The organism is Nocardia vaccinii NBRC 15922, assembly GCF_001613305.1.
Classification (GTDB): Bacteria; Actinomycetota; Actinomycetes; order Mycobacteriales; family Mycobacteriaceae; genus Nocardia; species Nocardia vaccinii.
This window is the reverse complement of the sequence record NZ_BDCC01000017.1, coordinates 114,306-229,648: the sequence shown is the minus strand read 5'-3', so window position 1 is coordinate 229,648 and position 115,343 is coordinate 114,306. Positions and strand designations below refer to the sequence as shown.

Annotated in this window: 100 protein-coding genes (2 of these 100 cut by a window edge); 70 read left to right on the top strand and 30 right to left on the bottom strand. The window is 67.7% G+C overall.

Annotated elements, in window-relative coordinates; genetic code table 11:
* Window positions 1-260, bottom strand: partial view of a LysR family transcriptional regulator gene (locus tag NV1_RS13400; protein WP_245713701.1) — the beginning only. The gene continues 655 nt to the left of window position 1, outside the view; 260 of the gene's 915 nt are visible here — the first part of the coding sequence; its start codon is at window positions 258-260; its stop codon lies beyond the left edge, outside the window.
* Window positions 261-351: 91 nt separating this feature from the next.
* On the opposite strand from NV1_RS13400, the gene NV1_RS45115 reads away from it, so the two are divergent.
* From NV1_RS45115 to trpB, 15 genes are all read left to right on the top strand, one after another.
* On the top strand, window positions 352-600 hold the full coding sequence (locus tag NV1_RS45115) for an NAD-binding protein (RefSeq protein ID WP_245713700.1): 249 nt from the start codon (window positions 352-354) through the stop codon (window positions 598-600).
* Window positions 597-962: an FAD-dependent monooxygenase gene (locus NV1_RS45110; RefSeq protein ID WP_067890258.1), complete on the top strand. Its 366-nt coding sequence runs from the start codon at window positions 597-599 to the stop codon at window positions 960-962. The genes NV1_RS45115 and NV1_RS45110 overlap by 4 nt, the downstream gene beginning before the upstream one ends.
* Before the next feature lie 196 nt (window positions 963-1,158).
* Window positions 1,159-1,653 (top strand): DUF6508 domain-containing protein, encoded by a 495-nt coding sequence (locus tag NV1_RS13385; protein ID WP_067890255.1) that lies wholly within the window; start codon window positions 1,159-1,161, stop codon window positions 1,651-1,653.
* Between the two features lie 79 nt (window positions 1,654-1,732).
* On the top strand, window positions 1,733-2,773 hold the full coding sequence (locus tag NV1_RS13380; protein WP_169813326.1) for a LysR family transcriptional regulator: 1,041 nt from the start codon (window positions 1,733-1,735) through the stop codon (window positions 2,771-2,773).
* A gap of 121 nt (window positions 2,774-2,894) precedes the next feature.
* The gene (locus tag NV1_RS13375; protein WP_067890612.1) at window positions 2,895-4,607 is read left to right on the top strand and encodes a DUF3556 domain-containing protein; all 1,713 of its coding nucleotides are present in this window, start codon (window positions 2,895-2,897) and stop codon (window positions 4,605-4,607) included.
* A gap of 195 nt (window positions 4,608-4,802) precedes the next feature.
* The gene (locus tag NV1_RS13370; RefSeq protein WP_067890249.1) at window positions 4,803-7,034 is read left to right on the top strand and encodes a SulP family inorganic anion transporter; all 2,232 of its coding nucleotides are present in this window, start codon (window positions 4,803-4,805) and stop codon (window positions 7,032-7,034) included.
* A gap of 225 nt (window positions 7,035-7,259) precedes the next feature.
* Complete coding sequence (locus NV1_RS13365) at window positions 7,260-9,491, top strand: SulP family inorganic anion transporter (protein ID WP_067890609.1); 2,232 nt, start codon at window positions 7,260-7,262, stop codon at window positions 9,489-9,491.
* Between the two features lie 711 nt (window positions 9,492-10,202).
* Complete coding sequence (locus NV1_RS13355) at window positions 10,203-10,868, top strand: (2Fe-2S)-binding protein (RefSeq protein ID WP_067890245.1); 666 nt, start codon at window positions 10,203-10,205, stop codon at window positions 10,866-10,868.
* 259 nt (window positions 10,869-11,127) lie between these two features.
* A complete protein-coding gene (gene thrS / locus NV1_RS13350) occupies window positions 11,128-13,200 on the top strand; it encodes a threonine--tRNA ligase (protein ID WP_067890242.1) in 2,073 nt (690 codons plus the stop codon).
* 12 nt (window positions 13,201-13,212) lie between these two features.
* Window positions 13,213-13,794, top strand: a complete 582-nt coding sequence (locus NV1_RS13345; RefSeq protein WP_067890239.1) for an ATP adenylyltransferase — start codon at window positions 13,213-13,215, stop codon at window positions 13,792-13,794.
* Between the two features lies 1 nt (window position 13,795).
* On the top strand, window positions 13,796-14,488 hold the full coding sequence (gene pgsA, locus NV1_RS13340; RefSeq protein ID WP_067890237.1) for a phosphatidylinositol phosphate synthase: 693 nt from the start codon (window positions 13,796-13,798) through the stop codon (window positions 14,486-14,488).
* A 9-nt stretch (window positions 14,489-14,497) separates the two neighbouring features.
* On the top strand, window positions 14,498-15,514 hold the full coding sequence (locus tag NV1_RS13335; protein ID WP_067890235.1) for a phosphatidylinositol mannoside acyltransferase: 1,017 nt from the start codon (window positions 14,498-14,500) through the stop codon (window positions 15,512-15,514).
* On the top strand, window positions 15,511-16,635 hold the full coding sequence (locus NV1_RS13330) for a glycosyltransferase family 4 protein (RefSeq protein WP_067890232.1): 1,125 nt from the start codon (window positions 15,511-15,513) through the stop codon (window positions 16,633-16,635). Before NV1_RS13335 ends, NV1_RS13330 begins: the two co-directional genes overlap by 4 nt.
* The gene (locus NV1_RS13325; RefSeq protein ID WP_067890606.1) at window positions 16,635-17,678 is read left to right on the top strand and encodes an NUDIX hydrolase; all 1,044 of its coding nucleotides are present in this window, start codon (window positions 16,635-16,637) and stop codon (window positions 17,676-17,678) included. The genes NV1_RS13330 and NV1_RS13325 overlap by 1 nt, the downstream gene beginning before the upstream one ends.
* 149 nt (window positions 17,679-17,827) lie before the next feature.
* Window positions 17,828-19,096, top strand: coding sequence for a tryptophan synthase subunit beta (trpB, locus tag NV1_RS13320; protein ID WP_067890603.1), 1,269 nt, complete (start codon window positions 17,828-17,830; stop codon window positions 19,094-19,096).
* Here the strand turns inward: trpB and NV1_RS42105 are convergent.
* Window positions 19,072-20,133 (bottom strand): MspA family porin, encoded by a 1,062-nt coding sequence (locus NV1_RS42105; RefSeq protein ID WP_084525339.1) that lies wholly within the window; start codon window positions 20,131-20,133, stop codon window positions 19,072-19,074. The genes trpB and NV1_RS42105 overlap by 25 nt on opposite strands.
* Window positions 20,134-20,614: 481 nt before the next feature.
* On the opposite strand from NV1_RS42105, the gene pdxS reads away from it, so the two are divergent.
* Together pdxS and NV1_RS13300 are read left to right on the top strand one after the other, a co-directional pair.
* Window positions 20,615-21,517, top strand: a complete 903-nt coding sequence (pdxS, locus tag NV1_RS13305) for a pyridoxal 5'-phosphate synthase lyase subunit PdxS (RefSeq protein ID WP_174557436.1) — start codon at window positions 20,615-20,617, stop codon at window positions 21,515-21,517.
* A 179-nt stretch (window positions 21,518-21,696) separates the two neighbouring features.
* Entirely contained in the window at window positions 21,697-22,596 is a 900-nt protein-coding gene (locus NV1_RS13300) for an LLM class flavin-dependent oxidoreductase (RefSeq protein ID WP_067890225.1), read from the top strand.
* Between the two features lie 29 nt (window positions 22,597-22,625).
* On the opposite strand, the gene NV1_RS13295 is transcribed toward NV1_RS13300, so the two are convergent.
* On the bottom strand, window positions 22,626-23,243 hold the full coding sequence (locus NV1_RS13295) for a nucleoside/nucleotide kinase family protein (protein ID WP_067890598.1): 618 nt from the start codon (window positions 23,241-23,243) through the stop codon (window positions 22,626-22,628).
* 100 nt (window positions 23,244-23,343) lie between these two features.
* On the opposite strand from NV1_RS13295, the gene NV1_RS13290 reads away from it, so the two are divergent.
* From NV1_RS13290 to NV1_RS13280, 3 genes are all read left to right on the top strand, one after another.
* Window positions 23,344-24,165: an acyl-CoA thioesterase gene (locus NV1_RS13290; RefSeq protein ID WP_067890222.1), complete on the top strand. Its 822-nt coding sequence runs from the start codon at window positions 23,344-23,346 to the stop codon at window positions 24,163-24,165.
* Between the two features lie 303 nt (window positions 24,166-24,468).
* Complete coding sequence (gene pdxT, locus NV1_RS13285) at window positions 24,469-25,089, top strand: pyridoxal 5'-phosphate synthase glutaminase subunit PdxT (protein ID WP_067890595.1); 621 nt, start codon at window positions 24,469-24,471, stop codon at window positions 25,087-25,089.
* A gap of 134 nt (window positions 25,090-25,223) precedes the next feature.
* Window positions 25,224-25,976 carry a YebC/PmpR family DNA-binding transcriptional regulator gene (locus tag NV1_RS13280; RefSeq protein ID WP_067890220.1) on the top strand — a complete coding sequence of 251 codons (753 nt, stop codon included), beginning with the start codon at window positions 25,224-25,226 and terminating at the stop codon, window positions 25,974-25,976.
* Between the two features lie 58 nt (window positions 25,977-26,034).
* Here NV1_RS13280 and NV1_RS13275 read toward each other — a convergent pair whose 3' ends face one another.
* Window positions 26,035-26,457, bottom strand: coding sequence for a TMEM175 family protein (locus NV1_RS13275; RefSeq protein WP_281181826.1), 423 nt, complete (start codon window positions 26,455-26,457; stop codon window positions 26,035-26,037).
* Window positions 26,458-26,509: 52 nt separating this feature from the next.
* Here NV1_RS13275 and NV1_RS13270 point away from each other — a divergent pair, with 52 nt between their 5' ends.
* Window positions 26,510-27,451, top strand: coding sequence for a hypothetical protein (locus NV1_RS13270; protein WP_157116871.1), 942 nt, complete (start codon window positions 26,510-26,512; stop codon window positions 27,449-27,451).
* A gap of 76 nt (window positions 27,452-27,527) precedes the next feature.
* Here NV1_RS13270 and NV1_RS13265 read toward each other — a convergent pair whose 3' ends face one another.
* Both NV1_RS13265 and NV1_RS13260 read right to left on the bottom strand, forming a co-directional pair.
* Window positions 27,528-29,048, bottom strand: coding sequence for a MutS-related protein (locus NV1_RS13265; RefSeq protein ID WP_067890211.1), 1,521 nt, complete (start codon window positions 29,046-29,048; stop codon window positions 27,528-27,530).
* Window positions 29,045-30,562: a MutS-related protein gene (locus NV1_RS13260; protein WP_084525337.1), complete on the bottom strand. Its 1,518-nt coding sequence runs from the start codon at window positions 30,560-30,562 to the stop codon at window positions 29,045-29,047. The genes NV1_RS13265 and NV1_RS13260 overlap by 4 nt, the downstream gene beginning before the upstream one ends.
* Before the next feature lie 259 nt (window positions 30,563-30,821).
* Here NV1_RS13260 and NV1_RS13255 point away from each other — a divergent pair, with 259 nt between their 5' ends.
* A complete protein-coding gene (locus NV1_RS13255; protein WP_218026967.1) occupies window positions 30,822-31,004 on the top strand; it encodes a hypothetical protein in 183 nt (60 codons plus the stop codon).
* A 56-nt stretch (window positions 31,005-31,060) separates the two neighbouring features.
* Here NV1_RS13255 and NV1_RS13250 read toward each other — a convergent pair whose 3' ends face one another.
* From NV1_RS13250 to NV1_RS13240, 3 genes are all read right to left on the bottom strand, one after another.
* Window positions 31,061-32,464: an alpha/beta hydrolase-fold protein gene (locus NV1_RS13250; protein WP_176580852.1), complete on the bottom strand. Its 1,404-nt coding sequence runs from the start codon at window positions 32,462-32,464 to the stop codon at window positions 31,061-31,063.
* A gap of 216 nt (window positions 32,465-32,680) precedes the next feature.
* Entirely contained in the window at window positions 32,681-33,793 is a 1,113-nt protein-coding gene (locus NV1_RS13245) for an ABC transporter ATP-binding protein (protein WP_067890208.1), read from the bottom strand.
* 23 nt (window positions 33,794-33,816) lie between these two features.
* The gene (locus tag NV1_RS13240) at window positions 33,817-34,689 is read right to left on the bottom strand and encodes a carbohydrate ABC transporter permease (RefSeq protein ID WP_067890203.1); all 873 of its coding nucleotides are present in this window, start codon (window positions 34,687-34,689) and stop codon (window positions 33,817-33,819) included.
* Between the two features lie 98 nt (window positions 34,690-34,787).
* On the opposite strand from NV1_RS13240, the gene NV1_RS13235 reads away from it, so the two are divergent.
* On the top strand, window positions 34,788-35,939 hold the full coding sequence (locus NV1_RS13235; protein ID WP_067890201.1) for an RNA-guided endonuclease InsQ/TnpB family protein: 1,152 nt from the start codon (window positions 34,788-34,790) through the stop codon (window positions 35,937-35,939).
* A 34-nt stretch (window positions 35,940-35,973) separates the two neighbouring features.
* Here the strand turns inward: NV1_RS13235 and NV1_RS13230 are convergent, their stop codons facing one another.
* From NV1_RS13230 to NV1_RS13220, 3 genes are read right to left on the bottom strand one after another with little or no spacing between them, the layout of a single operon-like run.
* Complete coding sequence (locus NV1_RS13230) at window positions 35,974-36,957, bottom strand: carbohydrate ABC transporter permease (protein ID WP_084525336.1); 984 nt, start codon at window positions 36,955-36,957, stop codon at window positions 35,974-35,976.
* Window positions 36,958-36,959: 2 nt separating this feature from the next.
* A complete protein-coding gene (locus NV1_RS13225; protein WP_067890199.1) occupies window positions 36,960-38,348 on the bottom strand; it encodes an ABC transporter substrate-binding protein in 1,389 nt (462 codons plus the stop codon).
* Entirely contained in the window at window positions 38,345-39,346 is a 1,002-nt protein-coding gene (locus NV1_RS13220) for a sugar-binding transcriptional regulator (protein WP_067890197.1), read from the bottom strand. The genes NV1_RS13225 and NV1_RS13220 overlap by 4 nt, the downstream gene beginning before the upstream one ends.
* A 58-nt stretch (window positions 39,347-39,404) precedes the next feature.
* Between NV1_RS13220 and NV1_RS13215 the strand changes: the two genes are divergently transcribed.
* Window positions 39,405-40,853, top strand: coding sequence for a mannitol dehydrogenase family protein (locus NV1_RS13215; RefSeq protein ID WP_245713699.1), 1,449 nt, complete (start codon window positions 39,405-39,407; stop codon window positions 40,851-40,853).
* 76 nt (window positions 40,854-40,929) lie between these two features.
* Complete coding sequence (locus NV1_RS13210) at window positions 40,930-41,517, top strand: hypothetical protein (protein ID WP_245713698.1); 588 nt, start codon at window positions 40,930-40,932, stop codon at window positions 41,515-41,517.
* Window positions 41,518-41,577: 60 nt separating this feature from the next.
* On the opposite strand, the gene NV1_RS13205 is transcribed toward NV1_RS13210, so the two are convergent.
* Window positions 41,578-41,892, bottom strand: a complete 315-nt coding sequence (locus NV1_RS13205; RefSeq protein ID WP_067890579.1) for a DMT family transporter — start codon at window positions 41,890-41,892, stop codon at window positions 41,578-41,580.
* 260 nt (window positions 41,893-42,152) lie between these two features.
* Here NV1_RS13205 and NV1_RS13200 point away from each other — a divergent pair, with 260 nt between their 5' ends.
* From NV1_RS13200 to ruvB, 4 genes are all read left to right on the top strand, one after another.
* The gene (locus NV1_RS13200; protein WP_067890576.1) at window positions 42,153-42,662 is read left to right on the top strand and encodes an O-acetyl-ADP-ribose deacetylase; all 510 of its coding nucleotides are present in this window, start codon (window positions 42,153-42,155) and stop codon (window positions 42,660-42,662) included.
* A gap of 314 nt (window positions 42,663-42,976) precedes the next feature.
* Complete coding sequence (gene ruvC, locus NV1_RS13195; RefSeq protein WP_067890193.1) at window positions 42,977-43,546, top strand: crossover junction endodeoxyribonuclease RuvC; 570 nt, start codon at window positions 42,977-42,979, stop codon at window positions 43,544-43,546.
* On the top strand, window positions 43,543-44,148 hold the full coding sequence (ruvA, locus tag NV1_RS13190; protein WP_067890191.1) for a Holliday junction branch migration protein RuvA: 606 nt from the start codon (window positions 43,543-43,545) through the stop codon (window positions 44,146-44,148). Before ruvC ends, ruvA begins: the two co-directional genes overlap by 4 nt.
* A 6-nt stretch (window positions 44,149-44,154) precedes the next feature.
* Window positions 44,155-45,237 (top strand): Holliday junction branch migration DNA helicase RuvB, encoded by a 1,083-nt coding sequence (gene ruvB / locus NV1_RS13185; protein WP_067890188.1) that lies wholly within the window; start codon window positions 44,155-44,157, stop codon window positions 45,235-45,237.
* A 127-nt stretch (window positions 45,238-45,364) separates the two neighbouring features.
* On the opposite strand, the gene NV1_RS13180 is transcribed toward ruvB, so the two are convergent.
* The 3 genes from NV1_RS13180 to NV1_RS13170 form a co-directional block, all read right to left on the bottom strand.
* Entirely contained in the window at window positions 45,365-45,910 is a 546-nt protein-coding gene (locus NV1_RS13180; protein ID WP_067890186.1) for a DUF302 domain-containing protein, read from the bottom strand.
* Between the two features lie 30 nt (window positions 45,911-45,940).
* Entirely contained in the window at window positions 45,941-46,699 is a 759-nt protein-coding gene (locus NV1_RS13175; RefSeq protein WP_157116869.1) for a DUF8737 domain-containing protein, read from the bottom strand.
* A gap of 75 nt (window positions 46,700-46,774) precedes the next feature.
* Window positions 46,775-48,346: a DHA2 family efflux MFS transporter permease subunit gene (locus tag NV1_RS13170; protein WP_067890180.1), complete on the bottom strand. Its 1,572-nt coding sequence runs from the start codon at window positions 48,344-48,346 to the stop codon at window positions 46,775-46,777.
* 79 nt (window positions 48,347-48,425) lie between these two features.
* Between NV1_RS13170 and NV1_RS13165 the strand changes: the two genes are divergently transcribed.
* Both NV1_RS13165 and NV1_RS13160 read left to right on the top strand, forming a co-directional pair.
* Window positions 48,426-49,121, top strand: coding sequence for a winged helix-turn-helix transcriptional regulator (locus NV1_RS13165; RefSeq protein WP_084525335.1), 696 nt, complete (start codon window positions 48,426-48,428; stop codon window positions 49,119-49,121).
* An 11-nt stretch (window positions 49,122-49,132) separates the two neighbouring features.
* On the top strand, window positions 49,133-49,948 hold the full coding sequence (locus NV1_RS13160) for a class I SAM-dependent methyltransferase (protein WP_067890573.1): 816 nt from the start codon (window positions 49,133-49,135) through the stop codon (window positions 49,946-49,948).
* Window positions 49,949-50,170: 222 nt separating this feature from the next.
* On the opposite strand, the gene NV1_RS13155 is transcribed toward NV1_RS13160, so the two are convergent.
* Together NV1_RS13155 and NV1_RS13150 are read right to left on the bottom strand one after the other, a co-directional pair.
* Complete coding sequence (locus NV1_RS13155) at window positions 50,171-52,126, bottom strand: vWA domain-containing protein (RefSeq protein ID WP_067890178.1); 1,956 nt, start codon at window positions 52,124-52,126, stop codon at window positions 50,171-50,173.
* A gap of 28 nt (window positions 52,127-52,154) precedes the next feature.
* Window positions 52,155-53,552, bottom strand: coding sequence for an ATP-binding protein (locus NV1_RS13150; protein WP_067890176.1), 1,398 nt, complete (start codon window positions 53,550-53,552; stop codon window positions 52,155-52,157).
* Window positions 53,553-53,955: 403 nt separating this feature from the next.
* On the opposite strand from NV1_RS13150, the gene NV1_RS13145 reads away from it, so the two are divergent.
* Window positions 53,956-54,384, top strand: a complete 429-nt coding sequence (locus NV1_RS13145; protein WP_067890571.1) for a DUF1707 SHOCT-like domain-containing protein — start codon at window positions 53,956-53,958, stop codon at window positions 54,382-54,384.
* A 302-nt stretch (window positions 54,385-54,686) separates the two neighbouring features.
* On the top strand, window positions 54,687-55,232 hold the full coding sequence (locus NV1_RS13140) for a DUF8020 domain-containing protein (RefSeq protein ID WP_067890168.1): 546 nt from the start codon (window positions 54,687-54,689) through the stop codon (window positions 55,230-55,232).
* 195 nt (window positions 55,233-55,427) lie between these two features.
* Here the strand turns inward: NV1_RS13140 and NV1_RS13135 are convergent, their stop codons facing one another.
* Both NV1_RS13135 and NV1_RS45105 read right to left on the bottom strand, forming a co-directional pair.
* Entirely contained in the window at window positions 55,428-56,246 is an 819-nt protein-coding gene (locus NV1_RS13135) for a hypothetical protein (protein ID WP_067890162.1), read from the bottom strand.
* A 45-nt stretch (window positions 56,247-56,291) separates the two neighbouring features.
* On the bottom strand, window positions 56,292-56,849 hold the full coding sequence (locus NV1_RS45105) for a DivIVA domain-containing protein (RefSeq protein ID WP_169813325.1): 558 nt from the start codon (window positions 56,847-56,849) through the stop codon (window positions 56,292-56,294).
* Window positions 56,850-57,010: 161 nt separating this feature from the next.
* Here NV1_RS45105 and NV1_RS13125 point away from each other — a divergent pair, with 161 nt between their 5' ends.
* From NV1_RS13125 to NV1_RS13095, 7 genes are all read left to right on the top strand, one after another.
* Entirely contained in the window at window positions 57,011-58,498 is a 1,488-nt protein-coding gene (locus NV1_RS13125; RefSeq protein WP_067890143.1) for a flavin-containing monooxygenase, read from the top strand.
* A gap of 245 nt (window positions 58,499-58,743) precedes the next feature.
* Window positions 58,744-59,175 (top strand): preprotein translocase subunit YajC, encoded by a 432-nt coding sequence (gene yajC / locus NV1_RS13120; RefSeq protein WP_067890142.1) that lies wholly within the window; start codon window positions 58,744-58,746, stop codon window positions 59,173-59,175.
* A 136-nt stretch (window positions 59,176-59,311) separates the two neighbouring features.
* The gene (gene secD / locus NV1_RS13115; RefSeq protein ID WP_067890568.1) at window positions 59,312-61,111 is read left to right on the top strand and encodes a protein translocase subunit SecD; all 1,800 of its coding nucleotides are present in this window, start codon (window positions 59,312-59,314) and stop codon (window positions 61,109-61,111) included.
* Window positions 61,111-62,322, top strand: a complete 1,212-nt coding sequence (gene secF / locus NV1_RS13110; protein ID WP_067890140.1) for a protein translocase subunit SecF — start codon at window positions 61,111-61,113, stop codon at window positions 62,320-62,322. The genes secD and secF overlap by 1 nt, the downstream gene beginning before the upstream one ends.
* 111 nt (window positions 62,323-62,433) lie before the next feature.
* On the top strand, window positions 62,434-64,134 hold the full coding sequence (locus tag NV1_RS13105) for an ABC transporter substrate-binding protein (protein WP_067890138.1): 1,701 nt from the start codon (window positions 62,434-62,436) through the stop codon (window positions 64,132-64,134).
* 60 nt (window positions 64,135-64,194) lie between these two features.
* The gene (locus NV1_RS13100) at window positions 64,195-64,767 is read left to right on the top strand and encodes an adenine phosphoribosyltransferase (RefSeq protein WP_067890565.1); all 573 of its coding nucleotides are present in this window, start codon (window positions 64,195-64,197) and stop codon (window positions 64,765-64,767) included.
* A 138-nt stretch (window positions 64,768-64,905) separates the two neighbouring features.
* The gene (locus tag NV1_RS13095; RefSeq protein WP_067890130.1) at window positions 64,906-65,319 is read left to right on the top strand and encodes a hypothetical protein; all 414 of its coding nucleotides are present in this window, start codon (window positions 64,906-64,908) and stop codon (window positions 65,317-65,319) included.
* Between the two features lie 28 nt (window positions 65,320-65,347).
* Here the strand turns inward: NV1_RS13095 and NV1_RS13090 are convergent, their stop codons facing one another.
* Window positions 65,348-65,644 carry a hypothetical protein gene (locus tag NV1_RS13090; protein ID WP_067890123.1) on the bottom strand — a complete coding sequence of 99 codons (297 nt, stop codon included), beginning with the start codon at window positions 65,642-65,644 and terminating at the stop codon, window positions 65,348-65,350.
* Between the two features lie 260 nt (window positions 65,645-65,904).
* On the opposite strand from NV1_RS13090, the gene NV1_RS13085 reads away from it, so the two are divergent.
* Both NV1_RS13085 and NV1_RS13080 read left to right on the top strand, forming a co-directional pair.
* Window positions 65,905-67,491: an ABC-F family ATP-binding cassette domain-containing protein gene (locus NV1_RS13085; RefSeq protein WP_067890120.1), complete on the top strand. Its 1,587-nt coding sequence runs from the start codon at window positions 65,905-65,907 to the stop codon at window positions 67,489-67,491.
* A gap of 383 nt (window positions 67,492-67,874) precedes the next feature.
* Window positions 67,875-70,166, top strand: coding sequence for a RelA/SpoT family protein (locus NV1_RS13080; protein ID WP_245713709.1), 2,292 nt, complete (start codon window positions 67,875-67,877; stop codon window positions 70,164-70,166).
* A gap of 40 nt (window positions 70,167-70,206) precedes the next feature.
* Here NV1_RS13080 and NV1_RS13075 read toward each other — a convergent pair whose 3' ends face one another.
* Window positions 70,207-71,076 carry a DMT family transporter gene (locus NV1_RS13075; protein WP_157116867.1) on the bottom strand — a complete coding sequence of 290 codons (870 nt, stop codon included), beginning with the start codon at window positions 71,074-71,076 and terminating at the stop codon, window positions 70,207-70,209.
* Between the two features lie 1,069 nt (window positions 71,077-72,145).
* Between NV1_RS13075 and NV1_RS13065 the strand changes: the two genes are divergently transcribed.
* The 14 genes from NV1_RS13065 (at window position 72,146) to NV1_RS45665 (ending at window position 87,814) form a co-directional block, all read left to right on the top strand.
* Complete coding sequence (locus tag NV1_RS13065) at window positions 72,146-73,345, top strand: DUF8176 domain-containing protein (protein ID WP_067890108.1); 1,200 nt, start codon at window positions 72,146-72,148, stop codon at window positions 73,343-73,345.
* 16 nt (window positions 73,346-73,361) lie between these two features.
* On the top strand, window positions 73,362-74,237 hold the full coding sequence (locus NV1_RS13060; protein ID WP_067890106.1) for a MinD/ParA family ATP-binding protein: 876 nt from the start codon (window positions 73,362-73,364) through the stop codon (window positions 74,235-74,237).
* Window positions 74,234-74,908: a DUF6668 family protein gene (locus tag NV1_RS13055; protein ID WP_067890105.1), complete on the top strand. Its 675-nt coding sequence runs from the start codon at window positions 74,234-74,236 to the stop codon at window positions 74,906-74,908. Before NV1_RS13060 ends, NV1_RS13055 begins: the two co-directional genes overlap by 4 nt.
* A 106-nt stretch (window positions 74,909-75,014) precedes the next feature.
* On the top strand, window positions 75,015-75,311 hold the full coding sequence (locus NV1_RS13050) for a hypothetical protein (protein ID WP_067890103.1): 297 nt from the start codon (window positions 75,015-75,017) through the stop codon (window positions 75,309-75,311).
* A gap of 32 nt (window positions 75,312-75,343) precedes the next feature.
* Window positions 75,344-75,571: a hypothetical protein gene (locus NV1_RS13045; RefSeq protein ID WP_067666622.1), complete on the top strand. Its 228-nt coding sequence runs from the start codon at window positions 75,344-75,346 to the stop codon at window positions 75,569-75,571.
* Window positions 75,568-76,401, top strand: coding sequence for a DUF8175 domain-containg protein (locus NV1_RS13040; RefSeq protein WP_067890099.1), 834 nt, complete (start codon window positions 75,568-75,570; stop codon window positions 76,399-76,401). Before NV1_RS13045 ends, NV1_RS13040 begins: the two co-directional genes overlap by 4 nt.
* A gap of 32 nt (window positions 76,402-76,433) precedes the next feature.
* The gene (locus NV1_RS13035; RefSeq protein ID WP_245713697.1) at window positions 76,434-77,912 is read left to right on the top strand and encodes a conjugal transfer protein TraG N-terminal domain-containing protein; all 1,479 of its coding nucleotides are present in this window, start codon (window positions 76,434-76,436) and stop codon (window positions 77,910-77,912) included.
* On the top strand, window positions 77,909-79,396 hold the full coding sequence (locus NV1_RS13030) for an SCO6880 family protein (RefSeq protein WP_067890097.1): 1,488 nt from the start codon (window positions 77,909-77,911) through the stop codon (window positions 79,394-79,396). The genes NV1_RS13035 and NV1_RS13030 overlap by 4 nt, the downstream gene beginning before the upstream one ends.
* Before the next feature lie 6 nt (window positions 79,397-79,402).
* Entirely contained in the window at window positions 79,403-82,255 is a 2,853-nt protein-coding gene (locus NV1_RS45670; RefSeq protein ID WP_245713696.1) for a hypothetical protein, read from the top strand.
* Window positions 82,256-82,316: 61 nt separating this feature from the next.
* Window positions 82,317-82,625, top strand: a complete 309-nt coding sequence (locus NV1_RS13020) for a transposase (protein ID WP_040825177.1) — start codon at window positions 82,317-82,319, stop codon at window positions 82,623-82,625.
* Window positions 82,626-82,656: 31 nt separating this feature from the next.
* A complete protein-coding gene (locus NV1_RS13015) occupies window positions 82,657-84,363 on the top strand; it encodes a peptidoglycan DD-metalloendopeptidase family protein (protein ID WP_067890094.1) in 1,707 nt (568 codons plus the stop codon).
* The gene (locus tag NV1_RS13010; RefSeq protein ID WP_245713695.1) at window positions 84,360-85,058 is read left to right on the top strand and encodes a hypothetical protein; all 699 of its coding nucleotides are present in this window, start codon (window positions 84,360-84,362) and stop codon (window positions 85,056-85,058) included. The genes NV1_RS13015 and NV1_RS13010 overlap by 4 nt, the downstream gene beginning before the upstream one ends.
* A 37-nt stretch (window positions 85,059-85,095) precedes the next feature.
* Window positions 85,096-87,006: a type IV secretory system conjugative DNA transfer family protein gene (locus NV1_RS13005; RefSeq protein ID WP_067890092.1), complete on the top strand. Its 1,911-nt coding sequence runs from the start codon at window positions 85,096-85,098 to the stop codon at window positions 87,004-87,006.
* Between the two features lie 70 nt (window positions 87,007-87,076).
* Window positions 87,077-87,814, top strand: a complete 738-nt coding sequence (locus tag NV1_RS45665; protein WP_245713694.1) for a DUF4913 domain-containing protein — start codon at window positions 87,077-87,079, stop codon at window positions 87,812-87,814.
* A gap of 90 nt (window positions 87,815-87,904) precedes the next feature.
* Here the strand turns inward: NV1_RS45665 and NV1_RS12995 are convergent, their stop codons facing one another.
* A complete protein-coding gene (locus NV1_RS12995; RefSeq protein ID WP_067890090.1) occupies window positions 87,905-88,453 on the bottom strand; it encodes a hypothetical protein in 549 nt (182 codons plus the stop codon).
* Between the two features lie 374 nt (window positions 88,454-88,827).
* A complete protein-coding gene (locus NV1_RS12990) occupies window positions 88,828-89,727 on the bottom strand; it encodes a peptidylprolyl isomerase (RefSeq protein ID WP_067890087.1) in 900 nt (299 codons plus the stop codon).
* Window positions 89,728-90,154: 427 nt separating this feature from the next.
* Here NV1_RS12990 and hisS point away from each other — a divergent pair, with 427 nt between their 5' ends.
* From hisS to NV1_RS12975, 3 genes are all read left to right on the top strand, one after another.
* Complete coding sequence (gene hisS / locus NV1_RS12985; protein WP_067890082.1) at window positions 90,155-91,432, top strand: histidine--tRNA ligase; 1,278 nt, start codon at window positions 90,155-90,157, stop codon at window positions 91,430-91,432.
* Window positions 91,433-91,505: 73 nt separating this feature from the next.
* Window positions 91,506-92,150 carry a hypothetical protein gene (locus tag NV1_RS12980; RefSeq protein ID WP_067890080.1) on the top strand — a complete coding sequence of 215 codons (645 nt, stop codon included), beginning with the start codon at window positions 91,506-91,508 and terminating at the stop codon, window positions 92,148-92,150.
* A gap of 164 nt (window positions 92,151-92,314) precedes the next feature.
* Complete coding sequence (locus NV1_RS12975) at window positions 92,315-93,322, top strand: malate dehydrogenase (protein WP_067890077.1); 1,008 nt, start codon at window positions 92,315-92,317, stop codon at window positions 93,320-93,322.
* A gap of 58 nt (window positions 93,323-93,380) precedes the next feature.
* Here NV1_RS12975 and NV1_RS12970 read toward each other — a convergent pair whose 3' ends face one another.
* From NV1_RS12970 to NV1_RS12960, 3 genes are all read right to left on the bottom strand, one after another.
* Entirely contained in the window at window positions 93,381-94,250 is an 870-nt protein-coding gene (locus tag NV1_RS12970) for a TIGR03619 family F420-dependent LLM class oxidoreductase (protein ID WP_067890066.1), read from the bottom strand.
* Between the two features lie 300 nt (window positions 94,251-94,550).
* On the bottom strand, window positions 94,551-96,149 hold the full coding sequence (locus NV1_RS12965; protein WP_067890063.1) for a hypothetical protein: 1,599 nt from the start codon (window positions 96,147-96,149) through the stop codon (window positions 94,551-94,553).
* Window position 96,150: 1 nt separating this feature from the next.
* Window positions 96,151-96,471: a type VII secretion target gene (locus NV1_RS12960; protein ID WP_067890060.1), complete on the bottom strand. Its 321-nt coding sequence runs from the start codon at window positions 96,469-96,471 to the stop codon at window positions 96,151-96,153.
* A 260-nt stretch (window positions 96,472-96,731) separates the two neighbouring features.
* Between NV1_RS12960 and NV1_RS12955 the strand changes: the two genes are divergently transcribed.
* The 4 genes from NV1_RS12955 (at window position 96,732) to NV1_RS12940 (ending at window position 102,070) form a co-directional block, all read left to right on the top strand.
* Entirely contained in the window at window positions 96,732-97,724 is a 993-nt protein-coding gene (locus tag NV1_RS12955) for an NAD-dependent epimerase/dehydratase family protein (protein ID WP_067890057.1), read from the top strand.
* 31 nt (window positions 97,725-97,755) lie between these two features.
* Entirely contained in the window at window positions 97,756-98,772 is a 1,017-nt protein-coding gene (locus tag NV1_RS12950; protein ID WP_067890054.1) for an Rv2578c family radical SAM protein, read from the top strand.
* Between the two features lie 230 nt (window positions 98,773-99,002).
* A complete protein-coding gene (locus NV1_RS12945) occupies window positions 99,003-100,991 on the top strand; it encodes a 2-oxoacid:acceptor oxidoreductase subunit alpha (protein ID WP_084525333.1) in 1,989 nt (662 codons plus the stop codon).
* On the top strand, window positions 100,991-102,070 hold the full coding sequence (locus NV1_RS12940) for a 2-oxoacid:ferredoxin oxidoreductase subunit beta (RefSeq protein WP_067890051.1): 1,080 nt from the start codon (window positions 100,991-100,993) through the stop codon (window positions 102,068-102,070). The genes NV1_RS12945 and NV1_RS12940 overlap by 1 nt, the downstream gene beginning before the upstream one ends.
* A gap of 520 nt (window positions 102,071-102,590) precedes the next feature.
* On the opposite strand, the gene ypfJ is transcribed toward NV1_RS12940, so the two are convergent.
* Window positions 102,591-103,508: a KPN_02809 family neutral zinc metallopeptidase gene (ypfJ, locus tag NV1_RS12935; protein ID WP_067890048.1), complete on the bottom strand. Its 918-nt coding sequence runs from the start codon at window positions 103,506-103,508 to the stop codon at window positions 102,591-102,593.
* Between the two features lie 183 nt (window positions 103,509-103,691).
* Here ypfJ and aspS point away from each other — a divergent pair, with 183 nt between their 5' ends.
* Both aspS and NV1_RS12925 read left to right on the top strand, forming a co-directional pair.
* Window positions 103,692-105,500: an aspartate--tRNA ligase gene (aspS, locus tag NV1_RS12930; RefSeq protein WP_067890545.1), complete on the top strand. Its 1,809-nt coding sequence runs from the start codon at window positions 103,692-103,694 to the stop codon at window positions 105,498-105,500.
* Between the two features lie 100 nt (window positions 105,501-105,600).
* Window positions 105,601-106,557 carry a DUF389 domain-containing protein gene (locus NV1_RS12925; RefSeq protein ID WP_067890544.1) on the top strand — a complete coding sequence of 319 codons (957 nt, stop codon included), beginning with the start codon at window positions 105,601-105,603 and terminating at the stop codon, window positions 106,555-106,557.
* Window positions 106,558-106,576: 19 nt separating this feature from the next.
* On the opposite strand, the gene NV1_RS12920 is transcribed toward NV1_RS12925, so the two are convergent.
* On the bottom strand, window positions 106,577-107,728 hold the full coding sequence (locus NV1_RS12920) for a DUF2189 domain-containing protein (RefSeq protein ID WP_157116865.1): 1,152 nt from the start codon (window positions 107,726-107,728) through the stop codon (window positions 106,577-106,579).
* 283 nt (window positions 107,729-108,011) lie between these two features.
* Here NV1_RS12920 and NV1_RS12915 point away from each other — a divergent pair, with 283 nt between their 5' ends.
* Window positions 108,012-109,181, top strand: a complete 1,170-nt coding sequence (locus NV1_RS12915; RefSeq protein ID WP_067890541.1) for a phosphotransferase family protein — start codon at window positions 108,012-108,014, stop codon at window positions 109,179-109,181.
* Window positions 109,182-109,188: 7 nt separating this feature from the next.
* Here the strand turns inward: NV1_RS12915 and NV1_RS12910 are convergent, their stop codons facing one another.
* Window positions 109,189-110,139, bottom strand: a complete 951-nt coding sequence (locus tag NV1_RS12910; RefSeq protein ID WP_067890045.1) for a TauD/TfdA dioxygenase family protein — start codon at window positions 110,137-110,139, stop codon at window positions 109,189-109,191.
* 68 nt (window positions 110,140-110,207) lie between these two features.
* On the opposite strand from NV1_RS12910, the gene NV1_RS12905 reads away from it, so the two are divergent.
* The 4 genes from NV1_RS12905 to ruvX form a co-directional block, all read left to right on the top strand.
* Window positions 110,208-110,816 carry a TetR/AcrR family transcriptional regulator gene (locus NV1_RS12905; protein ID WP_067890042.1) on the top strand — a complete coding sequence of 203 codons (609 nt, stop codon included), beginning with the start codon at window positions 110,208-110,210 and terminating at the stop codon, window positions 110,814-110,816.
* A 214-nt stretch (window positions 110,817-111,030) separates the two neighbouring features.
* Window positions 111,031-112,383, top strand: coding sequence for a replication-associated recombination protein A (locus tag NV1_RS12900; RefSeq protein WP_067890040.1), 1,353 nt, complete (start codon window positions 111,031-111,033; stop codon window positions 112,381-112,383).
* Window positions 112,384-112,495: 112 nt separating this feature from the next.
* On the top strand, window positions 112,496-115,159 hold the full coding sequence (gene alaS, locus NV1_RS12895) for an alanine--tRNA ligase (protein ID WP_067890038.1): 2,664 nt from the start codon (window positions 112,496-112,498) through the stop codon (window positions 115,157-115,159).
* Window positions 115,159-115,343, top strand: the beginning of a protein-coding gene (ruvX, locus tag NV1_RS12890; protein ID WP_067890035.1) for a Holliday junction resolvase RuvX. The gene runs 406 nt beyond the window's last position; only the first 185 of its 591 coding nucleotides appear in the window; the start codon lies at window positions 115,159-115,161; the stop codon falls past the right edge of the window. Before alaS ends, ruvX begins: the two co-directional genes overlap by 1 nt.

Below are 115,343 nucleotides of genomic sequence, written 5' to 3'. Positions count from 1 at the left end.
GGCGGAGTCAGGATCGCATGTGCCTGCTCGACCAAGGCGCGCAACTCGTCGCGGATCTGCTCGGCATAGGGCGTCGGCAGCATGGACCGGCCCGAGCGGACCAGGATCGGATCGCCGGTGACGCGGCGCAGCCGGGCGAGTGTGCGGCTCATCGCCGGTTGGGACAGATGCATTCGATCCGCCGCCGCGCCGACGCTGCGCTCGGCCAGTAGGACGTCCAGGGCGGTCAGCAGATTCAGATCCACATGCATGCGACGCATGGTAAGGATAATAAGTATGCATTTGCAATCATATCTCGTCGATCATTGAATTGATCTCGGTACCAACGGATATCGGCGACGGGAACAGATCATGCGAGTAGTCGTGGCGGGCGGCGGACTGGTCGGACTGACAGCGGCGGCCGCGCTCGGGCAGGTGGGGCACGAGGTGACCGTCCTCGAACAGGCGCCGGAGATCCGGGCAGCAGGCGCGGGAATCGGGCTGTGGGACAACGCGCTTCGTGAATTCGATCGGATCGGCATCGGTGCGGCCGGGAGCGGGCCCTGGCCCGGGCGCACAACCTCGCCGCGGGCGGCTGGCACGACGATTTGTTGGGGATGATCGAGGCCACTCCCGAGGAGGCGATCCTGGAGAACCCGATCCTGCTCGTCCCGGAGCTGTCCTGCTGGACCGGTCCGCACGTGGTGCTGATCGGCGATGCGGCGCACGGACTTTCGCCGCACATCTCCGCCGGGGGCGCCCTGGGTGTCGAGGACGTCGGTGTGCTGTGCGCCTGCCTGTGCGCCGACGCGGATCTCGCGAACGCCCTGAGCGAGTACGAGCGCCGTCGCCGGGAAAGGTTCGACCGGGTGCGCGCATTCTCGACGGAAGTCGAATTCGCCGCCGACGCTGAAGAATTCGCGCAGCGGTACGCGGCGTTCAGTCATTGGATGCTGACCACCGCCCTCGGTCGCGAAAACTGAGCGCCGAATCGAGACCGTTCGGTTTGCGTATGGTCACCGAATTACCGCTCGGCGCAACCGGTTCGGGAAGCGGACCGTTGCTGACCGGCGTCGGCCCGGGGTTGCCGACCCTCGTGCCACACGGTATCCGAATTAGCCGCCGGAGTGCTCGCCGCGGCCGGGAATCGCCTGTGCGGGTGCGCGGTACGGTGGCCTGGTGGATGTTCTCGATGACGCGGCGATCGAAACTCGCCTGCGTGCGACGTCTTCCGATTGCTGGGGCACCCTGTGGTCGGCGACGGACAAATTGCTGGCCGCACAGGGCCCTCATTCGGAATGGATCTTCAATTCCGGGCAGCAGCCGTACATCCGCTACAGCGACGAGGTGAACGTTTTATTAACCGCGCTGGACGGCGCGGGTATGGTCGTCGAATTCCGTTGGCGGCAATGGGATGGCCTGAGCCGGTACGAGGCCGGGCGGGGTCTGGCGGACGCGCCGGTCGCGGAATCGGTTCGCGTCCTGAGCATGATGATCAACTCGGAGCGATTCATCACCGGAACCATCGCCCATCTGCTCGATGACGGCACCCTGGCCGTGGCCCTGGAACGCCTGCGGGCCTGGCGCGGTGAGCAGCCCGTATCGGCTCCCGTGCGGGACGCCCGCGCCGAGGGGCGACGCCGGAGCCGGTGGCGACTGCTGCGCCGGGCGTGACAACCATCGGTTGTTCCCATGGGTGCGGAACCCGCGCCACGCTGGTTAGGATGCACAACCCAGCGTAACGGGAGGTGTGGTGACCGATCTCGATCTGGCGGCGGTGCGGGCGTTCGTGACCGTGGTGGACGAGGGACAGTTCGGCCATGCGGCGCGGGTTCTTGGCATCACGCAGCAGGGCGTGTCCAAGCGCGTCGCGAAACTGGAGAGTCGGCTCGGGGTGAGCCTGTTCGATCGGCTGGCTTCGGGCAGTGCGTTGACGGCCGCGGGCGCGAAGGTGCTGCCGCATGCGCGCGCGCTGCTCGCGGTGGCCCAGGACACCGTGGCCGCCGCGCGGGCTCAGGTGCGACCGCTGCGGGTCGCCGTCCAGGGCGAACGACATGTGGCCTCGGTGTCCATGCGGTACTACCTGGACCGCAACCCGGAGGCGGACGTCGAGATCGTCATGGCCACCGCGTTCCGATCCGGTCGGGACGCGCTGCTGAACGGTCGCGTCGACGCGACGTTCGCGCGTCCGTACGGGGGTCCCCGGGCGCTGCCGCCGGGCATCGGCATCGTCCCGGCCCACCTGGAACCCCTGCACCTGCTGGTCGGCCGCAATCATCCGCTGGCCGCGCATTCGGCGGTCACGCCGACGCAGATCGTGCCCTATCCGGTGTGGGTTCCCGGCGCGTCGGTGCCGTCCGAATGGGCCGATTACTACCGGGAGTGGAGTGCATTCAGTGGCATCGAGATCGTCACCGGCCGGGTGCCGGGCGGTTCGCCCGAACGCGAGGACGATCGCGAGAAGGGGCGCGGCCCGTTCGGGCTCGAGGCCGTCCTGGATCGTCTCGCCGCCTCGGACACATTGGCGAGCTTCGCCGGAGACGGTTACCGCTTCCCGTGGCATCCGCACATCCGCCGCCTGCCGATCTTCGGTCCCACTCCCGCCTATCCGCACGCGCTGCTGTGGTCGAGCGCCGGTGCGCATCCGGGTATGCCACCGCTGATCGCGCACGTCCGGGAGAACTACAACGACGATATCGGCGCGGACTGCTGGATTCCCGAATCGGACCGGCCGATCTTCCTGCCCTCGAATCCCGAGCCCGCTCCGGCCGCCGCCGCGCATCGCGCGGGATGATGGCACGCGCATCGGGACACATGTCCGGACATGATTGACAGCACACCGCGGGCATGCCACCGTGGCGGGGCCCGGATCGGGGCTCGAGGACGATCCGGGTGATCTCGGATGGGAGTGTGTGATGGGGTTTCGCGAACCGGAGCTGCCGGTCATCGATGTGGCGGAGTGGAGCAAGGGCACGCGCAGCGAGCGGATCCGGCCCATGGCGCGGCACTGGGCCGAGGTCGGGTTCGGGACGCCGGTCGCGCTGCATCTGGCCTATGTCGGCAAAATTCTGCTGTACATCCTGCTCGGCTGGCTGATCGTGTTGTCCACCAAGGGCATCGACGGATTTCTCGACGTCGGCCGATGGTGGTCGGAACCGATCGTGTTCCAGAAGGTCGTGCTCTACACGATGCTGTTCGAGGTGATCGGTCTCGGCTGCGGATTCGGGCCGCTGAACAACCGTTACTTCCCGCCGATGGGATCGGTCCTGTACTGGTTGCGGCCCCGGACCATCCGGCTGCCCCCGTGGCCGCGCATTCCGCTCACCGCCGGGACGACGCGCACCCCGGTGGACATCCTGCTGTACGCGGCGCTGCTGGTGGTCACGGTGGTGGCGCTGTTCTCCGACGGAACCGGACCGGTGCCCGGCCTGGACAGCTCCGTCGGGCTGCTGCCGGTCTGGGAGATCGTGCTGATCCTGGCGCTGCTGGCCGTGCTGGGCCTGCGGGACAAGGTGATCTTCCTGGCCGCGCGCGGGGAGGTGTACGGGTCGCTGACCCTGGCCTTCCTGCTGGGCGCGGATTCGCTGGTCGCGGCGAAACTGATCTTCATGGTGATCTGGATGGGCGCCGCGGTGTCGAAACTGAACCGGCACTTCCCGTTCGTGATCTCGACGATGATGTCCAACAATCCGCTGATCCGGCACCGGTCGCTCAAGCGGATGTTCTTCGAGAAGTTCCCGGACGATCTGCGGCCGGGACGTGTCTCGCGGATCGTCGCGCACGGCGCCACCGTCGTGGAACTGTGCGTTCCGCTGGTGCTGTTCTTCGCGCACGGGGGACTGCCGACCGCGATCGCGGCCACCGTGATGGTGTGCTTCCACCTCGGCATCCTGACCGCGATCCCGATGGGTGTTCCGTTGGAATGGAACGTCTTCATGATCTTCGGCATGCTCACGCTGTTCGTGGGACACGCCGGCAGCAGGCCGGCCGGTCTGCGTCATCCCGTACTGGTCGCACTGCTTTTCGTCGTGGTGGCGGGCGTCGTCGTGGCCGGAAATCTGTTCCCGCGCTACATTTCCTTCCTGTCCGGCATGCGGTATTACGCGGGGAACTGGGACACCACCCTGTGGTGCGTGAAACCGTCCGCTTCGGCCAAGATCGGCGCGAACATCGTCGCCATCGCGAGTATGCCGCAGGCTCAGTTGGAGCGGTTCTACGGGAAGGATCGCGCACAGATCCCGCTGTATCTCGGTTACGCGTTCCGTGCCATGAACACGCACGGACGGGCGCTGTTCACCCTCGCGCATCGGGCGATGGCCGGGGCGAACGAGGACGACTACACGATCACCGACGGTGAGCGCATCTGCAGCACCGCGGTCGGGTGGAACTTCGGTGACGGCCATATGCACAACGAGCAGCTCATCGCCGCCCTACAGGAACGCTGCGAGTTCGAACCGGGCGAGGTGCGCGTCGTACTGCTCGACGGCCAGCCCATCCACCGCCAGACCCAGCGGTACCGCCTCGTCGACGCCGCCACAGGCGAATTCGAGCGCGGCCACGTCCGGGTCGCCGATATGGTGACCCGCCAGCCCTGGGCCGATGACCTGCCGGTGCACGTGGACGAGTGAGACTCGGGTACAAATTATTTTGCGTATCCTTTGCTGACTCTTTACGATCATGGTGCCCCGCTGTTGCGGGGGTTTCGCGCGGTGGCTACGCGACACCATGGTGTCCGGGCCGCTTCAGTTCCGCCCTGCTCTCGATGCCAGTACATGTTCGGCCGATGAACCGATCCGGTTGCCCCGGTTCGGCGAAGGAGAAATATGTCCACCGACACCGATCCGGCCCGACGGATACCGTTCCCAGGCCTGTCCGATGTGTTCCGCCACGACTTACCCGCCTCGATCGTGGTGTTCCTCGTCGCCTTACCGCTATCGATCGGCGTCGCCGTGGCCACGGGGGCGCCCGTGGCCGCCGGGCTGCTCGCCGCCGTGATCGGCGGCCTCGTCGCCGGATTGTGCGGCGGATCGACGCTGCAGGTCAGCGGACCGACGGCCAGTCTCACCGTAGTGGTCGCCGAGAGCATCCACCAATTCGGTTGGGCGGTAACCTGTTTCATCACCGCCGGAGCCGGGGTGCTGCAGATCCTGTTCGGGCTCAGCCGGATCGGGCGCGGCGCGCTGGCGATCGCGCCGGTCGTGGTGCACGCCATGCTCGCCGGCATCGGCATCGTCATCACGCTGCAACAGGTGCACGTGCTGCTCGGCGGGCAGTCGCTGAGCTCATCGTGGGACAGCATCGTGCAGTTGCCGCACCAGCTGGGTTCGGTGCACGGCGGCGATGCGCTGGTCGGCGTGCTGGTGATCGCCATTCTGCTGGGGTGGCGTTATCTACCGGCCGCGATCCGGCGGGTGCCCGCGCCCCTGGTCGCGGTGGTGGCCGCGACCGTCGTGGCGCGATTCGTGCCGACCAGCATCGCGCGAATCTCGTTGCGCGGCCCGCTGTTCGAAGATATCTCGCTGCCCGCGCTGCCGTCCGGCGGCTGGGGCGCGGTGGGGCTGACGATGATCACGATCGCGCTGATCGCGAGCGTCGAGACACTGCTGTCCGCGGTCGCGGTGACCCGGTTGCGACCGGGGCGGCGCTGCGATCTCGACCGGGAACTTCTCGGCCAGGGCGTGGCCAACATGGTCTCGGGCCTCGTGGGCGGGCTGCCGGTCGCGGCGGTGATCGTGCGCAGCATCACGAATGTCAACGCGGGTGCGCGGACCCGGGCCTCGACGATGCTCAGCGGCGTATGGGTGTTGATATTCGCGGTGGCGTTCGTCGATGTGGTGCAACAGATTCCGAAGGCCGCGCTGGCCGGGCTACTGATCGTCATCGGCATGGGACTGGTGAAACTGGCTCACATCCGGCTGGCCCGGCGCAGCGGCGATCTGATCGTCTACGCGGTGACCGTACTGGTCGTGGTGTTCTGGAACCTGTTGCTGGGCATGCTGACCGGGCTCGTGCTGGCCTTCGCGCTGCTGCTGTGGCGGGTGGTGCGGGTGGTCGTCGCGGCCGAGCCGGCCGCCGAAGCCGATCGCTGGCTGGTCACCATCGACGGCACCTGCACCTTCCTGGCGCTGCCGCGCTTGACCAGCGAACTCGCGCGGGTGCCCGCGGGCGTGCCGGTCACCGTGGAGATGACCGTCGACTTTCTCGACCACGCCGCCTCCGATGCCTTGCACGAATGGGCGCGCGACCACGAAATGACCGGCGGAACAGTGGAATTCGTGGAAATGGGGACGACCCGCATCGCCGATCTGGCATCCGGCCCGCCCGCTCGCGGGCATGCCCGCCGACTGCTGAGCGAGATGCTGGGCCCGTGGCGGCGCACGCCGCTGGTCGATCCGATCGCCGCCGGTATCACCGCCTACCACCGCGGCCACGCGCACGTGCTGCGGTCGCACCTGGGCGCGTTGCGCGATGTGCAGGACCCGGATTCGCTGTTCGTGACGTGCTCGGATTCCCGGCTGGTCCCGAATGTGTTCACCAGCAGCGGGCCCGGTGACCTGTTCACCGTTCGCAATATCGGCAATCTGATCCCCGAGGGTGGGCGCGACAGCTCGGTCGAGGCCGCCATCGTCTACGCGCTGGACAAACTCCGCGTCCGGTCGGTGGTGGTGTGCGGGCATTCGGGCTGCGGCGCGATGGACGCGCTGTACCGCGAGAGCGTCACCGGGTCCGGGCTCGACGACTGGCTGGACCACGGCCGCGGCGCCCTCGAACAGTTCCGGCTGGGCCACCCGGTGGCCGCGGCCGCCGCGGCTGCGGGCTTCGGCGAGATCGATCAGCTCGGCATGGTGAACGTCGCGGTGCAACTGGAAATCCTGGCCCGGCACGCGCGGGTGTCCCGCGCGATCGCCGAGCGGGGAGTGGTGCTGTCCGGGCTGTTCTTCGATATCCCCACCGCCCGCGTCATCGAGGTCACCGCCGAGGGCATCGCCGAATTCGGCGATGCCGCAACGCATATCGACCTCGACGTCCGTGAGCCGGTCAGCGTGCGGGTCTGACAGGGGCGCCCGGCCGTAGGGCGACGTCGGGTGGCGGATCGGGCGCCGCCCCGGAGTGGGGCATCCGGGGCGGTGTGTGCGCAAGAGTTAACACGGTGGAATTGCTTTTCTCAGTCTTTACTAAGACTTTAATCTTAGTCTGACTTCACTTCCGGCGACCTGTCGACAACGGCGTCCGCAGCGCGCACTGGGATGCCCGGAGAACACGCCTGGTGAAGGAGAATGATGTCCACCACCATCGAAGTGCCCCAACGATCTTCCGCGCCACCCGGCCCCTTCCGGTCGGAGCGCCTCGCTGCCCTGATCCGTCACGATCTGCCTTCCTCGATCGTGGTATTCCTTGTCGCCCTGCCGCTTTCGCTCGGCATCGCCGTCGCCTCCGGGGCCCCGATCGCCGCCGGCCTGATCGCCGCGGTGGTCGGCGGCATCGTGGTCGGTGTGCTGGGCGGAGCGCCGTTGCAGGTCAGCGGACCGGCCGCCGGACTGACCGTGGTCGTGGCCGAGAGCATCACCCAATTCGGCTGGAAGACAACCTGTTTCATGGGCATGGCGGCCGGCCTGCTGCAGATCGTCTTCGGCCTGAGCCGGATCGCTCGCGCGGCGCTGGCCATCGCGCCCGTCGTCGTGCACGCGATGCTGGCCGGGATCGGCGTCACGATCGCTCTGCAACAGGTACACGTGCTGCTCGGCGGCGCCTCGCACAGCGCGGCCGCGGAGAACATCCGCGAACTGCCCGCACAGCTGCTGAATCTGCAAGGCGACGACTTCGCGGTCGGCCTCGTCGTCATCGCGATCATGCTCGCCTGGCGCTGGGTGCCCCAGCGTCTCCGGATGATTCCGGGCCCGCTGGTCGCGGTCGTCGTGGGAACCCTGCTGTCCCTGGTGATTCCGGGCGATCCCGCGCGCCTGGCCATCGACGGCTCCTTGTTCGACGCCATCGGCCTGCCGGACCTCCCGCACGGTGACTGGGCGGCCGTGGCGATGATGGTGCTGACGATCGCGCTGATCGCCAGCGTCGAGAGCCTGCTGTCGGCGGTGGCCACGGACAAGATGCATACGGGCCCGCGGACGGACTACGATCGCGAGCTGATCGGGCAGGGGTCGGCGAATCTGCTCTCGGGCCTGCTGGGCGGCCTCCCGGTCACCGGCGTGATCGTGCGCAGCGCGACGAATGTGCGGTCCGGAGCCCGCTCCCGGGCCTCGTCGATCATGCACGGCGTGTGGCTGCTGATCTTCTCGGTCGCGCTGGTCGGCGTGGTCGAGCAGATCCCGAAATCGGCGCTTGCCGGGCTGCTGATCGTGGTGGGTGTGCAATTGGTCAAAGTGGGTCATATCCGGCTCGCCCGGCGCACCGGTGATCTGGCCGTGTACGCGGTGACGATGCTGGCGGTCGTATTCGCCAACCTGCTCGAGGGTGTGCTGATCGGTCTCGCGCTGGCGTTCGTGCTGCTGCTGTGGCGCGTGGTGCGGGTGAGCGCGCACGCCGCGCCGCTCGGCGACAGCGGCCGGTGGCTGGTCGGCGTCGACGGCACCTGCACATTCCTGGCTCTGCCGAAACTGTCCTCGACACTGGCGAAGGTGCCCGCGGGCGCGGAGGTCATCGTCGAGCTGAGTGTGGATTTCCTGGACCACGCCGCCTGCGAGGCGCTGCAGGACTGGGCTCGCCAGCACGAAAGCAACGGCGGCACGGTCGAATTCGCGGAAATCGGCACCGCGCGAATGGACCGGGTACTGGACGGCCCGCCGCGCCGGGGCAAGGCCCGCGGACCACTGGAGGAGGTGCTCGCACCCTGGCGCGATCGCGGTGCGCACGCCATCATGGCCGGGGTGGCGGCCTACCACCGTGCCCACGCCCACGTGGTGCGTCCGCATCTGGACGAGCTGCGCGACGGGCAGGACCCCGATTCGCTGTTCCTGACCTGCTCCGATTCGCGCATCGTGCCGAACGTGATCACGCACAGCGGTCCTGGGGACCTGTTCACCGTGCGCAATGTCGGGAATCTGGTCCCCGCCGACGGCGCGGACACATCCGTCGAGGCCGCGCTGGAGTTCGCGGTGGACAACCTGGGGGTGCGGGCCGTCGTGGTGTGCGGACATTCCGGCTGCGGTGCGATGCAGGCCCTCCTGCGCGACGATGCGGTCCGCGGCGGCGGCCTGAGCGACTGGCTCGCCCACGCCGATCCGAGCCTGGACCGCTACCGGGCCGGACATCCGGTCGCCGCCGCGGCGGCCGCGGCCGGATATGACGAGACGGCACAGTTGAGCATGGTGAACGTCGCGGTGCAGCTGGAAACCCTGGCCGCTCATCCGCTGGTGAGCCGTGCCGTGCGAGACCGTGACCTGCTGGTGTCGGGTCTGTACTTCGACATCGCCACCGCCCGGGTCCTGTCGGTCACGACGACCGGAATCGCGGAGATCACCGATGCCGATCGCGTCGGAATCGCCGGACGGGACTGAACGTTCGGCACGCCGGACATCGTGTGTCCCAAGCGGATTCGAAGACGACGCACCCGCCGGTCACGCTGCCGATGCGGTGTCCACCGGGCGGCGATCGAAGGTCTGGTGCGTGGGACACCCTGCGCCGCAGACGGGTTCGAAAACGTCGTGGCGCGCCGTTGATCCGCTCGGTTCCCGCGGTTGCCGGGCGGTGCCCGAATGTCCGGCGTGTTGGACGACTCTGCGCCGCAGACGGATTCGAGGATGTGTGGCGCGCTGGTGATCTGTTCCGGTAGTTGCCGAGCGGTGATCGCCCGCGCTCGCGAGTGCGGGGCCCACCGTCGCGTCGTCGCGCGATCCGGCCCCGAGGCCCGTCTCCTGGTATGAGTCGCCGTCCACATCGGGCGTTCGTGTCGATCATTTCTCGAGCGTTGGTCTCGTCACCGTGTGGTGCCGGTGGTCGCCCGGAGATGGACTGGTGCCGGTCATGGCCCGGCGGAACCGGCCGTGCCGGACCGCAGGCACGCGCTTCGAGCGTGCCTGCGGGGCAGCGCGTGTCGCGGGGCCTAGGCTTGGCGCGGTTCTGCGACGCAGTGCAGCGTGCGGCGTCGGCCGGATGCGGCGAGCGGCCGGATCGATGGTCCCGCGCCCGGCCCGATCTCTCGTCGCCCCGGGTTCGCGTGCGTGCCAGAGTGGTAAGTGGAATATTCGGTGGATCGGAGTCGAACGGACATGGTTGCGGTTTCGGCGGGGACAGTGGTGCCCGGCATCGTGCTGACGCGCGCGGAATGGCTGGCCGAGCGGATCTCCGATATGGGGATCTCATGGGGCACCGGCGATACGCGGGTCTCCGGCACGCTGTGGTGGTGTATGGCCGCATCCTCGCTGATCGATCCGGTCGTGGCCGCGTATGCGTCCGGGCTGCCCGTGCCGGATACGGTGCTGGAACATCTGCTGTGTGAGGTCCGTCCGGACGGCGGGATCGAGCGGGTGTTCCGGGCCGCGCTGCCGGCGGGTCCGGCGGCGAGCGAGGCGGTCGCTTCCGTGCCTGCCGAGGATCCGGGGCGGAACCTGCGGGAGACGTTGGCGCGCATCATCCCGGTGGTTGCCGAGGTATCCGGCGCCGGCGTGGCCTCGCTGTGGGCGATCGTCGCCGACGCCATCGGCAATCGGGCCATCGACGCGGGCGATGCCGAGGCCGGGGCCAGGCTGGCTCGCCAGGTCGCGGGGCGCCTGCCCGTTCCGCGTTTCACCGACATCGGCGAGCGGACGTTCGTCCGGCGAATTTCGTGCTGCCTGGTATTCGAGGTGCCCAACTGCCAGATGTGCACCAGCTGTCCCAAGCGGCCCGCCGACGAACGACACGAACTGCTGAGCGCACTTGCCGCAGGCGGCTGAGCGCACTTGCCGCACGCGGCTGAGCGCACCTGCCGCACCCGGCTCGGCACACTGCCCGCACGCGGCTGGGGGCGCGCCCGCGCGCGATCCGGGACGAGAGGGCCGGTCCATCGGCGCGTGCACCGCGGGCTCCCGATAGCATGGTCGCGCCGGGCCGCAACCGCGTACCGGCTGGACTCGGGTCCACTCGCGGGAATTCCCCGCAACCGACACTGCGCGGGCGACCGCCCGCGACGACGACGCCAAGGAGAGCGCAGCCGTGACCATCTCAGCCCGCATAACCCCAGCCGCCCTCGTTCGGGTGCCGGCCGGGACGACGGCGGGCGCCGCGGTGCGCGAGGCGGGTCTGCCGACGAAGGGGCCCGACACGATCGTGGTCGTGCGCGACCCAGAGGGCAACCTCAAGGATCTGTCCTGGACTCCGGACGAGGACGTCGAGGTGCGGCCTGTCGCCGCCGATACCGAGGACGGCCGCAGCGTCATCCGGCATTCGGCCGCGCACGTGCTGGCCCAGGCCGTGCAACAGGAGTTCCCGGAGGCCAAGCTCGGCATCGGCCCGCCGATCAAGGACGGCTTCTACTACGACTTCCAGGTCGATCGCCCCTTCACCCCCGAGGATCTGGCCAAGCTGGAATCGCGGATGAAGAAGATCGTCAAAGGCGCGCAGCGGTTTTCGCGGCGCGTGGTGGAGGTCGAGGACGCCCGCGTCGAACTCGCCGCCGAGCCGTTCAAGCTGGAGTTGATCAGCGACAAGTCCGGGATCGACGATCCGGAAATTATGGAGGTCGGCGGCAGTGGTCTGGGAAAGAACGAGCTGACCATCTACGACAACCTGGACCCGCGCACCGGCGAGAAGGTCTGGGGAGATCTGTGCCGGGGCCCGCACATCCCGACCACCAAATTCATTCCCGCGTTCAAGCTGACCCGTTCCTCGGCGGCCTACTGGCGGGGTGATCAATCCCGCGAGGATCTCCAGCGCGTCTACGGCACCGCATGGGAATCGCAGGAGGCACTGGACGCCCACCTCGCGCTGCTCGCGGAGGCGGAGAAGCGCGACCACCGCAAACTCGGCCTGGAACTGGACCTGTTCTCGTTCCCGGACGAACTGGGGTCGGGCCTGCCGGTGTTCCACCCCAAGGGCGGCATCATCCGCAAGGAGCTCGAGGAGTACTCGCGCCAGCGGCACATCGCCGCGGGCTACGAGTTCGTGAACACCCCGCACATCACCAAGGGACATCTGTTCGAGGTCTCCGGCCACCTGGACTGGTACCGGGACGGCATGTTCCCGGCCATGCATCTGGACGCGGAATACAACGAGGACGGCAGCGTCCGCAAGCCGGGCCAGGACTACTACGTCAAGCCGATGAACTGCCCGATGCACAATCTGATCTTCCGGGCGCGCGGCAGGTCCTATCGCGAGCTGCCGCTGCGGCTGTTCGAATTCGGCTCGGTGTACCGGTACGAGAAGTCCGGTGTGGTCCACGGCCTGACCCGGGTTCGCGGTATGACCCAGGACGACGCGCACATCTACTGCACGAAGGAGCAGATGCACGCGGAGCTGACCAGCACGCTGAACTTCGTGCTCTCCCTGCTGAAGGACTACGGCCTGGACGACTTCTACCTGGAGTTGTCCACCAAGGACCCGCAGAAGTTCGTCGGCTCCGACGAAATCTGGGAGGAGGCCACCGAAACTCTGGAGAAGGTCGCCGGGGCCTCGGGCTTGGAGTTGGTGCCCGATCCGGGCGGCGCGGCGTTCTACGGTCCGAAGATCTCGGTGCAGACCAAGGACGCGCTGGGCCGCACCTGGCAGATGTCGACCATCCAGCTCGATTTCAACCTGCCCGAGCGGTTCAACCTGGAGTACACCGCCTCCGACGGCAGCAAGCAGCGCCCGGTCATGATCCACCGCGCGCTGTTCGGCTCCATCGAGCGCTTCTTCGGCGTGCTGACCGAGCACTACGCCGGCGCGTTCCCCGCATGGCTCTCACCCGTGCAGGCCGTCGGCATTCCGGTGGCGGAAACCTTTGCGCCGCACCTGGATCGGGTGATCGAGCTGTTGCACGACCACGGCGTGCGCGCTCAGGTCGACCGCAGTGACGACCGGATGCAGAAGAAGATCTTCAACAACACCGCGCAGAAGGTGCCGTTCATGCTGTTGGCAGGTGAGCGGGATGTCGCCGCCGGCGCGGTGAGCTTCCGATTCCGCGACGGAACCCAGGTGAACGGCGTACCGGTGGCCGATGCGGTGGCCACCGTCGTCGACTGGATCGAACGCCGGGAGAACGCCTCACCCACCGCGGACGGTTTCGAGATCCGAACCGGCGAGGCGTGACGAGGCCTCAACATGGATTCGGAACAGATCGTGGATACGGGCGCGGGCGACCCCGACCGCCTGCAGCGGCTGTGGACGCCCTATCGGATGTCCTACATCACCGGCGCGGTCGGGGATCGCGAGGCGCGTGAGCGCGAGACCGAAGCGCCGGGCGAGCGGCCCGCGCCCGGGCATCCGTTCATCGAGATCCCCAAGATGTCCGATGAGGACGGTTTGGTCATCGCCCGTGGTGAATGGGTTTACGCGGTGTTGAACCTGTATCCCTACAATCCCGGCCACATGATGGTCGTGCCGTACCGGCGGGTGGCCGATCTCGAGGCGCTTACCCTGGAGGAGAGCACCGAGCTGATGGCCTTCACACAGCAGGCGATCCGGGTGATGAAGAAAGTGTCCCGGCCCGAGGGCTTCAACGTCGGGCTGAATCTGGGTGGTGTCGCGGGCGGGTCGCTCGCGGACCACCTGCATCAGCACATCGTGCCCCGCTGGGGTGGGGACGCCAATTTCATCACCGTTGTCGGCGGGGTGAAGGTGATGCCGCAGTTGTTGCGGGAGACCCGGGCCCTGCTGGCGGGCGCATGGAAGGAAGACTCGTAGCGTGCTGAGCTTCTTCGGTCGTGAGACGTTCGCCAAAGCGACTGCGCCGCTGGGCAAAGCGCTGGTGAGTACCGGGCTCACGCCCGATGCCATGACGTTGATCGGCACCGCGGCATCGATCATCGCCGCGGTGACGCTCTTCCCGCTGGATCACCTGTTCTGGGGCACGATGGTGATCTGGCTGTTCGTCATGTTCGACATGCTCGACGGGGCGATGGCCCGCGCCCGGGGCGGCGGCACGAAATACGGCGCGGTCCTGGATGCCTCGTGTGACCGGGTGGCAGACGGGGCGATCTTCGGCGCGCTGGCCTGGTGGTCGGTGTACAACCAGCACAGCAAGCAGCTGTTCGCGGCGACGCTCGTGGTGCTGGTCACCTCACAGGTCATCTCCTACGTCAAGGCCCGGGCCGAGGCCAGTGGGCTCACTGCCGACGGCGGCCTCATCGAGCGGCCGGACCGGCTGGTGATCGTGCTGGTCGGGGCCGGATTCACCGGAATCGGGCAGTATTTCGGCATCGGCTGGCTGGTCTACGCGGTGTACCTCGCGATGTACGTTTTGGCGGTGCTGAGCGTGGTCACGGTGTTCCAGCGGGTGCTGGCGGTGCGCAATTCCGCGGGTGCGCGCGATCTGCTCGCGCCCGGAAGCGCCGGTGAATCGCAGCCGGGCGGGGCCGAGCCCGGCCCGGCGAAATAGGGGGTCGGCATGACGGATCTGAAGTCCGCACTCACCGACAAGGCGTACGCGGCCGGATGGCGACTGGTGCGGGCCCTTCCCGAGGGCGCGGCGCGGCGGTGGTTCGACCGCGGCGGCAACTGGGCGGGCAACCGCGCGAACCGGGCCGCACACCGCACCGGCGACCCGGACCAGTTGCGCCGCAACCTGGCCCGGGTTCTCGGCGTGGCCCCGGCCGCGGTCCCCGACGAGTTGATCCGCGCGAGCATGCGTTCGTACGCCCGGTACTGGCGCGAGGCGTTCCGCTTGCCGAGCATGGATCATGCGGCTCTGGGGTCGCTGGCTGTCGAGCAGGTGGAGAATCTGCACGAGGCGCTGGCCCGCGGTCGCGGTGTGGTGCTCGCGCTCCCGCATTCGGGTAACTGGGATATGGCCGGGGTGTGGCTGGTGCAGAACAACGGCACCTTCGCCACGGTGGCCGAGCGGCTCGAACCGGAGGCCCTGTTCGAGCGTTTCATGGCGTACCGGGAGAGCCTCGGGTTCGAGGTGTTCCCGCTCACCGGAGGTGAGCAGCCGCCGTTCGCGCAGCTCGCGGATCGCCTGCGGCACAACGGGGTGGTGTGCCTGATGGGCGAGCGCGACCTTACCGGCAAGGGGGTTCCGGTGACCATGTTCGGCGAACGCACCTGGCTGCCCGCGGGCGCGGCCAAGCTCGCCATCGAGACGGGGGCGGCCCTGATCCCGGTGCACTGCTGGTTCACCACCGACGAGTCCGGCCGCGAGTCGTGGGGCATGAAAACCGAAACGGCACTGGACACCTCGGGCGGCGTCGCGGTGGCCACCCAGGCACTGGCGGATCGGTTCGCGGCCAATATCGCCGAGCATCCCGCCGACTGGCATATGCTCCAGCCGCTGTGGGAGGCCGACCTTTCCGAGGCCCGGTTGTCCCGCATCGTCGCGGCGCAGGCCGGACGTACCGTGAATCCGGTGCGGCACAGGCAGGATCGTGCGGCGGAGGACGCGGTGCCCAGCGACGGTGGGTCATGAGGATCGGCATGGTCTGCCCGTACTCGTTCGACGTACCGGGCGGGGTGCAGTCGCATGTCGTGGAGTTGGCGCAGGTGCTGATCGAACGCGGGCACCGGGTCAGTGTGCTCGCCCCGGCCTCCGAGGACACCGCGCTGCCCGATTTCGTGGTCTCGGCCGGTAAGGCGGTGGCGATTCCCTACAACGGTTCGGTGGCGCGGCTGTCCTTCGGGCCGACCGCATACAGCCGGTTGCGCCGCTGGATCGCCGAGGGCGATTTCGACGTGCTGCACATCCATGAGCCCAATGCGCCGAGTCTGTCGATGTTGGCGTTGAAGGTCGCCGAGGGCCCGATCGTGGCGACCTTCCACACGTCGACCACGAAATCCCTTGTGCTGAGCACTTTTCAGGGCGTGCTGCGGCCGTATCACGAGAAGATCAGCGGTCGGATCGCGGTGTCGGAGCTCGCCCGCCGCTGGCAGGTGGAGGCGCTGGGCGGGGACGCGGTGGAGATCCCCAACGGGGTGGACGTGCCCGCGTTCGCGCACGCGCCGCTGCTCGGCGGTTATCCGCGCGAGGGTGGGACCGTACTGTTCCTGGGCCGCTACGACGAACCGCGCAAGGGGATGGCGGTACTGCTGGGTGCGCTGCCCGCGTTGGTGCGGCGGCATCCGGGGGTACAGATCCTGATCGTCGGTCGCGGCGACGAGGAGAGACTTCGGCGCGAGGCCGGTGCACATGCGTCACATCTGCGGTTCCTCGGTCAGGTCTCCGACGAGGACAAGGCCTCGGCGATGCGCAGTGCGGACGTGTACTGCGCGCCGAATCTCGGTGGTGAGAGCTTCGGCATCGTGCTGGTGGAGGCGATGGCAGCTGGAACCGCCGTCGTGGCAAGCGAATTGGACGCCTTCCGGCGGGTGCTGCGCGACGGTGTCGCGGGAAGGCTGGTCCCGGTTGGTGATTCGGCGGCCCTGGCGGACGCGCTGAACGAGCTGCTCGGTGATCGGGCGCGTCGGCAGGAGCTGATCCGGGCGGCGAATCAGGTCGTGGGGGAATATGATTGGCCGGTCGTGGCCGAACAGATTCTACGGGTGTACGAAACGGTCACGGTCGGTGACGCCCGAGTCAGGACCGCCGGATGATCACTTTCTCCGCCACCACGATTCTCGTCCTCGCGCTGATCGCGGCGTTGATCGTCGCGGCGGGTGTGTGGGCGTACTCCACGGCCAATCGCCTGGACCGGCTACACGTGCGAAGCGATCAGGCGCGTGACGCGCTCGAGGCGGCGCTGTCCCGGCGCGCGGTGGTGGCCCGGACCGTGGCGATTTCGATGGCCGGACCCGTGGCGGATCCGGCGGTGGCCGAACGGTCCAAACGCCTTGTCGCCCTGGCGGATCGAGCGGAGCGCGCCGACTGGCGCAGCCGCGAGACCACGGAGAATCAGCTCGCCGCGGCACTGTCGGCGCTGGACATCACCCAGCTACGCCCGCAACTGGTGGCCGAACTGGCCGATGCCGAGGCGCGGGTACTGATCGCGCGACGTTTCCACAACGACGCGGTACGCGACACCCTGGCCCTGCGCACCCGCCGTCCGGTGCGGCTGCTGCATCTGGGCGGTACCGCGCCGCTGCCGACCTATTTCGAGATCGCCGAGCGCGTCACGCCCGCGGCGACCACCGGCCTGGACGTGGACACCGTGCGCACCTCCGCGCGGGTGATCCTGCTGGACGAACAGGATCGGGTGCTGCTGCTGCGCGGCCACGACCCGAGAACGCCGGATATGCCGTTCTGGTTCACCGTCGGCGGCGGAATCGAGCCGGGGGAGACCCTGCGCACCGCGGCGGTGCGGGAGCTGTGGGAGGAGACCGGATTCGCGCTGGACTCCTCGCTGCTGCGCGGTCCGCTGTGGCGGCGGGTGGCGGTGTTTCCGTTCGACGGTGAGTTGATCCGCTCCGAGGAGTTGTTCTTCGTCGCTCGCGCCAAGAATTTCGCCCCCATGGCGGCCGATCCCACGACCTGGGAACGACACTGCGTGACCGACGACAAGTGGTGCACGCCCGAGGACATCGCCGAACTGGATCGGCAAGGCGAGGCGGTGTACCCCTATCACCTGGATCAGCTGCTGCCCGAAGCGGTCGCCGCCTGCTCGGCCATCACCGATCCCGAGGTCCGCTCCATCCGCTAGCCGTCGGCGGCCGGCATTCGCCCACTGACCGTAGGCAACTGCTCACGGAGTGTTAACCAGCCGTGGTGATACACATTATGTTCGCGCTCACGTCCGCAGGAGACTGTGTGGCAGTCGGATCGTGTGGGTAGTGAGAGTTCTCGGTGGACATGGTGATTGACCACGATATTGCACGGGGCCGTCGGGCGAGTGGAGTGTTGCCGGACGAGCACGGCCGGTTCGGGCGGTACGGCGGGCGGTATGTTCCCGAAGGTCTGATGGCCGCCTTGCTCGAGCTGGAACGCACCTATCTGGCCGCGAGAAACGATCAGGGCTTCATCGGCGAACTCGACGAGTTGCTGCGCGATCGGGTGGGGAGACCGACTCTGCTGCACCGGGTTCCGCGGTTCGCCGGGGCGTTGCGGGCGTCCGGTGCGCGGGTCTACCTCAAGCGTGAGGATATGGCGCACACCGGCGCGCACAAGATCAACAACGCGATCGGGCAGGCGCTGCTGGCCCGGCGGATGGGCAAACGCCGGATCATTGCCGAGACCGGGGCCGGGCAGCACGGCGTCGCGGTGGCAACCGTGTCCGCGATGCTGGGTCTGAGCTGCGTGGTCTACATGGGCGCTGACGATATGGCACGACAGGAGTCGAACGTCGTGCGCATGCGATTGCTCGGCGCCGAGGTTCGCGCGGTGTGCGTCGGCGGCCGGGGGCTCAAGGACGCGGTCAGCGAATCGGTGCGTGACTGGGTGGCGAATCTGGACACCAGTCACTACGTGTTCGGCACCGCGGCCGGGCCCGCGCCCTATCCGTGGATCGTGCGCGAATTCCAGACGGTGATCGGCCGGGAATCGCGTGCGCAGATCCTGGAATCCGAAGGGCGACTGCCGGATTACGTGCTGGCCTGCGTCGGCGGCGGAAGTAACGCGGTCGGGATGTTCCATCCGTTCGTGGACGATCCGGGTGTGCGGCTGATCGGAGTCGAGGCCGCCGGACGCGGCGGGAACGAGCATGCGGCGACGTTGAATTTCGGCCGTCCCGGCGAGGTCGACGGCTCGTACAGCTATCTGCTGCAGGACGAGGACGGCCAGATCAGCCGCACCCACAGCATCGCCGCGGGTTTGGACTATCCCGGCGTCGGCCCCGAGCTGAGCCACCTCGAGGATGCCGGCCGGGCCGTGTTCGGTACGGCCACCGACGCGCAGGCCCTGGTCGCTCTGCGCACGCTGAGCCGTACCGAGGGGATCCTGCCCGCCCTGGAATCCGCGCACGCCCTCGGCTATCTGCTGGACGTGGCCGAGCGCGGCGAGCTGCCGCCGGATTCGGTGGTCCTGGTGTGCCTGTCCGGCCGCGGTGACAAGGACCTGCACATCGCCGCGGACGGCCTGGACGCCCTCGAATCGGGTCTTCAGAAGGTGAACTTGTTGCCGTAGGCGGTGGTCTGCACGGTGCCCTGTGGCGTGGCGACCGCGGTGGTGACGAACGGGACCGCTTCGACGGGTGAGGCGCATTGCGAGACGTTGAGGGCGGCGTTGGCGAAGGTCAGGTGGTAGGGGAACCGGGTCTTGTCGTCCAGGGTGGCGGTCGCCGTGGTCACCGTGGTGACCTGGCCGGGTCCGATGGTCGCGGACAAGACCTCTTGCACGCCGAGCGCGCCGCCGACGTTCGGCGAGATGCCCACACTGCCCGAGGAGCTTTGGCTGGGTGTCGTGGTGGTGGGTGTTGTCGTCGTGGTGGTGGGTGGTGATGTCGTGGTGGTCGGCGGTGGTGTCGTGGTGGTGGGTGGTGTCGTGGTCGTGGTGGGTGGTGCCGTCGTGGCCGCAGGTGTGCCGGCTGGTGTGCTGGTGGCCGCTGGTGTGCCGGCTGGTGTACTGGTGGCCGCTGGTGCGACGTTGCTGGTGGCCGGGCTGGTGGTGGGTGCGGAGCCGGTAGTGGGCGCCGGGCTCGTGGTGGGTGCTGGGCTCGTGGTGGGCGCCGGGCTCGTTGTGGGTGCTGGGCTGGTGGCGAGTGGTGCGCCGGTGGCGAGTGGTGCGCTGGTGCCGACTGGGCCGTTCCCGACGCCCGGGGCGCTTACAGGACTCACGGAGGAGGGGGTGTTGATCGTGAGGCTCGGGGAGATGCCGCCGGTCACGGCCTGCTGCGGCTCGATGCCCACCGTGACGCCGCCGGCCGTGCTGATACCGCACCCCAGCAGAAATCCCGCGACCGCAGTGCCGGAGATGATCGGCACACCGGTGATCGCCACCGAGTAGTTACCGTTCACCTGGCTGGCGTGCGAGAACGCCATGAGGTACGTCGGGGTCCGATTGCCCGGCGCGTTCACCCCGATGTGATCGACGGAGGCATGCAGATGTACACCCGATCCATTGGCGTCGGTGCTGGTGGGCTGCGCGTTTCCGAGCCAGGCGGCACTGGCCCACAGGTCGATCGCCAGCACACTTGCCGCGGCCAGGGTGAACGAGCGTCGCATAGCGGGATCCTGTTCTCGAAGCGGACGTGCAGAGCTACGAACTTTCGGAGAGCGAGGTGCTGCTATCAGCACGGATCATAGGTGACTGGAGCGCAAAAACCCTGGTGGTGGACTGGCCGGGCGTGCCAGAGTGAATCACTGTGAGATGTCTCATCTTCAGATAGGGTCGAGGCGCGGTTTGCCGTCGGCACACACGGTGAATCGGATGTGTGGAGGTGAATACCGTGACCATGTCCTATCTGCTGCATGATTTCCTGGTGCCGTACATCGGCGAGGAGGCCGCGACCTACTGGGCGACGCTGCTGGTGATCGATCCGGCGGGGTGATCGCATAGCGGCGCGGTAGCGGTATCCGGCGTCCGGAGATCGGGTTGGCAGTCCAGTGGTCTCCGACTGGCTATGAAGTGGCCTGATCGGGCCGCCTAGAATCGTGTCGTTCGATCATGAACGATCCGAGTTCGCCCATCACACAGGAGTTAGCCGTGACGACGCCCGAAACCGCCCCGACGACCGGTACCGCCCGCGTGAAGCGCGGTATGGCCGAGATGCTCAAGGGCGGGGTGATCATGGACGTGGTCACGCCCGAGCAGGCCAAGATCGCCGAGGACGCCGGTGCGGTGGCCGTGATGGCGCTCGAGCGGGTTCCCGCCGATATCCGCGCTCAGGGCGGGGTGTCCCGGATGAGCGATCCGGACATGATCGACGGCATCATCAACGCGGTCTCGATCCCGGTGATGGCCAAGGCGCGAATCGGTCATTTCGTGGAGGCGCAGATCCTGCAGAGCCTCGGAGTGGACTACGTCGACGAGTCCGAGGTGCTGACTCCCGCGGACTACTCGCACCACATCGACAAGTGGAACTTCACCGTCCCGTTCGTATGCGGCGCGACCAACCTCGGCGAGGCGCTGCGGCGAATTACCGAGGGCGCGGCCATGATTCGCTCCAAGGGCGAGGCCGGGACGGGCGATGTGTCCAATGCCACCACCCATATGCGCAAGATCCGCGGCGAGATCCGGCGGCTGAGCGCGCTGCCCGAGGACGAGCTGTACGTGGCGGCCAAGGAGTTGCAGGCCCCCTATGAGCTGGTTCGCGAGATCGCCGAGACCGGCAAGCTGCCGGTGGTGCTGTTCACCGCGGGCGGTATCGCCACGCCCGCCGACGCCGCGATGATGATGCAGCTCGGCGCCGAGGGCGTGTTCGTCGGCTCGGGCATCTTCAAGTCGGGTGATCCGGCCCAGCGCGCGGCGGCCATCGTCAAGGCCACCACCTTCCACGACGATCCGGATGTGCTGGCCAAGATCTCGCGCGGTCTGGGCGAGGCCATGGTCGGTATCAACGTCGAAGAGATCCCCGAGCCGCACCGCCTCGCCGAGCGCGGCTGGTAATTCCGATCCGACCAGGTTCTGCCCTGCGCCCCGGCCCCTGCGGGCCGGGGCTTTTTCGTCGTCGGACGACCTGCTCGGCAGGTATTCGAGAGGTCCGCTTGTCAAGCGGAACATTGATCCGTATCGTTACCGGAGCAAGGTTCCGCTTTATCGCTCGATGCCGAAAGGACCGATGCGCGATGCCGCAGACACCCCGCCCGAGCTTCGGGATCATCACCGCCCCCCAGCAGGTGGACTATCAGGACGTTCAGCGAGTGTGGCAGGAGGCGGACGGCGTCGAGCAGATCGAGCACGCCTGGTTGTTCGACCATCTCATGCCCATCGGCGGCGATCCGGACGGCCCGATATTCGAGGGCTGGACGCTGCTGTCCGCACTGGCCGCGCAGACCTCCCGGCTGCGTCTGGGACTGCTGGTGACCAGCAACCGATTCCGGCCCCCGGCCGTACTGGCCAAGATCGCCACGACGGTGGATATCGTCTCGGGCGGTCGCCTGGAGTTCGGTATCGGCGTCGGGTCGCGACCCGATATCCCTTGGGCCCGACGCGAATACGACGGGCACGGCCTGCCGTATCACGACACCGCGCACGCCGTCGCGAGTTTCGCGGAGGCGTGCACCGTCATCCGGCGGTTGTGGACCGAGCAGGAGCCGTTCGACTTCGACGGCCGATACATCCAACTGAGCGGGGCGTTGGGCAATCCCAAGCCTGTGCAGCGCCCGCATCCGCCGATCATGATCGGTGGCCGCGCGGCCTCGACGCTGCGGGTTGCCGCCGAGCACGCCGATCTGTGGAACATCGCCGGTGTCGATCTCGCCGACGCGGTTCAGCGCAGTGCGCTACTGGACCGCTACTGCACGGAGATCGGCCGGGATCCGGCCGCGATCACCCGCTCGACCATGGTGTCGGTGTCCTACGAAAATCCCGAGCTGACCCGGGCCGGGATCGATGCGGCGCTCGAGGCGGGCTTCGCGCACATCATCCTGGGGCTGTCGGATCCCTGTCCCGCCGGAGTCGCCCGCTGGATCGCCGACGAGATCATCGGCGCGCGGGCCGAGGCGACCGCGCCGGCGAGTGCGTGAATCCGAGATCCGCTGTACTGGGACAGGTTTCATTCGGGGTGTGCGTCTCGGACGCGCAGTGCCGGACGGTCGCGGTGGTCCCAGGCGACCAGGATGTCCGGCTCCTGATGTGTGTCGTGGCGGTGCCGCAGCAGAGCCGCGACGATGAACGGTTCGGCCTCGGCGCGGCGCAGCGCACCCTCGGACAGGCGGAGTTCCACGCTCAGATCGAACCTCAGCCCGCGATCGAGCAGCATCGGTCCCGCGACCAGAACGATCGTCTCCGGAGCCGCGGGAATCGTTGCGGCGCGGGCGGATCGGTCGATGCGCTCGTTCCAGAGGGCAGGCAGCCACCGCCCGTGCTCGCGCAAAGCCTGCAGCACTTCGCGGTTCAGGCCCGCATAGTCGAACCAGGCTGTGCGGTAAGACATCTCGTCGCGGCCGAACTCCAGCCGCAGGGACGCCGGACGCACATAATCGTGCAGTGACACCGTCGCACAGGCTCGTCCGCGAGTGCGGACCCGCTCGGCGACGGTTTCCGCGAAGCCGAGCGGATCCGCCGCATCGGCCCCATCCACGGCGACGACCGCGCGACCCGGCAGTTCCAGGACACGGTCGAGGACGACCTCGACCAGCGCGTCCACGGTGACAGGGGAGAAGCTCGGCACCGGACCATCATGCCGGGCGGCGGGTTTCGCCGAGAGTCGGCCGCCGCCGCCGGTTCGCCATCGCTTAGCCTGGGCACGGCGACTTCCGGAAGGACGGATCATGGCGACGATCGAAGAGGCACTGGAGCTGGAGCGGCTCGAGCGGGACATTTTCCGTGGCGCATCGCTCAAGACCCAGCTGCCTCGTACCTTCGGCGGGCAGGTTGCCGGACAGGCGCTGGTCTCGGCGGTGCGCACGGTGGAGGCCAAATTCCAGGTGCATTCGCTGCACGGGTATTTCCTGCGCCCCGGCAAGCCGACCGAGCCGACGGTCTACGAGGTCGAGCGGATCCGGGACGGCCGGTCGTTCTGCACGCGCCGGGTGACCGGAATCCAGGACGGTCAGGCGATCTTCACCATGTCGGCCTCGTTCCACATCGGCGACGAGGGGCCCGAGCATCAGGACCTGATGCCGCAGGTGCCGCTCCCGGATCGCCTGCCGGACGCGAAGACCTCGATGAATCCGGAACGCCTGTGGGCCATGCGGGAGTGGGAGCACTGGGACATCCGCCCCATCCCGACCGACCAGATCACCCCGCGCGACGGGCTGATCTCCCAGCAGCAGGTGTGGTTCCGCTACCGCCACCCGCTGCCGGACGATCCGCTGTTCCACGTCTGCACGCTCGCCTACATGAGCGATATGACATTGCTCGGCTCCTCCAAGGTCACCCATCCGGACGAGCCGACCCAGAACGCGTCGCTCGATCACGCCATGTGGTTCCTGCGGCCGTTCCGCGCCGATGACTGGCTGCTCTACGACCAGAATTCGCCGTCGGCCGGATTCGGTCGCGCGCTCACCGGCGGCCGGATCTTCACGCGGCAGGGCGAATTGGTGGCTGCGGTCGTCCAGGAGGGACTCATTCGCACGCTTCGCACGATCTGACCTGCGCCCGGTTTCGCTCAGGCGGGTTGGACGCGCACCGTGTCGGGATGCGGCGCAGCCGGCGTTACAGCTCGTCGCTGCGGTGGTTGGGCAGTGCACGGCCCCAGCCCGGTCGCCGCGGTCGGACCGACGAGGTGGCCGGACGTGGGCACGGTACCGGCCGATACGTCGGTCACCCGCGCGAGTGCTCGCCCGCGCACAGCGTTCGACACCTCGTACTTGCGAAGTCTCGACGGGCAGGTGATCAGAACCACATCCGCGCCCGGCTGCTCGGGGCGCTCGCCCGCCTGCTCGTATGCTCGAATCGTGAAACCGATCATCGGAGTGCTGGCGTTGCAGGGTGACGTGCGCGAGCATTTCCACGCCCTCGCCGCCTGCGGCGCCGAACCGGTGAACGTGCGGCGCGAGTCCGAACTCGACACCGTCGACGGCCTGGTACTACCCGGCGGCGAATCCACCGCGATCAGCAAATTGCTCGAGGTGTTCGGGCTGCTGGAACCGTTGCGGCAGCGGTTGCGCGACGGCCTGCCCGCATACGGCTCATGTGCGGGCATGATCCTGCTCGCCGATACGATTCTGGACACCCGGCCCGATGCGCGGTCGCTGTCCGGGATCGATATGACCGTGCGGCGCAACGCATTCGGTCGTCAGGTGGATTCGTTCGAGACCGATCTGGATTTCGAGGGCATCGGGGGAGACCCGGTGCGCGCGGTGTTCATCCGCGCGCCGTGGGTCGAGCGTGTCGGTGCCGGGGTGCGGGTGCTGGCGACGGTACCGTCCGGTCCCGCGGCCGGCCGGATCGTCGCGGTGCGCCAGGGCAGTGTGCTGGCGACCTCGTTCCATCCGGAGGTGACCGGCGATCTGCGGGTGCACGGCATGTTCGTGGATATGGTCCGCGAACGGACGGCCGCCCGGCTCGGTTGAACCGCCCGTCCGGGCGCCGCGCACGCCCCCGCGGGGCGAGAGCGGGCGTCCGGTATGACCTGAGACACCGCGCAGTAGACTGACACAGTTATCTGCGCGAATCTCGAGCACACCGACGTGAAGGAAGTAGGGGAATGAGCGGCCACTCCAAATGGGCCACCACCAAGCACAAGAAGGCCGTGATCGATGCCAAGCGCGGCAAGATGTTCGCCAAGCTGATCAAGAACATCGAGGTCGCGGCGCGTACGGGTGGTGGGGACCCTGGAGGAAACCCGACTCTGTACGACGCCATCCAGAAGGCGAAGAAGTCCTCGGTCCCGAACGACAACATCGAGCGCGCCCGCAAGCGCGGCAGCGGTGAAGAGGCCGGCGGCGCGGATTGGCAGACCATCACGTACGAGGGTTACGGCCCGAACGGCGTCGCCGTGCTGATCGAGTGCCTCACCGACAACCGCAACCGCGCCGCCGGTGAGGTGCGCGTGGCGATGACCCGCAACGGCGGCAATATGGCCGATCCCGGTTCGGTGGCGTATCTGTTCCACCGCAAGGGTGTGATCACGCTGGAGAAGAACGGCCTGAGCGAGGACGACGTCCTGATGGCCGTGCTCGACGCCGGCGCCGAGGAGGTCAACGACCTGGGCGATTCCTTCGAGGTGATCAGCGAGCCCGGTGATCTGGTCGCGGTGCGTACCGCGTTGCAGGAAGCGGAGATCGAATACGATTCGGCCGAATCGGGTTTCCAGCCGTCGGTTTCGGTCGCAGTCGACGCCGAGGCGGCCCGCAAGGTGTTCAAACTCGTCGATGCCCTCGAGGACAGTGACGATGTGCAGAACGTCTACACCAATGTGGACGTGAGCGACGAGGTGCTCGCCGAACTCGACGCGTAATCCTGTCTCGACCGAAGGCCGCCCGCAGCGAATGCTGTGGACGGCCTTCGGTTTTCGATCAGGCAGCGCGACCCGAGCGCAGGCGCTCCTGCGCGAACGCCTCGAGCGGCCCCGTGACCGCCAGTAGCAGCAGCGACTCCTCGATCCGCTGCATCACCATCGTGTATGTGATTACGCCCAGGTAGATTCCGATCGCCAGCCGGTCCCGATGGGTGAACTCGTCGAGGACCGTCGCCAGTGGCAGCGCCGCGATCCCGAGCAGCCAGAACAGATTCGCCCGCACCAGCCGCGGGGTGTACCCGGTCGCGCGCTCGAACAGTTGGTGGTGCTCGCGCCAGAACACCCCGATCACCGCGAAAGTCACCGCCGCCGTGACCAGCGTATAGACGTTGTCGGACAAGAACTTCGACGTCGTACCGTGCTCGAGTGTCGCGGCGGTGCGGTGCGGGACGCGTCCGCTGGTGGGGCGGCACGCGGGAATCGGTTGGACGGGTATGCTATTCCGGTTCGAATTCTGTTCAGGGGAGTTGCAGATGGTGAATCAGTATCCGGCGGGGGTTCCGCCGGTTCGGTATCCGACTCCGGGTGGTCCGGGTTGGCCCGGACAGCCGGGTGCGGGGTGGGCGCAAGTACCTCCCGGGGTGGTTCCGGCGCAGGGGCCTCGGCGGTCGCCGATCGATCTGGTGGCCGGCATCGCGGCGATCCTCACGGTGGCGGTTCAGATCCTGCTGTCCTGCCTGGAGGGCAATCTGATCTGGTTCTACATCCCCAGGACCCACCTGTTTCTCGGCAGCGGCGACTATGCGCTGTTGATCTGTCAGCTGGCGACCATCGTCGGTGCGATCTTGCTGATGACCTCGGGGCATCGCTCGCCAACGGCGCGGACGGTGGCAACGCTCGGTATCGGGGGAATGTTCTGCTTCCAATCCATCGCGGTGCTCGCGGCGGCCCAGGTGTACTCGATCCGACTGAACTGGATGCTCATCCCCGATTTCGTGGCAGCGCTGGTCGCGCTTGTCGCGATAGTGATCGGGAACCGGTCCGCCGGGCTCGCCGCGCCGTCGGCCGCAAGGCGCGGCCGGCCGTTCGCGCCGCAAGGGCCAGCGCCGCAACTGGTGCCGCATTTCGGCATGCCACAACCGGCTATGGTGCAGGGCGCTGTGCCGTACCAGGGCGCTGCGCATGTTCCCATGCAATATCCGGGGATGCCGCAGCCCGGTCTGCCACAGCAGGGGATCGCCCCGGAAACTATTGTGCAGCAGCCAGGTCCGCCAGGTGCGCTTGCGCAGCCGGGAATGCCGCCGCAAGCGCCGCCGCCCGCGTCGATGGCTCAGCAAGCAATGCCGCAACCGGGGATGTCGCCGGGCGGCGGTGAGCCCGTGGCCTCCGATCGTGGATACCCGCACGCCGGGCAGCAGTTCAGTGCACCGCCCGCGACAGATATTGCGGCACAGGGGAGTACGCCGCAGTTCTGAGATCGGTACTTCTTCGGTTCACCGCCGATACCGGTCTTCGCGGCGTTGTGTGGACCGGACGTCGTCCGGCGTTGAGCTACTCGGTCGAGGTGACGGGGCTGGGTGGCAGGGGTAGTGGCATGCGACCGAAGACCTTGTGGAAGATGTCGTCGGCGTGGCTGCCGGATTCGGGGGAGCCGGGGACGAGGTGGTAGGTGCGGGTGCCGTCGGGGAGGCGTTCGGCGCGCAGGAACAGGTCGGTGGGATGGGCCGATGCGGCTCGGCGGCAGGCGAATTCGGTGAGATGGGTGACGAAGACGATGCGGACGCCGGTGTCCAGGAGGGCGTTCAGGAGTGGTTCGGCTATCTGTTCGGCATCGCGGGCGCCGGTGGAGGCGAAGGATTCGTTGCACAGCAGGAGTGAATCGGGGGACATGCGGTCGACGAGTTCGCTCATCCGGACCAGTTCCTCGACCAGTTTGCCGTGCGACATGGTGCGATCCTCGTCGGCGGCGAAATGGGTGAATATTCCGCCGTGCAGGCCGGTTTCGAAACTCTCCGCGGCGACGAACATCCCGGCGTGCGCCATCAACTGGGCTGCCCCGACCGCGCGCAGGAGCGTGGACTTGCCGCCGTTGTTGGCTCCGGTGACGATGATGAGCGAGCGGCCGTCGGCGTCGAGATCGTTGCCCACGACCGCACGCCCGCCGGCCAGGCACATCCCGATATCGCGTAATCCGGTGCCGCGCAGGCGCGGTGCGCCGGCGGGGTGGACGGTCGGCAGGCAGATGGGCACGCGATCCCGGATCAGTCTGCGACGCAGGTTCACGCAGCCCAGGTAGAACGCCAGTTGGGTGCGCAGCCGGGCGAAGAAATCCTGCACCTGGTCGGCGGCGTCGCCGACCACGTCGGCGATGATCTGCAATGCCGGATTCTGTAGCTGGACAACGGGATCGGATTCGGTTTCCGGATCATCGATGGCTTCGAACGCGCGTCCGGTGCGGCGGTCGAGACCGAAGCGGCGTCGGCGGATGGGCGGGTGCAGGCGAATCCCGGCGGTCTTGTTGCCGGGGCCCAGGCCTGCGGTGAAGTGCAGACCGTTCTCGAAATCCAGTGCGGCGAGCTCCTGTTCGACCGACGCGAGATACCGCTCGTCGAGTTCCGTGGCGACCGTCGCGGCCAGATCGGCGAACCCGGCGGACTCGAATGACGCCGCATGACGCGCGCACGCCGCCCGCAGTTCGCGCAGGCAGCCGAGCAGTTCTCGCAGCGGCTCCAGGGCGAGCAGCAGCTTGCCGTTCGGGCGATGTCGCGGTCCGACCTTCCATCGTCTGACTCGAGTCGCCTCCGTGGCGGTCCGGTAGAGCTCGCGAACCGCCGAGGGGTGGGCGCAGCAGTCGGCGAGCACGGCATGGCGGTAACGGATCACCTCGGGATCGGTGATGCTCGCGGACAGCACCGCCCGCACCGCCTCGGCGATGGCGGGGTCCTCGCCGTGCTCGTCGTCGTGGGCCGTGATGGCGCAGAGCGCGTTCAGGCCGAGATCCGCGAGGGTGCGCTGTTCGATGGTGATGGTCCGGACCGTGACGTCGGCCGGTTGCAGTAGAGCGAGCCTCATCGTCGGATCCTCGCGGTCACTCGGTCGTAGGTCAGCCCGTGGCGGCCGGCGAGCTCGACCGCATGGAGTTGTCCGTCGGGCGGTCTTCGCTCGATGCGGAAAGTGCGCCGGGCGGTGTCGTCGTCCGATTCGGTGACCGCGACCATACTCACCACCGGCGATGAGGCGCGGGACAATTCCTCGAAGAAGGTGACCCACAGCGCGAGCGCGCCCCGGCCGATGATCCGCCCGAGGATATCGCCGCCGATCCGGACCGCATCGGATGTGCTTGTGGAACTGAAACTTTCGTTCATCACGATCACGCTGTCGGCGGTGACGCGGTCGAGCGTCTCACGCATCCGGGTGAGTTCGCCGAGTAGCCGGCCGTCCGGATCGCCGGGATCCTCGGCATGTTCGAAGTGGGTGAAGATCGCGTCCGGCAGGGGCAGGCGTGCGGCGCGGGCCGGAACCGGGCAGCCGAGTGCGGCGAAATACAGCAGCTGCCCGAACATTCGGGCGAAGGTGGTCTTCCCGCCCTGGTTCGGGCCGGTCACGACCAGCACTCGTTCCGGGCTGCACAGCCGGAAGTCGTTGCACACCAGACTGTTCGCGCGACGTGGCCGGGTGGCGAGTGCGAGATCGAAGGTGCCGCGGGCATACACTTCCTCGCCGGGCGCCGCCGTCTCGGCCAGGCACAGCGGATGTCCCTGGGCGGCGAGGTTGCGGCCGAATGCGAGATAGACCAGATAGAACTGGATTTCGCGATCGAACCGCATCACCACCGGATCGAGGAAGTCCGGATGGTCGATGCAGAATTGCTCGAGTCGCGCGAACGGTCCGGGATGCAGCTGTGCGACCTCCCGCAGGATCTGCTCCTCGGTCTGATTCATATCGGCCCACTGCGCTCGAGGCGGCGATGTGGCAGGCGCGGCGCATCCGAAGCGCGCGAAAAGTTTCGCGATCGAGGTGCTGTAATCCGCTGCGCCCTCGTCGAATCCGACCTCGATGGTCCGGCCCACGATCCGAAGGCTGTAACGGACCGTGTCCAATTCCGCGCGGACCTGTCGTATCGCCTCGGCGAGCGCGGTGATCCGTGGTTCGCGAAGGTGTCGGCCGAGCAGTTCGCGCCATTCGCGCAGCCCGCGGGAGCGAATCGGCAGGCCGGAGACTTCCTCGGACAGCCGCGTGAGAATCAGCAAGTAGTTCTCGGCGGCATCGAGATGCCAACGCCGGAGTTGGTGCGGCTGCTCCAGGCGAGCACTTTGCGCGAGTGCGCGGCGAATCGCCCGCATACCGGACGCGAATTCGTGGAAGGCCGCGCGCAACGGCAGGTCGTCGAGGTCGGCGAACACCTCGCGTCGATAGGCGACCGTATCCGGATCGCGAACCGGCCGCAGATACAACGGGCCGAGGTCGTATTCGGTATCACCGCGCAGCACGGTGGCCAGCACCTGGTCGATATTGAGATCGGCGCGCGCCGTGCGATCGACCTCGACCACGGCCGGATCCGGCCGGACGATGCTGAACTCCTGCACTTCGCCTCCCCACGTGCGATATCGGTGAGCCGGGCGGTTCGCACGGTCCCCTCGCTATCGAAGGCTAAGAGCATTACTTACCGGGCGTCAAGTAATGAAATGTGTCCGGATGCCGGTCCGTTCGAGTGGTCGTGTGATCAGATCGGGTTTACCCTGCGCGAGTGGATCGGGATTGGCGCGAAGACGAGTACCTCGAAAATCTGTGGGGTGAGCGTCATCGTTTCGCCTGGGTGATGCGGCGGTACGGGGGAATGGCGCAGTGGAGGCGGAATCGAGTGCGGTGCGACGGTATCCGTACGAGCAGCCCGACGCACCGTATCGAGGGCTGATCTTCCACGACGAGGCATGGCATTGGGCGATGGCGCGGATTCACGGTGAGCGGTACGCACACGAGCATCCGGAACTGGCCGAGCCGCCCGCGGAGTATCGCGAACTCGGTTGAGCGACAGAAATTCCGGGTGAGCAAGGTACGCTCACCCCGGGGGCATCTCTCGATACTCAGGTGCTCGCCGGTACCGGCAGGCCGACCCGCGCGCTCACCCAGGCCAGTGAGGAGCTGAACGCGGCAGAGGCGAACTGCCAGGTGTGCCCGCCCCGAGTGGTGTGAATGGTGCAGTCGATGCCGACCTTCTTACCTGTGGCACACAACTTCTCGGCCGCGCCTACCTCACTCGACCCCTCGAACGCGTCCTGTCCGCCCTTGCCGATCTGATCCTCGCGCACCTTCGGCATCTTGAAGCCCTTGGGCATGCCGCCCCTGCCGTTGTGCTGCGGAGCGGTCAGATCGTCGAACAGACCCGCGACCCCGGTGTAAGGGCCGTGCTTGTCCATCACCGTGACCGGATCGAAGTGTTCCCACTGCGCGGTGCTGCCGCCGTAGAGACGTTGGACGGTCTGCGCCTTGGTGCCCGAATCGGGTCCGGCGTCACCGGCGATATCGACGAAAGTGTGGAACAGCTCCGGATGCATGACCGTCAGATCCACCGCGCAGGTGCCGCCCATGGACCAGCCGACCACCGCCCAGCGCGCCGGATCGGCGGACGCGTCGAACTTCGATTCCACGTACGGGATGACGTCCCTGGTCAGATGGTCGGCCGCATTGCCGCGCGGCCCGTTGACGCATTCGGTGTCGTTGTTGAAACTGCCGCTCGAGTCGACGAAGACCAGGATCGGCGCCCGGCCGCTGTTCGCCGCGGTGAACTTGTCGATATCCGGCATGATCTGCCCGCTGCGCAGCCAGTCACCCGGGGTGTTGAACTCGCCGCCGATCATCATCACCACGGGCAGGGACGGCGGGGTTTTCCCGGCGAACCAGGCCGGGGGCAGGTAGACGTATTCGGTGCGGTGCTTGAAGCCGCTGGCGTTGCCCGGGATGTCCACCGGCACGACGACGCCGGTCTTCGGATCGGTGCCGCGCATGCCCGCGAGCGCGTCCATACTGGTCTGGTGCGGTAGCGGTCCGGCGGTGAGCGCGCTCCACGCCGATTGCGCGGTCGGGTAGTAGCCGACCCACTGATTGAGCACCACCCCGGTGCTGGCGATCGCGAACGGCAGCGCGAGGATGGCCGCCACCCGCTGCCACCAGCGCGCACCCGGCCAGCCGACGACCACGACCACCAGCGCCGCGACCATCGCGCCCACGCAGATCCACAGCAGAACCGGGGCGGGATCCGAGGCGAGCCCCTGATCGTTCGTATACGCCCACGCGCCCAGCGCACCCGCGACGCCGAGTGCCACCGCGATCGGGATCCGGATCAGCCACCAGCGCCGGGTGAGCCGGACAATCGCGATGAGCAGCAAGACGATCGCGATGATCTCGATGGTCAGCGGCAACCACCCGTGCAGCAGTGACACCCCGTGGTGGAAATTCATCTCGCTGGGATTGAGCTTCGCCGACGGCATCGCGGGAGCCGGAGGCGGGGCCACTCCGGCCGGTGTCGGGGTGGGCGTTGTCGTGACGTCCGTCTGCACAGGAAACACGGCGGTAATTCTCGGTGGTCCACCTCGAGGTTTGCTGTGAGCGGGCTACGAGTGGCGTGAACGGAGCGCTGCGCCCCGCGCCGGACCGACATTCGTCGGCGACACGACGCGGGGCGGAAATTGATCGGGCTGATGTGGTCAGTCGCCGATGCGGTCGCCGGTTTCGGGATGGAACAGGTGGACCGCGCCCGGATCGGTGATGTGCAGGGCGATCGATTCGGCGAGACGGGCCGGGGCGCGCTGCGGCGAGCGGGCCACGAAGGTGACGGGAGTGCCCTCGAGTCCGGAGATCGGGTCGCCGGGGATGCGAGTGTACACATACGACTCGCTGCCCAGCTCCTCGACGAGTTCGACCGTAGCGGTGAAACCCGTTCCGTCGCGGCGCAATTCGAGGTGCTCGGGGCGGATGCCGAGGGTGACCGAATCCAGCCCGGCCTCGGCGAGACGGGTCATCCGTTCGCGCGGCAGTTCCACCGTCGTCCCGGCGATGTCGACGCCGCCCGCGGCCAGCGGTACGGTGCACAGATTCATCGATGGTGAGCCGATGAATCCGGCGACGAAAGCGTTGGCGGGGTGGTCGTAGAGCGTGGCGGGGGTGCTGAACTGCTGCAGTTGGCCGTCGCGCAGCACCGCGACCCGGTCGCCCATCGTCATGGCCTCCACCTGATCGTGGGTGACGTAGACCGTGGTGGTGCCCAGGCGACGTTGCAGTGCCGCGATCTGGGTGCGGGTCTGCACGCGCAGTTTGGCGTCCAGATTGCTGAGGGGCTCGTCCATGCAGAACACCCGCGGCTCGCGCACGATGGCTCGGCCCATCGCGACGCGCTGGCGTTGGCCGCCGGAGAGTTTGGCGGGTTTGCGATCCAGATACGGTGTGAGCCCGAGCAATTCGGCGGCCTCGGCGACCCGGCGCTTGCGCTCGGCCAGCGGGACCTTCATCATCTTGAGCGCGAAACCCATGTTCTCACCGACGGTCTTGTTCGGGTACAGCGCGTAGTTCTGGAAGACCATGGCGATATCGCGGTCCTTGGACGGGACACCGACCATGTCGTGACCGTCGATGCGGATGCTGCCGCCGTCGATCTCCTCGAGTCCGGCGAGCATGCGCAGCGCGGTCGACTTGCCCGAGCCCGAGGGCCCGACCAGGACGATGAATTCGCCGTCGGCGATGTCCAGGTCGAGCGAGTCGACCGCGAGCGTCTCGGCGCCCGCGTACACGCATGAGGCCTTGTCGTATTGAATGGTGGCCATTGTCGTTTACCTCACTCGAGCTCTTATTTGATGGCGCCGAAGGACAGCCCACGCACCAGCTTGTTCTGTGCGAACCAACCGGCCAGGACGACGGGCAGGGCGGCCAGGGTGGCCGCGGCGGACAGCCGGGCCCAGTACAGGCCCTCGCCGGTGATGAAGCCGACCAGGAACACCGGCATGGTCTGGGCCTGCACGGCGGTCAGGTTGACCGCGAAGAAGAATTCGTTCCAGGAGAAGATCACGCAGATCAGCGCGGTGGCGGCGATGCCGGGGGAGACCAGCGGCAGGATCACCTCGCGCATCGCGGTCCACAGGCTCGCGCCGTCCATGCTGGCCGCCTCGAGCAGTTCGCCCGGCACCTCCAGGAAGAACGAGCGCATCATCCAGACCGCGATCGGCAGATTCATCGCGGTGTAGAGGATGACCAGCGTCCAGATGTTGTCCAGCATGCCGAGATCGCCCACGATCACGTACAGCGGGATGATCGCGGCCACGATGGGCAGCATCTTGGTGCCGATGAAGAACATCAGCGCGTCGCGAGTGCGCGTGATCGGGCGCAGCGACAGTGCGAACGCCGCCGGAACGCCCAGTACCAGAACCAGAATCGCGGAGACGATGGTGGCGAAGGCGGAGTTGAGCAGCGGCGTGCCGACACCGCTGGAGAACACCGCCGAGAACTGGTCCAGCGTGGGCACGAAGAACAGCTTCGGGGTGTTGGTGTAGGCGTCGCCCTCCTGTTTGAACGCCGTGAGCACCATCCACAGCACCGGGAAGAACATCCCGATGCCGACGACCCAGGCCAGAATGCCCCAGCCGATACCGGCCCGGTTACGGCGGCGGCGCACCGGAACCTGTTGCGCCGCGGATGTTGTGGATGCGGTGGTAATAGTCGTCATCGGGATTCCGTCTTGTATGCGCCGCGACGCACCGCGGGGAGGACTGGGTAGCTGTCCTGGTTGTGGTGCATGACAACGTCTTTCGATAGTATGTTCGAATGGATGAGGTGGTGCGATACACGTACCGGTTGCGGCCTGGACGCACCGCCGAGACTTCGTTGCTGGCCGAGTGGGGCCGCTGTCGCTGGTTGTGGAACGAAGCGGTGCATCAGCAGAAATCCGGACGGAAGCCGACGTTCGCACGGCTGGGCAAAATGCTGACCGAGGCGCGGGCGAACTTCCAGTGGTTGCGTGAGGGGTCGCAGGTCGCCCAGCAGCAGACGCTTCGCGATTACGCGCAGGCGCTGGACCATTCGTTTACGGTGAAAGGGCGTGGCCGACCGAAGGTCAAGTCCCGCAAGGCTTCCCTGCCCTCGCTGGAGTACACCACACGCGGGTTCTCCATCCGCGACCGCCGGTTGTGCCTGCCCAAGGGCATCACGATTCCGGTCGTGTGGTCGCGAGAACTGCCCTCGCCGTCCACGTCGGTGCGTGTCTACCGTGACAGTCTGGGATGCTGGTATGCCTCCTTCGTGGTGCGCCGAGAGATCCAGCCCCCTTCGTACGGTGAAGGTGCAATCGGTATCGACTGGGGTGTGTCCACCACAGCGACCACCACTAACGAGGCGTTCGATCTGCCGCATCGGGGGTACCGCAAGCGATGTGCGGCCGAGTTGACGAGGGCCCAACGCACTATGGCCCGGCGTCATCGGAAGGGCCGACCACAGTCGCGGGGTTATGCCGATGCCAAGCGCCGTGCCGCCCGGCTGGCGAAGAAAGCTGCTCGGCAAACCACGCACGACTCCCGAGTGTGGGCCAAGCGTGTTGTCCATACCCATGACCTGATCGCGGTTGAGGACTTCAAGCCGGTGTTCCTGGCCAAGTCGACGATGGCGCGCAAGGCTGCTGACGCGGCGATCGGCGTGGTGAAGCGTGAACTTGTCGAGCGTGCCGTGCGGGCCGGGCGAAAGGTGGTGATGGTCCGGCCCGCGTACACAACGATGACGTGTAGTTCCTGCTTTGCGAGAGCCAAACAACGACTGGAGCTGCACGAGAGGGATTTCCGGTGCGAGGACTGCGGTTTCGCCGACAGTCGTGATCGGAATGCTGCCAGAGTGGTTCTGGCCGTGGCAGAACGGGGCCACGTCAGTGTCGAAGATGTAAGACAAGCGGATCACCTCCTCCGGGTGGTTGGTTCGGTTGCGATTTGAGCTGGATATCTCCCGCCTTCAGGCGGAAGAACCGTTAAGCTGCTTCCTCCTTGCCGGTGAACGAGGTGAACAGCAGTCGTAATGCGAACGTCGCGACGACCGTCGTGCCGATGACGGTGACCACGCCCATGGCCGCGGCCTGGCCGATGTCGAAGCCGAGGAAGGCGCGCTGATAGATGTAGAAGGGCAGGTTGGAGCTGGCGATACCGGGCCCGCCCTGGGTCATCATGTACACCGAGTCGAACGTGTTGACCAGATAGATCGCGCCGAGCACGGTCCCCAGTTCGATGAAGCGCCGCAGATGCGGCAGGGTGAGTTCGCGGAACACCTGGAGCGAATTCGCCCCGTCCACCCGGGCGGCCTCGGTGATGTCGCGGGGCATGGACTGCAGGCCGGCGAGGATCAGCAGCATCATGAACGGCGTCCACTGCCAGACCATGTCGGCCATCACCGCGGGCAGCGGGAATTTGCTCACCCAATCGGTCTGGCCGGCTCCGAACGGTTTCAGCACGAAGTTGACCAGGCCGAACACCGGATCGAGCATCGTGGTCTTCCAGATCAGCGCCGCGGCGACCGGCGTGACCAGGAATGGGGTGATCAGCAGGGTGCGAACCACGCCGCGCCCGAGGAAGGTGCGATCGAGCAGCAGCGCCAGCAGTAGTCCGAGGACCACCGAGACGATCACGGTGCCGACGATCAGGATGACCGTATTGAGCGTGACCGACCAGAACTGGTTGTCCCGGAACACATCCGCGTAGTTGCCCAGCCCGACGAAGTGGCGCGAACCCGGCCGGACCAGGTTCCAGGACTGCGTCGAGTAGTACAGGGTGAACACGAACGGGATCTGGGTGACCACGATCATGAAGATCAGCGCGGGCAGCAGGGGGCCGCGCTTGCGCCAGCCCTCGGCTCGAGAAACGCTCTGGGCGCGTCGGATGATGTCCGACGGCGGGGTGGCCGCGGGGGCCGTGGTGGCCGACCGGGGTGGTGGGGTGGGGGTATGCATGGACGTGGACATGGCTACTGATTCCCTCGATACGACCTGCCGACGGTCTCGGCATATTCCTGGGATTGCTCGAGTGCGGTCCGCACGCTCTCCCGCCCGGCGATCGCCGCGCTGATCTGCTGGCTCACCCGGGTGCCCAGATCCTGGAACTCCGGAATGGCCAGGAACTGGATGCCGGTGTACGGAACCGGTTGCACCGTGGGATGTTCCGGATCCACGGTGGACATCGCCTGCAGGGTGACCGGTCCGTACGCCTTGGCGGCCTCGGCGTACTCCGGGATCTGGTAGGTGGAGTTGCGGCTGCCCGGCGGCACATGCGACCAGCCGAGCTCGGCGCCGACGTGCTGGATGTACTCCTTGCTGGTCATCCAGGAGATGAATTTCCATGCGGCGTCCGGATTGTGGCTGGTCTTCGGGATGCCCAGCGACCAGGTGTACAGCCAGCCGGAATTCGGCTTCTGCGCGATCGGAGCGAGGACGTAGCCGATCTTGCCGACCACCTTGCTCGCCGAGGGATCCTCGAGCACGCCGACCGCTGAGGTGGCGTCGTACCACATGGCCGTGTCGCCCTGGGACAACTGCGTGGCGCACTCGCTGAAACCGGCTGTCGCCGCGCCGGGTTCGCCGTGCTTGCGGACCAGGTCGACATAGAAGTTCACCGCCTTCTCCACCTCCGGGCTGGTGAGCTGGGCATGCCAGTTCTCGTCGAACCAGCGACCGCCGAAGGTGTTGATCACCGTGTCCAGCGGGGCCAGGGTCTCGCCCCAGCCCGGATCGCCGCGCAGGCAGATCCCGGAATGCCCGTGCGCCGGATCGTCCAGTTTGGCGGCGAACTGGGCCACCTGATCCCAGGTCGGCTGATCGGGCATGGTCAGACCGGCCTGCTGGAACAGATCCTTGCGGTACATCAAGAACGAGGACTCGCCGTAGAACGGCACCGAATACATATCGCCCTTGTAGGACAACGACTTGCGCAGCGAGGAGATGAAGTCGGCCGCGTCGTAGCCCGGGGTTTTCGCCTGATAGGGAGCCAGGTTGGTCAGCCAGCCGTCCGCGGCCCACTGCGGCGTCTCGTAGTTGCTGATCATCACCACGTCGAATTCGCCGCCGCCGGTGGCGACCGAGGAGGTGATCTTGGCGCGCGCCTCGTTCTCCGACAGCGAGACGAATTTGAGCTTGATACCGGGATTGGCGCGCTCGAATTCGCTGGAGAGTTTGATCGCGTCCTGCATCTGTGAATTGGAGACCATCGCGATGGTGACCGTGCGGCCGCCGCCGGAGGTGAACGAACCCGCACCCGCACAGCCACTGAGCGCTAGCACTGACGAGAGTGCCAGTGCCGCTAGACCTTTCGCGTGCCGCCTGATGCGGCCGGGGCCGTTCTTGTTCTTGGGCGTTGTCATGGGCCTGCGCCCTCCTTCTTTTCCAGCAGCCACCGCGCGCACTCGATGTCGGTGACCAGGATCGTGGCCAGCCCGCCGCGCAACGCGCCGAGAACGGCCTGGTGTTTGGGCTCGCCACCGGAGATCAGCACCGTGCAGCCGCAGGCGCGGATCGCGTCGAGGCCGACCGAGACCGTGCGTGCGGCAAGGGATCCGGCGATTTCGGTGCCGTCGGCGCGGAAGAAGCGGCCGCCGATCTCGCCGACCGCGCCGAGGCCGCGCAGCTCGTCGAGCAGGGCGGTGTCCAGATAGCTGCCCTCGAACAGGGTGGTCGCGGTGGAGACCGTGCCGACGCCGAACATCATCACCTCGGCCGCGCGGCCCAGCGCGATGGCGCGACCGAGGACCGAATCCTGCTCCAGCGCGGTGACCGTCGCCGCGTCGGCGTACAGCGGTGCGTGCAGGCGGACCGGGGTGGCTTGCAGTTGGGTGGCGCAGCGGCCGAGGGTGAATTCGACGCCGGTCTGGTAGTCCGAGGAGGTCAGTGAGCCGTCGAGCTGGACGACGGTGGCGCAGCGCGCCGAGTGCGGCCCCAATTCGGTGGCCACGGCGATCGTTTCCGGACCCCAGGTGAATCCGAGGGTGGCCTCCGGGCGCAGCCGGCGCCCGAGCACCGCGACCGCGGCGCGGGCCAGCGGGGCCAGGCTCGCGGGTGAGTCGTCGGGCGCCTCGCCGAGCACCACCGCCTCGGTCAGCCCGTAGGCCGCCTCGAGCTCGCGTTCCAGATCGGTGTGCAGCTGCGCGCGCAGTTCTTCGGGGACGACGATCTCGATGCGCACCAGGCCCTGTGCTCGGGCGCGGGCGATGAGCCGTCCGGCGGTCGGGCGCGAAACGCCCAGTACGGCAGCGATTTCGGCCTGGGTGGCGCCCTCGAAGTGGTAGAGCCGCGCGGCACGCAGCGCCATCCGGACGTCCTCCGGATTGCTGGGCCGGGGTTCAGGGGCCACGATGCTCCTCATCGAATGATCATCTGCTCACGGGGTGATCTATTGCTCGCAACACGGTACCATCGGGCATGTGACGCACACAACACTTTCGCCATCGACCTATGACCGGGACGGATTGACGGCCGGAATCGTGCACTTCGGAGTCGGCGGATTCCACCGTGCGCATCAGGCGATGTACGTCGACCGGCTACTCGGGCGGGGCGGATCGAAGGAGTGGGCCATCTGCGGCGTCGGCGTCCTGCCCGGTGATCGCCGCATGCGCGATGTGCTCACCGCGCAGGACGGGCAGTACACCCTCTCGGTGGTGGGTCCCGACGGCGCCTGGGACACCCGGGTGATCGGCTCGATCATCGAATATCTCTACGCGCCCGACGACCCGGAGGCGGTGCTGGCGAAACTGGCCGATCCGGCCACGCGCATCGTCTCGCTGACGATCACCGAGGGCGGCTACGGAATCGACGCGACAACCGGCGAATTCGACGCCGCCGAGCCGTCCGTGGCCGCGGATCTGGAGCCGGGCGCGGTGCCGCGCACGGTATTCGGTCTCGTGGTCGAGGCGCTCGCGCGGCGGCGGTCGGTGGGCATCGCGCCGTTCACGGTCATGTCGTGCGACAACATCCAGGGCAACGGCCATGTCGCCCGGCGAGTGTTCGGCGCCTTCGCCCGATTGCGTGATCCGGACCTGGGCGACTGGATCGATCGGGAGGTGAGCTTCCCCAATTCGATGGTGGACCGGATCACCCCGGTCACCCCACCGGAGGCGGCGGCGGAAGTATTGCGCCGCAGCGGAATCACCGACCGGTGGCCGGTGATCACCGAACCGTTCACACAGTGGGTGCTCGAGGATTCCTTCACTCTCGGCCGACCGGCCTACGAAGAGGTCGGAGTGCAGGTGGTCGAGGATGTCACCCCTTACGAGTTGATGAAGTTGCGTCTGCTCAATGCCAGTCACCAGGGGATCGCCTACTTCGGACACCTGTGCGGTTACCGGATGGTCGACGAGGCCGCGCGGGATCCGCTGTTCGACCGATTCCTGATGCGGTACATGGATTTCGAGGCCACCCCGACGTTGCGCCCGGTCCCGGGCGTCGATCTGGACCGCTACAAACGCACGTTGATCGAACGTTTCGGGAATCCCGCGATCGGTGACACCATTGCCCGGCTGTGCGCCGAATCCTCGGACCGGATTCCGAAGTGGGTGCTGCCGGTCATCCGGGAGCGGCTGGCCGCGGGCGGTGAAATCGACTGTGCCGCGGCTATCGTGGCGAGTTGGGCGCGCTACGCCGAGGGAGTCGACGAACGGGGCGAGCCGATCGAGGTGGTCGACCGGTTGCGAGATCGGCTGCTGCCGCTGGCGCAGCGGCAGCGCACCGATCCGACCGCATTCCTGTGCGACCGTTCGGTATTCGGTGATCTGATCGATGAGCCGCGATTCCTGCGTCCCTATCTGGCCGCTCTGGAATCGCTGCACACGAAGGGAGCGCGGGCCACACTGAGCGAACTTGCCGGACCGGAGTGAAAATCGACGACGAAATGGCCGAAAGGGGTGGGTCGGTGCTCGGCGAGCGAGGCTCGAGGGTTACTTTTGAAGGGCTATGAAAACTGCCGCCACCACAATTTCAGGAGCATGGCGCGCGGGCGACGACACGGCAGTGTCGTTCCGTGACGCCGCCGTCGCATGGGCGCTGGCCGCCCATGGGGTCCTCGCCGAAACCGCCACCGGCTATGGACATTTCGTTACCGTCGAAGAGTTGGCCGAGCGGGTGCAGGAGATGTCGGGCGTGCGTACCAACGCCCCGACCCGAACCTGGATGGACGCGATCCTGCGCAAGGTCGCGCGCCGCTGCCACAGCGCGGGAGAGCCCCCGCTGACCGCATTGTGCGTCCGGGCCAACCACACCGTCGGGGACAGCTACAAATACGTTCTCGAACTCGCCGGGCTGCCGCGGCCGGAGGATCTGGAACTGCATGCGGCGTACGCGCGTTGGCAGTGCTACCAGACCTACGGTGCGGACGTTCCGGCCGACGGTGGCGTGCCGCCGCTGACGCCGAAGGTCGCGGCCCGCCGCGGAGCGGTCACCGCGCGTCCGGCCGAGCCGGAGCCCGATCCGGTCGCGGCTCCGGCGGTGTGCGCGCAGTGCTTCATTCAGCTGCCTGCCACCGGAGTCTGCCAGTACTGCTGAGCATTTCGCGGTCCGCGCCGGCGGTCGGTGCGGACCGCTGTACAGCCATGCCCGCGGCGGTCAGTGAAATGTCCTGAGCCCCATCACTCCCGCCACGATCAGCAGCAGACATACGACGCGGCCCACGGCGGCGGATTCACCCAGCCACAACATCCCGACCAGAGCTGTGCCGACCGCGCCGATGCCGACCCAGACCGCGTAGCCGGTGCCGACGGGAATCGTGCGCAACGCGTACCCGAGTCCGGCCATGCTCAGCGCCAGCGCCGCCACAAAGCCCACACTGGGCCACAGCTTGCTGAATCCCTCGGACTTCTCCAACGAGATCGCCCACGCGGTCTCCATCAATCCCGAGACGATCAACAATAGCCAGGCCATGCTCGTACGGTATGCGACCGTCAGGTTCCGGCCGGCATCGTTCCGGCCGGCGGCATCTTCGAGACTGCGGAAAGTCCGAGCGCGGAGAAACTCGGTCGACTCGTGCCGGGCAGGATGCTCTCGCTGTCCGGTCACATGGGACGACTTCGCCCGTGCACGCGGCTACGGCGCGGCTCCCATGCGAGGGCGAGAAGAATACGACCGCGTCCCGCGCTATGGCGGTTCGGCTGCCGGGCGTGCCGACCGGGCACAATGTTGACATGGCCGAACTCGTTTTGGTGCGTGGCGATATCACCGAGCAAGCCGTCGACGCGGTGGTGAACGCGGCGAACTCCACTCTGCTGGGTGGCGGGGGAGTGGACGGCGCGATTCACCGGAAGGGTGGCCCGGCCATTCTCGCGGAGTGCCGGGATCTGCGCGCATCCCGCTACGGCAAGGGGCTGCCGACCGGCGCCGCGGTGGCCACCACCGCCGGAAATCTGCCCGCGCGCTGGGTGATTCACACGGTCGGCCCGGTGTGGTCGGCCCGCGACGATCGCTCGGAGCTGTTGGCCTCCTGCTATCGCGAGTCCCTGGCCATCGCCGACGAGCTGGGCGCCGAGACGGTCGCTTTTCCGGCGATATCCACCGGAGTCTTCGGCTGGCCCATGGACGACGGTGCTCGAATCGCGATCGAGACGGTGCGGGGAGCGCGTACGGACGTGCGGCGGATCAGTTTCGTACTGTTCGGTGCCGACGGGTACCGGGCATTCGAGAACGCGCTGACGTGACAGGCGTATTCGAGAACGAGGCGATCCGAGCGTTCTCGCGGGAAAGATGTCGGTGGTCTCTGATATAGCTGGGCAGAATTGTCGGCCACCGTCGGTCGGCTCAGCGGATTGCTGGACCTGGGGAAAGACGGTTGGTCGGCGATCCCATGCGGCAGTGGTCAGCTCGCGCGAACGATCCGGCCCTGCTGTGCCTGCCCGCGCACATGCGGGCGGGTGCATCGGCGCGGTAGGGCGCTCCGTGTCGGTATCGGGCGGGTCGATGGTCGTCCTCTAGACTTCGAACAACTGTTCGCGAATCAGGTAGGGGTGCTTACGTGCGGGTGATGGGTGTGGATCCCGGGCTCACCCGGTGTGGTCTGAGCGTTGTGCAGGGTGGGCTGGGGCGACGGGTGAGCGCGGTGGGCGTGGATGTCGTGCGCACGCCGCCGGAGATGGATCTCGCACATCGGTTGCTGGCGGTTTCCGATGCGGCCGAGCAGTGGATGGATACCCACCGGCCCGAGGCGGTCGCGATCGAGCGGGTGTTCTCCCAGCACAACGTGCGCACCGCGATGGGTACCGCGCAGGCGGGCGGCGTGATCGCGCTGGCCGCGGCGCGGCGCGGTATCCCGGTGGCGTTCCACACGCCGAGTCAGGTGAAGGCGGCGGTCACCGGTAACGGGTCCGCGGACAAGGCGCAGGTGACCGCGATGGTGACCCGGATCCTGGGCCTGGCGACCGCGCCGAAACCGGCCGATGCCGCCGATGCGCTCGCCTTGGCGATCTGTCATTGTTGGCGGGCGCCGATGCAGGAGCGCATGGCCAAGGCGGAGGCCATGGCCGAAGAACAGCGGCGCAGATATGCGGAACGACTTGCCCGGCAACGGAAGGCGGTGAACCGGTGATCGCGTCGGTACGCGGTGAGGTGCTCGAGATCGGCCTCGACCATGCGGTGATCGAGGCCGCCGGGGTCGGCTACCGGCTCAACGCGACACCCGCGACGCTGAGCACCCTCACTCGCGGTGAGGAATCGCGACTGTTCACCGCGATGATCGTCCGCGAGGATTCGATGACCCTGTTCGGCTTCGCCGATACCGAGGCGCGGGATCTGTTCGGTCTGTTGCAGACCGTCTCCGGCGTGGGGCCCCGGCTGGCGATGGCGGTCCTGGCGGTGCTCGAACCCGAGGCGTTGCGCAAGGCCCTGGCCGAGAGCAATGTGGCCGCGCTGACCCGCGTACCCGGCATCGGCAAGCGCGGGGCCGAGCGGATGGTGGTCGAACTGCGCGACAAGGTGAATCTTGTTCCGGTGCAATCCGGTCCGCCGGGCGTCGCACCCGCTCCGGTGGTCACGCCGGTGCGCGAGCAGGTGATCGAGGCACTCGTCGGACTCGGATTCGGAGCCAAACAGGCCGAACCGGCGGTGGACACTGTCCTGGCCGAGGATCCGGGACTCGACACCGCCAAGACGTTGCGCGCGGCACTGGGCATGCTCGGGAAGAACCGGTAGCGGCGGATGGGTGAGGAGTTCGAGGAGGAGCAATCCCCGGTCACCGCAAGCTATCTCAACTCGGACGGTGAGGTCGAGGCGAGTCTGCGGCCGAAATCCCTGGACGATTTCATCGGTCAGCCGCGGGTGCGGGAACAGTTGGCGCTGGTGTTGCGCGGGGCGAAACTGCGCGGTGGCATTCCCGACCACGTGCTGCTGTCGGGGCCGCCCGGACTGGGGAAGACCAGTATGGCGATGATCATCGCCGGGGAGCTGGGCTCGGCGTTGCGCATCACGTCCGGTCCGGCGCTCGAGCGTGCCGGTGATCTGGCCGCGATGCTGAGCAATCTGGTCGAGGGCGACGTGCTGTTCATCGATGAGATCCACCGCATGGCTCGCCCGGCCGAAGAGATGCTCTATCTGGCGATGGAGGATTTCCGGGTGGACGTGGTGGTCGGCAAGGGGCCCGGGGCGACCTCGATCCCGTTGGATATCGCGCCGTTCACCCTCGTCGGCGCGACCACGCGCTCGGGTGCGTTGACCGGTCCGCTGCGTGACCGCTTCGGATTCACCGGACATATGGATTTCTACGAAGCCGATGAGCTGCAACGCATTCTGGAGCGTTCGGCGCACATTCTGGGAGTGCGCCTGGAATCCGATGCCGCGGCCGAGATCGCCGGTCGGTCACGCGGCACCCCCCGGATCGCGAACCGCCTGCTGCGCCGGGTGCGCGACTACGCCGAGGTTCGCGCCGACGGCCTGATCACGGTCGATATCGCCCAGGCCGCCCTGGCCGTGTACGACGTCGACGGCCTGGGCCTGGACCGCCTCGACCGCGCGGTGCTCGGCGCGCTGGTCCGCAGCTTCGGCGGTGGCCCCGTGGGTGTTTCGACCTTGGCCGTCGCCGTGGGCGAGGAGGCCGCCACGGTGGAGGAGGTGTGCGAACCATTCCTGGTCCGCGCCGGAATGGTCGCCCGCACCCCCCGCGGCCGGGTTGCCACTGCGGCCGCCTGGGAACATCTGGGCCTGGTCCCACCCCCCGACCTCGTCTTCGGCTCCATCGAGGTCCGCGGCCGTGAATCCCACCCCACGCTCGACCTGTTCGAGTAAGCAGCTTCCTGGAGTCCGACATGGCGGGCGAGATCGACTACAACTCGCCTTGACCTGGGTTCACAGCATTCATTCGATAATGTCGAGGCATGCCTCGGGTCGGAGGCATCGTCCGGTTGCCCGTGCGTCACAGCGCACTCGGCGTGAGTTCGGTTGGCACGGTCACACCGAGCAGGCCCAGCACGACAGCGAGCTTCCGGTCGAGCAACTTTCCGACGCCGGCGATGTCGGGATTGCCGAAACTGTCGAAGCGCGTGGACGGCTGGTCGATGCCGAGGAAGGTGCGGTCGTCGCCGTCGGTATAGATGGCAACGCGTATGGGTGCGTACAGCATGATTCCCGCATCGTGTCGAAACATGGTCTCGGCGATCACGTTGTTGCCGATCATGTACGTGACCGCACGAGTGTCGTTGCCCCGCAGCTTCATCATCGCGGTCGGGTCCAACGTCCAGAAGTTCGCGAACGAGTTGGGCGTGCGTTCCGCGGTATATCTCGTCACGGCCTCCAGGTCACCGGCGTTGACCATCTCGGTGAGCGCGGTGAAGTCGATGTCGGGTACCAACTCCTCGAAGCGGCGGCACACGTTGTCGAACGTGTCATCTGCCTCGATAACGAACCGGTTGACAGAGTGAGTGATGCGACGGACGCGCGCGGTGTCGGCGGACAGGGTCATCGGATTCTCCTTGTGGGGTGCGAGTTTCGATCAGCCGACGACGAGCGTGGGCTGGGCCTGGGTGGCGGTGGCGGAGATCCGGGTCCGCAGTTTCGCCAGCGAGATGAGGTGCAGCGTGAACAGCAGGGGCACACCCGCCGTGGGGATCAGGACCAGTGGCAGCGTGGAGATCAGCTGTGTCGTGGGGGTCAGGTGGAGCAGCCGTGTATTGCCCGGTCCGCCGAGGAATCCGACCGCGAAGGCAACGCTGATGTCCAGCAGCCCCAGGATGTTGAACAAGATGAACCGGCGAGTCCCGTCGCCGTTACGCAACTTGCGGATCACCCTGGGCGCGGCCAGGCCGATCGCGATGTCGCCGAGACCGGCTGGAAGCGCGAAGGCCGGCGGCAACCCGCCCAGCGCCAGGACGATCAGGAAGATCACACCGGCCACGCGTGCCTCATGCGGTCGGGCAAGTCGCGACAAGATCTGTGGATCGGACAGGACACTCCGGGCGATCGGCAGTCGGGTCGAAACGAGTAGCCCGATCACCGGTATCGCGAATCCCAACGCTACCCACGGCTTGGTGGTGGCGTCATCCAGCCGGTACACGTGGCCGGCGGCCAACACCGCCGTCACCAGGATCCATCCGACGTATCCGGCGACGAACAACGCCGACAGACGCAATGCCGCTCTGTTGTCCACTCCCACGGCCTTGGCCGACATCCATAACTGTCTCGCTGTCATGAGCAATATCAGTCCGATGGCGACGATTACCAGCGCCCACAAGTACCAGGGGACAGATGACATGGCGACTCCATTCTCCATGGCCGACGCATCGGGCGCCGACCGCGACTTCGGAAATTCGGGCTCTTGTTCTCGGACTCACGCCCGGTCCCGGGCGATGATCGGTTCGGTTGGGCCGTGCGGTGTTTCGGACTCTCGAGGAGGTTGGGCGGGCAGAAACACGGCCGCGAGCAGTGCGCCTCCGGCGGCGATGGCTCCGGCCACGAGGCAGCCGATAGCGAGTCCGTGATCGAAGGCGTTCGTGGCCGCGGCGTGTACCGCGTTCCCGATGACGCTGCGACCGTCCGCGGACAGCTGTCCGGCAACGCTGTACGCGCCGCCGACCGACTGATGGGCGACGCGGGTCAGCGCGGACGGAAGATGTTCGGGTAGGTCGGTGTCGAGTCGAGCGCTGTAAAGGGAGGCGTAGACGCTGCCGATGACAGCGACGCCGAGCGTGCCGCCCAGCAGTCGGGTGGAATCGTTGACGGCGGACCCGATGCCGGCCTGACGAGCTGGGACGGCCCCCATGATTGATTCGGTCGCGGGTGCCGAGGTCAGGCCCATGCCCAAGCCGTAGACGACCATCTGGATTGCGATGATCTCGTACCTGGAGGTAGGCGTTATGCCTGCGGCGACCCAGAAGTAGAAGCCTGCCTGCAGCACCAGCCCAAGTGTGACGATCGCCTTGGTGCCGACCTCGACCGCGAGCCGCGTGCCAACAGCGGAGCCGATCGCGACCGAGACCGCGACCGGGAGCAGGTGAACGCCGGTGGACAGAGCGCCGTAAGTGCGGATGAACTGGAAGTACTGCGTCATCAAGAAGATGAAGCCGAACAGCGTGAAAAAGCACACCGTGACCGCCCCGCTGGCCGCACTGAAACGCATGTTCGCGAACAGTCGCACGTCGAGCATGGGGCGGTCGGTTCGCCTTTCGGCCGCAACGAACGCGATCAGCAAGACCGTCGCAGCGGCAAAACCCAGCAGGGTGGCCGATGCGGTCCAGCCTCGGTTCGGTGCCTCGATGACGGTGTAGACGAGCACGGCCATGAATCCGCCCGAGAAGGCGAGGCCGAAAAAGTCCATCCCGGGCGATGCCGGGATCCTCTCCCGTGGCACGCACAATGCGGCCAGGATGATGGCGGCCGATGAGACCGGCCCCAGTGCGTAGAAGATGCTCGACCAGCTGAAGTGCTCGAGCAGCAAGCCGCCGACGATCGGCCCGAGCGCGATGGCCACTCCGCCGGTGGCGCCCCATAGCCCGATCGCCAGCGCGCGCTCGTTGCGGCTGACGAACACGCCGGTCAGCAGCGACAGTGTGGCGGGAAACGTCATCGCGGCTCCCAAGCCCATCACGCCGCGTGCGGCGATGAGCCCGCCGGGGGTTGTCGCAAAGCCGCCGACGAAGCTCGCGACACCGAACACCAGCAGGCCCGCCAGCAGCATGCCCTTGCGTCCCAGGCGGTCCGAGACGCTGCCGCAGGTGAGCAGGAGCGCCGCGAATACCAGGTTGTAGGCATCCACCACCCACTGCAATTGCGTCGTAGTCGCACCGATTTCCGTGGTCAACGTCGGTAGCGCGACGTTGACCAGGGTGGTGTCGACGTTGATCACGAAGGCGGCCACCAGCAGGGCCAGAAGTACAAGCGGTTTGGATCGAAGACGAGTCATGGTGGAACCATAACCATCGTTGATAGAAAAAAACAACCTATAAGTTGAAAAACTCAACTCCCGAGGTTATGCTCGTTGCATGCGAAGCTATGGTGAATACTGCTCGATCGCCCGAGCTCTGGACCTCGTCGGCGACCGCTGGACACTGCTGATCGTTCGCGAGTTGCTCGTACAGGGGCCGTGCCGATTCACGGACCTGAAAAACGGACTCCCCACCATCGCCGCCAACCTTTTGTCGACCCGACTGGGCGAGCTCAAGGAGAGCGGGTTGATCGACAGCACTTCCGCACCGCCTCCTGTCGCGACCACCCTCTACGAACTCACCGAGACCGGACGGGCGTTGGAACCTACCCTGCGGACGCTCGGCCTGTGGGGCATGCGATTCATGGTTACCGAGCGGCCCGGCGACGCGTTCCGAGCCCAGTGGCTCGCCTATGTGCCGGCGTGGTTCACCACCGACGCCGATCCCGACGGCCCACCGCTGACCATCCAACTGATCGCCTCCGGCGAACACGCGGTCGTCGAGTTCGGCGACGGCCGGGTCCACGCCAGAGTCGGCCGCGTCGCCGACCCGGACCTGACCATCGAGGGTCCACCCCGCGCCGTCCTCGGGCTGCTCACCGGGTTGATAAATCTCGACGGTGCCACCGCTCTCGGGCTCACCGCGCTCGGGAGGCGCGAGGTTCTCGATCGACTGCGACCTGTCACCGAACCCGGACCACCCCCTGAGCCGACATCGATCGGGCACCAGCCCGTCGGCGGCGCTGACGAATGAAGGAAAAAGACATGACGCGCGCGCGTATCCCCTCTCCCTACGAGACCGGCTCATCCCGGTCGGACATCGAACGAGCCCTCATCGCCGCGGGAAAGGACCTCGACCACCTCCAGGCTGCCGACCTCGGAATGCTCGAGGACTTCCACACCAGCGGACGTATCGCGACCGAGCAACTCGCGGATCTGCTCGACATCGAACCCGGCAGCAACGTGCTCGATGCCGGTACCTGCATCGGCGGCACCGCGCGGTACCTCACCGCGCGCTTCGGCTGCAGGACGACGGCGATCGATCTGGCCGAAAGCTATTGCGACACGGCTCGATGGCTCAACCGTCTGGTCGGCCTGGACGACAGAATCGTCGTCAGGCAAGCAGATGTCACGGATCTCCCGTTCATCGACTCGTCCTTCGACGTGGTCTTCAGTCAGCACGTCCAAATGAACGTGGCCGATAAGAATCTCCTCTATCGGGAGGCGCGCCGCGTCCTGACCCGCGGTGGCCGACTTGCCATGTGGGACATCACCTCCAGCGAAAAGGGCGAACCGGATTACCCGGTGCCCTGGGCCGATCTGCCCGAACACAGCCACCTGATGACTCCGGCCGCGCTGAGCGCTACCGTCGAGGGCGCCGGATTCACCATCGAGCACTGGGCAGACCTCACCGAAACGGCCGTGGCCACGATGCGAATGGTGCGCGCGCTGCCTCCCGGTCCGCTCGGACTCCACGCGTTCGTCCCCGACTTCGGCACACGGATCGACAACCTCGTCGAAGCCCTCGCTGACGGACGCCTGCGAGCGATCCAGGCGATTGCACGGGCAACCTCACGCTAGCCGCGTCCGGCGATGGGCCTGGCACATCCGCAGCGAACATCGCTTGCGGCGCCGCTGCACCGAAACCCTCACGAATCGGCCTGGGTAGACCGCCCGGTCACCGCAACCAGCACCCCGCTACGATGTGCGAATCACGACCACCAGCAATACCCGAGCATCGAAACCGGCCGGGCCGCGCCCACGCTGCGGAGCTGGAGAACTCGAGCCGGGGCATGGCGACGGTCAGCGTCGGCGGCGGCCGTGCAGGTAGTCGCTGACCACGGCCGCGCCGAGGCCGTCGAGGTCGGGGGCGATGACGCGGCCGCCGGTGCGGCGGGCCACCAGGTCCACGAAGGCGGCCAGGCGCGGTTCGTCACCGAGCATGAATACCGTGATGGATGCGCCCAGTTTGGCCAGGGCGTCGACCTGGGTCATGGTGACGGCCAGGGTTCGGGGCTGGGGTGGCCAGCTGAAGTAGGCCTCGCCGTCGGATTCCAGGTGGGCGGTGGGTTCGCCGTCGGTGACGACCAGGACCACCGGCACCGCGTCGGGGTGCCGTCGCAGGTGCCGGCCGGCCAGCAGGAGGGCGTGGTGCAGGTTCGTGCCCTGCTCCCAAACTCCTTCCAGCGCAGTCAATTCGGAAACGTCAACCGATCCCGCGTGGCGGCCGAAGGTGATCACTTCCAGTGCGTCGGAACGGAATCGGGTGCTGATCAGCTGATGCAGGGCCAGCGCGGTGCGCTTCATCGGCACCCATCGGCCCTCCTGCACCATCGACCAGGAGGTGTCCACGCACAGCGCCACGGCCGCCCGAGAGCGCTGTTCGGTCTCGACGATCTCGACATCGGAGACGTCCAGCCGCACGCTACGGCTGCCCGCCGAGGCGGAGCGCAGCACCGCGTTGCGCACGGTCCGCGAGACGTCCCAGGGTTCGGTATCGCCGAATCGCCACGCCCGCGACGCGCCGGTCGGCTCGCCCGCCGCACCCGCCAGAGCGGTGTCGCGTTCGCCACGCCGCGATCGCAACTGCCCGACGACCGCACGCAGCGCGGTCTCGCCCAAGCGGCGCAATGCCTTGGGCGTCAAACGCAACGACCCGTCCGGCGCCCGTTCGAACAGACCCTGGCGACGCAGCTCACGCTCGAGTTCGGCCAGACGCCGAGCGTCGACGCGAGCCTCGTCACCGAGCTGGCGAGTCAGCGCGTCGAGGTCGATATCCTCGAGCCGCGCACCGGGATACGACTGGCCGAGTTGTTCGGCAAGGGCGTCGAGTTCGGCCAGATCCTGCATCGCCTGGGCGCCCTCGCCCATCCCGAGCGGATCCTGCCCGCGGAATCGCTGCGCGGACTCCCAGTCTTCACCCGGACGCAGCGCACGCAGATTCGCGTCCAGCGCGGCGACCTGCGCGGCGACGTCCGGATCGCCGAACGCCTGACCGATCAGTTCGGACAGTTCGGCGCGCTGCTGTTCGGACATCGAGTTGAGCATGCGCTGCGCGGCGGCCGACCGCGCGGCCAGCGCATCGATCAGCTCATCGGTATCGCGCGGATTCTCCGGGAAGAATTCGCCGTGTTCGGCCATGAATTCGGCGAACTGCTGTTCGGTGTCCTCGCCGCGGGCATGCGCGGCGAGTAGATCGTTGAGATCGGACATCATCCGCTTGATGCGTTCGACATCCTGGGGCGTGGTGCTTTGCAGCGCCTGCTTCATCCCCTGGAAACGCGATTCGAGCAGTTCCTGACCGAGCATGTCGCGGATCTTGCGGTAGTTCTCCCGGCCGGTCTCCGAACGCCAGTCGTATTCGGACAGTTCGCCCACCGCGGCCGCGGTGCTCGGCGGCAACGCGTCGAGCTGGGCCTCGGCGAAGCGGGCGTCGTCGGACGGATCGGGGAACAGTGCGCGGCGTTCGGCGTCCAGGGCCTCGTCCAGCAGTCGACGCACCTCCTGCAGGGTGCCGTCGAGCCGGTTGTGCCGGGTGATGTCGGCGCGACGCTGCCAGACCTGCCGGGTCAACTCGTCCAGGCCGCGCATATCGCGCATGCCGCGGCGCAGCAACTCCTCCATCGCCCGCCGCGGCGAGCTGCCCTCCATCACCTCGCGCCCGATCTGATCCAGGGCATCGCGCAGATCCAGTGGTGGCGCGAGCGGATCGGGGCCGTCGTGATAGGGGCCGTAGGAGTAGCGATCAGGGGCAGTCATGATCTCTCACAAGGGGATTCGACGGCGGTCACGAACCGTAGACCGCCATGCCGTCATCGGTGTCCTTGGCGACCTGCCGGGCCAGGAACAGCGCCTCGAGCGCGAATTCCACGGCGGCCGCGATCCGGGTCGGCGGTTCGGTGGGGTCGACGCCGAGGCGTTCGGCGACCTCGTGCAGAACCGGGAGCTCGGGCAGTGCGGACAGCACATCCTTGCCGGGGACGCGTTCGCCGGTGGTGACCAGATTGCCGTCGCCGACCGCGGTGGCCAGCGGGCGCAGATTCACCCCGCCGAGGCGGGAGCGGGCCGTCTCGGAGAACGCGCGGCGCATCAGGTGGGTGAGATGTTCCTGTTCGCGGCCCTCCTCGCCGGATTCGAACTCCAGCTTCCCGCGCAATACCGAGGGCACCGACTCCAGGTCGACGGGCCGTGCGACCGCGGGGCTCTCCCCGGTGATCGCGGACCGGCGCAGGGCGGCCGCGGCCACGGTTTCGGCCGCTGCGACCGCGAAACGCGCCGATACGCCCGAACGCTGGTCGATCGCGGGCGATTCACGCAATTGACGCACGAATCGGGCCAGTACCTCGATCAGCGGATCGCCCACCTCGGCGACCAGTTCGGCCTCTTGGCGGACCAGATCCACCTCGGACTCCACATCGAGCGGGTAGTGGGTGCGGATCTCGGCGCCGAAGCGGTCCTTGAGCGGGGTGATGATGCGGCCGCGGTTGGTGTAGTCCTCCGGGTTGGCCGTGGCGACGAGCAGCACGTCCAGCGGCAGGCGCAGCGTATAGCCGCGGACCTGGATATCGCGCTCCTCCATGACGTTCAGCAGCGCGACCTGGATGCGCTCGGCCAGATCGGGCAGCTCGTTCACCGCGACGACGCCCCGGTGCGCGCGCGGAACGAGTCCGAAGTGAATGGTTTCCGGATCGCCCAGGCTGCGGCCCTCGGCGACCTTGACCGGATCGACATCGCCGATCAGATCACCGACCGAGGTATCCGGGGTGGCCAGTTTCTCGGCGTACCGCTCGGAGCGGTGCCGCCAGGCGACCGGCAGATCGTCGCCGAGTTCGGCAGCCAGGCGTCGTCCGGCCGGACTGATCGGGTCGAGCGGATGTTCGCCCAGCTCAGCGCCCGCGATGACGGGCGTCCACTCGTCGAGCAGCCCGATGAGCGTGCGCAGCAACCGGGTCTTGCCCTGGCCGCGCTCGCCGAGCAGGACGACGTCGTGTCCGGCCAGCAGGGCCCGCTCGAGTTGCGGCAGGACGGTCCGGTCGAAGCCGACGATTCCGGGCCAGGGGTCGCCGCCGGAGCTGAGCAGGGCCAGCAGGTTCTCGCGGATCTCGGACTTCACGCTGCGCGGCAGATATCCGGCGGCACGCAGCTCGCCCGCGGTGGTGGGGAGGTTCTCCGGTGCGGTCACCATATCGACGCTACGACGATCTTGCGGTCCCGTCGACGCAACCGAACCGCGTCAGCTGCCGGAAAACAGGTTGACGGGTATGCATCGCCGGATAACGTATGACACCGCGACAACGCGGTCTGTGGGAAAATACCTGGCCAGTGCTGGTTTCCATATCCTGTCGCGAGCCGATTCGGCTCTGCGCGAACACCTTCTCGGCCGAATGCGACGCACAATGCCGCCGGATATCCGGAAATTGCGGGCGGGCACGGGCATTCGAGGGATCCGGGATATCCGCGCCGAATGCGACCGGGCTGCGCCGCCGAGCGTAGCCGTGAATACGCATCGCGGCGCAGGCGCGCCGGTCCGCGGACGATCTACCCTGGTGGCAGCTCGATTGTCGGCACTTTCCGGTGAGGCGGTAGCGATGGCCGATTCAGACTCCACGGACTTCGGAGCGTTCGCGGGCTCGGGGGCCGTGCGGATCGGCACGGCCGAACGTGAACAGGCCGCCGCGGCGCTCGGTGAGCATTTCGCCGCGGGCCGGCTCGCGGTCGACGAATACGATGATCGGGTGGCCCGTGCCTACGCCGCGAAAACGAACGCGGACCTCGCGGTCCTGTTCAGCGACCTGCCGCGTCCGGTGAGTCCGCAGTCACCGCGCCCGGCTCGGCCGCCCCGGTCACTGATTCCGGTGGCGGTGGTTGCCGTGCTGACACTCGCCGTCGTACTTGCCGTGACGACCCATTTCGTTCCGTTCTTCGTTTTCCCGGTGCTGTTCTTCGTATTCATCCGTGGCCGCCGGGGCTGGGCGCGCCGGTACTCCGGCGGACCGCGACAGTATCACCGGAGGTGATCGGTTCGGCCGTCGGGCGAGCTATCCGCCTGGCGCGCAACGGTTTCCCCACACTCGCCGCGTCATTGTGATCCAGATCACCGATGTGCGCCTACCTGCTGGTTCACCGCGGTAACGACAGCGCCCGCCCGGTTCGGGTGGCGTGCGGCAGCGGTTCCGGGCACTCTCATCCAGGGAAACCTTGTCGGGCAATGTGATCCAAAAACGACCGCCCCCGCGGGGCTTCCGCCAGAATGGATGCGGTCGAAGCGTCGGGGGTCGGACGTGTCGGTAGATCACCGACGGATTTGAGGGGAATGCATATGAGAGCCAAGAAGTTCGCTGCTACCGCGCTGCTCGCGATCGGCGCCACCGGCGTCACCGCGGGGGTCGTGCAAGCACAGCCTGTCACTCCTGCCGCCACCGGCATCCAGGGAGCCGATCACGGCGTGCAGTATTCGGTCGCGCCGACCGCGGACCACACCGGTGTGGCCGCGACCGTCGCGGCGGGTCGGTTCGCGCTCGCGCCCGACGCCCGGTCGGTCACGCTCACCGACGCCGCGGGCGCCGTCGTGGCCACGGTTCCGCTCGGTCTGCGGTCCGCCGCCGGGATCGTCGGTCTCACCCCGCGTATCGGGAACGACGGCCGAACCCTCACCCTCACACCGCAATCCGCGTCGTCGAACATCGTGAAGTCGATCGACGACGCCGACACCACCGCGCGCAAGCAGTACAACGCGGGTGTGGGCGCATTGATCGGTGCCGGCATCGGCGCGGTGATCGGCTTCTTCCTCGGCGGCGTCGGCGCTCTGGTGACAATTCCGCTCGGCGCGGGCATCGGCGCGCTGATCGGTTATTCCACCCCGTAATCCGGAACCACTCGGCCGGTATTCACCGGACGAGATCTTTCCTCGCGCAGCGCCGTTCGGGCCTCAACCGGACGGCGCTGCGTCGTGTACGGCTCCGTCCGTAACGCGCCGATGCGTGCATCATGCGGATGTATCGGCGCGCGTTCGAATCCGCCTGACTCATACCGAACCTCGGATCCGCGTATTCGCGTCGATTCATGAGATGTCGGTGGCGGACATGGCGCCCGGATTCTGCTGCGGAAGCACTCCAAGGCGGGGGACGTGATCCTCGGGGGGACTGCCGGGGTTGGAAATCCTGGGGGCGCCATGGATTTCGGGCTCGTCCGTGCCGGGTTCCGCGAGGCCCTCGACTGTGGGGAATTCGGCTACGGCCGTGTGGGATTCGGTGGGGCCGTGGTCGCCAGAGAATTCGGCCGTGACCTTTCCCGATTCGGTGGGGAGATCGTTCGTGTCGGCGGAACGTTCGGGCAGTGAGTCGAATTCGGTTCGCAGACGGTCGATCTCGGTCGCGAGTTCGTGGCGGATCTGTTCCCGTTCGGCCAGGCTGGCCCGCATCCCCTCGAGGGTGTCGTCCATCGCGGCCAGGCGGCGGTCCGCGCCCTCGAGCTGCCAGGCGATGACGGTGCGGCGGTCCACGTCGGCGCTCGCCGCGCCGACCCAATCGATGACGTAGTCCAGCCAATCGGGTTGTTTGGGCATGGTCACGGTCTCGTCCCAGCCCTGCCGCAGTGCGGGTTTACCCGAGATCACCCGTTCGCCGACGGTGGGGGCGTGCATCTGCACCAGGCTGAGCTTCCCGGCGCTCGTCACCACCGCGGTCAGGCGGTAGCGGCCCGCCAGGTGCATGCGCAGTTCGGCGGTGCCGCGGCCGTCTGCGTCCATCACACCCAGCCACGGCCCGTACGCGGCGTCGAGGATCGCCTCGATGATGCCGAGCTGCCCGACGCCCCGTCGCAGGCGGGTTGCCCGCTTGCGCAGGTCGTCCGGTGTGGCCGTCATCTGATCCCAGTGCATGCATCACCTTTCCGCTCGGCAGGCCGGATCGGGTGCCCACACTACTCACGATGCGATGTGCGTCCGCTCCTGCTCGGCGAGCGTCCGCACGACGACGTCCAGGAAGGCGTCCACTTCGTCGGCGTGATAAGCCGCGTCGCCGGGTTCGGCCGGGCCGAAGTCGACCGCGCGTGCCTCCTGGCTGCTCAATCCGGTTGGCCCGGCGTGCGCGAGGGTGGTGGCGACGACGTCGAGGAAGGTGTCGACCTGCGCGGCCGCATAGCCGTCGCGTCCGGCCGGGGGAGCGGAGAACCGGAGCCGCTGAACATCGCGCGGGCTCAGCCGCGCCGGGCCGGGATGCGGCGTGTCACCGCGGCGCGCGTATTCGAGATCCACACAGGCGCGGTCCAGGTAGTCGTCGACCTGATCGCGGTCGTAGCCGTGGTGTCCGAATGCGGCGGAGGAGAATTCGTGCTCGCGGATCTGCGCGGCGGTGAGCATCGCCCGGCCACCGAACGCCGCGGCGATCCGCTCGCAGAAGGCGTCCACCTCGGCCGCGTCGTAGCCGCGGTCTCCGGCGGTGGTCCTGGCGAAGCGGGTGATCCGCGCGTCCTGGGTCGTCACATCGAACATTCTTACTACGGGCCGGGGCGGAATGTAGTGCGGGTCACAATTATTCGGTCGGATCTCGATGTGCGCCGGTTCGTCGACGGCGCTGCGGGGCTGTGCCGGAGGCGAATGATGTGTCATTCTGTATCAGATACTTTGCGTAACGGAGGTTCGTTGTGGCGCCTCGATTCGATGCGATCGTGGTCGGAGCCGGGTTCGGTGGCATGGGTGCGGGCATCGAGCTCGACCGGCTCGGACTCGGCGATTTCGTGATCCTGGAACGGGAGAGCGATCTGGGCGGGACTTGGCACGTGAACCGGTACCCCGGACTCGCCGTGGATATCGCCTCGGTCACCTACTCGTACTCCTTCGAACCCAACCCGCACTGGTCGCGCCTGTTCGCGCCGGGCGCGGAGCTGAAGCGGTACGCCGAACACGTGGCGGACAAATACGATCTGCGCCGGCGGATGCGCTTCGACACCGTCGTCTCCGGCGCCCGCTGGGACGCCGAAGAGAGTCAGTGGGTCGTGAGCATCGAGGGCGGCGAACCGCTGACCGCCCGCTATCTGCTCACCGCGACCGGTTTCCTGTCCCAGCCGTACACCCCGCCGTTCCCGGGTATCGAAACCTTCACGGGCAAGATCATCCACACCACCGCCTGGGATCAGGACTACGACCTCACCGGCCGCCGGGCGGCGATCATCGGCACCGGCGCGACCGCCGTGCAACTCGTACCCGAAGTCGCGCGGGTGGTGAACGAGCTGACGGTATTCCAGCGCACCCCGATCTGGGTGGTGCCCAAAATCGACATGCCGATCCCACCCGTGGTGCAGAACATCTTCGATCGGGTGCCGCTCACCCAGCAGGCCGCCCGCCTGGCCAACACCACCGCGCTCGAGGCCCTGATGGTGATCGGCGTCCTGCACTTCCGGCAGGCCAAACTGCTGAACCGGGGCGCCGGCCTGCTGGCGAAGGCCCATCTGCGGACCCAGGTGCGCGATGCGCGGACCCGGCGCGAACTCACCCCGCACTACGACTTCGGCTGTAAACGGCCGACATTCTCGAACACCTATTTCAAGACGTTCAACGAACCGCACGTGCATCTGGAGACGCATTCGATCGAACGGGTCGAACCCGGCGGCATCGTCACTACCGACGGCCGCACGACCGAGATCGACACGTTGATACTGGCCACCGGCTTCAATCTGTGGGACGTGAACTTCCCGGCCATCGAGATCATCGGCCGGGACGGAGTGGATCTCGGAAAGTTCTGGCGGGACAATCGATTCCAGGCCTACGAGGGCATCACGGTGCCGAAGTTCCCGAACTTCCTGAGCCTGAACAGCCCGTACTCCTACAGCGGCCTGTCGTACTTCACCACCATCGAGGCGCAGATGAAACATATGGGCCGGTTGTTCGGAGAGATGTTCCGGCGAGACGCCCGGGTGTTCGAGGTGACCGGGCGGGCCAACACCGAATTCCTGGACCGGGTGACCGAGAAGCTGGAGTCCTCGGTGTTCTACGACGGGCACTGCTCGACCGCGCGCAGCTATTATTTCAACCAGCACGGCGAGGCGGCGCTGTTGCGCCCGACCAGTACCCTGAACGCCCATCGCGAGGCGGTCAGCTTCCCGCTGGACGATTACGTCTACGAACACGCCTGAGTCCGCTTCGCCGCCTTCGGCGCGGTCGGGTGGTGGCCGCGCGGCCGGGTACTCGCCCGGTGGGGTAGTGTTCGCCCGACCCCGGGGACGACCGCCCGGTCGCGAGGAGTCGGCGTCGGTACGGGTGCTCGTGGCGACCGTCGTGGGCGGTAACGGCGAGCTGATGGCAGACTGGGGTACTACGCTGGCAGTTCGGCGTCCGCCGGACCGCTTCCAACCGACAGAACCTAGGACCGACGACAACGATGGCTCAACTGCTGTTTCCCCTGCTGCTGGTAGCCCTGCTGGTGCCGATGTTCCTCGGTGTCCGCCGTCAGAAGCGCGAGGCCGCCAACACTACCTCCATGCAGGAGAACCTGAAGGTCGGCGATCGGGTAACCACCACCTCGGGCCTGTACGGCACCGTGGTCGATCTCGACGAGACGACCATCGATCTGGAGATCGCCGAGGACGTCGTGACCACCTGGCTGCGCGCCGCGGTGCGCGAGGTGCGTACCGAGGACGCCGCGGAGTCGGCCGAGCTCGAGTCGCACGACTCCGAGCTCGAGCCGGACGCGCCCGCCGCCGAGCCGCAGCCGCCGCACAGCGCTGTCAACGGCGCCACAGCGGAGGCGGTCAACGGGGCTCCGGCAGAGGAGTCCGTCGAGGACACCAACGCCCGCCTGACCAAGGAATGACCAACCCGCGTCGTCGCCCGGCCGCACCGGCCGCGTGCGATGGCGCTGCGGCATGTCCGCAGTCGACCGCTCGACCGGCATCCGCCTGCCCACCCTGTCCACTGCCCGGCCCAACACTGTCCAGGAGATAAGAACTGTGCCACCTTCCAAGGGAACGGGGCATCCGCTGCGGCTGCTCGGCGTCTATGCGCTGCTGCTGATCGTGATCTACGGCCTGGTGTTCTTCACCGATGCGAAGACCGCGGCGGCCAAACTCGGCATCGACCTGCAGGGCGGCACCCGCGTGACGCTCAGTGCGCGCACGCCGGACGGCAGCAAGCCGAGTCAGGACAGCCTCAAGCAGGCCCAGCAGATCATCGAATCCCGGGTCAACGGCCTCGGCGTCGCCGGGTCGGAGGTCGTCATCGACGGCGACAACCTGGTCATCACGGTGCCCGGACAGAACGGTCAGCAGGCCAAGTCGCTGGCCACCACCGCCAAGCTCTACATTCGCCCGGTCCTGCAGTCCGGTCAGCAGAACGCCGCGGGCGGTCTGCCCGGCGGGCCCACCGGCAATATCACTCCCGGGCTGCCGTTGCCGGGCATGACGCCGCCCGGAACTCAGCAGCCGGGCAACGCGACGCCCGCGCCGGCGCCGGGTGCGCAGAAGCCCGGCACCGCCAACCACGCCACGCAGAACCGCGTGTTCCCAGCGGACTACCACGAGCAGGCCCCGACCACGCCACCCGCCACGCCGAAGAAGCCGACGCCCTCGACGACGCCGAAACCGGCCACCCCGGCGCCGTCCACCTCGGCTCCGGCTCCGGCGAATACGCTCAGCCCGGCCGAGCAGACCAAACAGGCCATCGCCAAGGCCAAGGCCCTGCGCCAGAGCACCAATCAGCAGGTCCAGCAGCTCGCCCTGGCGACCCTGGATTGCAGTAAACCCGATCCGCTGGCCGGTAACGACGACCCGAATCTGCCGCTGGTCACCTGCGCAACCGACGGCACCGGCACCTATCTGCTGGACAAGAGCCGCATCGACGGGCAGGACATCAAGGACGCCAGCGCATCGTTCAACCAGCAGCAGTCGCAGTGGTCGGTGGATCTGACCTTCAAGCACTCCGATCCGTGGGCAAAGCTCACCGGTGACTACGTGAACCAGCAGGTCGCCTTCGTCCTGGACTCGAAGGTCGTCAGCGCGCCGGTGGTGCAGCAGGGCCCGCAGGAGGGCGGCACCACCTCGATCACCGGGCATTTCAACGCCCAGACCGCCAAGGATCTGGCCAACCAGCTCAAATACGGTTCGCTGCCGCTGTCCTTCGCTACCTCCGAGGCCGAGACGGTTTCCGCCACGCTGGGCCTGTCCTCGCTGCACGCGGGTCTGATCGCCGGTGCGGTCGGCCTGATCGCGGTGCTGCTGTACTGCCTGCTCTACTACCGGATGCTCGGCTTCCTCGCCGGATTCTCGCTCGTCGCTTCGGGTTTCGCGGTGTACGGGATCATCGTGCTGCTGGGCCGGTGGATCAATTTCACCCTGGATCTGGCCGGTATCGCCGGTCTGATCATCGGTATCGGTATGACCGCGGACTCGTTCGTGGTGTTCTTCGAACGCATCAAGGACGAGATGCGTGAGGGCCGAAGTTTCCGTTCGGCGGTGCCACGCGGCTGGTCGCGCGCCCAGCGCACCAACCTGTCCGGTAAGACGGTCAGCCTGATCGCCTCGGCGGTGCTGTACATCCTGGCCGCCGGTCAGGTGAAGGGCTTCGCCTTCACCCTCGGCCTGACCACCGTGCTCGACGTCATCGTGCTGTACCTGGTCACCTCGCCGCTGATGATGCTGGCCTCGCGCTCGCCGTTCTGGGCCAAGCCCTCGGTCAACGGACTGGGCGCGGTGGCGCAGTACGCGCGCGAACGCAAGGCCGCCGCCGGCATTCCGGCCGGTAAGGAGGCGTGATGAGCAACCCCAGTTCCGTCATGGAGACCGATACCGTGAACGATCAGGCCGTGACCGCCGCGCCCAGGCACGGGTTCTTCGAGCGGCTCTACACCGGCACCGGCGGCTTCCGGATCGTCGGGCGCCGTCGCGTGTACTACCTCGTGGCCGCGGCGCTGATCGTGATCGCGCTGTCGAGTATCGGACTGCGCGGATTCACCCTCGGCATCGACTTCGCCGGTGGTACCCGGATCCAGCTGCCCGCTGTCGCCGGGACCAGTACCTCGCAGGTCACCGACGCCTACGCCAAGGCGCTCGGGCACGATCCGGTCACCGTGCAGAAGGTCGGCTCGGGCGCCGCGGCCTCGTACGAGATCCGTTCGGACACACTGGATGCCACGCAGCAGGACAAGGTGCAGACCGCGCTGTTCGATGCCTTCCATCCGAAGGATTCGACCGGCACGGTCAGTCGCAACGCGATCAGCATCGCGGAGATCAGTTCGACCTGGGGTGGCCAGGTCACCCGCAAGGCGCTCATCGCCCTGGGCGTGTTCGTCCTGCTGACGATGATCTATATCGCGATCCGCTTCGAACGCGATATGTCCATCGCCGCGATCGCCTCGCTGTTCTTCAACCTGATCGTGACCGCGGGCCTCTACTCGATCGTCGGGTTCGAGGTGACCCCGGCCGCGGTGATCGGCCTGCTGACCATTCTGGGATACGTGCTCTACGACAACGTCGTCGTCTTCGACAAGGTCGAGGAGAACACCCGGGGAGTGCTGCATCGCACCAACCGCACCTATGCCGAATTCGCGAACCTCGCGGCCAACCAGACGCTGATGCGTTCGATCAACACCACCGTTATCGGCATCCTGCCGATCATCGGCATGCTGGTCATCGCGGTATGGCTGCTGGGCGTCGGCACGCTGAAGGATCTCGCGCTGGTACAGCTCATCGGTATGGTCGTCGGCGCGTACTCCTCGATCTTCTTCGCCGTGCCGCTGCTGGTCTCGATCAAGGAGCGATGGGGCCCGGTGGCCGTGCACACCCGGAAGGTGCTGAACAAGCGATCCGGTAGGGCGGCGCGGGCCGATGACGGCGACGCTCCGCGTCGCGCGGCGGCCTCGGGTGCTACGCCCCGTCGTCGTGAACCGGTGAATGAGGGTCCCCGGTCTGCGGCGCCGAGGCCCGGTGCGCGGCCGACCGGAAAGCGGCACAAGAACAGGCACTGACCATGCGGGCGCTGCCCTCGCGCAGTCGCGGCGAATTCAGCGGAGGAAGCTTGCGAAACGACGGAGGGCAGCGTGCGTAACCACGAAGGGGGCCGCGCGGGCCGCCGGTGGATGTTGCGGACGTTCGGCGTGCTGACGACGAGTGCGCTCGTCGGTGGCGTGCTGGCCGGATGTTCGGCGAAGAATCAGGTGCCGTCCATCGGATACGCGGTCGACGCGGTGCCGCTGAGCTACAACGGCGGCAGCACGCTGGGTGCGAACGGCGGCGCGGCAGCGGTGTTCGCGCGGGTTATGACCGGATTCTTCTACACCGGCCCGGACGGCCAGCCGGTCGCGGACACCGACTACGGCACCGCCAAACAGGTGCCGGGCGACGTGCAGACCATTCAGTACCGGCTCGACCCGGAGGGCGTGTACTCCGACGGGGTGCCCACCTCCTGTGACGATCTGGTGCTGGAGTGGGCCGCGCGCAGCGGCCGTTTCACCAAGGCCGGGCCCGGCGGCGGTCAGGTCCCGATGTTCGACGCGGCCTCCACCGCGGGCTACCGCGATATCGAGAAGGTCGAGTGCCAGCCCGGTTCGAAGGATGCGACGGTGGTCTTCCGCCCGGGGCGGCACTTCCTGCCCTGGCAGACCCTGTTCGACGCCGCGGATCTGATGCCCGCGCACATCGTCGCGCAGGCCGCGGGGGTGCCGAATGTGGTGTTGGCGGTGCAGACCGCCGAACCCGCCGTGATGGACAAATTGGCCCAGTTCTGGAATACCGGCTGGAATCTCACGCCCGGCAAGGTCGACACCAAACTCTTCCCGTCCTCGGGGCCGTACCGGATCGATTCCTACAGTGACAGTGACGGTCTGGTTCTGGTCAAGAACGAGAAGTGGTGGGGCCTGGCGCCACGGACGCCGCGAATCGTGGTGTGGCCCAAGAACACCGATCTGAAGAAGAAGGTGTCCGACAAGGCGGTCGGCGTCGTCGACATCGGCGCGGGTTCGGTGAAGGATCTGGATCTCAGCGGATTTTCGGTGAATCAGGTGCCCAGCCGGGGTGCGGAGCAGTTGGTGCTGTCCACGGCGGGCGTCTTCGCCTCCGCCGACGCGCGCCGCGCCTTCGCGCTGTGCGTTCCGCGTAAGGCGCTGTTCGACAAGCTCGGGCATCCCGGATTCGACCGGAAATCAGGTCTGGGTTCGGGGTCGTTGAATTCGCGTACGACACAGGCGGATTCGGTGTACTACCAGTCGAGTACCGGTGCGGCGGGCAAGTACACCGGAGGTGACGCCGCCGGAGCGCAGCAGGTCCTGACCTCGGCGGGGGCGAACAATCCGACGGTGCGGATCGGATATCGCGCGCCGGACGATCGGCGCGCGCAGACCGTCGCGATGATCACCGACGCGTGTCGAGCGGCCGGGATCACCGTGGTCGACGCGGGCTCGCCGACCTTCGTGCCGACTCAGCTCGGCACCGGCGTGGATGCGGTGCTGGGCAGTACCGCGGGTGCGCCGGGTCCGGCCGGGTCGCTGTCCGGTGTGGCCGCCGCGGCGGCGCTGCACACCGGGCAGGGGCTGAATTTCGGTCACTACGGCAACGGTCGTTATGACACGATCGCCGAACAGCTTGCGGCGGAGGACAATTCGATCGACGTGCTCAATCTGGACGCCGAGGCCGAGAATCTGCTGTGGAACGAGATGCCGACGATTCCGCTGTTCGACACACCGCGGACGATCGCGTTCGGCAACGGGATGCAGAGTGGAATCGTGAACCCCACCGAGGCCGGTGCGGGGTGGAATATGGATCGCTGGGTGTTGCGGCGGTGAGCGTCGCGAGTGTGGGCGCGGCCCCGGATGCAAGGCGCTGGATGAGTGGAGTGGGTGCGGATGAGTAAACACGGTTTGACCGAGTCGGCCGAGGCGGTGGGGGAGCGCGTCGTGCGGGCCGCCGAGGCGGTCCAGCGGCTGACCCGCTGGCACGACGACTTCCCTGCTCCCGGTGTGCGTTTCGCCGACCTGACACCGGTGTTCGCCGACGCCGAGGGGTTCCACGCGGTGATCGATTACCTGGGTTCGTGTGCGCCGGACGTGGATCTGGTGGCCGGGGTGGACGCGCGTGGCTTCCTGCTCGGCGCGGGTGTCGCCGCCGCACTGGGCACGGGCGTCGTCGCGGTGCGCAAGGCCGGTAAGCTCCCGCCGCCGGTGCTCTCGCGTGAGTACACCCTCGAATACGGTTCGGCCGCACTGGAGATCCCCGCCGACGGCATCGATCTGCGGGGCCGCAAGGTCCTGCTACTGGACGACGTACTGGCCACCGGCGGCACCCTCGCCGCGGCGGCGGGCCTGTTCACGGCCGCGGGTGCGGAGGTCACGGCCGCCGCGGTGGTACTCGAGCTCGGCTTCCTGGCCGGCCGGACGCGCCAGGGCGACTATCCGCTGACTTCGATTGTGCGCCTGTAGCTTCCGGTATCGGTTGTGAGATTGCGGGCGGGTCGCTATGCTCGTGCCCGCGGCGGCGCGGAGGTAGCGGAGCCGTGCTTCCGGTCATACCGGCCGGACTCCATCGAGGCACAGGGATTCGGATCCACAATCAGACTCATGAGCCGAGCGCAACACACCAGAATCAGCGTCGCCGCCGTTGGCGCGGTGGGAGTCGTCCTCGCCGTCGGTGCGGCGACCGCCTCGGCCGCGCCGTCGGTGGACGTACACGGCGGGAATACCATCACCGCGCGGGTCTCGGGCGAGAAGCCCGGGCAATCCTGTCGGATCGCCGCCACGGGCATCGATATGCCCTGGCGTGCCGTCGGTGGTGACGGCACGGTGAGCCTGGACAGCGGACCGGTGCGGCACGGACGACACGATGCACGGGTGGTCTGCGAGAATCCGCGGGTCGGTGCGGCCTCGGCGCATACGATCGGGCACGAGCAGGACGTGTTCACCGGGCAGTGGGCGCCGGCCTTCGAATTCCTCCAGCATCACCGGCTCGAATTCCTGACCCCGCACGACCACTGATCGAGGCCGCGCCGATCGCCGCCGGGATCTAGAAGCGACCCAGTACGCGGGCGAGGATTCCGGCCACGAGCAGCCAGAACGCCGCGGCCAGGCCGTACCCCACGACTATGTTCAGCTCGTGATTGCCGGTGTCGAACAGCCCGGGGAAGAACAGTGCCAGCGCCTCGGCCAGGGACCTGAGGGCGGAGAAGAATCTGTTCACCGGATTCAGGTCGAACAGCAGCATCAGCATGTGCACGATTTCGATGAGGGCGAAGATGCTGCCGACTGCGCTGATGAGTGTGCCCACCGGACCGCGTCGGTAGGACCTGCGATAAACGTCCATGCTGAGCGGATCCCATCGCCGATCGCTAAAAACGTTAGGCCACTTGGTAATCCAGTTTACATCGATTCCGGCGGGCCGGGGTGTTCCACTGCGTGCAGATGGGTCGCGCGGAGAATTCCTTGCGCGGAAGCACCCGGTTGGTTAGTCTGGCTCAGTCTTATTTCCGTTGATCGGAGCCGTGCCGTTGCTCTTCTGAGGTAGCCGTCGAGTGGCCCGCCATCCCGCGCGCCGCATTCTCGCGACCTCTCAGGAGCGTGCACATGTCTACCTCTGTTTCGCTGTCCGATCTCACCTTCGCCTGGTCCGACGGCACTCCCGTCTTCGACGGCCTGGACAGCGGTCTCGGGCCGGGTCATATCGGCTTGGTCGGCAGCAACGGCGTCGGGAAATCCACGCTGCTCCGGTTGATCGCCGGCGAACTGCGGCCGGTGCGAGGTTCGATCACCGTCGGCGGCAGCCTCGGATATCTGCGCCAGGATATCGGGCTCGCCGCAGGTCAGCGTGTAGACGAGGTACTCGGTATCGACGGCGTGCGGCGAGCGCTGCACCGGATCGAATCGGGGGAGGGGACCGAAACCGATTTCGACGCCGTCGGCAACCGCTGGGACGTCGAGGAGTCCGCGGTCGCGCTGCTGGGCCGCCTGGGCCTGGACTATCTGGCCGGGGACGTCTCCCAGCTGGATCGCCGCCTGGACACCCTGTCGGGCGGGGAGACGGTGCTGCTCGGCCTGGTCGCCGAACTGCTGCGCGAACCCGGCGTTCTGCTGCTCGACGAACCCACCAACAATCTGGATCTGCATGCGCGCCAACGGCTCTACGAGGTCATCGACCAGTTCTCCGGCACCGTGCTGATGGTCAGCCATGATCGCGAACTACTCGATCGCGTGGATGCGATCGCTGAGCTGCGACGCGGTGAGATCCGTTTGTTCGGCGGGAATTTCACCGCGTACGAGGAGATCATCGAAGCCGAGCAGGAAGCCGCGCGCGCGGCGATTCGCGATGCGCGCAGCGATGTGCGCAAACAGTCGCGCGAGTTGGTGGAGGCCCGGATCAAACTGGATCGGCGCCAGCGGTACGGGCAGAAGATGTTCGAGCAGAAGCGCGAGCCGAAAATCGTTATGGGCGAACGCAAACGGCAGGCGCAGGTGTCCGCGGGCAAGTTGCGGAACAACCACCTGGCGAAAGTGGAGCAGGCGCGCCGGACCCTGGACCGGGCGCAGGAGCAGTTGCGCGATGATCGGGAGATCCGGGTGGATCTGCCCGGGACTCGGCTGTATCCGGGGCAGGACGTCATCGCGCTGGACGAGGTGCGGCTGGCGAACGGTCCGGTGGTCACGCTGCGGGTGAACGGCCCGGAGCGGATCGCGCTGACCGGACGCAACGGGGCGGGCAAATCCACGCTGTTGCGCCGGATCGCCGCCGAACCGCCGAAGGTGCCGTGGCGGATGCTGCCGCAGCGTCTGGACGTTTTCGACGAGCAGCGGTCGGTCTTCGAGAACGTCTCGGCGGCAACGCCACACGCCACCGCCGAACGGGTCCGCGCCCAGTTGGCCCGCTTCCTGTTCCGCAGTGCGGACGCCGACGTGGCGGCGGGTGCGTTGTCCGGCGGGGAACGTTTGCGGGCGGCGCTGGCGATGTTGCTGCTGGCCGATCCCGCGCCGCGGCTGCTGCTCCTGGACGAGCCGACCAACAACCTCGATCTGCCCAGCTTGGCCCATCTCACGGAGGCCTTGACGGGATTCGAGGGCGCGCTGATCGTGGTCAGTCACGATCGGCGATTCCTCGAGGAGATCGGGGTCACCCGGTGGCTGGAACTCACCGAGGACGGCCTGCTCGAGGATCCGTGACGGGCGGTTCGATCGTGCCGGTGCGGCCGCCGACCCGGCGTCCGCGAATTCGTGGCATCGCGGTGGGAACTGTCCGGGCCCGGCCCGCGTTCTGTATAGACGCCGGTATCGCCCGGCCGCCGGACGGTCCGCGGATACCGTGTGCGCCCCGGAATCGGGCGCATTTCCCAGGAAGCGGCGGTCGTCGGTGCTGGGGATTAAAGTTGGTGGTCTGAGCCGCACCGGCGCATCGGATAGGGTGTTGCGGTCGAGGCGGGAGAGGTGGTGGCATGACTCAGCATCTGGAAAAGGCGAATGCCGAGCAAACGATGGCTGGCGATCGTGCTGCGCCCGCGCCTTCCGCGGCCCCCGCCAAGTCCGCATCGGCCCCGACTCCGCGGTCCATGCCGCCGCGTCAGCCGGGCAGCCCGGCGGTCGTATCGACCTCGGCATCGCGGCGGGTGCGTGCCAGGCTGGCCCGCCGGATGACCGGCCAGCGCGGTATCGCGGCGGTCAAACCGGTCCTCGAGCCGTTGGCGACGGTGCATCGCGAGCTGTATCCGAAGGCCAATCTGCAACTGCTGCAGCGCGCGTTCGACGTGGCCGACGAGAAGCACGCGCACCAATTCCGCAAGTCCGGCGATCCGTACATCACCCATCCGCTGGCTGTGGCCAATATCCTGGCCGAACTCGGGATGGACACCACCACCCTGGTCGCCGCGCTGCTGCACGACACGGTCGAGGACACCGGCTATTCCCTGGACGAGCTGACCCAGGAATTCGGTCAGGAGGTCGCCCACCTGGTCGACGGCGTCACCAAACTCGACAAGGTCAATCTGGGCGCGGCCGCGGAGGCCGAAACCATCCGCAAGATGATCATCGCGATGGCGCGCGATCCGCGCGTGCTGGTCATCAAGGTCGCCGACCGCCTGCACAATATGCGCACCATGCGCTTCCTGCCGCCGGAGAAGCAGGCGAAGAAGGCGCGCGAGACGCTGGAAGTCATTGCGCCGCTGGCACATCGGCTGGGTATGGCCACGGTCAAATGGGAGCTGGAGGATCTCGCGTTCGCGATCCTGCACCCCAAGAAATACGACGAGATCGTACGTCTGGTGGCCGACCGCGCGCCTTCGCGGGACACCTATCTGGCCAAGGTCCGCGCCGAGATCGTGAACACCCTGGCCGCCAGCCGGATCAATGCCAGCGTCGAGGGGCGTCCGAAGCACTACTGGTCGATCTACCAGAAGATGATCGTCAAGGGTAAGGACTTCGACGACATCCACGACCTGGTCGGCATCCGCATCCTGTGTGAGGAGGTGCGCGACTGCTATGCCGCGGTCGGCGTGGTGCACTCGCTGTGGCAGCCGATGGCGGGCCGGTTCAAGGATTACATCGCCCAGCCGCGCTATGGGGTGTACCAGTCGCTGCACACCACCGTCGTCGGTCCGGACGGCAAGCCGCTCGAGGTGCAGATCCGCACCCGGGACATGCACCGCACCGCCGAATTCGGCATCGCCGCGCACTGGCGGTACAAGGAGACCAAGGGCCGGCACTCCGGTGATATCGCCGAGGTCGACGATATGGCCTGGATGCGTCAGCTGCTGGACTGGCAGCGTGAGGCCGCGGACCCGGCGGAGTTCCTGGAATCGCTCCGCTTCGACCTGAAGTCGCCGGAGATCTTCGTGTTCACGCCGAAGGGTGATGTTATCACGTTGCCGCAGAAGTCGACTCCGGTCGATTTCGCGTACGCGGTGCACACCGAGGTCGGGCACAAGTGCATCGGCGCGCGGGTGAACGGTCGGCTGGTCGCGTTGGAGCGGCAGCTGGAGAACGGCGAGGTCGTCGAGATCTTCACCTCCAAGGCGCAGAACGCCGGGCCGAGCCGCGACTGGCAGAACTTCGTGGTCTCCCCGCGGGCGAAGGCCAAGATCCGGCAATGGTTCGCCAAGGAGCGCCGCGAGGAGGCGCTCGAGGCGGGCAAGGAGCAGATCTCCAAGGAGGTCCGCCGCTCCGGCCTGCCGCTGCAGCGGCTGATGAGCGTCGACGCGATGACCGCGCTGGCCCATGAACTGCACTACTCGGACATCTCCGCGCTGTACGCGGCGGTGGGCGAGAACCAGGTGTCCGCGCATCACGTCGTGCAGCGGCTGATGGCTCAGCTCGGCGGCGTCGGTGACGTGGAAAACGAACTGGCCGAACGCAGTACACCCTCCACGCTGCCGCTGCGTCAGCGATCCGGTGGCGATGCCGGGGTCGAAATCCCCGGCGCGCCAGGCACTGTCGCGAAACTGGCGAAGTGCTGTACGCCGGTGCCGGGCGACGAGATCATGGGTTTCGTCACCCGCGGCGGCGCGGTGAGCGTGCACCGCACCGACTGCACGAATGCCGATTCCCTTCAGGCGCAACAGGAACGGATCATCGAGGTCACCTGGGCGCCGTCGCCGTCATCGGTATTCCTGGTCGCCATCCAGATCGAGGCGCTGGACCGCACCCGCCTGCTCTCTGATGTGACCAAGGTGCTCGCCGACGAGAAGGTGAACATCCTCTCGGCCTCGGTGATGACCTCCGGTGACCGCGTGGCGATCAGCAAGTTCACCTTCGAGATGGGCGATCCCAAGCACCTCGGCCACCTGCTGAATGTGGTGCGCAATGTCGAGGGCGTGTACGACGTGTACCGGGTGACGTCGGCGGCATAGCGGATGCGCGCCGGTCGACCGTGTACCGGCGTCTCGACGGTCAGCTCGCCACACTGCCGTCCGGCAACCCCGCCGCCTGAGCGCGCGAGAGCAGTACCGCCGCGATGCACATCACCACTACCGCGAGCATGACCGCGGCGGTGCCGACCGGACCGCTGCGCAGGCGCTCGTCCAGGACGGTGAGGCCGATGAACGCCGCTCCGAGCGGTTCGGCGACGGTGAACGCGGGGAGCGAGGCGGACAGCGGGCCCACTTGGTATCCGCGTTGTTGTAGATAGAGTCCGGCTATTCCGGTGGCTGCCAGGGTGTAGGGCTCCCAGCTGGTCAGCACCGCGCCCAGCCCATCGCCGAACAGCTCGGTGACATGTTCGGTGAGGGCGGCGGAGATGCCGAACAGTAGACCGGCGGCGGTGCCCAGCAGCAGGGCCTGCAGGGCGGGTATGCGGACGGTGCCGGCGATCACGATGTCCACCACGATCAGCCCGCCCAGCAGCCCCAGGGAACCGATCCAGCGATGCCAGGGTGCGTCGGTGTGCCCCTCGGTCGGATCCCCGATGACCAGGAACACCGCCAGCGCCACCGACAGTGCCGCGGCCTGTGCCCACATCACCGGTGTGACTCGCCGGCCGCTGTAGTGTGCGGCCAGTGGCAGCGCGAAGACCAGCGAGGTCACCAGGATCGGCTGGACGACCAGAACCGAACCCATGGCCAGGGCCGCCACCTGGAAGCCGAATCCGCCCGCATCGCCGACGATGCCCGCCCACCAGCGCGGATTGCGGATCAACCGGGCCAGGAGCGCATCGCCCTCGGGTACATCCGCCGCCGCTCGCTGCTGCGCCACGGCGGACACGGCGAACATCACCGCGCCGATGAATGCGCAGCCCACGGCTGCCAGGGGTAGTTGAGCCACTCGGACAGTCTGCCCGGACCGACCTGGGAACTCGCTCGAGGCCCCCCGGCGGGCGCGATCGGCGAGGGTGGCGCGAGCCGGCGACTTTGTTGGTCTGCTGTCCAGGTTTGCGGGCGGACCGGGTGCGATCTTGCGAGTACTCGTCGATCCGGACGCCGGGATCATGATCAGCGAAACCGCGGCGAATGCGAATTATGTGCATCTACGCGGCAATTCGAGCTCTTCGGCTGAAATGTTCGAATCGCGGCAATTCCATGGCGTTCAATTCGGTTGTGGCACGGCATCGTTCACGCGAGATCTTCTCCTTCGCGCTCGAGTTTGATTGCTGTACTGTTGCCGATGGTCTGATCTCGCGCGGCGATCCGCGAAAATTCTTCCGGTGTGGCCGAGTCCGGGCGCGGATCCTTCCCGTCCCGGGGTCGCATCTCGAGGGATGCACTGCGGAGTTCGCCGGATTCTGTTACGGTCTATTGCGTTTCGGGGCTCACACGGCAACGGCGGCAACTCGAACTGATCACCGAATGTCTCGCTCGCCGCGGCTCTCGGCCCTCCGAACGCCTTGCACACAGCTGGTTAAGGGGGTCGGACGATGCTGACCGCGCGGACAACCTGGAACGGGCTGGTCACGGGTGACGCCTCGGCGAAGGCCCCGCGAGCCGCCGCGTATCCACAGCTCGTGGCAGTCCTCCCGCACCCCTTCGGCAACGGTATCGCTGCGGCGTTGGCCGCCTCGGGCATTCGACCGGATCGATGTGGCGCCGCTGGCGCGGAAGCTGGGTCGACATCGTTTCACTTTCGTGTGTTCCGGCGTGAGCTACGCCATCGCGCCTGGCCGTCAGGCGAAGCCGCATTCCGCTGCACCGTCGCGACCAGCGGAAGTCGCAGTGCCCGGGGTCGGTGTGAGAATGTGAAAAGCCTGGTAGGCGGAATCTCGGCCGTCGCATCCGGCGCGTCGAGTTCGCCGAATTCGTCGGGTACGGGAGAATTTCCGTACCCGTTCACCACGAACTGATCGCCGAGAGGGTCCGACGATGACGCACGAGGTGCCTGGCTCTGCGGGGACGGGGGAATGTTGAACTCGTACAAAGATGTGCAGCACTGGTTCCCGGCCCTCGAGCCGCAGGGTGCCGCGGCATCGCGCGAGGCCGCCGATCCCGGGCTCGAGCAGGCGCTGAGCGAAGGGGGTGCGGGGCAGTACCCGCACTACATCCGGGAGACCGAGCCCGAACCGTTCGACCTCCCGTTCGCCGGGGAGACCGGCACGCGTCGCGCCGAATTCGTCGGCGGCTGGTCGGATTGGGTCGCGGGCGATCACGCCCCCGGCCCGGACGACGACTACCCCGTGGGCGACGCCGAGCTGGTCCAGTTTCCGTGGGACGAACAGGCGCGCGCACCGGCCCGCCGCCCTCGGCGGTCCCATCCCGGCCACAATGCCGCGGACGAGACGATCCGAGCGCGTGAGCGGCGTTCTCGGGACGAATCCGGCATCGGGGAATCCGAGCGGGAGAGCGGGGATTCCCGTGCGGCGCAATCCTCCTCGCGTCACCCCGGGCCGCTGGACGAGGATGACTGGCCGGGCAATTCGGCCGACTGGCTCGACGACTGGCCCGAATCGACCGGCGGCGGCCGGAAGAAAGCGGCGCGCCGGAGCTGGATTCCGCGCCGCCGCGGCGGTCTGCCCCGGGGTGGTCCCGGTGCGGCGACCGCGCCGCGCAGCCTGCGCCGGCAGACCGGGGCCGGCGGTCTGCGCGTCGCGATCGTCCTGGGGGTCGCGGTTCTCCTGCTGGCCGCCGCGGCGATGTTCGCTGTGTATTTGCTTCAGACTCGTAGCGGCGCCGCGCATTCCGCGCATCCGGTTATTTCGGAGATTCGGCTCACCGGCGCGACCACCGGCACGGCCCTGACCTGTCCGACCGAGCACATCGGTGCGGTGGTGCGCGGGGCGGAGCCGGGCGGCACCGGTTCCGGGCCCGACGCGATCATGTGGTTCCAGCACGCCTACTACGTCGACCGTTCCGCCGAACGCGCCCGCGAGGTCGTCGCACCCGAGGCGAGTCTGCCTCCGGCAGAGGTGATCCAGCGCGGCATCGACTCGGTCCCCGCGGGGACCGCGTACTGCGTGCGGGTGGCGCCGTCCGGGGATTCCAGGTATTCGGTGGAGGTCACCGAACAACGGCCCGGCGGCGCGCCCGCGACCTACGACCGGCAGACGGTGACCACCGAGGTAGTCGGCGGCCGCACCCTGATCACGGGTATCACGGCCGGTTAAGAGGAGAGCTGAGACGATGGGACAGGACTGGAGCCAGTGGCTCGACGAGACGCCCGAGGCGGGCGACCCGGCGGGTTCGCGCACGCGCGACAGGGCTCCGGTGGTGCGGTTACGTCGGAGCAGGCGCGAGGACGGCGCGGGTGATCTACTGCCGCGGCCGATTCTGGTGGTCGGCGGCTGCGGCGGAGCGGGTACCACGACGACGGCCTTGGGGCTGGCCGCGGAACTCGGGGCCGGCGGCCTGGCGACGGTCGCGGTGGACGCGACGGCCTCGGGCAGCGATCTGGCCCTGCGCGGCGCGGACGAACATCTGAGCCCGATCAGCCTGCAATCCTGGCTGTACGGCCGCGGCGACGACGAGCCCGCACCGCTGAAGGAGTGCCTGTCCCAAGCGAGTTCGGGCATCGGCCTGCTCTGGCGCGATGCCGCGCCGTTGCGTCGCCGCGCGACCTACCTGACCGTCGCGCGGGCGCTCGCCGACGCCGGTCACACTCCGGTCTACGACGGCGGCAGCCCGATCGCCGCGCGGCACCTGCGGCCTCTGCTCGAGGATGCCGATATCGCGCTGGTACTGGCGATTCCGGCGCGCGCCGACGCGGCCAACCGGCTGCGGGTGACCCTGGAATGGCTGGACGACGAGTTCGGCGGGCAGACCGAGGGGCAGGGCGGCGGGATCGTCGGGGACACCACGATCGTGGTGTCCCATCAACTGCCCGGCGACAGCGCCCCGGTGGCGAAACATCTGCGCGAACATCTCAACGGATGGGTCCGGGATATCCGCGAGATTCCCTACGATCAGCATCTGGCGCGTGGAGAACTGGTGCGACACAACGCACTTACCGCCGAGACACGCAGGGCGTATCGCACCCTGCTGGCCGGGGTGGCATCATGACCGCGGCCATGAAGGAAAGTCGCAAACCATCGGAAACCCCCGAGCAGGCCGACCGGCCGACGGGGGCGGCGGGCGTCGTCGCACCGCCGGAGAATCGTCGCGCGCCCATCTGGGACCGGCCCGTGCCCGGCGCCGGACGCGCGCCGCTGGTGTGGTTGCTAGGTGTGCACGGCGGCGCCGGCGCCAGCACTCTCGCGCATGTGCTCGCACCCGCGGCGGACTCCCATCGCCGGTGGCCGGGTGTCTTCGAGCGCGAATCTCCTTTCGTGGTTCTTGTTGCGCGCGAGACGATTTCGGGCCTGACCCGGGCGCACGATCTGCTCCGTCAGCACCATGCGGGCCTGGCCGGATCGTGTGAGGTCCTCGGACTGATCACGGTGGCCGCGCGGCCCGGCCGTATCCCGGCGGAGATCCGCCGCTACCGAGATGTGGTGGGCTCGCTGGCCGGACCGGTCTGGCAGGTCCCGTGGTACGAGGAGTGGACGCTGGTCGAACCCGAGCAACTGCCGGTCTGGTCGCCCAGCGATCCGCCGCCGCAGCAGAGCAAACGCAAACTCGATCCGCTGCACGAAGTTCCGCACGACGTAGACCAGATCGGTACGGGTATAGTGGCTCTGATTCGTGAAAAGGTAAGCACCGCTTCACATTTCGAGGAAGAGGGCAGGCGATGACCGTGCACTCTCGGCCGCCGCTGGGCGGGCGGCGACATGGCGTAACTGACGGTGTACTCCCGGTACACGGCTTTGTTTTCGGTTCACCTATTGAGAAGGACGCTCGATGAGTACCATCCTGCTCGCTGTACACGAGACGTACAGCGTTGTTCTCGCCCAGGTCGGAAACCCGACCCCGGAGGCGCCGCCCGCCTCCGACAAATTGCTCAAATTGGTCCGTTACTTCACTTGGTTCGTGCTGCTGTCGGGCATCCTGGGCATCACCTACGCGGGTGGCCGCTTCGCTTGGGAGAAGTGGACCGGCGGGGGCCTCGAGTCGCCGAAGATGGTGGCCGGCGCCATGATCGGCGGAATCATCGCCACCAGCGCCGGGACCATCATGAACGCCGCCATCGGATCATAGAGGCGAGGCGCGGAGTGCTTGCCTACAAACAGATGCCGGCCGACGTCGTCGCGCCGTTGATGCAGCTGATCGATTGGCTGCTCTGGGTGGTGCTGTTGTTCTGCCTTGCCTGGCTGATCATCTCGGCCGGGCGTCTGTGGTCGGCGATGCGCGACGACATGGCGATCAACGACGCGTCGCACGGCATCGTGATGAGCCTGGTCGGCGCGATCGTGGCCTCATCCGCAAGCGCGATCGCCCTGACCTTCCTGCCGACATGAAGGACAAGGATGCGGACTCGGACCGCGGAATCTCCTTCGGCGGCATCGCCTCCGCGGCGGTGCTGGCGCTGATCGTGGTCGTCGGGGTGTTCATGTACGTCAATCACGGTGGTTCGCACAGTGGTGGCGGTCAGGCCGCGGCTCCGGGGGCGCCGTCCCCGGCGGCGGGCTCGGACGCGACCGGTTTCGCCGCGCCCGCGGTGGACGTGTTCGGCCGCCGGGTGGATGTACCGAACAACCCTGCCGGACAAGTACTTCCGCAGGATCCGGGCAAGGAACACAAGCCGAGCGACCAGGACTGGCTGACTGCCGCCCCGACCGGTATCACCGCACCATACGGCTGGCAGCGGGTGTTCGGCGCCTCGGTGCCGTTCTCCAGCAGCGACGGTCCGACCCGGATCGCGGACGGCCTGGCCACGGGGTATTCACACACTCCACAGGGCGCGGTGCTGGCGGCGGCGCAGATCACTTACCGGCTCAACGCACGTCCGGCCGACCGGGATCTGTACGTGCACCAGGTCAAGGCCAGCGCCCAGCAGCTCGCCGCCTACGACAAGGCGCGTTCGGCTGGACGGCTGCCGCAGCAGCAGCCCGAGCAGGTGACGCGATATCTGGTGGCGCCGGACGCGTTTCAGATCGAGAACTATGCCGATGACATGGCCATCGTGCGGCTGGCCGCACGCGGCCCGGTCAACGACGGCAAACAACTGTGGGCGGCGGTCCGCCTGGTCATGGTGTGGGACAACGGGGATTGGCGGCTGAAGCCGACCGATGCCTCGGGGTCGCAGACGGAGTACGTGGACTCGCTGGATGGGTGGACGAAATGGTGAGCACAGCGGCGAGCAGGGGATGGGATGGAAAGGTGAGCCATTTGATCAGGCGTTTGATCACGATTCTCGCGGTCGTCTTCACTGTCGTGATCGCCACGCCCACCGTGGCATACGGGCAGACCTACGGATTCGATCAGACCTGCAACCAGATTCACGACGACCTGGACAACATGGGGCTTCCCGGAGTCTCGCTGGGTGATGCCGCCTCGGCGGCCTGTAAGGGCGCCAACGCCGCGACCCATCCCGGCGACGCGTCCACCGCCGTGCGCGACAAGGCTTGGGATTCCACCTTCGGCAAGGTGGTCGACTCGCTGATGAGCGGCCTGGGCCAAGCGCTGATCATGGCGCTCACCTTCTGGATGAAGGTGCCCAACGAGCGGCTCAGCAACGGCGGCCAGCTGTTCCAGAAGATCAACGATTACACCTATCAGGCGCAGATCCTGCTGCTGATCGTCTCGATCATCCTGTCCGGGGTCAGACTCGCCGAGGCCAGACGTGGTGCGTTGATATCCGAAGCGGCCGAATCGTTCCGGATGTTCGCCCGGGTGGTGTTCAGCTCCTGGATGCTGGGCGCGGTGATCGTGGCGGGCACGCAGGCCTCGGATCGCTTCTCCGCATGGGTGATTCAGGATGCCACCAACGGCCAGGCGAAGAACATCGCCGAGTTGATGGTGAAAACCAGTAAGCTGCAAGCATTCTCGCCGGGCCTGGTGCTGATCATCGCGATCGTGGGTCTGCTCGGCGCGCTGGCGCAGATCGTCCTCGCGATCGTGCGTCAGGGCATGCTGGTCGTCGCCGCGGGTGTGCTGCCGCTGGCCGCCGCAGCATCGGGCACGAGTATCGGTAAACAGTCCTACTCCAAGCTGCTGAGCTGGATCATCGCGTTCATGCTGTGGAAACCGGTGGCGGCGATTGTCTACATGATCGCCTTCCTGGCCGCCGGGAACACCGACGAAACCACCTCCACCGCAGGACTTCCCGATGCGGATCAGGCACAGCGGATGCTGGTCGCGATCGTGCTGCTCGGCAGCGTCGCCTTCGTCCTGCCGGTGCTGATGCGCCTGGTCGCTCCGGCGGTCGGCATGGTCGGCAACGGTGGTTCGGGCCTGGCCGCCACCGGCGGCGTGGTGCTGGGTGCGATGGCCCTGGGCGCGGTCGGCACCAAGGCCGTCGCCATGCGCGGTACCGCCGCCTCGGGCGCGCCCGGATATGTCGGCGGTCGTGGGCCGCGTCCGCCGGGAGGCGCCGGTGGTCGCGGCGGCGGTAACCGTCCGGTGCCCCCGCCGCGCGGTGGTGGCGGCGGTAACGGCGCGGCTGCCGCGGCGAGTCCGCCGACGGCCAGCGGAGCCGGGACCACGCCGTCCGGGCCCGCCCGTGCGATGAACCGGATCGCCAATGCCCGCGCGGCCGCGGCCAGCCTCAACCGCGGTGAATCGGCGATGGGTGACATCGCCGGTGACGGCTGGGGCAACCGTTCACCCGACCTCGGCAGGAGCACCATTCCACGATGACGACCGAAACCTATGAGCGGCGCTCGTACGGGCTCTGGCAGAAGCCACGCAGCGCAGGTCTTTTCGGCCTGCGCTGGGGCGAGACGGTGCTCGGCTTCGTCGTGGTTATCAGTGCGCTGCTGACAGCGTTGGTGGCCGGACCGAAACCGGCGTTCTTCGTCGCCGGGATCGGCGTCGTGGTGATGGTTCCACTGGTGTGGCGGTCGGGGGGCCGCTCCGGCTACGAGACGGGATTGATGATGTTCCATTGGATTCGCGGTCGCAATCGGGGCGAGCACGTCTACCGGGGCGGCCGGTTCTCCCGGATCCCCGGCGGGGTCGCCCGGCTGCCGGGGCTGATGGCGCCGTCCAAGTTGTACGAGGGGATCGATGCCGGCGGCTACAGCTTCGGCATGATCCATCTGCCGCAGTTCGGCCAGTACACCGTCGTGCTGCGGGCCTGGCCGCAGGGTCACGAGGCGGTGGATCAGCCGGTGATCGATCGCTGGGTCGCGGCCTGGGGCACCTTCCTGGCCTCGCTGGGTCAGACGTCCGACATCATCGCGGTGGTGCCGGTCATCGATACCGTCCCGGAGACCGGTAACCGGTTGCTGACCGAGGTGTCCACGATCACCCATCCGCAGGCGCCGGATCTGGCGCAGCAGGTGATGTACGAGCTGGCCACCGAATTGCCCCAGGAGCGTGTGCAATTGCTGCCGCGCGTGGCGATCACGTTCAAGGCCACCACCGCCGAGCGCCGCAAGAACCCCGCGGAGGAGGCGGTGGAGATCGGCCGTCGGCTGCCGGGGATCTGTGCGGCGCTGGCTGAGGCGGGTGTGCGCGCCCAGCCGATGTCCGCGGACGAGGTGATCGCGTTCATCCGGCGCAGTTACGATCCGGCCGCGCAGGCCGATCTCGAGGTCGCCGTCGGCGAACCCGGCGGCCACGGACTGGACTGGGCCGATGCCGGTCCGGTCTCGCACGAGGAACGCTGGGACCACTTCCTGCACGACGGCGGTCGCTCGGTGACCTGGGAGATGGACACCGCTCCGGAGGGCGCGGTGGACGAGCGGGTGCTGCAACGCCTGCTCGCACCCAATCCCGAGGTACCGCGCAAACGCGTCGCCATCGTGTACCGTCCGCACTCGGCGGCCGACGCCGCCGAGATCGTCGACGACGACTACAAGAACGCGCTGGTGGCACAGCAGAGCGAGCGCGGAGTCGTCTCGGCGGCGGCCACCCTGCGGGTGGGCGCGACGCAGCAGGCCCGCGAGGAACAGGCGCGCGGGCACGGTGTGACCCGGTTCGGTGCGTTGGTGACGATCACGGAGCCGCTGCGCGGCGATCTGCCGCGTATCGAAGCCATCACGCGTGATCTGTCCACACAGGCGCGCTTGAAGATCCGGCGGTCCTACCGCTATCAGGCGGCGGCCTTCGCGGCCTCGCTCGGGTGCGGGGTGATTCTGCCGGAGCACGCGACCATTCCGAAAGCATTGGCGGGGTGAGCTTGCATGGCAGGTGATGACGGCGAGGCGCCGATCCGCTACCGCGGCGAACCGCCGCGCTACCGCGAGCGCGTGGTGGACACGAGCGATCCACTGCCGGGCGGTCGACGAGGTCTGCGCCGGGAGGACGATTGGGACGTCGAGGCGTACACGCCCGGCCAGCCGCGTACCGCCATGCCTGCGGACTGGGACGACGCACCCGTTCGTCCCGCCCGGCGGGGCGCGCCCGGACTCGGTTCCGGCCGTGGTCGTTCGAGCACGCCGCCGGAACGCCGCCCGCGTCGTACCGAGGAGGATCGCGGCGCGGCCGGACGCGCGGCCGACGCCGAGGCGCGCTCGCGTTCCCGGGAGCCGGTACCGCCGCGCGATCGCCGGCCGGTGCGCGAGGACGCCTCCTCCGATCAGCTGGCGATCGAATCCTCCACCGCCCGTGAGCAATCCGTCCGTGAGCAGTCCACCTCGCGGGCCGGTGCGATCCCCGCACTGGACGCACCCGCCGCGCTCGACCCGGATCCCGGCACACCGGCGGTGAGCGGTGCGAACGGTACGACAGCTGCGAACGGCACGACCGCGTCGAACCGATCCCCGTCCGTCGCGGATGCTTCGGGCCCGGCCGACACCGGCCGCAGCCCGGCTGACACCCGGGCTGAATCGAGTGCGCGCAAGCGTAATCCGGCCGATCGCGCGGCCGAGGCGAGCACGCGGAACACCACCTCTCGCCCCACGGCGGCCCGGCAGCGTGGCGAGCAGCAGACAGCCGACCGGTCGGGCGGTGCGGCCCGGGGGACCGAACAGCGCACGAGAGGTCGTGAGGATATGCGAGACGGGCAGGGCGGTCGGCGTCAGCGCCCGCCGCAGGACTTATCCGAGCAGGCCAGGCCGCCCGATCCCCGCGCCGCGCGGTCACGTTCAGGGTCGGACACGTTGTCCGGCAACGGTTCTCATCCGGATCACCAACGTGCCGACCCGGGACATCTGACCCGCAGCCGAGCCCCGATGTCCGAGCGCAACCGCCGCCGGGTGACCGATCGCAACGGCGGTGAGGCTGCTCGGACCACGTCCAAGCGTTCGGCGTCGGCTGCGGCCAGGTCGGCGGCCTCGGCCCGAAGAGGCAAGGGCGGCAATGGGAAAGGCGGCAAGCAGGCCAAACAGGGTCCGCCGCTGCTGGACGAGCTCACCCGCGCCCGGCTGGAGCTGACCGCCCGCGAGGGCGCGGGCCTGCGCGCGGCCTGGGCCGCGTTTCGCATCCGCACCGACGACCTGCGCCGGATGAACGCCGCGGCCCGCCTCGATACCGCGCAGGAAGATCAATTCGACCGCACCACAGCGCAATTGACCGATCGCGGTTATCTGGGCGCGGGTGGCGGCCGAATGAACGTGGTCGGCCGTCCGGTCGAATATCGCGCCACCACAGCACAGGTCGCGGGCCTGTGGCCGTGGTCGGTCGGCGCGGGCGCACCGCTGATCGGCACCCCGCTCGGCTCGCACCTGCACACCGGCGCCCCGGTCTGCTTCGACCCGATGAACTGGTTCATGCGCGGCAGTTTCATCACCGCGCCCAGCCTGTTCGTGCTGGGGCTCAACGGCTTCGGTAAATCCTCGCTGGTGCGCCGGATCGTGCTGGGCGGTGTCGCACAGGGCATCACCCCGCTGATCCTGGCCGACGTCAAACCCGACTACCGCAAACTGGTGGAGATGGTCGGCGGGCAGGTCATCGACCTGGGTTACGGCCACGGCAAGCTCAATCCACTGGCCGGTGGCGTCCTCGGCTCGGTCGTGCCGCTGCTGAACGATCTGCCCGCGCTACAGGTGCAGGTGACGCAGGAGTTGCGGGCCCGCCAGGTCACCCTGATCGCCGGTCTGGTCGAACTCGTGCGCGGTGCGCGGGTGCGCGACTACGAGGAGACGCTCATCTCGACCGGGTTGAGCATCCTGTACCGCGAGGGCAGCGGCTTCGCCCCGGAGAAGCCGCCGATCATGGAGAATCTGCTCGAGGTCATCGTCGCGGGCGGCGATCAGCTGATGCTCGACGCCGGTGCGGACAGCCCCGAGGAGTACCACGAATCCATCAAGGGCCTGCGCCGGTCGCTGCGCGCCCTGACCCAGGGGCCGTTCGGCGCGGTGTTCAACGGGCAGACCACCACCCCGATCGATACCACCTCGGTCGCGGTCTGCATCGATGTCTCGCACATCCCCACCGGCGACAAGAAACTCAAGGCCGCGGTCATGCTGGCCTGCTGGGCCGACGGATTCGCCTCGGTGGAGGCCGCTCACGTACTAGCCGACGCGGAACTGGGCGCACAGCGCTATTTCCAGGTGGTCATGGACGAGCTGTGGCAGGTACTCGGCCTGGGCGACTTCATGGTCGATCGCGTCGACGAACTGACCCGTCTGCAACGTGGCCTGGCTACCTCGTTGATCATGATCAGCCACACCATCAAGGATCTGCAGTCGCTCGGTTCGGAGGCCGCGATCGCCAAGGCGATCGGCTTCCTCGAGCGCGCCCGCGCGAAGATCTTCGGTGCGCTGCCGCCGGAGGAGATCAAACGTCTGGATTCCACGATTCCGTTCACCTCGGCCGAGGAGGAGATGGTGACCGGATGGTCTGCGCCGCAGGCGTTGACCGGCGAGGCGCTCAAGCCCGGACAGGCCCGCCCGCCCGCACCCGGTACCGGTAAATTCCTGCTGAAAATCGGCGAGGATCGCCGTCCCGGCATACCGTTCCACATGGAATTCACGATCTCGGAGAGGGAAAGCGGAATCCACGAAACCAACCAGCGTTTCAGCGAATTCACCGAATCCACCGCGCGCCGCGGTGACGACGCCGCGCCGAGCGGTGACGAGGGGAGTGCTGCGTGAGAGCGAACCGGGCGGTGGCGCAGGCGCCTTCGCGGATTCGGCGGTCAGGGAGGGTGGCGCGATGATGCCACACAGGTCCTATCGCAGGGTGTCACCACAGGTGCGGCAGGCAGCGGTGGAACAGGTGATCGCCCTGACGGGCAAGCTGCGCAGTGAATCCGAGGCGTGCCGGGTGGTGGCCGAGCAGATCGGCGTGCACGCCAATTCGGTCCGGAACTGGGTGCGCGCTGCCGAGGGGCCGGGCCTGGATCGGATGGACGCGGGCGCGCTGCGACGCAAGGTCGCGCTGCTGCAACAGCAACTGGCCGCCGCCGCCGAGATGAACCGCACCCTGGTGGAAACCCTCAACGACACCCAGCGCAGCACATGATCGCTGCCCAGCGACGAATGGGCGTGCCGCGGTGAACGGGAAATCTCTGCTGTGGGTGGGATTCGGCAGTGTGATCGGGCTGATCGCACTGATCGTGGTGATCGTGCTGCCCTCCGCCGAGGACGACTGTGCGGATCAGCCGACCGTCTCGGTCACCGCGCCGGTCCCGAGCGCCGCGGCGCAGGCCCAGCCCTCGCCGACCTCGGGGGCGTCCAAATCGCCCGGATCCGCGACATCCGCGCCGAACGCGCCTGCGGCGGCGTCGCGTTCGACGGTGCCGGATGTGCCCGCGGCAGCGGTGAATCCGAGTACGGGCGACGACCGGGCGGGTGGGAGCCTGGCCCCGATTCGGCGGACCTGGCCGTTGACCTCCGGATCGTTCCAGATCTCCGATACCTTCGGTTCACGCGGCGGGGCCCATCTCGGGGTCGACCTGGCCGCACCGGACGGTACGACCATCTATTCGGTGGCCGACGGCACCGTCGTCGCGGCCGGACCGGCCTCCGGATTCGGCAATTGGATCGTGATCGACTCGACGGACGTCAACGGCCGCCCGTTCTCGGCGGTGTACGGGCACGAATGGGCCAGTGGCGTCGGTGTGCGGGTGGGACAGATCGTGCGTGCCGGCCAGCCGATCGGCCGGGTGGGCTCGGCCGGGCAGGCCACCGGGCCACACCTGCATTTCGAGATCGTTCCCGGCGGTCGCCTGACCGGCGGGCATCAGATCGATCCGCTGCCCTGGTTGGACGGCGCGCCGACCCCGCGGGCCGGCGGTGCGGTGCCGAATTCGGTGAATCCGTTGTGCAGTCGCGGATTCGGGTCCGCGGGCGGTGCGCTCGCCGACGGCAAGGTGCCCGCCGAACTCGAACTCTGGTATCGCCGTGCGGGTTCGATCTGCCCGGAGATCAGCTCGTCGATCCTGGCCGCCCAGGGCAAGCAGGAGTCCGGTTTCCGACGCGGGCTGACCTCACCGGCCGGTGCCGAGGGGTTGGCGCAATTCCTGCCCGGCACAGCGCGATCCATCGATCCGGACGACGGCAAGCCGTTCCTTCTCGATGCCGACGGCAACGGCACGCCGAGTCTGTGGGACGACGGTGACGCGATCATCGCGCAGGGCCGATACATGTGCTCGCTGGCCCATCGGATCGAGGGCTGGATCGGCCAGGGCAAGGTGCACGGCGATGTCGTACCGCTCGCGCTGGCGGCGTACAACGCCGGTGAGGGCGCGGTGCTGGCCTCGGGCGGTATGCCCGATCAGGTGCCCGCGCACTTCTCCGAGACCCAGCCGTACGTGCGGAACATCCTGACGATGGAGGCGCAGTTCCGGGCGCCGGGCTCGATGGGGCGCTTCCAGCCGGACGGCGGGTCCGGTGGCGATCAGATCGTGCAGGCCGGTGAGCAGTGGCTCGGCACCCCGTACGTATGGGGCGGTGGCGGGCCGTCCGGGCCGACCGGAGGTGGCCTGGACGGCCCGGGCCTGACCTCGGCGTCGGTGTTCGCGGCCTCCTCCGGCCGGGTGATCCTGCCGCGCACCGCTGAACAGCAGTGGGAGAAGGGCTCGGAGGTTTCGCTGAGTGCGGCGCGTCCGGGCGATCTGGTGTTCTTCGATTTCGGTCGCCGCGGGCCGTCGGACGTCGGCATCTATCTCGGCGGCGGCACGATGCTGCGCTCGGCCGACCCGTCCGGCGTCGGCAAGGCGCCGGTCCCCGGCGACGGACGGTTACGGAGGGTGATGTGAGCCGGACATCAGCGCACGACCGCGCACACGCGGGACACGCCGAGATCACCGAATTGCCGAGAGCTGTCGAGAGTTCCGTGCGCCCGATAGCCTGGAGTGCAGGCATGGTCGGCCGCCGCCCGCCGGGCGGGAGGGCCTCGGTGACCCGGCGGTACGCGATAGTGGTGGTGATGCTGGTGGTGGGCGTCGCAGTATTGGCATCCGCATCCGCATGCGCCGGCGGCGGCACCGGAACCGATTCCGCCCAGCCGTCCACGACCACGGTCCGGCAGTTGGAGGCGGTGCCGCCGCCGGATCCGAGCACACCCGACGGGGTCGCGGTGGCGGCGCTGAAGGAGATCTACACCTGGTATCCGGCGACCGAGTCCGAGGGCGCGTCGATGGCGCGGGCTCGCCGGTACCTCGGCCCGACCCTGCTGCGCACGCTGGATTCCCCGCCGAGTGTCGCCGGGACCCCGAAACCCTCACTACAGTGGGCGGATTGGGCCGCGGCCGGTGCGAAGATCGAGGCGTTCACGTTCGCGTCGGGGGAGAAGGCGCCGTCCACCGGCGATCCGGATCACCAGCAGTACAAGATCGGAATCGAGCAGACCGTCCGCTACCCGGACGGGCGGAGCGAATCGCTGCCGTCGACGACGGTCATCGCCACCGTCGTGTATACCGGCGGAGTCTGGCGACTCGACGGATTCCGTTGAGCGGCAACAACATATACGGTCACCCCAGGAGGCGGAGATGGCAAAGAAGGTGAAGGACCCGGCCGATCCGGGTCCCGATGCCGCCCTGATTCTGATCTACATCGGATTCGCGGTCGTCGGAACCCTCTGGGTGGCGTTGCAATTGGGCAATGCGCTGTCCTCGACCAAGCAGAACGTTCCGATCAATCCGATCGCGATCGCGGCAGCGCTGGCGCGGGGCAAGCTCAGCTGGCCGTTTCCCGCGACGGTGATCGTGCTCCTTGTCATCGTGGCCGTGATCGCATTCGTCGTGGTGCGCAAGGAGATGCGCAAGCGGGCCGGCAAGGGCAGACTCCCGGTCGACGACAAGGCTCAGTACATGGGCATGGGCGGCGCCATCGCCGCACTGACCGAACAGGGTGTGCGGGAGAAGGCCGAGCAGCTCGGCGTCGGCTCGGGACGCGGGTCGGGTGGACCGGGTTCGGATCTGTCGCGCAATCAGGGCCTGGGCTACAACGATTCGCCGGGTGTTCCGATCGGGATCTCGGTCGCCGAGGGCGTGCCGCTGTACGGCTCGTACGAGGATCTGCATCTGGACATCTGGGGGCCGCGGCAGGGCAAGTCGACCTCCCGGGTGATCCCGGCGATCCTGTCCGCCATCGGCCCGGTGCTGGTCACCTCGAACAAGCGTGACGTGGTCGACGCGACCCGCGGTGTGCGCGAACGGCAGGGCGATCCGCGCCACGTGTACGTCTTCGACCCGCAGGGCGTGGCCCTGGACGTGGATCTGCCGAGCAACTGGTATTGGGACCCGCTGCGGTGGGTCGATGCGCGCCGCCGTGGTTGTGAGATGCGCGCCGCACAGTTGGCGGGGCATTTCGCCGACGCGGACTCCGGTCAGGATGCCAAGGGGGACAAGTACTTCGACGCCGAAGCGGAGGATCTGCTGGCGAACCTGTTCCTGGCGGCCGCGGTCGCGCAACGGCCGATCGTGCAGGTGTGGGAGTGGGTCACCAACCCGAACAACCCCGAACCCATCGAGATGTTGCGGCAGGCCACGCCGTACTGGGCGAACGTGGCGGATCTGAACCTGTCCGCATCGAGCCTGTCCGCGCAGTACAACACCGATCCGCGCACCAAGAGCGGCATTTTCGGCACCGCGAAGAAGATGATCGGCTGCCTGAAGATGTCCAATGTGCACCAGTGGATCACCCCCGGCGGCGATCGCCGGGAGTTCGACGAACTGGAATTCCTGGAGCGCAACGGCACCCTGTACTGCCTCTCGCTGGAGGGGCGTGGTTCGGCCGCTCCGCTGGTCAGCGCCTTGACCGCGGCGGTGGTCGATGTCGCGATGCGCGAGGCGGCGCGTTCGCCGCACGGGCGGCTGCGGGTGCCGCTGCTGGCGGTGCTGGACGAGGCGGCCAACGTGGTGCGCTGGAAGGATCTGCCCAAGCAGTACAGTCATTTCGGCTCGCGCGGCATCGTGGTGATGACAGTGCTGCAGTCGTGGGCGCAGGGTGCGCGGTGCTGGGGTGAGGACGGTATGGAGGCGCTGTGGTCCGCCGCCAACATCAAGGTCCTCGGCAGTGGTATCGACGATACGAAGTTCCTGGCCGAACGCTCGGAGGCGATCGGCGATTACGACTCGATCTCCCAGTCGATGTCCGAATCCAAGGGCGGCAAGAGTTATTCGCGTTCGCTGGGTTCCTCGCGCACCTTGAATGTGAACGCCCTGGTGACAATGCCTCGCGGCCGCGCTGTCGTGTTCACCTCCGGCGCGCCCGCGATTCTGGTGCGGACCGTTCCGTGGTGGGAGGGCGAATACGCCGACGCGGTGCGCGATTCCATCGCCCGATACGAACCCGGCGCTCGCACAACGCAGATCAGCGATCTGATCGAGGAGCGCGGCCTGGTCCGGGAGGCGCCCTCGGAGCAGTACGGTCAGCCCGAGGAGGTGCAGCCGCTGTGAGTGTGCGCGGTGAGCGACCCTTCGACGTGATGGCGGCCGCCACCACAGAATTGACCGTCGAGGTGACGAAATGACCGAATCGGCGGAGCAATCCCCGACCCACTATGCGGATGTCGTCGCCTTCGTGGACCAGTATCTGCGCTACGTGTACCGACGGCAGGTCACCGATACCACCGACGCGGTGTGGTGCCCGGAATGGTGGAGGCATCCCGAGGCCGTGATCCGGCTGGAGGCGATGTGGCGGGCATGGGAGCATTACCGGCTCGACCCCGGTAAAGGGCTGAGCGTGTGGCTCGTCGACCACGCGGATCGGCATATGGCCAAGCTGCTGGATCCGGTGGGGACGTTCAAATACTGCAGTTCCAGGCACGGGCATCGCGAGCTGCTGAGCCCGCTGCCCTTGCGCACCCCGCAGGCCGAGATGTTCACCGAGGCATCCGGCACCGTGTACAGATCGGTGGTCGAGTTCGTCGAAAGCTACCTGAGCCATACCTTTCAGCGGCAGGTCACCGATACCACCGATACGGTGTGGTGCCCGGAGTGGTGGCAGCACCCCGAGGCGGTGGTGCGGCTGGATTCGCTGTGGCGCTCATGGGAGACAATGCGGATCGAGGGTGCGACCGGTCTGAGCGAGTGGTTCCTGGAGCATGCCGATCCGCAGATGAAGCAGTTGTTCGATCCGCGTGGCTCGTTCCGCTACTGCAGCGCCCGACACGGTCACAAGGATTTGCTCGGTCCGCTGCCGACCTCGGAGCCAGGCGCGGGGATGTTCAGCGATCTGGAGAACGCCCAGGAATACCGGGTCTGATCCGGAACTGGCTGTGCGACAGCCGGTTCCGGTGAATTGCTCGCCCCTCGGGAAACGGACCCGACGCGGGCCCGCGGTGAGCCGGCAGGATCAACCGCGGGTGCGCTCGAGTCCGCGACCCTCCAACTCCCGAGCCTGCCCGAGGCGCTTGCTGGTATCGGGCTTGATCCGCACCGCCTCGGATGCGGGTTGCGCCTGGCCGACCTCCATCAGCATGCGCACCTGGGCGAGTTCGGGTGCGACGCCGATCCGATTGAGATGCTGAGCCAGCGCATTGCGGCGCTCGGCCGAGTCGTACCGGGCCGAGGGACGCGCGGGCGTCGTGGTCTGGCCGCCGGTGGGCGCGGTGGCGGAACGGTCGGAAATGCGGTCCCGCTCCAGGGATACGCCCCGCTCGAGCGGGGCCTTCTCGAACATCCGGGCAAGTTCGAGGTTGCGCGGATCCTTGGCCTTCGCCTCGCGCGCTTCCCGAAGCTGAAGTTCGCGGGCCTCTTTGATGCGCGATTCGGTGACCTTGACGCGGGCTTCGGCTTCCTTCTGCCCGCGTTCCCGGGTGCGCAGCGCGACCAACGTCGCGAGCTGCAACATTTGCTTCATGATCGCCGACGTCTCAGCGCCGATCTCGTCCATTTCCGGCATGGCCTGCTCCCCGATGCTGCAGTGGGATCACTATGGATGATGTGTGGTGCATCGTCATGGACGCGGTCACCGGAACGGTGGTTCGAGTGATACGTCCCGCCTGCATTGTGGACACCGGGAGCACTGGGTGAGCGGTACTGCCCGGTGGGGCGTTGACAACACTTCGTACTCCGTTATACGAGGTTACCAATAAATATGCAGGGTTGCCTTACCGGGCATGCCCCGTCACAGCATATAACGCACATTTCCGGCCCGCCTGTGGAACCTTCGGATGTCTTTCGGTCGGATCGGGATCCGCGCCGTAGCTTGTCCGGGTGCGCGGGTGCACCCTCGGAACGTGGTGGCCGCCGGATTCGATTCGGCGGCCACCGATCTCAGCTCACGGTGACCGATTTGAAGGTGATCGGCAGATTCGGTTTGCCGCCACCTGCCGAGGAGTCCATCGAGTGGTCGTCGCCGGCCTTGGCGACCTTGTCCAGTGTCGCCAGACCGGCCTGGTCGACCGTGCCGAAGATGGTGTACTGCGGCGGCAGCGGCGAATCGCCGAAGATCAGGAAGAACTGGCTGCCGTTGGTGCCCTCGCCGGTCGTCGGATCGGCGCCCGCGTTCGCCATCGCGACCACCCCGCGCTTGTACAGCACCGCGTTCTGGGCGGCTGGATCGTTCTTGGCGTACTGATCGGTCGGGTACTCGTTGTCGTACTCGTAGCCCGGCCCACCCTGACCGGTGCCGGTCGGATCGCCGCACTGGAGCATCTGCAGCCCCTCGGTGCTGAGCCGGTGGCAGGGCGTGTTGTCGTAGAAGTGCTGACCGGCCAGGTTCACGAAACTGTTGACCGTGCACGGAGATGCGGCCGAGTTCAGGGTGATCCCGATCGGGCCCTGGGTGGAATCGATGCTGACCTTCGGGCTACCGGAGGTGGACACTTGGGTCTTGTCCGGTTTGTGCACCGACTTGGCCGCCTGGCCGCCGTCACGGTACGCGCAGCTCACGGTCGCGGCCTTCGCCTTGGCCGGCGGGGGCGGTGCGGTCTTGGGCGTATTGGACAGTGAGGCGTCGGCGCTGGTGGTGGACGAGGCGGCCGAATTCGCGCTGTGGTCGTCACCGCGAGTGAGGTAGTAGATACCGACACCGGCCGCCACCACGACGACCACACCGAGCACGGATCCGGCGATGGTGAGCTGCTTGCGCCGCCGGGCCCGCTCGGCACGCCGGGCGAGTTGTCGCTCCAACTTCCGCTTCGCCGCGGCTCGTCGCTGTTCGTTGCTCGGCACTCCCAGTTCCTCCCGTGTAGGTCTGCGTTTCTCCGGCCAAGAGTCTGCCATGCTGTGTCCTCGGCCTCCGCTCCGCTCCGGCGGGCCGAGGCCCTATTAACCCCGCTCCTTCCCTCCTACGCTCAGTCGCTGCGCTCCTTCGCTCCGTCAGTCCAGGACCGGGGCGGGCCCCGGCCTTGGGGTTGGCGTTGTTCGGGGTGGGCCGAACTTGGGCAACCGTGTGTTATTGCTTTGCTGTGGTGGGTCGGGGCGCTATCAACCCCGGTCCTTCCTCCCGCTCCTCCGCTCCGGTCGGTCCCGGACCGGAGCGGCCCGGCCTTTGCCGGGGTCCCGCGGTGAGTGAACCGGGTAGGCGCTGTACAAGCCGGCTGGTGCGGTGTAGAACCGGTTGGACTCGAGGATATGCGGTAGGGGAGACTGGGGGATCGTGACCAAGACCAGCAGCTTCAACGCCCCGAAGGGGATACCGGATTACGTTCCGCCCGGCTCCGCCGAGTTCGTCGCGGTGCGCGACACTCTCGTGCGCGCCGCGCGATCGGCCGGATACGGGCATGTGGAGCTGCCGATCTTCGAGGACACCGGGCTGTTCGCCCGCGGAGTCGGTGAGTCGACCGATGTGGTCAGCAAGGAAATGTACACCTTCGCGGATCGCGGCGACCGGAGCGTCACGCTGCGCCCGGAGGGCACCGCCGGGGTGATGCGCGCGGTGATCGAACACGGTCTGGACCGGGGGCAGCTGCCGGTCAAACTGTGTTACGCGGGCCCGTTCTTCCGCTACGAACGGCCACAGGCCGGGCGGTACCGGCAGCTGCAGCAGGTCGGTGTCGAGGCCATCGGCATGGACGATCCGGCGCTGGACGCCGAGGTGATCGCGATCGCCGACGCCGGATTCCGCGCGCTGGGGCTGGACGGCTACCGGCTCGAGATCACCTCGCTGGGTGACGACTCGTGCCGTCCGCAGTATCGGGAACTGTTGCAGGAGTTCTTGTTCCGGCTCCCGCTGGACGAGGAGACCCGGCGGCGCGCGGAGCTGAACCCATTGCGCGTGCTGGACGACAAGCGTCCGGAGATGCGCGAGATGACCGCCGCGGCGCCGCTGATGCTCGATCACCTGTCGGAGTCGGCGAAGGTCCACTTCGACCAGGTCCTGGGATATTTGGACGCGATCGGGGTGGTCTACACGATCAATCCGCGCATGGTGCGCGGTCTGGACTACTACACCAAGACCACCTTCGAATTCGTGCACGACGGGCTCGGCGCTCAGTCGGGCATCGGCGGTGGTGGCCGGTACGACGGACTGATGGCACAGTTGGGCGGGCAGCCGCTCTCGGGCATCGGTTTCGGGCTCGGTGTGGACCGGACCATGCTGGCTTTGCAGGCCGAGGGCAAGACGGCGGCGGACCCGGCGCGCGTGGACGTCTTCGGCGTACCGCTCGGCGAGGCGGCCACGCAGCGGCTGGTGGTGCTGGCGGCGCGGCTTCGGGCCGCGGGCGTGCGGGTCGATCTGGCCTATGGCGGGCGCGGGGTCAAGGGCGCGATGAAGGCCGCCGATCGCTCCGGCGCGAAATACGCTCTGGTACTGGGTGATCGGGATATCGCCGAGAACGAGATCGGGTTGAAGGATCTGGCCACCGGCGATCAGCGGCAGATCGCGCTCGACGACGCGGTCGGCGCGGTCTCCGAGGCTCTCGCGCACGATCGGTAGTACGGTCACGGGGCCGGGATCACCCGGGCCCTGGCCCGAACCCGCCGGAGCGCAGCGGAGGCCATGGATACAGATGCAGCAGCAACCGAATTCGTCAGGGCCGCAACGGGTCGGCCTGGATCTGATCGCACCCGAGGTGTACGCGCCGATGCTGCGCCGATTCACCCTGTTCGCCTTCGGCGCGGCCGCGCTGGTTGCGCTGCTGTTGGCGCTGCTGGTGAACTGGCAGCTCGCGGTGCTCGCCGGGGTGCTGCTGGTGGCGCCCGCCGCGGTGTATGCGGTATCGGTGCGGCGGCGTCGAATCTGGCTGGCGGGCACGGTCGTCGAGGCCCGCACCCTCACCGGGCTGCGCCGGGTGGATATCGCGCAGGCCACCGGTGTGGAGATCCTGGTGTACCCCGGGCGGCTGAGTCGGATCGTCCTGCGGATCACCGCCGGTCGCGGCCGGCAGGTGATTCCGCTGGCCATGTACACCGCCGCCGGTGGCGGCCGAGAGCTGCACATCCTGGGGCTGCGCACGCTCGCCGACGCGCTGGCCTCGAGTCGTCTCGCGGCCGCGTTGGCTGTGTCCAGCATGCTGATCGGCCAGCTGCGTGCGGAGGCTCGTGACGCGGGCCTCGAGGAACGGCCGCTGTACCGGGCCGTACATCTGGTGCGGGTCAAGGATGTGGTCCAGCCCGTCGCGCTGAGCGACGCGGAGATCGCCGCACTGGGCTGAGCGATTCGCACCGCGGTGTGAAAAACGTTGTGGCGCAGCGTATCGATCCTGCGCTGGGCATTCGCCGGGAGTTCCGGCGGATGTGGAGATTGCTCACAGTGGGCCGTCCGGCGATGTGCGGCTCGATAGGCTCGGCACATACAGTCGATCATCGAGGAGTTGATGTGACCAGCACCGCCCGTCCGCCCGTGACCGTCACCGTCACCGGTGCGGCCGGACAGATCGCCTACGGATTGCTGTTCCGGATCGCCGCGGGGGCGATGCTCGGGCCGCGGACGCCGGTTCGATTGCGACTATTGGAAACCTCGGCCGCGGTCGGCGCCCTCGAGGGGGTGGCGATGGAACTCGAGGACGGCGCGTTCGGACTGCTCGAGTCGGTCGATATCGCGGACGATCCGTGGATCGGATTCGAGGGGGCGAATATCGCGGTGCTGGTGGGCGCGCGCCCACGGACCGCCGGGATGGAGCGTTCGGATCTGCTCGCCGCCAATGGCGCCATCTTCGCAGATCAGGGTGCGGCCATCAATGCCAGTGCCGCACCGGATGTGAAGGTGCTGGTGGTCGGCAATCCGGCGAATACGAACGCGCTCATCGCGATGAGCAACGCCCCCGATGTGCCCGATTCGCGCTTCACCGCGCTGACCCGGCTCGACCACAATCGCGCCATCGCCCAGCTCGCGCGCCGGGCGGGGGCGCCGGCCGCGTCGATCGCGAAAATGATCATCTGGGGCAACCATTCGGCCACCCAGTATCCGGACTTGAACCATGCCACCGTCGGCGGTCGTCCGGCGCTGCGGGCGATCGGTGAATCCGCTTGGGTCACCGAGGATTTCATTCCCACCGTGCAGCAGCGCGGTACCGCGATCATCAAAGCGCGCGGGGCGTCGTCGGCGGCGAGTGCGGCGGGTGCGGCCCTGGATCACATCCGGGACTGGGTGCAGGGCACTCCGGACGGCGACTGGGTGTCGATGGCTGTGCCGTCCGACGGTTCGTACGGTGTGCCCGCGGGGCTGATCAGCTCGTTCCCGGTCACCTGCGCCGAGGGGGAGTACCGGATCGTGTCCGGGATCGAGATCGATGAATTCTCCCGCGCCCGAATCGATGCCAGTGTCGCGGAGCTGGAAGCCGAGCGGGACGCCGTGATCGAGTTGGGTTACGCGAAGCGGGTCTGATCGGTGCTCCGGGCGGTCCGATCGTCGCGCGTGCATCGATCGGACCGCGTGCGGCGACTCAGCATTTGGCGATGACGGATTCGGCGTAGCGCTCGATCGCCGCGATCTTCCTGGCCAGCGGTTCGGTGTCCGGTCCGGGCGTGTAGTGGTAGCGGAAGCCCACGATGACATCGGTGATGCCGCGGTCCTCGAGTCGCTTGATGCCATCGGGGGTGTAGGCGTCCAGGGAAGCGACGTGAATCTCGAACGGGATGGAGCTGTCGCGTTCGGGGAGCAATTCGTCCAGGCGGGCCAGCATGCGGTCCAACTCCTCCGGTTGGCCTCCGGCGTGCATCCAGCCGTCGCACAGCCGCACCGCGCGGCGCAGCGCCGGATCGCTGTGTCCGCCGACCAGAATCGGCAGCGGCTCGGTCGGCGCGGGGGTCAGCTTGATCCGTGGAATGTCGTAGAACTCGCCGTGGTATTCGAAGTACTCGCCGGTGCACAGGCCGCGCACGATCTCGATGCATTCGTCCATGCGCCGCCCGCGCCGCTCGAACGGCACGCCCATGATCTCGAAATCCTCGGGCCAGGGGCTGATTCCGACGCCGAGGGCGAACCTGTTGCCGCTCAGTGCGGCCAGTGAACCCGCCTGCTTGGCGACCAGGACCGGCGGGCGGATCGGCAGTTTGATCACGAACGGCGTGAAACGCAGGGTGGTCGTCGCGGCGGCGAGTGCCGCGGACAGTACGAACGTCTCGATGAACGGCTTGCCGTCCAGAAACTCCCGCGAGCCGTCGGGCGTGTACGGATACGTCGAATCCGATTCCTCCGGGTAGGCGATGCTGTCGGCGATCGACATGCTGTGGAACCCGGCGGCCTCGGCGGCCTGTGCCAGCGGCACGTAGTAGGCCGGATCGGTCATCGCCTCCGCATAGGTGAAACGCATCGGAGCATCCTCTCGGTCGGCGGGTGTGTGCACTCGCCCGGTCCGGGCGGCTCGGGCACGGATCCTGCGGCCTCCGGACGGCTGAATTAGAACAGATTCTAGTTTCTTTCGCGATCGTAATCGCAGCGATCATGAACTGTCAGCCGATCTGCCGATCCAGCGCCGCTGCGCGTTCTGCCACCGGGTTCGGATTCCGAATCAGCGGGTTGCCTACCGGCAGAACGTCTTTGCCCGCGAACGCGGAAGGCCCGGACCGTGCCGGCCCGGGCCCTCGACGTACGCGATCGACAGGTCGGTCGATCAGAGGCTGGTATCGGAGGAGTAGCCGTTGATCTCTTCGTCGGAATGGATCTGACCGATGACATCCGGCGCGATCTCACCGAGCACGCCCGCGAGCTCGGTATCGCCGGTGATGCTCTGGTACGGCTGGACCGTGCTCTGATGCTCTTCGTCTTCGGTATTGCGCGCGTTGGCCGCACCGCCACCGCCCATGAAACTGCTCGGGCTCGTCAGACCGGCCGCCCGGCTCGCCGCGCTGACCTCGGCGGCGATCGCGTTCTGGGCGTTTGCGATGGCCCCCGGCACGGACGTACCCGCGCCACCACCGGAATTGGTGCCGACGCCGTCGGTGCTCAGGCCGCCGCCACCGCCGCTGAAGGAACCGCCCCCGCCGCCGCTGAAGGCGCTGTTGTACCCGGCCGTCGAGGTGTTGCCCAGCTTCGAGGTGAGGTCGTCGGTGCTGGTGCTGCTGTCGCTGTTGTTGGACAGCAGAGATTGGGCCTGTTCCATCACCGGCTGGGCGATGTTCTGCGCGACGGACGCCGCCGCCTGGGCCGCCTGCTGTCCGGCCCCGCTCTGGCCGAGCAATTGGTTGACCACGCCGCTGAGCTGACCGGTATACCCGGCCAGCTCGCCGCGGGTGGCGTTCACGATTCCGACCGCGGTGCCGAGATGCTCTGTGGCCGTGGCGATCAGCGTGGCCTGGGCGGGCGGTGTGACGATCACCGGGGCCAGTGCGGTGGCCTGGGCGGCGAAGGACTGGGCCACCGCGGTGAGCTGCACATTGCCCTTCTGCACCACGGCCGCCGCCTCGTCGGTGAGCTTGGAGATGTCGAAACCGCGCTGGCTGGTGTCCTGTCCCTGGGACTGGGTCTGCTGACCGGCGGTCTGCGCGCTGTCGGCGGATTTGCCCTGCCAGACCTGGTCGACCGATTTGAGCGCGCTTTCGCCCACCGACATGGCCGCCTGGATGATCTGCGAGGACTGGCTCAGCAGGGTGCTGGGATTGAGCGCGCCCATCACGCCGGTGCCGAAGCTCTGCAACAGGCTCGCGAAGGGCTGGAAGAGCTGTTCGATACCCGGGATGGCGGGCAGGGTGATGCCCTTGCTCAGCAGGGTGTTGATCGTATCGGTCGTCGGCAGGCCCGCGGAGATCGGCGCGGCGGCCTGTTGGATCGAGGAGGCGGCATTGTTCAGTGCGGCCGGGGCGCTGTTCACGGCCGTGTGTGCGGTGTCCAGCACGTTCTGTGCGCCCGGAATCGCCGCGAGACTGGTCTGGGCGTGGTCGAGCGCGTCGTTCGCCGAGCCGAGCAGCGGACTGGTGGCATCACCCAGGGCGGACGCGTGTGTGGAGGTGTTGCCGAGTCCGGGGATGTGGCCGCCGCCGAGCGAGGCGCCGTGATCGTCCTCGTATTCCTTCTGTGCCAGATGAAGTTCGGGCGAGGACGCCTCGGTGGCCTCGGTGGGCAGTTGCGGCAGTGAGACGTGTACGAACGGGCCGTTCTGCACGGCGGACGCGATGTTCTGCGCGGTCTGGGACGCGGCCTCGGACACCGCGGCGATCGGGTCGGCGGTCTGCGCGCCGATGACGCCGCCGGTTCCGGAGTCGAGTGCCTGCACGTCAGCCCCCGATCTCGTTGGTGACGGATTTCAGTGCGTTCGAGAAGGTCGAATCCGAATCGTCGAACGAAGCGGCGGTGCCGAATGCGGACTGCCCGATCTTGTCGACCTTGCTGGACAGATCGTTGATGTCCTGGCAGTGCAGGACCTGCGCGGCGGCGAACATCGCCAGATAGTCGGCGCCGATGAGGCCGAAGACCGGCGTCATCGCGGCCACGTGACCGACCGTGTCCATATCGCCCGCCCCGGAGATCTGCGCCGCTACGCCCTTGTGTGTCGCCGCGAACGCGCGAACGGCGTCGGTTTCCACCGAGAAACTCATCGAGTCTGCCCCCCAATCCTCATGCCATCGGTCTCGTGGACTTGCCCGGACACCGCGCGGGTGTCCGATCCCGTGCGCCGTCACCGGCGCGACCGGTGACGGTACAGGGCCTCAATATAGCGGACCTGCCCGACACGTTTCGACTCCGAGCGGCTCGGTGCAGGCGGATTTCGTCCGATCCGCCGACGATTCGGACGAAACGGAATAGGACGAAACTAGAACTTGTTGCAAATTAGAACGGGTTCTATATTCTCGTTCTCATGAAGGTCGCAGTCACCGGCGCAGCCGGGTTCCTTGGCACCAACCTGCTCCACGCACTGGTGGAGCGCGGTCACGACGTGACCGCCATCGATCGGGTCGGGCCCGCCGTCGCGTCCGGCCCCGAGGTGACCTGGGTCAGCGGCGATGTGCTGGATCCGGAGTCGATGCGCACCGCGCTCGAGGGTGCGGAGGTCGTCTACCACTTGGTTGCCATGATCACCCTCGAACACCGCCACGATCTGGCCTGGCGGATCAATACCGAGGGTGTGCGCGTGGTCGCCGAGGCCGCGCTCGCGGCGGGTGTGCGGCGCATGGTGCACACGAGTTCCATCCACGCGTTCAACCAGTACAACTGCGGTGGCCGGATCGATGAGCGCGCGCCGCGCTCGACCGATCCCAGCCTACCCGTCTACGACCGGTCCAAATTCCAGGGCGAGGTCGAGTTGCGCAAGGTCATCGATCAGGGGCTGGACGCGGTGATCTGCAACCCGACCGGCGTGTACGGGCCGATCGATCATTCGGACTCGCGGATCAACACCACGCTGTGGGACGCCGCGCGCGGCCGGGTGCCGGTCATGATCGCCGGCGGCTTCGACCTGGTCGACGTGCGCGACGTCGCGCTCGGCCTGATCCTCGCGGGGGAGAAGGGGTGCACCGGGGAGAACTACCTGCTCGCCGGTGCGATGTGCTCGATGCTCGAGGTGACCCGACTCGCCGCGGCGGTGAACGGCAAGCGCGGCCCGCGGTTCGCGATCCCGACCAAGGTCATCTCGGCCGCCCTGCCCGTGCTGGAACCGATCGCGAAGTTGTTCGGCAGCGACCGGGTGTCCAAGGCCGCCATGGGCGCGCTCATCTCCGCGCCGGTCGTGGACGGTTCGAAGGCCGAGGACGAGCTCGGCTACCGGCCCCGGCCGACCGAGGACACCGTGCGCGATCTGGTTGCCTTCTACAAGGGGGAGCCGCTCGAGTCGCGGTCGCGCTGCGTTGCTTGACAGATATTAGAACTGATGTTCGACTGGGAGGGTGCGGTGGCGAAGCCAGACCCTGGATGCCGAGGACGGCGCCCTCCCGGGACTCGACCGGGCGGGTCTCGTACGCACGGTGCAGACCCCGGAATTCGAGGGCGTGACCTTCCACGAGGTGCTGTGCAAGAGCGCGCTCAACCGCGTTCCGGAAAGTTCCTCGCTGCCGTTCGGCTGGACCATCAATCCCATGCGCGGGTGCTCGCACGCGTGCCGGTACTGCTTCGCGCGAAGCACGCACGAATATCTGGATCTGGACGCGGGCCGGGATTTCGACAGTCAGATCGTGGTCAAGACGAATGTCGCCGCGGTGCTGCGCCGGGAGGTGAACCGGCGCTCGTGGCGGCGCGAACCGGTCGCGCTCGGCACCAATACCGATCCGTACCAGCGCGCCGAGGGCAGATACCGGCTGATGCCGGGCATCATCGGTGCACTGGCCGATTCGGGCACGCCGTTCTCCATCCTCACCAAGGGCACCCTGCTGCGGCGCGATCTGCCGCTGCTGACGCTCGCCGCCCGGGAGGTGCCGGTGCGGCTGGCTCTGTCGATCGCGATCCTGGACCCGGAACTGCATCGCGGTCTGGAGCCGGGGACGCCGTCCCCGCGGGCGCGTCTGGAGCTGGTCCGCACACTCGCGGACGCGGGTTTCGCGGTGAACGTCATGGTGGCGCCGGTGATTCCCTGTCTCACCGACAGTGCCGCCCACCTGGACGAGCTGTTCGCCGCGATCGCCGAGGCGGGTGCGGCGAGCGCGGTCGCCTTTCCGATGCATCTGCGCGGTCGCACCCGCGCCTGGTTCCTGCAATGGCTCGCCGAGCACCACCCGGCGCTGTTGCGGAGATATAGGCAGTTGTACGGTCGTGGGGCGTACGTCACACCGGAGTACTCCGCGTGGCTGCGCGGCCGGCTCGATCCGCTGCTGTCGCGGCACGGTTTGGACCGCGACGCGTCGGCGGAGACAGAGGTCAGGTCGCCGCGGGCCGCGCAACCGGCCGCGCAGTTGGCCTTGTTCTCCTAGCGACGGCCCGCCCCGGAGCCAGGACGGGCGCGGGTGCGGGTGAGCAGAGGAGGCGAATATCGGGGCGGTGTTTCGTGCCGCGGCACATCTCGGCGCCGAGGGTGCGACCGCGACGCTGCCGGAATCGGTACGACGCGAAATCTGTTGAACCGCTTGCGACTCGGGCATGTCCGAGAGCGGCGGAGTAACTTGGCATGTGGTACTCATCGACGAGGAAGTGATACACGCGCATGGTTGCCCAGGGCTCTGATTCTCCCGGCGGCGCCGCCTCGCAAGCCGGTCGCGCGGACGCGGCCGGAAGCGGTGGCGTCGCAGAGAAATTGGAAAAGGTCGTCATCCGATTCGCCGGCGACTCCGGTGACGGTATGCAGCTGACCGGTGACCGTTTCACGCACGAGGCCGCCGCATTCGGCAACGACCTCGCCACGCAGCCGAACTTCCCCGCCGAGATCCGCGCACCCCAGGGCACGCTGCCCGGCGTCTCCTCGTTCCAGATCCAGATCGCCGATTACGACATCCTCACCGCCGGTGATCAGCCCGATGTGCTGGTGGCGATGAATCCGGCGGCGCTGAAGGCGAATCTGGAGGATCTGCCGCGCGGGGCGACGATCATCGTCAACACCGACGAGTTCACCAAGCGCACGCTGACCAAGGTCGGATATGCGGCCGATCCGCTCACCGACGATTCGCTGTCCGATTTCGTCGTGCACCGGGTGCCGATGACCTCCTTGACCTTGGGGGCGACCGAGTCGACCGGCGTCGGCAAGAAGGACGGCCAGCGGGCGAAGAACATGTTCGCCCTGGGCCTGCTGTCCTGGATGTACGGGCGGCCGATCGGCGGTACCGAGCAGTTCATGCGCGAGAAGTTCGCCGCAAAACCGGATATCGCCGAGGCGAACATCCTCGCCTTCCGGGCGGGCTGGAACTACGGCGAGACCACCGAGGCGTTCGCCACCACCTACGAGGTCGCCCCGGCGGTGCTGCCCGCGGGCACCTATCGGCAGATCACCGGCAACACCGCCCTGGCGTACGGCATCGTCGCGGCCGGGCAGCTCTCGGGGCTGCCGGTCTTCCTGGGCACCTATCCGATCACCCCAGCCTCGGACATCCTGCACGAACTGAGCAAGCACAAGAACTTCGGCGTCACCACCTTCCAGGCGGAGGACGAGATCGCCGGAATCGGTGCGGCACTGGGCGCCTCGCTGGGCGGAGCGCTCGGCGTGACCAGCACGTCGGGTCCGGGTCTGGCGCTCAAGAGCGAGACCATCGGCTTGGCCGTGATGACCGAGTTGCCGCTGCTGATCGTCGACGTGCAGCGCGGCGGCCCGTCGACCGGCCTGCCGACCAAGACCGAACAGGCCGACCTGCTGCAGGCGCTGTACGGCCGCAACGGTGAATCGCCGGTCGCGGTGGTCGCCCCGCGCTCGCCGGCCGACTGCTTCGCGGCCGCGGTGGAGGCCGCGCGCATCGCGCTGACCTATCGCACGCCGGTGCTGCTGCTCTCGGACGGTTCGATCGCCAACGGTTCGGAACCCTGGGCGATTCCGCAGGTCACGGAGCTGGAACGGATCGACCCCGGCTTCGAGCCCGGCGCGGCCGAGGGCGATTCGGATCCGTACCAGCCTTATGCGCGCGATCCGGAGACTTTGGCCCGGTCGCTCGCGGTGCCGGGCACGCTCGGCCGCGCCCACCGCATCGGCGGGCTGGAGAAGGCCGACGGCACCGGCAACATCTCCTACGATCCGGCGAACCACGACCTGATGGTCCGGCTGCGTCAGGCGAAGATCGATGGCATCGAGGTGCCGGACCTGGAGGTCGACGATCCCAGCGGTAATGCCGAACTGCTGATGATCGGCTGGGGCAGTTCCTACGGGCCGATCGGTGAGGCCTGCCGCCGGGCGCGGCGGCGCGGGGTCCCCGTGGCGCAGGCGCATCTGCGAAATCTGAATCCGCTGCCCGCCAACACCGGCGAGATATTGCGCCGCTACCGCACCGTGGTGGCGCCGGAGATGAACGGCGGTCAACTGGCCATGCTGCTGCGCGGCCGGTATCTGGTGGACGTGCAGCCCTGGACCAAGGTCGCCGGTACCGCGTTCTCGGCGCAGGAACTGGTCGGCGTGATCGACGCGGCACTGGACGGCTCACTGGCAGAACTCGAGAACGACAAGGTCTTCGCCGCACGCGCGAGGGCGACCTACCGCACCGTAGGGGGTAAGTGATGACGATCGTGGAGACCTCGCTCGTCGGCGCCGATCTCGGCCTGACCGGTCTGTCCGGCGTACCGGGCGCGCCGGGGCCGCAGAAGGTCAAGGATTACACCTCCGATCAGGAGGTGCGCTGGTGTCCGGGCTGCGGTGACTACGTCATCCTGGCGACCGTGCGCAGCTTTCTGGCCGATCTTGGGCTGCGCCGGGAGAACATGATGTTCGTCTCGGGTATCGGCTGCTCGAGCCGTTTCCCGTACTACCTGGACGCCTACGGGATCCACTCGATCCACGGCCGCGCACCCGCGATCGCGACCGGTCTGGCGGTGACCCGTCCGGATCTGTCGGTGTGGGTGGTGACCGGTGACGGCGACGCGCTCTCGATCGGCGGCAATCACCTCATCCACGCGCTGCGGCGCAATGTGAACATGACGATCCTGCTGTTCAACAACCGGATCTACGGCCTCACCAAGGGGCAGTACTCGCCGACCTCGGAACCTGGCAAGGTCACCAAGTCGACGCCGATGGGCTCGGTGGACCACCCGTTCAACACGCTGTCGGTGGCGCTGGGCGCGGAGGCCACTTTCGCCGCGCGGGCGCTGGATTCGGATCGCGCCGGGCTGACCGAGGTGCTGCGCGCGGCCGCGGAGCATCGCGGCACCTCCTTCGTGGAGATCCTGCAGGATTGCCCGATATTCAACGACGGCTCGTTCGACGTGCTGCGCAAGGACAACGCCGAATCCCATTTGATCCGGCTGCGTCACGGCCTGCCGCTGCGCTTCGGCGCCGAAGGCGAATTCGCCGTGGTGCAGCGCGGTTTCGGCCTCGACGTGGTGGCCACGGATACGGTCGCCGAATCCGAGATCGTCGTGCACGACGCCTACCGCGACGATCCGGGGTACGCGTACGCGCTCTCGCGCCTGTCCGAGCAGGACCTCTCGCACGTCCCGGTCGGTATTTTCCGCAGCGTCTCCAGGCCCACCTACGACGACGGCGTTCGCGAGCAGACCGAGATCGCACGGGAACGTCAACCGGTGCAGGCGGATTCACTACAGCGGCTGCTCACCGGCAAGGAGACCTGGACGGTCGGCTGAGTCCGCCGCATCCGTTTCGGGTGGTGAGTCGTCGTGATCCTCGACGCTCACCGCCCGAACTCATGGCCGATGTGAGTGCCGGGCCGAGACGAGCGCGGCCGCAGGTGAGGTCGGCGCCGGGGACGGTGGTTGCGGTTTGGTCGGCCGCGGCACGACCGGCGGTGTGGACGCGGGTATGTGGGTGGCCCAATCCCCGGGGGAGGCCGAAGTCGGCGCCCGGCTCATATCCGGCGTGCCGGAGGTCGGCGACTGCACTGCCACGAGTACGCCGCCGCGCAGGGTCAGCACCAGCGCCGATCCTGCCGCGAGGAGCTGTACGGACCCGAATCGTTCCCTCACCCCGAACGACTGCATAGACCGTCCCTTCTCCCGGGCGGCACGGTGCCGCGCCCGCGATTGTGGACCGCGCATGCGGCGAAATGTGTGCGGCGCGCCCTGCGTCGCATACGACGTGACCGGAACCGGACAAACCGGCGATTCGTCCGGTATCCGGTGGCCGCGTGAGCGGGGCCCTAGCGGGTCAACGCAGCGCGGGAGGATTGTCCAGGTCGGTGGCCGAGAACGTATCGCACGCCTTCACCTGGCCGTTGCGATATCCGGTGAGGAACCACTTCTGACGCTCGGCGGAGGAACCGTGCGTCCAGGATTCGGGATTGGTCCGGCCGGTGGCGGCCTTCTGGATCCGGTCGTCGCCGACCGACGAGGCGGCCGAGAGTGCGTCCTGAATATCCTTGTCCGACAGTGGTTTCAGGAACGGCTGATTACTGCCGGGTGCGGGGAGCTTATCGGCGTAGGAGGCCCAGACCCCGGCATAGCAGTCCGCCTGCAATTCGAGCCGCACCGATCCGGAGGTGGCGCCCTGTGCGGACTTCGCGGCGCGGCCGGAATCACCGAGCAGATTCTGGATGTGGTGGCCGACCTCGTGCGCGACGACGTATTCCTGCGCCAGCGGTCCGCCGCTGGAACCGAATTTGTCGACCAGTTCCTGGAAGAAACTGGTGTCGAAATACGCGGTGCGGTCGGCGGGGCAGTAGAACGGCCCGACCGCGCTGGTGGCCCGGCCGCAGCCGCCGGTGGACACCGCGCCGGTGAACAGTCGCACCTTCGGCGCGGTGTACGAGCGACGAGTCTGCCGGGAAAGTTCGGCGCCCCACACCGAATCCAAGCTCTGTGCCGTCAGCACCACCCGGCAGTCGACGTACTTGTTCGCATCCGCGCCGGTCTTGCAGTGGGCGGGTGTCTTGGCCGTTCCGGACTGGGCGGTTGTGCCGCCGGTCACCTCGCGCAGCAGAGATCCCGGATCTCCACCGAACACCAGCGCCAGGACCAGCACGATCAGACCGCCGGCGCCGCCGAGCGCGATCTTGCCGCCCATTCCCGGGCCGCCGCCCGAGGAGACCCGATCCGGATCGATCTGCATGCCCTCGTTGAAGGTCATCCGTGGCCCCTTCGCCCGTTGGTTCGCTGTGCCGCCACGCGATCCGGTCGGCCCGGGCCGCGTGCGGACTACAGCTTGACACGGGCGTGGCGGATATCGGTTTCCGACCGGTGAACGCCTCTCTCTAGGATGGGAGCGCATCAGCTCACCGAGCCGGTGCACCGACCCGTCGAAAGGAATACCGTGCTGCGCACCCACTTGGCAGGTTCGCTGCGAAGCGAACACGCCGGTCTGACCGTGACCCTCACCGGTTGGGTGGCTCGCCGTCGAGACCACGGTGGCGTGATCTTCATCGATCTGCGCGATGCGTCGGGTGTGTCGCAGGTGGTGTTCCGTGAGGGTGTTCCCGCCGAACAGGCGCACCGGTTGCGTGCGGAGTACTGCGTCCAGGTGACCGGCGTAGTCGAGCCGCGACCCGAGGGCAGTGAGAATCCGAATCTGCCGACCGGTTCGGTCGAGGTGAACGTCGGCGAACTCGTCGTTCTCAACGAGGCCGCGCCGCTGCCGTTCCAGCTCGACGAGCAACCCGGCGAAGAGGCACGGCTGAAGTACCGCTACCTGGACCTGCGCCGGGAGGGCCCGGCGCACGCCATCCGGCTGCGGTCCCAGGTCAACGCCGCTGCTCGCGCGGTCCTGGCCGAACATGCGTTCGTCGAGGTCGAAACCCCGACCATGACCCGTTCCACGCCCGAGGGCGCACGCGACTTCCTGGTCCCGGCGCGGCTGCAGCCCGGTAAGTTCTACGCGCTGCCGCAGAGCCCGCAACTGTTCAAGCAGTTGCTGATGGTATCGGGTATCGAGCGGTACTACCAGATCGCGCGCTGCTATCGCGACGAGGACTTCCGCGCCGACCGGCAGCCCGAATTCACCCAGCTCGATATCGAGATGAGCTTCGTGAGCCAGGAGGATGTCATCCTGCTGGCCGAGGATGTGCTCAGCGCGCTGTGGAAACTCGTGGGCCATGAGATCCCCACACCGATCCAGCACATGACCTACGCCGAGGCGATGCGCCGATTCGGTACCGACAAGCCGGATCTGCGGTTCGGCGTCGAAATCACCGAATGCGCCGAATACTTCGCGCAGACGCCGTTCCGGGTGTTCCAGGCGCCGTACGTCGGCGCGGTCGTGATGCCCGGCGGTGCGAGTCAGCCGCGGCGTCAGCTGGACGCCTGGCAGGAGTGGGCCAAGCAGCGTGGCGCGAAGGGCCTGGCGTACATCCTGGTCAACGAGGACGGCACGCTGGGCGGGCCGGTGGCCAAGAACCTCAGCGATTCCGAGCGCGAGGGCCTGGCCAAACACGTCGGCGCGGAACCGGGGGACTGCGTGTTCTTCGCCGCCGGGGAGACCAAGGCGCAGCGGGCGCTGCTGGGCGCCGCCCGTGCCGAGATCGCGCGCAAGTGCGATCTGATCGACGAGAATGCTTGGGCGTTCGTCTGGATCGTGGACGCGCCGCTGTTCGAACCGGCCGCCGATGCCGCCGCGAGTGGCGATGTGGCCCTGGGATATTCGGCGTGGACGGCGGTACATCACGCGTTCACCTCACCCAAGCCCGAATCCCTGGACACCTTCGACACCGATCCGGGTGCGGCCCTGGCCTACGCCTACGACATCGTCTGCAACGGCAACGAGATCGGCGGCGGTTCCATCCGCATCCACCGCCGTGACGTGCAGGAGCGAGTGTTCGAGGTGATGGGCATCAGCCACGAGGAGGCACAGGAGAAGTTCGGCTTTCTGCTGGACGCCTTCTCCTACGGGGCTCCGCCGCACGGCGGCATCGCCTTCGGCTGGGACCGCATCACCGCACTGCTGGCCGGGGTGGATTCGATCCGCGAGGTCATCGCGTTCCCGAAGTCCGGCGGTGGGGTGGACCCGCTGACCGAAGCGCCCACGCCGATCACCCGGCAGCAGCGCAAGGAGGCGGGGTTGGACGTCGTCCTCGACGAGAACGGCAACCCCGTCGGCCGGGACGAGAAGGCCGCCGGGAAGAAGTAACTCACGGTGGGCCCGGATCGGCGTGATCGGTCCGGGTTCGGTTGTCCGGCAACGCATCTCGGGGCCCTGCCGGTGCGAGACGAAGCGGAGGCAGGAGAACGTGCTGCACGTCCGGGTGATCTGCCCGTCGGGGAAGACCGAGAGTGCGCTCGCCGCGCTGCGCGCCGAGCCGGGCGCGACGCTGATCACGGTGCAGCGCGGTGCCGCGGTCGAGCCGCCCGGGGATGTGCTCGAGGCCGATGTCGCGCGTGAGTCGGTCGACGACGTGGTCGAGGCCCTCGAGGCGCTGGGCATCGGCCGCGAGGGCGGGATCGTGCTCGGGCCGATCGATACGGCGCGATCGGATTCGGCGGATCGGGCGGTCGCCGAGGCGCCGGGTGATCCGTCGGTTGCGGTCGTCTGGGAGGCGCTGCTGGCCGAGACCAGGAGCGAGTCGGCGCTGAGTCCGGCGTTCCTGGCGTTCATCACCATCGCATGCCTGCTGGCCGCGGTCGGCATCGCCACCGATTCGCCGGTGACGATCGTCGGCGCGATGGTGGTGGGGCCCGAATTCGGGCCGCTGGCCGCGCTCGCGGTGTCGTTGGTGCGCAAGGATTTCGCGTTGGCGCGCCGCTCGGCGCTGGCCCTGATCGCCGGATTCTCCGTTGCCATGGTGATCACCTGGGCGGCCACGCTGGTGTGGGAGCAGTTCGGCTGGCTGACCCTGGACAGCGTCGACCGAATTCACAACGTGGAGTTCATCTATCAGGTGGGGCCGTTCTCACTGGTGGTCGCGCTACTGGCGGGCGCGGCCGGGATGTTGTCGCTGGTGACCTCGAAATCGGCTGCGCTGGTTGGTGTTTTCATCTCGGTGACGACGATCCCGGCGGCCGGATTCGCGGTGGTGGCCGCGACCGTGGGCGCGTGGGACAAGGCGTTCTCGTCGATCGGCCAGCTCGGGGTGAACATGATCGGGATCGTGGTCGCCGGATGGCTCGTGCTGCAGTTGCGCCCCCGGCACGGCAGCGAGCGCGGACCGCTGGATCGGTTCAGGCGTTACTGGGCCTCGGGCGAATAACGCTGTGTCCGTGGGCAGATCAGCCCAGGGTCAGGCCGTCGGTCAGCGCGCGATAGGAGTAGGTCAGCGCCATCACCGAGATCGGGCCGACCAGCAGCAGGCTCAGCGCGCCGATGACCATGCCGACCGTACCGGCGATGACCATGCCGATCACGCAGACCATCAGAGCGGCCACGGTCAGGAACAGCACCGCGAACGCCAGCAGCAGCGTCTTGCCGATGTCCGAGAGCACCAGCCGCACACTGGATCGGATCGCGGCGATCGGATTCTGGTCGCGGTCGATCACGAAGTGCAGTGCGAACATGCACAGGAATCCGACCACGATTGCCGCGAGCACACCCAGGATGGTCGCGAGCGTCTCGGACACGATGGCGAACACCGCGGACACCACGATCATCGCCAGCAGGCTGCTCGCGAATACCGCCAGCGCCGAGAGCAGGACGTTACCGGCGTTGACGAATCCGAAGAACGCTTGGAAATCCGGTGGGGTGCCGTCGGTTTCGTAGAGCGCGCCCCGGATCATGGCCGCCTGCAGCAGCCAGACCACGACGGCCACGATCAGGAACAGCAGCAACAGCGGGATCACCGAATTGATGTTCGCGACCCGGACCACCACGGTCGCGGCCAGATAGGCGACGAAGCCGACGAGGGTGATCGCGATCCAGGAAATCGGATTGGCGCGCAAGCGTTCCCAGCCGTATCCGAGTGCGCGGCCGATACTCAGGCCGAGGGGCGGGGGCGCGGGGAATCCGTAGGGCGGCTGGCCCGGCGTCGCGTCCTGCGGTGCTCCGGGAGGTACCGCGCCGGTTGTCGGCGACCAGCCGGAATGGGGTGTTGTGCCGGGGGCGTAGCCCTGGCCGGCGTTCGGGTCGTAGCCCGGGGAGTAGCCGGGTTGAGACGCCGTCGTCGGCTGGCCGTGTCCGGGCTGAGACTGGCCGTAACCCTGTACCGGAGGAGGTGCGGGCTGCTGGGTGGGCGCGGATGTCGCACCGAAGACCGGGGGCGGGGGCGGGGGGCCGCCGGTCACCGGAGGCGTGGCCGCGGGGGTTCCGGGGCGTGCGGATCTTCCGGAGCGCGCTCCGGCGTCCTGGGGATATCCGGACTGTGGTGTGGACTGCTCTCGGGCGCTGTCCCCGGATGTGCCGGGCGCGGGGTGCGGAGTCTCGGTCATCGTGGGGACCTTTCGAATCGCCTGGGTTTCAGTGTGGCGCACAGCAGTTGGCGATGACACAACCGGAACCGCCCGCGTCGTGTCAAGCAGCCTCGAGAGTATTCCTGTCCGAAATGTCGTAATACCTGATGGGCAGGATGATCCCGTACGTGATGCACGTCGTGCGCGGACCTCCAGCCTCTCGCGCCGACGGCCCGCAGTTCATCGAGACACGCCGAGCGACGCGCGAAAGGTTGTGGAACCGCTCGCTGAAAGTGACCTGAAGCGAGTAACTTGGATCGCGATGACCGCACTATTGGCCGAACGCGCCACCGAAGTCGTGTCCGCGGCACAGCATTTGCTCACAAAGCGAATGGGTGCTCCGGTGAAGCTCAGCGATCCGATAGAGCTCGGCGGCAGTGGCCGGACGACGGTACTACGTGTGCGTGTCGCGGAGAATGCCTTCTCACTTCCGCGCACGCTCATCGTCAAACAGCTCCGCGGTGCGGCGCAGGATCGCCGCATCGGTGGCCTCGTGCCCGGCGTGGCGAGCATCGACGCGGCATTTCTTCGTGAGGCGGTGTCCTACCAGTTCACCACCGCCCTCAGCAGCAGGCATCGGCCCGGTGCGTATCTGCTGGCCCACGATCTGCCCGCCCGGCTGCTGATCCTGAGCGATCTGGGCGAGAACGCCTCGCTCACCACGGTGCTGCGTTCGGGCGCCGAGCCGGCCAGCCGCAATGCGCTGATGGCCTTCGCTCAGGCGATGGGCCGCATGCACGCGGCCACGGTCGGTCGCGAGCCCGACTTCGTGGCGTTGTTGCGGCGCGTCGACGTGGCGCACCGGGTGGACGGTATCGCCCAGCAGGCCGAGGCCGCGATCGGCGAGGTGCCCCGCATGCTGCACCGCGAGCTGAACATCGAGGTCCCCGGCGAGATCGCCGAACGCATCGTCGCGGGCAACCGGTTGTTCTCCGCGGGCCGTCATCGTGCCTTCAGCCCCTCGGACCTGTGTCCGGACAATATCATTCTCAACGCCGAGGGTGCCCGGTTCCTGGACTACGAGTGGGGCGGATTCCGCGACGCCACGCTGGATATCGCCTATGCGCTGGTCTCCTTCCCCGGCTGCTTGTGCGACGTCGAACTCTCCCGCGAACGCGCCCGTCAGCTGGTCGAGGCGTGGCGTTCGGAGGTGGTGGGCGTGTGGCCCGCCCTGGCCGACGACGCCGTACTCGCCGAGCGGATCCTGGAGGCGCGCCTGATCTGGGTGTGGCTGACCACGTACTGGTTCCTGCCCGCCGATCACGCCCGCATCGCCGCCGCTCGCGAGCACGGCCTGTCGATTCCGCGCTCGGCGGCCCTGATCAATCGCTGGGCCGCCTTGGCCGAGGACGCCCGGTGCACCGGCGACGACATCCTGGGCGATTTCGCCGAGCACGTCTCGGCCACGCTCGAGGAATTCTGGGAAGAATAGACCCCGCTCAGCGGGATGGGCGGGGTCCGACGATGGACGCGCGTTCCATGACCCGGACCTGCGGCCAGTAGTCGCTGGTGGCGTAATGCTGTACCGCCCGGTTGTCCCAGAAGGCGACGGTGTGCGGCTCCCAGTGCAGGCGAACCTGGTGTTCGGGGTAGTCGGCCTGCCGGCACAGCCGGTCCAGTAGTTCGCGGCTCGCCTCGGGGGTTCGTCCGGCGATGTGGTCGACGAAGATCCGGTTGACGTAGAGATGGCGGCGGCCGGTGGCCGCGTGGGTGCACACCACGGGGTGTTCGACGCTGGGATGTTCGGCCCGCATGCGCTCGCGTTCCCCGGGTGCGGCCGCGCGGCCGAAGGCCCGGGTGAAGTCGTGGACCGCGGTGAGCTCGTCGGCGAGTGCGCGGGTGTCCTCGTCCAGCGCCGCGTACGCGGCGTACATATCCGAGAACAGGGTGTCGCCGCCGACCTCGGGCACCGAGATCGCGTGCAGGATCGCGCCCATCGACGGCCGCGGCCGCCAGGTCACATCGTGATGCCAGGTGTTCTCGAGTCCCGCGACGTCCGCGCCCTTCGCGAATCGGACCAGTTCGGGCTGGTCGGAATTGGACCCGAGCGCCGGATGCACCTCGAGTTCGCCGAACCCCCGGGCGAACGCGACGTGCTGGGCCGGGGTGATCGGCTGGTCGCGGAAGAACAGCACCTTGTACTCGTGCAGCGCCTGCCGCAATTCGGCGACGACCTCCTCCGCCAGCGGTTCGCGCAGATCGATCCCGCTGATCCGGCCGCCGAGCGTGGTGCCGACGAGTTGGGCGTCGAAATGCTGCCAGCGCAGCGCGGACAGGCGCCGATGTTCGGCGGTCAGATGGGTGAACGGTCCGACCAGCAGGGGATATCCCGGCAGCGGGAACGGGCGCACGGTGGGTTCGGGTTCGGCGACGGCGGGTGCTTCGGTCATGTCGGCTCCTTGGGTCCGGTCGAGTGTAGTCGTACGACTACAGGCGTTCCATGCGTTAATGTAGTCGCATGACTACAGATCGCGCAACCGGTACGCCCGGACCCGGTGAGACTCCGGTCGGGCGGGATGCGGTCGTGGCCGCGGTGCTGACGCACGCCGCCGAGCTGTTCGCCGAGCGCGGCCCGGCCGCGACCTCCATCCGCGATATCGCCGAGCGGGCCGGGGTCAATCACGGCCTGGTGTTCCGGCACTTCGGGGCCAAGGATCAGCTGGTGGCCCGGGTGCTGGACGAGCTGGCCGCTGAATCGCTTGCGGCACTGGAACGTTCGGGTCCCGGTGATCGCTCTCCGCTGGATGTCGCGCTGCGCCGGCATCTGACCGTGCTGGCCCGCAGCATCCTGGACGGCTACCCCGTCGCCCGTATGCAGCGCGACTTCCCGGTGATCTCGCGACTGATCGAGCGGGCGCGGCCGTTCCACGGGTCGGATCACGATGCGTCGCTGGCCGTGGCTCATGTGGCGGCGTTGTCGCTGGGCTGGCAACTGTTCGGGTCGTTCCTGCGGGGTGCGGCAGGGCTGGAGGACATGACCGATGCGGAGCTGCAGGGCGATATCGATGCCGAGGCGGTGCGCATCCTGCTGTCCGGCCGCGCCGATCCGCACACCTCCGCCGAATGAGCCGACGGCCGAGGATGTCGGTGCAGGTCGGTACGGTTGATTCGTGAATGAACGAACCGATCGCCCGCGTACGGCGGCGGGTGTGGTCGAGCGTGGGTGAATTCGGGCGCGTGGTCGGCGACAGGCCGTTCCGCGGCGCACACCTCCGGGTGCGGACACTGGTCCGAGGTGTGGGCTCGCAGACAGTGCGAAGGGGATCGGGTGAGGTTCGGCAATGAATGAGGGGCTGTTCGAAGCTCCCGGCGCGCCGGCTCCGTCGGCTGGTACGGAGGAGTTCTCGCTGGGGCAGGCCGCCGGGCGGTTGGCGCCGCTGGCGGTGCGGATGCGCCCGGCGAGTTTGGACGAGGTGGTCGGTCAGCAGCATCTCCTGGGTGCGGGTTCACCGCTGCGGCGGCTGATCGAGGGGTCCGGTGCGGCGTCGGTGCTGCTGTACGGGCCGCCCGGGACCGGTAAGACGACGCTGGCCTCGTTGATCTCCCAGGCGACCGGTCGCCGGTTCGAGGCGTTGTCGGCGTTGTCGGCCGGGGTCAAGGAGGTGCGGGCGGTCATCGATGTGGCCCGGCGCCGGTTGCTGGCCGGTGAGCAGACGGTGCTTTTCATCGACGAGGTACACCGGTTCTCCAAGACCCAGCAGGACGCGTTGCTGGCCGCGGTGGAGAACCGGATCGTGCTGCTGGTGGGCGCGACGACGGAGAACCCGTCCTTCTCGGTGGTGTCGCCGCTGCTGTCACGGTCGCTGGTGCTGCAGCTGAAGTCGTTGTCGGAGAACGATATCCGGCAGGTGTTGCGCCGAGCCGCGGACGATCCGCGCGGACTGGGCGGTGAGTACGCGATCAGCGAGGAGGCGCTGGATCACATCGTGCGCATCGCCGGTGGAGATGCGCGTCGCGCGTTGACCGCGCTGGAGGCCTCGGCGGAATCTTCGCTGGATGGCAGCGTCGGCGTGGATCTGGTGGAGGCGAGCGTCGATCGCGCGGCCGTGCGCTACGACCGCGCCGGAGATCAGCACTACGACGTGATCAGCGCCTACATCAAATCCCTGCGCGGGTCGGACGTCGACGCGGCGCTGCACTATCTGGCCCGGATGATCAGCGCCGGTGAGGATCCGCGCTTCATCGCCCGCCGCCTGATGATCCAGGCCAGCGAGGACGTCGGCATGGCCGACCCGACCGCGTTGCAGACCGCCGTCGCCGCCGCCCAGGTGGTGCAGCTGGTCGGCATGCCCGAGGCGCAGCTCGCGCTCGCGCACGCCACCATCCACGTCGCCACCGCCCCGAAATCCGGTGCCGTGGCGGCCGCGATCGGCGCGGCCATATCCGATATCGGTCAGGGCAAGGCCGGTGCGGTACCCGCGCACCTGCGCGACGGCCACTACGCCGGTGCCGCGAAGCTCGGCAACGCCCAGGGCTACAAGTACCCCCACGACCACCCCGACGGCGTGTTGTCCCAGCAATACCCTCCCGACGAACTCGTCGGCACCGACTACTACGCCCCCACCGACCACGGCTATGAACGCGAAGTCGGCCCCCGGGTGACCAAACTCCGCCGAATAGTCCGAGGCCGTTGAGGTCGCCTGAGCTCCGCTACCGCCGGGGAACGCCAACCCGGGCACGAGGAGAGGGACGGAGGCCAAAGGCCCGGTAATATCCGCTGGACCACGCCCGGTAGGCTGGATATTCGTGCAGACCCACGAGATTCGACGGCGCTTCCTGGACCATTTCGTCCATGCCGGCCACACCGAGGTGCCCAGTGCCTCCCTGATCCTGGCCGACCCCAACCTGCTGTTCGTCAACGCAGGCATGGTGCAGTTCGTGCCGTATTTCCTCGGTCAGCAAACCCCGGCATTCGCCACCGCGACGAGCGTGCAGAAGTGCGTGCGGACGCTGGATATCGAGAACGTCGGCATCACCACCCGGCACAACACCTTCTTCCAGATGGCCGGCAACTTCAGCTTCGGCGACTACTTCAAGCGCGGGGCGATCGAGCTGGCCTGGTCGCTGCTGACCGGGTCGGTCGAGGACGGCGGCTACGGCTTCGATCCCGAAAAGCTTTGGGCCACCGTCTATCTGGACGACGACGAGGCCGAGAAGATCTGGCTGTCGGTCGGTGTGCCGCCGGAGCGGATCCAGCGCCGCGACATGGCGGACAACTACTGGTCCATGGGCATTCCCGGTCCGTGCGGCCCCTGTTCGGAGATCTACTACGACCGCGGCCCGGAGTACGGGCGCGAAGGTGGGCCCGAGGCCGACGAGGATCGCTACCTCGAGATCTGGAATCTCGTGTTCATGCAGAACGAGCGTGGTGAGGGGCGCGGCAAGGACGATTTCGAGATCCTCGGCCCGCTGCCGAAGAAGAATATCGACACCGGTATGGGTGTCGAGCGCGTCGCGTTCCTGCTGCAGGGCGTCGACAATGTCTACGAGACCGATCTGCTGCGCCCCATCATCACCCGGGCCGAGGAGCTGACCGGCCGGGCCTACGGCGTCGAACACTCCGACGACGTGCGCTTCCGCGTCATCGCCGATCACGCCCGCACGGCGGCCATGCTGATCGCCGACGGCGTGAATCCCGGCAACGACGGCCGCGGTTACGTGCTGCGCCGCCTGCTGCGCCGGATCGTGCGCTCGGCCCGGCTGCTGGGTGCGGACAAGCCGGTGATGAGCGAGTTCATGTCGGTCGTGAGCGGGCTGATGGCTCCCTCGTATCCGGAACTGGCCAGTGATCTCGGACGGATCGAGACGGTCGCGGTCGGTGAGGAGACCGCGTTCCTCAAGACGCTGGCCACCGGTTCGAAGCTGTTCGACGACACCGTGGCCGAGGTGCGCTCGGTTGGTGGGGCGCGGATCGCCGGTTCGGATGCGTTCACCCTGCACGACACCTACGGTTTCCCGATCGATCTGACCCTGGAGATGGCCGCCGAGGCCGGACTCGAGGTCGACGAGGTGGGCTTCCGCTCGCTGATGGCTGAGCAGCGTCAGCGCGCCAAGGAGGACGCCCAGTCCCGCAAGCACGCGCACGCCGACCTGACCATCTACAAGGAGTTGGTCGACCGCGGTCCGACGGAGTTCACCGGATTCGACGAACTCACTTCGGAGGCGAAGGTTCTCGCGCTCATCTCCGACGGCGTGCGGGTTCCGGTGGCGTCCGCGGGACAGAGCGTCGAGGTGATCCTGGATCGCAGCCCGCTGTACGCGGAATCCGGCGGTCAGATCGCCGACCGGGGTTCGCTCACCGCGTCGGGGCTGAAGGTACGCGTCAACGACGTGCAGAAGATCGCCAAGCAGCTGTGGGTGCACAAGACCACCGTCGAACAGGGCCGGATCACCGAGGGCGATACGGTTCTGGCGCAGGTGGATCCGGCGTGGCGGCGGGGCGCGACCCAGGGCCACTCGGGCACGCACATGGTGCATGCCGCGCTGCGTCAGGTGCTCGGCCCGAACGCGGTGCAGGCCGGTTCGCTGAACAAGCCTGGTTATCTGCGCTTCGACTTCAACTGGCAGGGCCAGCTGTCCGAATCGCAGAAGGCCGATATCGAGGCGGTCTCCAACGACGCTGTGGGCGCGGACTTCCCGGTGAACACCTTCGTCACCGATCTGCCCAAGGCCAAGGCGATGGGCGCGATGGCGCTGTTCGGCGAGAACTACGGCGACGAGGTGCGCGTCGTGGAAATCGGCGGCCCGTTCTCGATGGAGCTGTGCGGCGGTACGCATGTCGAGCATTCCTCGCAGATCGGCCCGATCACCGTGCTCGGTGAATCCTCGGTCGGTTCGGGTGTGCGGCGCGTGGAGGCGTTCGTCGGCCTGGACTCGTACCGCTACCTGGCCAAGGAGCGTGCGCTGCTGGCCGGGGTCGCCTCCTCGTTGAAGGTGCCCAGCGAAGAGGTGCCCGCGCGCGTGGAGCAGCTGGTGGAGCGGCTGAAGGTCGCCGAGCGGGAACTCGAGCGGACCAAGGTGCAGGCCGTGCTGTCGCAGGCCGGGAAGTTCGTCGACGAGGCCGAGCGAGTCGGCCGGGTGCTGCTGGTGGCCGCGGCCGCGCCGGAGGGTGTCGGTCCGGGTGATCTGCGCACCCTGGCCGGGGATATCCGCGGCCGCTTCGGCAGTGAACCGGCCGTGGTGGTGCTGCTGGGCAATGACGGCGGCAAGGTGCCGTTCGTGGTCGCGGTGAACAAGTCCGCGCAGGACCTCGGCTTCAAGGCCGGTGATCTGGTCGGCAGCTTCGGACCGAGCATCGCCGGACGTGGTGGCGGCAAGCCGGAGATGGCGCAGGGCGCGGGATCGGACCCGTCCGGGATCGCGCCCGGTCTGGCTGCCGTGCGTGCGCGGGTGGCCGAGCTCGCCGCCTGATGCACAGCTCCCCGGGGGACGAAACTTCGGAGGGTTCCTCACCGGCGTCCGGTCCGGTTTCCGATCGGCCGGACGCCGCGACCGATCCTGGCCGCGGGAGGCGGATCGGCATCGATGTGGGCACGGTCCGCATCGGTGTCGCCTCCTGCGATCCGGACGGAATCCTGGCCACTCCGGTCGAGAC

Excerpts from the sequence above, each read along its gene's own strand:
- NV1_RS13270 (WP_157116871.1), top strand. The coding sequence starts at position 26,510 with ATGGTGAATCAGTATCCGGCGGGGGTTCCGCCGGTTCGGTATCCGACT.
- NV1_RS45115 (WP_245713700.1), top strand. The coding sequence starts at position 352 with ATGCGAGTAGTCGTGGCGGGCGGCGGACTGGTCGGACTGACAGCGGCG.
- NV1_RS13060 (WP_067890106.1), top strand. The coding sequence starts at position 73,362 with ATGGGACAGGACTGGAGCCAGTGGCTCGACGAGACGCCCGAGGCGGGC.
- NV1_RS13150 (WP_067890176.1), bottom strand. The coding sequence starts at position 53,552 with ATGGTGACCGCACCGGAGAACCTCCCCACCACCGCGGGCGAGCTGCGT.
- NV1_RS12900 (WP_067890040.1), top strand. The coding sequence starts at position 111,031 with ATGAATGAGGGGCTGTTCGAAGCTCCCGGCGCGCCGGCTCCGTCGGCT.
- NV1_RS13105 (WP_067890138.1), top strand. The coding sequence starts at position 62,434 with ATGTTGCGGACGTTCGGCGTGCTGACGACGAGTGCGCTCGTCGGTGGC.
- NV1_RS13030 (WP_067890097.1), top strand. The coding sequence starts at position 77,909 with ATGACGACCGAAACCTATGAGCGGCGCTCGTACGGGCTCTGGCAGAAG.
- NV1_RS12910 (WP_067890045.1), bottom strand. The coding sequence starts at position 110,139 with ATGACCGAAGCACCCGCCGTCGCCGAACCCGAACCCACCGTGCGCCCG.
- NV1_RS13205 (WP_067890579.1), bottom strand. The coding sequence starts at position 41,892 with ATGGCCTGGCTATTGTTGATCGTCTCGGGATTGATGGAGACCGCGTGG.
- NV1_RS13355 (WP_067890245.1), top strand. The coding sequence starts at position 10,203 with ATGGTTGCGGTTTCGGCGGGGACAGTGGTGCCCGGCATCGTGCTGACG.
- NV1_RS13140 (WP_067890168.1), top strand. The coding sequence starts at position 54,687 with ATGAGAGCCAAGAAGTTCGCTGCTACCGCGCTGCTCGCGATCGGCGCC.
- NV1_RS45110 (WP_067890258.1), top strand. The coding sequence starts at position 597 with ATGATCGAGGCCACTCCCGAGGAGGCGATCCTGGAGAACCCGATCCTG.
- NV1_RS13040 (WP_067890099.1), top strand. The coding sequence starts at position 75,568 with ATGAAGGACAAGGATGCGGACTCGGACCGCGGAATCTCCTTCGGCGGC.
- NV1_RS13330 (WP_067890232.1), top strand. The coding sequence starts at position 15,511 with ATGAGGATCGGCATGGTCTGCCCGTACTCGTTCGACGTACCGGGCGGG.
- NV1_RS12940 (WP_067890051.1), top strand. The coding sequence starts at position 100,991 with ATGACGATCGTGGAGACCTCGCTCGTCGGCGCCGATCTCGGCCTGACC.
- secF (WP_067890140.1), top strand. The coding sequence starts at position 61,111 with ATGAGCAACCCCAGTTCCGTCATGGAGACCGATACCGTGAACGATCAG.
- yajC (WP_067890142.1), top strand. The coding sequence starts at position 58,744 with ATGGCTCAACTGCTGTTTCCCCTGCTGCTGGTAGCCCTGCTGGTGCCG.
- NV1_RS13135 (WP_067890162.1), bottom strand. The coding sequence starts at position 56,246 with ATGCACTGGGATCAGATGACGGCCACACCGGACGACCTGCGCAAGCGG.
- NV1_RS13280 (WP_067890220.1), top strand. The coding sequence starts at position 25,224 with ATGAGCGGCCACTCCAAATGGGCCACCACCAAGCACAAGAAGGCCGTG.
- NV1_RS13160 (WP_067890573.1), top strand. The coding sequence starts at position 49,133 with ATGACGCGCGCGCGTATCCCCTCTCCCTACGAGACCGGCTCATCCCGG.
- ypfJ (WP_067890048.1), bottom strand. The coding sequence starts at position 103,508 with ATGACCTTCAACGAGGGCATGCAGATCGATCCGGATCGGGTCTCCTCG.
- NV1_RS12945 (WP_084525333.1), top strand. The coding sequence starts at position 99,003 with ATGGTTGCCCAGGGCTCTGATTCTCCCGGCGGCGCCGCCTCGCAAGCC.
- NV1_RS13020 (WP_040825177.1), top strand. The coding sequence starts at position 82,317 with ATGATGCCACACAGGTCCTATCGCAGGGTGTCACCACAGGTGCGGCAG.
- NV1_RS13050 (WP_067890103.1), top strand. The coding sequence starts at position 75,015 with ATGAGTACCATCCTGCTCGCTGTACACGAGACGTACAGCGTTGTTCTC.
- NV1_RS13210 (WP_245713698.1), top strand. The coding sequence starts at position 40,930 with ATGAAAACTGCCGCCACCACAATTTCAGGAGCATGGCGCGCGGGCGAC.
- NV1_RS13370 (WP_067890249.1), top strand. The coding sequence starts at position 4,803 with ATGTCCACCGACACCGATCCGGCCCGACGGATACCGTTCCCAGGCCTG.
- NV1_RS12970 (WP_067890066.1), bottom strand. The coding sequence starts at position 94,250 with ATGCGTTTCACCTATGCGGAGGCGATGACCGATCCGGCCTACTACGTG.
- trpB (WP_067890603.1), top strand. The coding sequence starts at position 17,828 with ATGGTGATTGACCACGATATTGCACGGGGCCGTCGGGCGAGTGGAGTG.
- NV1_RS13335 (WP_067890235.1), top strand. The coding sequence starts at position 14,498 with ATGACGGATCTGAAGTCCGCACTCACCGACAAGGCGTACGCGGCCGGA.
- NV1_RS13300 (WP_067890225.1), top strand. The coding sequence starts at position 21,697 with ATGCCGCAGACACCCCGCCCGAGCTTCGGGATCATCACCGCCCCCCAG.
- NV1_RS13085 (WP_067890120.1), top strand. The coding sequence starts at position 65,905 with ATGTCTACCTCTGTTTCGCTGTCCGATCTCACCTTCGCCTGGTCCGAC.
- NV1_RS13065 (WP_067890108.1), top strand. The coding sequence starts at position 72,146 with ATGTTGAACTCGTACAAAGATGTGCAGCACTGGTTCCCGGCCCTCGAG.
- NV1_RS12960 (WP_067890060.1), bottom strand. The coding sequence starts at position 96,471 with ATGAGTTTCTCGGTGGAAACCGACGCCGTTCGCGCGTTCGCGGCGACA.
- NV1_RS13095 (WP_067890130.1), top strand. The coding sequence starts at position 64,906 with ATGAGCCGAGCGCAACACACCAGAATCAGCGTCGCCGCCGTTGGCGCG.
- NV1_RS13245 (WP_067890208.1), bottom strand. The coding sequence starts at position 33,793 with ATGGCCACCATTCAATACGACAAGGCCTCATGCGTGTACGCGGGCGCC.
- NV1_RS13250 (WP_176580852.1), bottom strand. The coding sequence starts at position 32,464 with ATGCCGTCGGCGAAGCTCAATCCCAGCGAGATGAATTTCCACCACGGG.
- NV1_RS12955 (WP_067890057.1), top strand. The coding sequence starts at position 96,732 with ATGAAGGTCGCAGTCACCGGCGCAGCCGGGTTCCTTGGCACCAACCTG.
- NV1_RS13375 (WP_067890612.1), top strand. The coding sequence starts at position 2,895 with ATGGGGTTTCGCGAACCGGAGCTGCCGGTCATCGATGTGGCGGAGTGG.
- NV1_RS12905 (WP_067890042.1), top strand. The coding sequence starts at position 110,208 with ATGACTACAGATCGCGCAACCGGTACGCCCGGACCCGGTGAGACTCCG.
- NV1_RS45670 (WP_245713696.1), top strand. The coding sequence starts at position 79,403 with ATGGCAGGTGATGACGGCGAGGCGCCGATCCGCTACCGCGGCGAACCG.
- NV1_RS45665 (WP_245713694.1), top strand. The coding sequence starts at position 87,077 with ATGACCGAATCGGCGGAGCAATCCCCGACCCACTATGCGGATGTCGTC.
- NV1_RS13045 (WP_067666622.1), top strand. The coding sequence starts at position 75,344 with ATGCCGGCCGACGTCGTCGCGCCGTTGATGCAGCTGATCGATTGGCTG.
- NV1_RS13345 (WP_067890239.1), top strand. The coding sequence starts at position 13,213 with ATGGATTCGGAACAGATCGTGGATACGGGCGCGGGCGACCCCGACCGC.
- NV1_RS13145 (WP_067890571.1), top strand. The coding sequence starts at position 53,956 with ATGGCCGATTCAGACTCCACGGACTTCGGAGCGTTCGCGGGCTCGGGG.
- NV1_RS42105 (WP_084525339.1), bottom strand. The coding sequence starts at position 20,133 with ATGCGACGCTCGTTCACCCTGGCCGCGGCAAGTGTGCTGGCGATCGAC.
- NV1_RS13080 (WP_245713709.1), top strand. The coding sequence starts at position 67,875 with ATGCCGCCGCGTCAGCCGGGCAGCCCGGCGGTCGTATCGACCTCGGCA.
- NV1_RS13365 (WP_067890609.1), top strand. The coding sequence starts at position 7,260 with ATGTCCACCACCATCGAAGTGCCCCAACGATCTTCCGCGCCACCCGGC.
- NV1_RS13180 (WP_067890186.1), bottom strand. The coding sequence starts at position 45,910 with ATGACCCTGTCCGCCGACACCGCGCGCGTCCGTCGCATCACTCACTCT.
- NV1_RS13100 (WP_067890565.1), top strand. The coding sequence starts at position 64,195 with ATGAGTAAACACGGTTTGACCGAGTCGGCCGAGGCGGTGGGGGAGCGC.
- NV1_RS13155 (WP_067890178.1), bottom strand. The coding sequence starts at position 52,126 with ATGACTGCCCCTGATCGCTACTCCTACGGCCCCTATCACGACGGCCCC.
- NV1_RS13265 (WP_067890211.1), bottom strand. The coding sequence starts at position 29,048 with ATGAGGCTCGCTCTACTGCAACCGGCCGACGTCACGGTCCGGACCATC.
- NV1_RS12980 (WP_067890080.1), top strand. The coding sequence starts at position 91,506 with ATGCAGCAGCAACCGAATTCGTCAGGGCCGCAACGGGTCGGCCTGGAT.
- NV1_RS13220 (WP_067890197.1), bottom strand. The coding sequence starts at position 39,346 with ATGAGGAGCATCGTGGCCCCTGAACCCCGGCCCAGCAATCCGGAGGAC.
- NV1_RS13090 (WP_067890123.1), bottom strand. The coding sequence starts at position 65,644 with ATGGACGTTTATCGCAGGTCCTACCGACGCGGTCCGGTGGGCACACTC.
- NV1_RS13175 (WP_157116869.1), bottom strand. The coding sequence starts at position 46,699 with ATGTCATCTGTCCCCTGGTACTTGTGGGCGCTGGTAATCGTCGCCATC.
- NV1_RS12995 (WP_067890090.1), bottom strand. The coding sequence starts at position 88,453 with ATGCCGGAAATGGACGAGATCGGCGCTGAGACGTCGGCGATCATGAAG.
- NV1_RS13235 (WP_067890201.1), top strand. The coding sequence starts at position 34,788 with ATGGATGAGGTGGTGCGATACACGTACCGGTTGCGGCCTGGACGCACC.
- NV1_RS13200 (WP_067890576.1), top strand. The coding sequence starts at position 42,153 with ATGGCCGAACTCGTTTTGGTGCGTGGCGATATCACCGAGCAAGCCGTC.
- NV1_RS13230 (WP_084525336.1), bottom strand. The coding sequence starts at position 36,957 with ATGTCCACGTCCATGCATACCCCCACCCCACCACCCCGGTCGGCCACC.
- NV1_RS12920 (WP_157116865.1), bottom strand. The coding sequence starts at position 107,728 with ATGACCGAGACTCCGCACCCCGCGCCCGGCACATCCGGGGACAGCGCC.
- NV1_RS13055 (WP_067890105.1), top strand. The coding sequence starts at position 74,234 with ATGACCGCGGCCATGAAGGAAAGTCGCAAACCATCGGAAACCCCCGAG.
- NV1_RS12915 (WP_067890541.1), top strand. The coding sequence starts at position 108,012 with ATGACCGCACTATTGGCCGAACGCGCCACCGAAGTCGTGTCCGCGGCA.
- NV1_RS13165 (WP_084525335.1), top strand. The coding sequence starts at position 48,426 with ATGCGAAGCTATGGTGAATACTGCTCGATCGCCCGAGCTCTGGACCTC.
- NV1_RS13225 (WP_067890199.1), bottom strand. The coding sequence starts at position 38,348 with ATGACAACGCCCAAGAACAAGAACGGCCCCGGCCGCATCAGGCGGCAC.
- NV1_RS13240 (WP_067890203.1), bottom strand. The coding sequence starts at position 34,689 with ATGACGACTATTACCACCGCATCCACAACATCCGCGGCGCAACAGGTT.
- NV1_RS13290 (WP_067890222.1), top strand. The coding sequence starts at position 23,344 with ATGGCGACGATCGAAGAGGCACTGGAGCTGGAGCGGCTCGAGCGGGAC.
- NV1_RS13170 (WP_067890180.1), bottom strand. The coding sequence starts at position 48,346 with ATGACTCGTCTTCGATCCAAACCGCTTGTACTTCTGGCCCTGCTGGTG.
- ruvB (WP_067890188.1), top strand. The coding sequence starts at position 44,155 with ATGGGTGAGGAGTTCGAGGAGGAGCAATCCCCGGTCACCGCAAGCTAT.
- NV1_RS13005 (WP_067890092.1), top strand. The coding sequence starts at position 85,096 with ATGGCAAAGAAGGTGAAGGACCCGGCCGATCCGGGTCCCGATGCCGCC.